Raw genomic sequence first — 97188 nt, 5'->3', positions numbered from 1 at the left:
TAACCTGTAAAACCTGTAAAACCTGTTAAAACCTGTAAAACCTGTAAAACCTGTAAAACCTGTAAAACCTGTAAAACCTGTAAAACCTGTAAAACCTGTAAAACCTGTAAAACCTGTAAAACCTGTAAAACCTGTAAAACCTGTAAAACCTGTAAAACCCTTTTCCTGCCTGTTTTTTATTAAGTTTAATCATCATGGTTTATTGTGTTTTATATTTAAAAAACATTAATCACACTCGCCTTTTATCTTTATAAATCAGCCAGTAAATAGCCTGATGATGTAAAGACACGTTTTCGGATAATCACGCTTTTTTCAGGATTTAAATTCTGCCAAATTAACCTGTTTTACCCATTTTTTATTACATTATTTTAGCGACTTGCTTCGTAAAATGATGGAAATAAAGCATTTGAATATCAGACTGTATGGATAATATTCTTTTACTTGCTGATTTATTTTTTCATTCTTTGTTAATGATTAATGGATTTCGATTAACTGTTACACTAAAAAACTCTACTTATTGAGTTAAACCCGCTTTTTATATAAAAGCTTTAATTCCTCTTTATTTTCATCTTTAAATAATCATGGCAGATTGATTAAATGTAAAATAAGCGAAGAATAATATCATCGATAGATATATTAAATATGACAATAAATAAGCTTTTTAAAATCATGTTGTACCTTTTAAAAGTGGGAATTAATAACGCACTGATTTTCTTAACCCTTAGTTTACTCATTACCGAGAAAAGGAGGGGGTGATCGCCAAAAAGGGAAAATGCAAGTAAAGAGAGAAAGTGAATACTGTTAACAACATGATGTGCTTGCTTTTTTCTCCTGCTCTTAAAACCATACTGAAAGATAAACATGGTTTTCTTAACATCTGTTTTATCACCTTGGAATAAGGTGTAGTTAATATTATTTGCATAGGTGAATATAACATTATTGAGGAAAACTCAGCAGTGATAGTCGAGACGTTAAAAGTCAATAATCTGAAATGTGCATGTTCACTGCGTGCACGTTAATCGTAAATAATCACTAATATTATAGTTAATAAAGATATAATAACTTGAGTTTTTTATCTATCTATATTGGTGAAAGTTGATGGAAAATATAAATTTAAAAAAATACCTTTCTTGAGAATTTTTGTTTTTTTATTGAAGAAAAAAAGACATTTAGAATATTGTTCCCCGTAACAATTTAAATATAAATTGTTTTTATTTTATACTGAAAATATTTATATGATTCTTTTGTTTATAATATAGGGCTAAATTTATTTGACAGTTTTGTATTTGATGACTATTGTTCTTCCCTGATTTGCAGATGTTATTTCAAATATAATAATATCTTCTGTTATTATTATTTTAAATATAAATAACATTTTGTGATTTTTTTAAGATATTGTTTTTATTGTAAATTTTTATTTTCATAAATTAATTAATATGGGTGATTGTATTTGATTGATAATAAATTGAAACTATTTCTAATGTAATGGTTCGTTATTGCATATTTGTTTTTAAATTTAGTGCAAATCTGAGAGTGATTCGTCATTTTAATTGCGGATGAACACAGGGTTATTTTTTACAATTGATGTAAAGCAGTAAAAATATCCTCACTGTAAGAGGACGGTAATTATTTTCCGTCGTTATTGACAAAATATTTAAAATAGATTGGCCGCGGGCCATATAGGAGTAAATAAGTGAAATACGACTTTATTGTCGTTGGTTCAGGGGCAATTGCAGGTTCAATCGCTTATGAGCTGGCAAGCAGAAATTTCTCGGTTTGTAGGGTTGGAGAGACTGATCGAACTAATGCCGCCTCCAAAGCGGCGGGTGCAATGAATGGTTGTTTTGGCGAAATTACCAGTGGTTTATTAGCCAGTGAACACGGTAAGTTGAAATTGAATATGGATTGTATCGCCAAAGAGCTTTGGCCGGCCTGGGCGCAACGGTTAGCTGACGCTTCCGGTGATACCCGATCGCTGTTCACTGCTCAAGGTACCCATGTGATACTCAACACTGCCGGGATGGAAGAGATTGATACCATCAATTATGAGGCTATCGAGCAAACTCTGATCGATTATGCGGCTGCTTACGAAACTGTTGATCCACGTGAAATTGAGTGGTTAAAACCCAACGATTTAGTGCGTCCGCTGCGTGCTCTGTATATCCCTGATGAACATGCGCTGAACTCGCATTTATTGCTGGAAAAGCTGGATGCGGCATTTGTGGCTGAGGGTGGGGTCCTTAAAGCAGAGAATATTAAATGTGTGCTAATCGAAGAGGGTTTAGCCACCGGCGTTGAATTGCTAAGTGGTGAGCGTTTAATGGCAGATAAAGTCGTTGTAGCTGCCGGTGCGCACTCGTTGGATCTGTTATCAAATATACCTTCTATTGTTCGCCAGATTCCGCCAATCTTTGCTGGTTATGGGGTATCTATTCTGGTCAAGATGCCAAAAGGCAGAGAATTACCAACGTCAGTTATTCGTACTCCTAACCGGGCATTTGCCTGTGGGCTGCATTGTGTACCACGCGGTGATGGTGTGCTGTACCTTGGCGCAACCAATATTCTGGCCGAAAAACCACGCAGTCAGGCATCGATTTCTGATGTGCAGTTCTTGTTGGATTGTGCGTTAGATCAGTTGGATATTAACTTACATGATGCCGAAATCCTTTCAATCCAGGTTGGGAACCGGCCAATCCCGGCTGATGGATTCCCGTTGATTGGTGAATGTGGTGTGAATGGTCTTTGGCTGGCTACCGGTACTTACCGCGATGGCTTACATCAGTCACCATTATTGGCGGATTACATCGCCAATGCTTTGACGGGAGTAGAAAATAGACTGACTAATCTTGATGATTTCAAGCCCGTTCGTCCGCCGCTGGTGGGTTTCTCCCGTGAAGTAATGGCTAAAGAGACCGCCCAACAAATGTTTGCCACCGGCTATGAATATCGTTGGGATATCAAACCTTACTGGCTGCCACTGCTGAATGAAGGGATGATGCGCAATTATCAGAATGTAATTGAGTCTCTTCATCCGCAGTTCACGCCACCGCCGGAGCTGGTCGCTTTCTCTCATATTTATGAATCTATGCGTGAACGGTTACGTAGTTATTATGAGGCATGGTCATGAGTTTTTCGCTGAAAGATCAAGTCGTCATTGATAACGCCAGGAAATTACTGTCAGAGGCAGGGGTTTGGGATGTGGAAACTGATCTCACATGTCTGATTGATCGTTATCTGGAAAGACGTTGTAAGGACCGCGCCCGTGATGAATTTATGCTTGCGGTTCATGAACGCTGTAACCGGATACCACTTGGGCATATTGTCGGTGCTGTGGATTTTGATGGATTGCCTCTGACGGTGGGGACAGGGGTATTTATTCCGCGCCCTCATAGCCAGGTTATTCATAAATGGTTGGAGAATGAATATCAAGCGCCTCACGGGGCAGTGGTTCTGGACTTATGTTCCGGCAGTGGCGCTATCGGTTTAGCTATTGCTAAACGTCGCCCGGATTTAAAGGTCACTTGTGTCGAATATGATGATGTGGCTTTTCAATATCTGACGCGCAATATCCATCGGTTAGCGAATTGGGCGATTAAAGCCGATGCATTAAAAGCAGATTTACGGGATTGGCAAGCGTTTTCTCAATTTAACGAATCGGTGGCGTTGATTGTGGCGAATCCACCTTATGTGCCGGAACAGCAGGAAATATTGCCGGAATGGGAGGAGCATCATCCTTATGCGTCGGTGTATTCGGGGGATGATGGGCTTGACTTAACGCGGTTGATTATCAAACAAGCTAAACAGCTCCTGCAATCAGAGGGTTGGTTAGTGATTGAACATGGTGAAAGCCAGGAAGAGAGCGTCAGAGCATTATTTGCAGATGCTGGTTTTTCTCTGGTACGAACCATTATTGATGAAGATGTTTCTGACACAACGGGCAGTTCGGTAATCACTGTTGGTTGTAAGCTCCTTTGAACTTAACCAGTTGGAATCTAAATAATGAATGTAAAACACAAGCAGGATTGGATGACAATTCGCCGGTCACGGACAACCGGCGCTTTAGCACAGGCTATCGATGAAGGTTTGACCAGCTTCACTGTGGTAGAGCGTCAAGGTAAGCAAATTACTACAGAGGAAGGAAAAGTTTTTACTGAATTTGTTTCCTGCTCTTATTTGGGATTAGAACATCATCCTGCTTTAATTGAAGCGGCAAATCAGGCAATGTCTCGCACAGGGATACATTTGTCATCGTCCCGTGGCGCGATGCGCCCACAATATTTGGGGCAATTAGAGAAACTGTTGGAAGAGATTTATCAGGGGGGGTCTGTTGCCGTGTTTACTTCCACCAGCAATGTTCACCTTGGTGTATTACCGTTATTGGGTAGTGGTTCTTTACCCAGTTATCCTCTTTCCCGGCCTGTACATTGGTTGATGGATAAAACCGCTCACGCATCTATGCAGGTATTACGCGGTATTCTCGAACAGTTCGGACCGGTATCTCGGGTTGATAGCGCAGATGTACAGTCAGTACAGCAAGCTTTGCAGAATTGTCAGGAGAATCAGCGGACGCCTATCCTGTTGATTGATGGTATTGGTTCAATGAATGGTTTAATTCCGGTTACGGAATTAACTCGACAATTGGCCGCTGTTGGAGGCTATGTCTATGTAGACGATGCTCATGGTATTTCCATTATGGGGCGTCATGGCGCCGGTTATGCCTTTGCTGCGCTTGACCATATTTTGCCGTCCAACTTCATACTTGCAGGTTCGTTATCCAAAGCATTTGGCGGCGCCGGGGGTTTTGTGGTGGTTGCAAGTGCCGATGATGTCGAAGTGATCAGTACCTTAGCGAATCCTCTGGTTTTTGGTCATTCGATCATGGTGCCGATGTTGGCAGCTAACGTTGCCTCAGCAAAACTTCATCTTAGCCTTGAGATAGAAATCCGGCAGGAACAGTTATGGAAAAACATCAATCTATTTGATTCTCTGATGGGGAACCATTTGATGAATGCCGGTGTTCAATCTCCCGTTCGTGGCGCTTTATTCGAAAATGAAGCAGAAGGGCTTGAAGCGGCTCGTTTGCTGCGTGACAACGGCATCTTGTTGTTCCCGGTATTTTATCCACTGGTCCCGGATGGCAATGCGATGTTGCGTTTTGCCTTCTCTAGTGAACATAAGGCCGGCGAAATCAAGCATTTAGTAAATACCTTATTTGAAATAAGGGAAAAAGGGCTGAATTGGGTGGAGCCACAGGCTGTAGTTCCACAGGTATAAACGACGCCAGCTTATCAATAAAGAAGATAATTGAAATGAATCAGTGCGAAGATTAAACATATGACTCAATCAATAATAAATAAGCAGGATATATTACAACCTTACAGGGAATCTCTGGATGATATTAATATACAGATTCTGGCGCTGCTTTCTGAACGTATGAAAGTCTGCATGAAAATCGCCGAGGTTAAGGCGGAACAGGATATTCCGATGATGCAGCCACAACGTATTACCTCGTTATTGGATATGTTGCGGGATAAATCAACAGATTTTGGGTTACGGCCTGAATATACTGAATCAATATTTCAACTGGTTATTGAAGAAACTTGCCGTCGAGAAGAAGAGCTGATTGATCAGTTGTTACACGAGAAAGTAAAGAATAATGAAAATACTGCTCATTGATAATTATGATTCCTTTACGCAAAACATTGCTCAATATCTGTATGAAGTGACGGGCAGTGTGCCGTCAGTAGTCACCAATTCTTTGACTTATGAAGAGTTAACAATAGACGAATATGATGCGGTAGTCCTTTCTCCAGGGCCAGGACATCCGGCTGAAAGCAGTGATTTTGGTGTCTGTGCTGAGGTTATTGCACGTGCCAAAGTTCCACTGTTGGGTATTTGTCTCGGTCATCAGGGAATTAGCCTGGCATTTGGCGGCTGTGTGGAACATGCCCCTAATCCAGTACATGGCTATCGCAGTCGTATCAGGAACACCGGAGAAGGATTATTCCGCGGTTTGCCTGAGCAATTTGAAGTGGTCAGATATCACTCGCTGGTATGTACCCGGCTTCCTGACAATCTAAAATGTACGGCCTGGACTGATGATGGCTTAATCATGGCCATTGAGCACACCGAAAGGCCGATCTGGGGGGTTCAATTTCACCCTGAATCGATTGATTCTGAATATGGGCGTGAGCTACTCAGTAATTTCGTGCGTATAGCGGAGATGTATAAAGAGAATAACAAACAGGAGGTTGCCGCTCAGAATATATGTACTGATGTCAATGAGGCTTATCTTGCGGTAGGTGGAAGACAATATCTCAACCTGAATTATCGTGAATGTAAGGAGATAGTCGATCCTAAATCCTTGTTTATTCAACGTTACGGCAATGATACACACGCTTTCTGGCTTGATAGTGAAAATTCCGACAGACCTAATGCCCGCTTCTCAATGATGGGAAGCGGTAATGAGCAGGGCGCTGTCAGGCTTGAATACAGTGTACAGACAGAGAGTTTGCGTTTGACCGGTCCCGATGGCGAGAGGAGTGTTCAGGGAGACTTTTTCTCACTGATGTCTGAATTGCTTGGTTTTGTGGAAATTCTGACGCCAAAATCGATGCCATTTGTATTTAAAGGCGGCTTTGTCGGTTATTTAGGATATGAATTAAAAGCGCTGACAATCGGCAGCAACAAATACCGTTCAGAACATCCTGATGCCAGCTTAATATTTACTCCGCATTTTTTTGTATTTGATCACCAACAGAATAAGCTTTATGAGTGTCTTATCTCGCCAATAGGACAGCCACAAAATTGGCCGCCGGAACTTTTAATTACCAATGCAGAAAATACCGGTGAAGTGATACCTGACTTTATTCCTGGCGCGGTTGATCAGAATAAAATTTGTCTGGAATATGGCGCTCAGAAGTATATAGATGGAATCCATAAATCACTTCAATACATCACAGATGGTGAATCTTATGAAATCTGCCTGACGAATAGGGCAAAGATGGCTTATTCCGGGCATCCATTGGACGCTTATCGGCGTATGCGTTATGCCAGCCCTGTACCTTATGGCGCTTATCTGGCATGTGGGGATTTTTCTGTACTCAGTGCGTCGCCAGAAACGTTTTTACGTATTGATGAGACCAGAAATATTGAATCCAGACCGATTAAGGGGACCCGGCCACGAGGAAAAACGGCAGCAGATGATCAGCGTTTGCAGATGGAATTGAGTCAGTCCACTAAGGATAGGGCAGAAAATCTGATGATAGTGGACTTGGTGCGCCATGATCTTAATCAGGTATGTCGTCCAGGCAGTGTGCATGTACCTGAATTATTTAAAGTTGAGAGCTTCTCTTCTGTACATCAATTGGTTTCGACCATACGCGGTGAGTTATGCGAAGAAACGTCATCAATGGAGGCTATCCGGGCATGTTTTCCAGGAGGATCAATGACCGGAGCGCCGAAGAAACGTACAATGGAGATTATTGATGCTTTAGAGTCATCGGCACGCGGTGTTTATTCCGGCGCGCTTGGATGGCTATCTTTCAGTGGTGAAGTGGAATTGAGCATTGTGATACGTACGGCTGTATTACATCAAGAATGTGCTGAATTTGGCATTGGAGGCGCAATTGTCGCTCATTCCGATCCTTATGGCGAATTTGAAGAAACATTGGTCAAAGCGAGTGTTCCCTATTTCAGTTTTAGTCATATGGCGGAGGAAGCGTGTGAGTAACCATTGCGTGAATAACCATTGTGTGAGTAAACATTGTGTAAATAGCCATAAAGTGGTCATTCTTGGTGGGCGAGGGGCTATTGGTTCTTTATTGAGTCGCCTTTTTACTGGTTGTGGTCACATAGTCTACAGTGTCGACAAACGAACGCAGGGAATGCGTTCTCATGACTATTATTCTCATGACTATCAGATTGATATCTTAAACCCGGCGGCTGATGCGGGAGAGGTTTTTAGTGGGGCGAAGGCGGTAGTCTTTGCCTTACCGGAAGCCATCGCCATACAAGCGTTGCCTTGGGTGTTGTCTGCTGTTGGTGATGATGTACAGATCGTGTCAACCTGTTCAGTTCAGGCCCCTTTCTATTCTGCGTTGAGAGCTGCCGCCCCCGGGCAGCCTTTCATTGGTGTTAACCCGATGTTCTCGCCATCTTTGCCGGAGCAAAAAAGGCCAGTTGCAGTCATTCTCGATAACTGTCATGTTAGTGAACATTGGATTGAGCGGGTATTGGCGCAGGCTGATATGCGTATCAGTAGGATGACGCCGGAGGAACATGATCGCGTTATGGCGCTTTGTCAGGCTTTGCCTCATGCCGCGATCCTGATTTTTGGCCTGGTGCTGGCGAAAAGTCCGTTAGATATCCGTACCTTGGCAACAATTGCGCCACCGCCGATGCGTACAATGCTGGCGTTATTATCAAGGATCTTACGTAATCCAATAGAAGTGTACTGGGACGTTCAATATGAAAACCCGATGGCTGCCGAACCGCGTCAGGCGTTGCTGCATGCCATACAACAGTTAAATTCGATAGTACAGGCTGGCGATCAAACTGAATTTGGCAATAACCTCGGAGATATTGCGCAACAACTGGGGGAACAGCTCGATATCAGTGCTGCTGATTGCCAGCATATTTTTTCAACGCTTGAATGATATAGGAAAGGAGTTGAGGGGATGTCGTTAAATAGAGTTGCTGAGGCTAACGGGCGGGCAGGACTCAGAAATTGGCTGGGATTACTGATATTGATGTTGCCAGTATTATTGGTGACGGTGGACAATACGATCTTAAGCTTTGCTTTACCAAAAATTGCGGAAGCTCTGGGACCTAGTGCAAGTCAGCAATTATGGATAATTGATGCTTATTCATTGGTATTGGCTGGTTTATTGGTATCAATGGGGAGTATTGGCGATCGTGTCGGCCATCGTTCATTACTGTTATTTGGATCGTTGGGATTCACGGTTATTTCGGTGTTCACAGCACTGTCAACTTCACCTGAACAATTGATTATCGGGCGAGCCGTACTTGGATTTTTTGGTGCGATGCTGATGCCTTCTACTTTGGCTTTGATAAGCGTTCTTTTTGAGGATCGTGAACAGCGTCGATTGGCTGTCGCTATTTGGGCGACGACATTAACTATCGGTTCAGCCTTAGGTCCCGTAGTGGGTGGTGTTCTATTACAATTTTTCGATTGGAGTGCAATTTTCCTCTTGGCAGTACCGGTATTAGTACCGTTGCTGATTTTCGGACCGATGTTATTGCCAGAGTCCGATAAAAAACAGGATGGTATTATCGATGTGTATAGCGTTCTGTTATCGATCGTTGCTATGGGTGGTATTGTTTACGCAATTAAACACCTTGCCAGTGATGGGTTTGAAATGAGTGTCATATTCGAACTGTCGGTTGGCCTTATTGCCGGCGTGCTATTTGTTCGCCGACAACAGCGTCTGCCTGTGCCGTTGATGGATCTTTCCCTATTCCGTAACGGTATGTTTACCGGTTCGATTATTGTTAACTTACTGAGCTTGGCATTGCTGGTTGGTTTTGTCTTTTTTGCCACCCAGGTCTTGCAAATTGTACTCGGTATGGAGCCGATTATGGCTAGCCTGGCGCTGGTTCCCGGACAAATAATGGCGATTGTTATGGGGATGGCGATAGTGCCCATTGCTCAACGGGTGCCGGCTCATTATCTGGTGCCGATTTTGCTGAGTATTGCAGGTATTTCATTTCTTCTGGTCGCGAGTATCGGTAGTGATTTAGTCACTCTGATTGTTGCTTTCGCATTATTGGATATTAGTGTGGGAGCAATTGCTTCGGTGTCTAACGATTTGGTGCTTTCGTCAGTACCCTCCTCTAAAGCGGGGGCGGCATCATCAATAAGCGAAACGGCTTATGAAGTGGGTGTTGTACTTGGTACGACGATTCTGGGGGGATTGGTCACGGCCTTCTATCGTATAACATTACAATTGCCGAATGAGGTCTCTCAGGAACAAGCTGGATTGGCTTTAGAGACTCTGGCAGGAGCTTACGTTGTAGCAAACTCATTAGCTGAATCAGAGGGGCAGAAACTGATGACAGCGGCGGCGGAATCATTCACCAGCGCTATTCATATGATGAGCTGGTTGACAGCGGCATTGACTGCGGGGGTGGTATTGCTCGCCTGGCGTTTGCTGAAAGCGCCGCAGAAAAAACAAGTGTTTGAGTACTGATAGTTTGACGTGCAGCCATTGGAAATGGTTGCACTATTTTTTTGAGTGGTTATCCGCAGTTATTAAATATCCTGAAAATAACATTTCATCTCACAGTATTATTTATATTTCTAAAATTCTAAAGGAATATGATAAATAGAATGATTAATGAGTGGTAATAAATTGAAATTTATAATGATTATTTCTCCGATCTATTGTTGATTCAATTATTTCTATTTGTTCCTTGTTTTATCAGGGACATTTCATTGGTTTTTTTGCATTTAAATATTTATTTGTAAAATGAGTTTGTTTAAAAGTTGAAGTTTGTTTGTAAAAAATATTCTTATTGTTAAAAAGGAATTACTTTCCATCTTTAATTTAAATCATATTCATAGTTTCAATATTCAATAATATCTATAGGTTTTTATTTTATTGTGATTTTTAAATGCAATCTATTTGTTGTTTTTATTCTTTTTTTATAATAATACCTCGTGAGATAAATATAAAATTGAAATTTTCAATTAACACACATTAGAAGGTAGCGATATATCACATAAATACTCTCTTTAATTAATGAAAAAAGTGGGGAATTACATTAATATTTTAGATTGTGTAATTTAAATATTGTATTCAATCACTTTCTGTAAAGTGAATAAATATTTACCTAATTAATTCTCATCGTAATTATTTTTCTGGCATACCCGCTATCGAAGTGCTTATATCTTTTGCCAGAAAAAACTGATGTTTTCGCTACGGCTAATCTGGTCATTAGCCAAAAGCAAGATTTTACTATTAGCAGTTTATACCCTATGGATTTCAAGATGTATCGCGACGGCAAGGGAGTGAATCCCCGGGAGCATAGGTAACTATGTGACTGGGGTGAGCGAGTGCAGCCAACAAAGAGGCAACTTGAAAGATGACGGGTATAGTGACATTACCGGTAGTGATGGCAGTAGAGACTTTAGAACTTGGCTAAATAGACAACGGATATATGAAGTTATCCTAAATGTATAAACTTAAATTCAGAGGAATTCTCATGGATAAAATAAGAACGTTTTCTGAGGCTTTAGCAGTATTACGTCAACGTCACCATTTGTTTGGTATAGAACGACAGCCAAAGCAACTTAAGACCTCCGACTTTGATGGGCCGGTGGTATTTTCTAACGATCTGGAAACGGCTACTGTGCCGCCTGCATTTTTTACGGTGCAAACGATACAAGAGCTGAAAGCACTCGGTGGGGTGCCTGACAGTCATTATGGCTCTGGAAAAATGGAACCCCATCATCCGTTACCTGAACCGTTTTCTGCTGAACGACTGGCAGACGCCTCTGGTAATCATATTGATTTATGCAAAGCCTTTCGTGCCTATATCTATGGTGATTCTGCTTTGGTCAGAGATTATGAGGAAATGCTTAATGCTAAGCGTTTTCCGATGAAAATTGCGTTCTTCGGTGGCGAAGAACTCACAATATCCGCAGATAAACCATTGATTATTGCAGATAAAGATTGCTATGGCGAACCTGTTGTCTTGGTATACGACCAGATAACCATTGAGCCAGGAGGTGAAATTATTTACTGCACTAATGGTACGGTTAAAGCTAATGCTATTGTAGGTCATGGAAGTGCTCAGAAGCCTGATTTTATCAGTAAAGGCAGTAATGGAATTGATGGTTTTGATGGTGAATCAGGATGTAATGGACTTAATGGCAGAGATGGTGTTGCTGGCATAGATAAGGCATACGGCTGCGCTGTTGAATCCACCGCCGGTACTGATGCAATTGACGGCTCTTCCGGAGGATTAGGGATGGGGGGAGGAAGTGGTGGAAATGCAAATGACATAGTTATTGATGTTCAACTTATTACTGGGCCAGTAAATGTGTTGTCTATAGGCGGCAATGGAGGGAATGGCGGTAATGGTGGAAATGGCGGCAATGGAGGGACAGGAGGCAATGGAGGTAATGAAGTAGGCAAATGTAGCGCAGGGAGTGGTGGGAACGGGGGTAATGGTGGAGATGGAGGGCATGCGGGCAATGGAGGGAAAGGTGGAGATAGTGGTAACGTATATATTTATTTTCCTGAAGGTCAGCCGGTAATTAATGCTCGGTCATATGGAGGTAATGGCGGTAATGGAGGGAAAGGCGGGAAAGGAGGAGAAGGCGGGAAAGGAGGAGCTGGCGATAGTAGTCAGCCAGGAATATCTGGTCAAGATGGTATTGATGGAAAATCAGGAGGGGTAGGTGTAGGTGTAGCTGGCAAGATATATGTTAACGGTAATGTACAGGGTTAATCCTTAGGGGCGCAATAATCAGGCTGGTTTGAACGACGGTAATTGAGCTGACGGTTTGGCGTTGATGAGTAAATATAATAATTTTTTTGCAAATGATTAATCGAAGTAAGAAATATCGATGTGAATCGGCAGCGGGTCTGATGGTTTATGAAATTGGAAGCTTTGTCCGACAGAACCGGGGAACCGTCACCATATTAAATTGCCGATTTGCCCGTATTGAACTACAACAAGATGTGCAGCTATTGCCGATAGCTGCACTATATCATGATAATTAATGTCTATGGATTTATATCTTATGGTGATTTTTGAAAAATAGAATCGTACTTATTGTTTTATTTGTATTTTCTAATAATACCTCATGAGATAAGTATAAAATTGAAATTTTTAATTAATATCTATTAAAAGGGAGTGATGTATCACAGAAATATTTTTTATAATTAATGGAAAAAATGGGGAATTACATTAATATTTTAAATTGCGTAATTGTAATATCGTATCTAATTGCTTTCTGTAAAGTGAATAAATACTTACCTAATTCATTCTCATAGTGATTATTTTTCTGGCATACCTATTGTTGAAGTGACCATATCCTTTGCCAGAAAAAATCGATATTTTTGCTATGGCTAATCTGGTAACTAGTCAAAGGCAAAATTCTGGCTATTTAGCCATTCAGTACCACAACCGGTAGTAATAACAGTAGATACTTTAAAACCTGGTCAAATGAACAACGGATATGTGAAGTTATCTTAAACAGCGTATAAACTCAGGAGAATTCCCGTGGACAAAAGAAAAACTGTTGCTGAAACTTTGGCGAAATTACATCAGTATCATCATTTGGTTGGTATAGAACGGCAGCCAAAGCAACTTAAGACCTCGGATTTTGACGGCAAGGTAATATTCTCTAACGATCCAAAGACAGCTACTGTGACACCTGCATTTCTCACGGTACAGACAATACAAGAGATGAAGGAACTCGGCGGTGTGCCTGACAGTGAATATGGCCCCGGCAAAATGGAGCCCCATCATCCGTTACCTGAGCCGTTTTCTGCTGAACGACTGGCAGATGTCATGGGGTATCATATTGATTTGTGCAAAGCTTTTAGGGCCTATATTTATGGTGATTCTGCTTTAGTCAAAGATTATGAAGAAATGCTTAATGCGAAGCGTTTCCCGATGACGGTTGCATTATACAGTGGGGAAAAAATCACTATCACTGCCGATAATCCATTGATTGTTGAGGATAAAGATGACTATGGCGAACCGGTTGTTTTGGTATATGACGAGATAATCATTGAACCGGGAGGTCAAATTATTTACCGCACTAATGGTCGGATCGAAGCTAACACTCTTGTAGGGAATGGAAGTTCTATACATCAAGGCATTATTAATAAAGGCACTCATGGCGCCAATGGGGTTGATGGTGCAATGGGATCTCGTGGAGCTACCGGCAGCGATGGTGGTGATGGTATATCGGATAAATATGGCTGCTTAATTGACGCTACGCCGGGTATGGATGGTGCGCCGGGTTCTGCCGGTGCGCCTGGGGGTGATGGCGCTCCAGGGGGAGGAGCAAATGACCTAACTATTGATGTTCAATATGTTACTGGAATAATAAGGGCGGTAACGTTAGGTGGCAGAGGTGGAAATGGCGGTACCGGGGGGCTTGGCGGCGCCGGGGGGCAAGGGGGAAATGGAGGGAGTTCGGGACCTTTGAAAAATGGAGAAATCAGGAAGTGTCTTAGTGCGGATTCGGGAAATGGGGCAAATGGAGGAGATGGCGGAAATGGAGGGAATGGGGGTAAAGGTGGCGACAGTGGCAACATATATGTTAATTACTCTGACGGTGATCCAATACTTGAGGTTGAGTCATATTGTGGTTTTGGCGGGGAAGGCGGGAGAGGGGGATTGGGCGGAATAGGTGGTTATCCTGGAGATAACCCTATGCCACACTTTCCTAAAAAAAGTGAAAAATATGGGTTCAGTGGTAAAACTGGTCGTGTGGGAGAATTTGGCGATGACGGTGCCACTGGCAAGATATATATCAACGGTAAAGAAAAAAAACCTGATCATTAGTGGTGCCGCAATCAGGCTGGTCTGAGCTAATACATATACCTAATGGATTTCAAGATGGATCGCGACGGCAAGGGAGCGAATCCCAGGGAGCATAGAGAACTATGTGACCAGCTAACAAAGAAGCAACTTGAAAGATAACGGGTATAAATGAGGGGGGAGATGAGGTCAGGTCTTGGTTTTGCTTATCGAATTAGCCGAGAAATCTCCCTATGATATTAATCTGCCTTGTTGTCTGACTCAGTTATTTTGATTTACTTTGTGAATCCAAGGATAAGCATTATTTTTTATCCTTTATTTAAATTACACTCATAATTTCATTGTTCGATAATATCTATATATTTCTATCTTGTTGTGATTTTTTGAAAAAATACAATCATATTTATTGTTTTTGTTTTCTAATAATAACCAGTGAGATAAATATAAAATTGAAATTTTTGACTAGCATACATAAAAAGATAGTGATGTATCACAGAAATATTATCTTTAATTAATGAAAAAAATGGATAATTACATTAACATTTCAAATTGTGTGATTTAAATGTTATATCCAATCCCTTTATATAAAGTGAATAAATGCTTACCTAATTAATTCTCATGGAAATTATTTTTCTGGCCTACCCGTTGTTGAAAATTTATATCCTTTGCCAGAAAAAATCGATGTTTTCGCTATGGCTATTCAGCCATTCAGTACCACGAACGGTAGTAATAACAGCATATATTCTGGAGATTGACCAAATGGATAATGGATATATGAAGTTATCTTAAACAACATATAAACTCAGGAGAATTCCCGTGGATAAAAGAAGAACTGTTGCTGAAACCTTGGCGGTATTACGTCAGGATTATAATCTGATTGGTGTGGAACGGCAGCCAAAGCAACTTAAGACCTCGGATTTTGACGGCAAGGTAATATTCTCTAACGATCCAGAGACAGCTTCTGTGCCGCCTGCGTTTTTTACGGTACAAACCATACAGGAGCTGAAAGCACTCGGGGGTATTTCTGACAGTGAGTATGGCCCTGGCAGAATGGAGCCCCATCATCCGTTACCTGAACCGTTTTCTGCTGAACGACTAGCAAATGTCACCGGTTATCATATCGATTTGTGCAAAGCTTTTAGGGCCTATATTTATGGTGATTCTGCTTTGGTTAAAGATTATGAAAGAATTCTTAATGCTAAGCGTTTCCCGATGAAGGTTGCGTTATACAGTGGCGAAAGAATTACTGTTACCGCAGGTGCGCCATTGATTGTTGAAGATAAAGATGATTATGGCGAACCCGTTGTCTTGGTGTATGACCAGATAATCATTGAACCGGGAGGTCAAATTATTTACCGCACTAATGGTAAGGTCGAAGCTAACACTGTTGTAGGGAATGGCAATGATAAAAAGCAGAGCATTGTCAGTAAAGGTCTTGATGGAGCCGATGGTTTTGGGGGCGAACAGGGAAGTAATGGAGTGAATGGCAGCAATGGTTATATTGGTTCAGAGGATAAACACGGTTGCTCTGTTAAATCCACGCCAGGTACTGATGCAACTGGCGGTTCTTCTGGAGCGCAAGGGATGGATGGCAAAAGGGGGGGAAGTGCAAATGATGTCATTATTGATGTTGAACTTTTTACTGGAGTAGTCAACGCGGCATCGATAGGCGGTAAGGGTGGGAATGGTGGATATGGCGGTAATGGGGGGAATGGAGGGAATGGGGGAAATGGAGGAGATGCAACAAAAAAATGTATTGCTGGATATGGAGGCAGGGGAGGGGATGGCGGAAATGGAGGGGATGGGGGGAATGGGGGTAAAGGTGGGGACAGTGGTAACATCTATGTCAATTTCACTCAGGGTCAGCCAGTAATTAATGCGCTGTCATATAAAGGTTATGGCGGAAATGGAGGGATAGGTGGTAAGGGAGGAACAGGCGGAATAGGTGGGTCAGGTGGCGGTAGTAGTGGTGAATTAAATAGTGAGGGTCATGACGGAGTATCTGGTGACGCTGGTACTGATGGAAAATCCGGCGATGCAGGTACTGCTGGCAAGGTATATGTTAACGGTAATGCACAGAAGCATGGTGATGATCGGGCTTTGGACTGGCTAAACGACTATAAATAAGGGAGAGAGGGGTTAGAGCTTTGGCTTACTACCTCATCCGCCGAAATGTATTCCTAGTCCGACTGAATGGTGTTAATGAGTAAGCGCGATAATCGGGTAAGTAACAGATCGGAGTAAAGAATCCCACTATGGATATCAATATGATGAGAAGTGACAATATGCCGATTGCCATTATCGGTATGGGTTGCCGTTTTCCGGGGGGCGTTAACTCCCCAGAGGAATTTTGGCAACTGTTGTGTGGTTCAAGTGACGCTATTACCCCAGTACCCCCCGAACGTTGGTCAACTCAGGCTTATTATTCTCGGGATCGCAATCTACCAGGGCGAATGGTGGCGCGAGAAGGAGGGTTTATCACTGATATAGCCGGTTTTGATGCAGCGGCGTTTAGTATCAGTAGCGCAGAAGCGCCTTTTATTGATCCACAACATCGTCTGATGTTGCAGGTAACTTGGGAAGCGCTGGAGCGAGCGAGAATACCACCAAAATCGTTGGCGGGTCAGGCGGTTGGTGTCTATATTGGCGCTTTCACTCATGATTATTTGCACCTGCAATTTACTGATTTGCGTCAGATGACGGGCTATACCTCAACTGGCACAATGGGAACCATGTTGTCAAACCGTATTTCCCATGCGTTTGATTTTCAAGGGCCATCTTTGACCATCGATAGCGCCTGTTCATCGTCCTTATTGGCGGTACATTTGGCTTGTGACAGTTTACGGCGGGGAGAGTCACAATTGGCGCTGGCAGGCGGCAGTCAGTTAATGCTGATCCCTGATTTTTCGATAGTGGAAAGCCGTACTGGTTTTCTGTCACTGACCAATCGTTGTCACAGCTTTTCAGCTAACGCTGATGGTTATGTGCGTAGTGAAGGGGTGGGCGCTGTTTTGCTGAAACCTTTGGGTGCTGCTTTACAGGATGGCGATCCCATCTTGGCCGTGATCCACGGTTCGGCCGCAAATCAGGATGGCCGTACTGCCACGATGACCCAACCAAGCGGCGCGGCACAGCAGCGGGTGATTCGGGCAGCCTGTGCTCAAGCCGGAATTTCGCCGGAAGAGATTGATTATATTGAGGCTCATGGTACTGGAACGGCGATCGGTGATCCGATAGAAGCAGAAGCTTTGGGGTTGGTATGCCGTCCAGAACCGACAGATCGCCCATTACTGATCGGTGCGTGTAAATCCGTGATTGGTCATACAGAAGCCGCAGCGGGCATTGCCGGATTGATTAAAGCAGTATTATGTTTACAGCGAAGGCAAGTGCCGGGCAATTTACATGCCGATCCGCCTAACCCCTATATCCGTTTTGTGGAATTAGGATTGCAAGTTCCGCGACAGTTAACGTCATTGCCTGAAGGTAGAGTTGTCGCGGGGGTGAATTCTTTTGGTTTTGGCGGGACGAATGTCCATGTGGTATTGAGCAATCATGCGGCCCCTTGCGTACAACTTCGCGAGACCGAAGGGCAAGCCTTTATGTTGCCATTATCTGCCCAATCTGAGTTTTCCCTGACACAACAAGCACAGCGTATTGCCGATTTACTACAGCAGCAGCCAGAGATTGCCCTTGATGATCTATGTTACAGTTTAGCGATAACTCGTCACCGTTTCCCGCTGCGTAAAGCCATAATATTTAGTGATCGAAAACAGTTGCAACAACAGTTAACTCATCTGAGTCTGTCGCCGAAGCATAATAATAGAAAGGTAGATCACTTGGCTTGGGTGTTTCCTGGTGTTGGCGGTGAAGGGTGGCAGGAGGTGGCAACTTGGTTTCAGTTATTTCCTGCATTTGCCGAGCAATTCAGGCGTTGCGAAGCTATTTGGGCTGAGTTTTCTGCGCCGTCTCTACGTGCTGCATTACTGGTTACTGACGATTTAATGGCGCCGCCGGTGCAGTTTGCGGTACAAATATCTATGGTCGCTCAGTTGCAGCAGTGGGGATTTAGGCCAGCGGCATTGCTGGGTCATAGTACCGGTGAAATGGCGGCTTGTTATCTGGCGGGAATTTATGATCTGACTCAGGCATTAACACTTTTGTATCATCGTTATTACCGCTATTGTGATCTGCAAAGCGCGTTGGATCAGAAGGGCGGATTGTTGATGGTAGCGGCTACGGTGGAACAGATACAGCCCTATTTGTCTGCCCATGATGTTGATCCCGCAGTTGTGATTGCTGGAAGAAATAGCGCCAATAGTTGTCTGTTATCGGGTCCTGTAAGCGGATTAACTGCCATTTCCCATCGTTTAAAACATCATCGTATCGCCAGTAGCCACATTAACTATGGTATTGCTGCCCATTCTCCATTGCTGGAACCACTCCGGGCAGGGTTAATTGCCGATGCTGCGACTATTTCGGCCTCAAAACCTTTATTACCCGTGTTCTCATCAGTCACAGGGAAGAAAATTAATGATAAGTTGGGCCCTGAGCATTGGGCTGACAATATGATCGAACCCTTTCGTTTTGATGATGCGATGGAAAATATGCTGAGAGCAGGTTTCCACCATTTCCTTGAAATTTCACCCACATCCCTGTTGAGCGGTGGATTGAAGGATTGGAGTAAACCTTATCGCGGCCAAGTGTTTGCTTGTCGAACAGGGCAGAACTGGTCACAGCTATTGGGCCAATTATTTGAAGCCGGTATTGAGCCTGATTGGCGGACTATGACGCCTATGGCTCATTTAATCGATCTGCCAACATATCCCTGGCATCAACAATCTTATTGGCATGAACCGAAAATCAGCCGTCGTCACCGGCTGCGCAAGTCGAGCGGTGTGTTATTGGGCGAAGCACAGCCAGGTAGCGAGAGTTGGCAGGCTGAATTGGTTGTTGAGCAGGTGCCTTGGCTACTCGATCATGTCGTCATGGGAAATGCGATGTTTCCTGCTGCCGGCTATATCGAAGTCATGTTAACCGCGGCGCGTATCTGTTTTCCGGGTGTTGGATTGGCGCTGAATAATATTGTGTTGCAATCGGCTTTACTGCTGGAACCCGGCATGGAGTTCAGGCTAAAAACCCGCTTGGATCGTCAGCGAATGGAAGTGCAGGTATACACTGCCAGTCATCTGGATGAAGATACCCAATACCAATTTGCAGCCAGTGCACAAGTAAACATTGTTGTACCGGGCGCGACTGCCTGTGTTATCCCATCATCAGTTGTAAATGAGCGCTATCTTGGTACGCAGAATCAGGAGGCTCAGGAGACGTTGTGTCAGGGGGAATTGTATCAGAAAGAATTGTATCAGAAGGAATTGTATCAGGCGTTTCAACACCTGCATTTTAGTTACAGCGGGGTATTTCGTACTCTGTGTCAGGCGATTATCGGTGAAAAGGAGACAATCTGTGAGATTGAGTTGCCACCTACGCCAGAGGGAATGAATTTCCACCCGGCGGCTTTGGATGGCATTTTCCAGTCGCTGCTGGCGATTCAGTCTGTTGGCGTTAATGCTCCAATCCCTGCTAGCGATTTCCGTATTCCGGTAACTATTCGACATCTACGCATTAACGGTAAACTATCAGGTCGAGTAACAGCCCATGCTCGAATGACTGAGCAGACACAACAACAGTGGCTTGGTGATATTGATGTATGCACGGACCGCGGCATACTGATTTGCCAAATCAAAGGATTTTGCGTTCAGCTTGTCAGTAACAGGAAAAGCGATTTATTGCCAGTACCTCACAATCTGGTGATAGGTCAACCCCTGTGGCGTGAAGTGCCTTCTTGCCCATTGCTAGCACCTTTAGCACCATGTTTAGCACGATGGGCTATTTTTGGCGATGAAACTGTGTTGGCAGAGGAATTGGCGAGTGAATTGCGACGGCGTGGTGGATATGCCTATCTACGTTCCGGCCTGCCTGACAGTGAGCAGAAAGTTCAGGAGTTGGTTGATACTCTTCCTTCTGAGGTTGAAAGGATACTGATCCTCTGGCCGTTACATAATCCACGCAAGACCTATCATGCTTTGATCTATTTGTGTGCGGCATTGGCAGAACGAGCGGTGAAACCACGCCTGTGGGTCATAACTCGATATGCTCATCAGGTGACTGAACAAGATCTGCCTGATCCGTTTGCTGCGGCATTATGGGGAATGATGCGGGTTATCGGTCAACAGGAAGCAACTTCACTCTGGGGAGGGTTGTTGGATATTGACAGTACTACTACGCCAGCTCAGTGGTGGGATGCATTATTAACAGATGATGGTGAGGATCAATTAGCTCTGCGTCGTGATCAACGCTATGCGCTACGTCTTGTGCCATTGCCAGAAATACCGCCTTTGTTGCCGTTGGTGCATTTTCGTCCAGACGGCAGCTATTTGCTGACGGGCGCTTTCGGGGGAATGGGACGTCAGTTGATTTCCTGGATGGTGAAGCGTGGTGCTCGTCATTTGTTGTTGATCGGTCGTTGTCATACGCTTGATACGGATGATCAGATGTTACTGGAAATGCTACGTCAACAGGGGATTGAAGCAGAATATCTGCCGGTTGATCTGGGTGATGTAAAAATGACTAATAATTGTCTGGCTCAGTATCGGCAACGGGCCAGTCAGCCGTTACGAGGCGTAATTCATTGTGCCGCGCATGTTGAAGCTCAAGGATATCGTGAACTGAGTACTCAGGCTTTCGATAGAGTCTTTGCCGCTAAAGCACTTTCTGCCTGGACACTGCATCAGGCATTAGCTGATGCGCCGTTAGAGCATTTCGTTATGTTTTCCTCAATAAGCTCATTATTGTCTTTGCCGGGTATGGCATCTTATGCAGCCGCAAATGCCATGCTGGACAGCTTGGCCTATTTGCGGCGTCAGCAAGGTTTACCTGCGTTGAGCCTTAACTGGGGGCCGTGGAAAGCAGGTATCGCTTTACGAGATAGTCGCATGCTCCCGGTGTCCGAAGACAATGGGCTGCCGCTATTTAGCTTAGAGGAGGGGTTAGCCACGTTAGAGCGTCTGTTTGCCCGCATTGAGCCGCAACTGGTGCCGTTCTTGGCTGATTGGTCAGTATTACTCTCTGGTCCAATGCGCCATCTGGCATTATTTCGTGATATTCAGCAGGAAAGCGTAGCTCAGGCTTTACCAGCAGACAGGGCGCTTGAGGCCAATAACTTGGATGATGTTATCAGTTTATTACAGGCTTTCTGCGGTGAGATTGTTGGGACGAAAGCTGAGGTTTTTCATCCGGATCAACCACTGACTGATAATGGTATTGATTCGCTGAATGGGGTGATGTTGGTGCAAAAAATTAACAAACAGTTACGCGTGGATATCCCATTGGAATTGTTGTTGAACAATAAGCCACTGTCGGAACTTGCATCGTTGATTACGTATCGATTGCAAGTTAAGTTAATTGCGAAGTAGGAATAACCTGAGTCAAAGTATTTTCTGAAAGCCCGATAGGGCTTTCAGGTTGTTGATTTTTAAAGCTTCGACTATCACTGTCGAGTTTTTACCAATGATAGAATAGATAAGAAGAGACGTTTTTTATCTGTCAGTGTGGCTTTAAAATCTGGAAAAATAGCTTGATATTAGAAGAGAAAACATCAGGAAACACGGGTTTTACATGACAGAGTTATTTACAGATTCTTTGTGATTTTTGAAAAATACAATTATGCTCATTGTTTTTATTTGTATTTTATAATAATACCCCATGAGATAAATATAAAATTGAAATTTTTAATTAGTATCTATTAAGGGGTAGTGATATATCACGGAGATATTCGTCATAATTAATGGAAAAAGTGGTGAATTATATTAATATTTTAAATTGTGTAATTTAAATTTCATATTTAAATTGACTTCCGTAAGTGAATAAATATTTACCTAATTAATTCTCGTCGTAATTATTTTTCTGGCCTGCCGGTTGTTGGAAGTGGCTATATCCTTTGTCAGAAAAAATCGATGTTTTCACTCTGGCTAATCTGGTGATTAGTCAGGGGAAAAATTCTGACTATTCGCTATTTAGTGACATAACCGGTAGTGATAGTAGTAGAGATTTGGGAACTTGGTCAGATGGGTAATTGATATACGAAGTTATTCTAACTGTATAGACTTAAACTTAGGAGAATTTTCATGGAAAAAATAAGAACGGTTGCTGAAACGTTAGCAATATTACATCAATATCACCATCCGGTTGGTCTGGAACGACAGCCAAAGCAACTTAAGACCGCCGACTTTGACGGGCCGGTAATATTTTCTAACGATCCGGAAACGGCTACTGTGCCGCCGGCATTTTTTACAATACAAACGATACAAGAGCTGAAAGCACTTGGCGGTGTACCTGACAGTCGGTATGGTCCTGGAAAAATGGAACCCTATCATCCGTTACCTGAACCGTTTTCTGCTGAACGTCTGGCAAACGTCTCGGCTAATCATATTGATTTATGCAAAGCCTTTCGCGCCTATATCTATGGTGATTCTGCTTTGGTCAAAGATTATGAAGAAATGCTAAATGCTAAGCGTTTTCCGATGAAAGTTGCGTTTTACAATGGTGAAGAGATCACTGTTTCTGCAAGTAATCCATTGATTATTAAAGATAAAGAACAATGTGGCGAACTGGTTGTCTTGGTGTACGACCAGATAACCGTTGAACCGGAAGGCAAAGTAATTTGCTACACCAATGGCAGGATTGAAGCGAATGCCATTCAAGGGCTTGGAGGCGGGCCGCTGCACTTTGTCCATAAAGGGCGAGATGGAGAAATGGGTGCTCCTGGCGCGGCTGGAAATAGCGGAGTGAATGGCATTGATGGTTTACCTGGTCGTAAGAAAAAAGATACCTGTGTAACTCCCCCTACACCGGGTACCGATGGAACTGAAGGTTCTCCGGGAACGAAAGGATCGGATGGAGAACCAGGTGGAGTGGCGGAGAAATTAAGTGTCACAACTGCTCATCTGGATGGAGAGGTGTATTTGGTGTCTGAAGGAGGGGCTGGGGGAAATGGAGGGGGTGGCGGTGATGGTGGCGGTGGGGGGGAACGGTGGAGATGGAGGCTTTTGTTATAATGGTGCCGATGGGGATTGTTCTGGTGGTCATAGTTATGTTACTACGGACCCACGTTATTTTTCTGGGAATGGGGGGGATGGAGCAAATGGGAGGGGCGGGTGGGAATGGAGGTAATGGGGGGAATGGTGGAGATGGGGGTGACATAGAGTGTAACTATTCTACTGGTAATCCAAACATGAGTTATTGGTCAACAGCAGGTTTGCCAGGGGCTGGTGGTAGAGCGGGAAGGGGAGGGAAAGGCGGTGATGGTGGTTCTGCGTGGTGTGATATGAAGGATAGAATTAGAAACTTAAATTGTTCTGGAATTCCTGGTAAAAAGGGGATTAATGGAGAGTCAGGGAGGCCAGGGATGCAAGGAAAGGGGGGGCAGATATATATCAATGGCAAATTACGTTGAAGGAAAATTATGTTGAACGTTCCGTTTTCTAAACATAAACTGTTTGGAAACGATAAATATAAAATCGAAATTTTCAATTAGCATCTATTAAAAGGTAGTGATATATCACGGAAATATTTTCTATAATTAATGGAAGAAATGGTAATTTACATTAATATTTTAAATTGATAAATTCCAATATTGTATCTAATGACTTTCTGTAAAGTAAATAAATATTTACCTAATTAATTCTCGTCGCAATTATTTTTCTGGCCTGCCGGTTGTTGAAATGGTTATACCCTTTGTCAGAAAAAATCGATGTTTTTGCTCCGGCTAATCTGATGATTAGTCAGGGGCAAAATTCTGACTATTAGCTATTTAGTGACATAACCGGTAGTGATAGTAGTAGAGATTTGGAAACGTGGTCAGATGGATAATTGATATATGAAGTTATTCTAAACGTATAAATTTAAACTTAGGAGAATTTTCATGGAAAAAATAAGAACGGTTGCTGAGACGTTGGCAATATTACATCAATATCATCATCCGTTTGGTCTGGAACGACAGCTAAAGCAGCTTAAGACCGCCGACTTTGACGGGCCGGTAATATTTTCTAACGATCTGGAAACGGCCACTGTGCCGCCTGCATTTTTTACAGTGCAAACGATACAAGAGCTGAAAGCACTCAACGGTGTGCCTGATAATCAGTATAGCTCTGGAAAAATGGAATCCCATCATCCGTTACCTGAACCATTTTCTGCTGAACGGCTGGCAAATGCCCCTGATAATCATATTGATTTGTGCAAAGCCTTTAGTGCTTATATCTATGGTGATTCTGCTTTGGTGAAAGATTATGAAGAAATGCTCAATGCTAAGCGTTTTCCGATGAAAGTTGCGTTCTACAGTGGCGACGAGATCACGATAAGCAAAGATAATCCGCTGATTATCAGAGATAAAGATCACAGCGGCAAACTGGTTGTCTTGGTGTATGACAAGATAACTATTGAACCGGAAGGTGAAGTGATTTGCTACACCAATGGCAGGATTGAAGCGAATGTCATTCAAGGGAACTCGTATCACTTTACCAATACAGCGGACTATGGAAAAGATGGTGCTGCTGGTACAGATGGAAACAGTGGAGCTGATGGCGCTAAGGGTAATCCTGGTATTCAGAATAAACATGAGTGTACAACGGACGCAGCACCAGGTTCTGATGGAACTAACGGTTCTTCGGGAGCGCGGGGAGCAGATGGTGAGCCTGGTAAAGCGGGGGAGAAACTAACTATCGCATGCCCTTATGTGAGAGGTACAGTAAATTTGTGGTCGGCGGGAGGTAATGGAGGTAATGGTGGTGATGGCGGTCATGGAGGTAATGGTGGTAAGGGAGGAGACGGGGGTTATGGTAGTGTTGATAAGGCTGTTGGTGATCATCATGATTATAATACTACTACCTCTCTGTGTAAGTCTGGGAACGGAGGGAAAGGAGGAGATGGAGGCGATGGAGGGGATGGGGGGAATGGAGGTCATAGTGGGGATGGGGGGGACATATATTTTAGCTATTCCGAAGGCAATCCGCTCATTAAATGTTTAGCATCACCAGGTATTCCGGGAGCTGGTGGTCATCCGGGAATGAGAGGGAAAGGTGGTGATGGTGGCTCTACATTGACTAACTCTGGGGGTGGAGGTACAACGTCGAGTATTACCGGAGAATTTGGTCAAGCGGGTACTGATGGAAAGCGGGGAGAGCCAGGAGAGCAAAAAGGAAATGTGGGGCGGATCTATGTTAACGGTAAATTGCAAGATAGCCAATAAAGAAAGTTTATTTCCGTTTCCTAAACATCAACTGTTTGGAAATGAGTGAGTTCGGGTTTTCGTCTGTATCGCATTAGTTTATTGGATATGGTGATATTTAAACTTGTTTTACTTAGAGAAAATTTATTGGCCAACAACACGCTATCTGAAATTTTCGATGATGCGAAAATACCCTGTTTTTTAAATAGGTTTATCAGCAACCTGATGTGTAGCCATTTCCAATGGCTACACTGTATCGGGATAATTATTGCTCCAAATCTATTGTTGATTCAGTTATTTTGATTTACTGTTTATTTCACTAGGGCTATTTTATTGACCTTTTTGTTGGTCATTTAGGCGTTTCTTTGTAAAGTGAGTTTTTTAAAAATTGGATTTTATTCGTGAAAGAATCTTTTTCTTGTAAAGAAGAATTATTTTCTATCTTTAATTTAAATTACATTCATAATTTCATTATTTAGTAATATCTGTAGGTTTATATTTTGCTGTGATTTTTTAAAATTAAAATAATATTATTATTTCCTAATAATACAATGAGGAAAATATAGAGTTGAAGTTTTTAATTAGCATCTGTTGAAAAGTAGTGATGTATCACAGAAATATTTTCCATAATTAATGAAAAAAGTGGAGGTTTATATTAATATTTAAAATTGTGTAATTTAAATATTGCATCTAATTGTTTTCTGTAAAGTAAATAAATACTTGCCTGATTAATTTTCATGGGAGTTATTTTTCTGGCCTGCCTGTTGTTGAGGTATCCATATTCTTTGCCAGAAAAAATCGATGTTTTTGCCTTGGCTAATTTGGTGATTAGCCAGAGCGAAATTCTGACTATTAGCAATATTAGTGACATAACCGGTAGTGATAGTAATAGGAATTTTTCAACTTGGTCAGATGGATAATTAATATATGAAGTTATTCTAAACGTATAAATTTAAACTTAGGAGAGTTCTCATGGATAAAATAAGAACGGTTGCTGAGACGTTGGCAATATTACATCAATATCATCATCCGTTTGGCTTGGAGCGACAGCCAAAGCAACTTAAGACCTCTGACTTTGACGGGCCGGTAATATTCTCTAACGATCTGAAAACGGCTACTGTGCCGCCTGCGTTTTTTACAGTACAAACGATACAAGAGCTGAAAGCACTCAACGGCGTGCCTGACAGTCAGTATAGCTCTGGAAAAATGGAATCCCATCATCCGTTACCTGAACCGTTTTCTGTTGAACGGCTGGTAAACGTCCCGGCTAACCATATTGATTTGTGCAAGGCCTTTAGTGCTTATATCTATGGTGATTCTGCTTTGGTCAAAGATTATGAAGAAATGCTCAATGCTAAGCGTTTTCCGATGAAAGTTGCGTTCTACAGTGGCGACGAAATTACTATAAGTAAAGATAATCCGTTGATTATCAGAGATAAAGATAACCGTGGCGAACCGGTTGTCTTAGTGTACAACAAGATAACTATTGAACCGGAAGGCAAAGTGATTTGCTACACCAATGGCAGGATTGAAGCAAATGTTATTCAAGGTAGCTCATATGACCTTACCAGTAGAGGGAAAGATGGAAAAGATGGTGCTGTTGGTACAAATGGAAACAGTGGCGCTGATGGTGCTAAGGGTACTCCTGGGCTTCAGGATAAACATAAGTGTATAACGAACCCTTCACCAGGTTCTGATGGAACTCATGGTTCTTCGGGAGTGCGGGGAGCGGATGGCGAATCTGCTAAGGCGGGGGATAAACTAACTATTGCATGTCCTTATGTGAGAGGAACAGTAAATTTGTGGTCGGCGGGAGGTAATGGAGGTAATGGTGGTGATGGCGGTCATGGAGGTGATGGTGGTAAGGGGGGAAATGGGGGTTATGGCAGTTTCTTTGAGGTTATTGACTCTAATCATCGTCATATTACTACTAACTCACTGTGTCAGTCTGGGCTTGGAGGGAACGGAGGAAATGGAGGCGATGGAGGAGATGGGGGTAATGGAGGTCATAGTGGGGATGGGGGGGGACATATATTTTAGCTACTCCGAAGGCGATCCGCGCATCAATTGTGGGGCATTCCAAGGTTTTGCGGGAGCGGGCGGTAGGCCGGGATGGAGAGGGAAAGGCGGTGATGGCGGTTCTACATTAACTAATACTGGGAATGGAGATACAACGTCGAATATTACCGGAAAGTTCGGTCAGGCGGGTGTTGATGGAAAGTCGGGGGAGCCAGGAGAGCGAACAGGAAATGCGGGACGGATATATGTTAACGGCAAATTGCAAAACTGATTACGATAAAGAAAGTTTGTTTCCGTTTCCTAAATACAAACTGTTTGGAAACGAGTGAGCTAGAGTTTTCGCCTGTATCGCATTAGTTTATTAGGGATAGCGAGGTTGACTACTATTAATAGTGCAACGATTTGGTTTAGCTGGCGATAAATAGCAATCTTGTTCCAGGCAATCCAATTTACTTGAACACAACGACAGAAGACTTGGTATCTAACCAGCAGATACAGTGATTGAGGTGAATAATTTGGATGATGTTGTTAGAGTGTTAAGTTGGTGTTGGAACGTGCATCGTTGATTACCTATCTAGTGTTAAAACAACCGTAGTTTGTAGTTAATTCAGTGCACCATATGGTTAATGTGTGCACTGAATTCTGAACGCTCTCAAATTTTCGAGAAAAGTTATTTCAACCAACCTTTCTTCTGTGCGGTTTCCAATTGCGGCAGCAGATACTGCCATAATTCAGGATAGACATCGGCAATAAATTTATTGCGGTTAATTACTTGCTCAAAACGAATACCATCTTCTACCCAACTCTGCCCTTTATTATACAGATTCATCAGCATCGGCATGAGTCTATCCAGTGTAAGGGCAAAGCGGGCGTCTTGGCTTTCTTTGGCTTCATACTCTTGCCAAAGTGACATAAAATAACTTTTTTGTGGTTCGGGGAGTAAACCAAAAAGACGGTGGGCGGCTTTGACTTCCTGTTCATGAATGGCCTCACGGGCTGCTAAATCGTAAACCATCACATCACCGGCATCAATTTCTACAATATCGTGAATTAATGCCATTTGAATAACCCGCTGGATATCTACCCCTTTTACATAGGGCGCAAAACTCATTGCGGCGATAGCAAAATGCCAACTATGCTCGGCTGAATTTTCCCGACGATAGTTATCCAGCAACTTAGTTCGCCGCTGAACTTTTTTCAGCTTATCCAGCTCCATCAAAAAACCGATGACATTAGTAAAAGGGCCAAAATCAACGGTAGGTACTGCTAACGACATATAAACCTCATCAATTATTTTCTTCATCGAGAGAATAAGGCAGAGGCTGAATAGCGAGTGAATGTCCTTCATCGTCGCGGACACGGAATACACTATGATTTTCCATATCGTTATTCATGACGACTTGTACCCAGACACTATTATCATTCAGTTTAACGGCAGCCAAAACGGTGCCTGTTCTCCGCCACTTATCTCCTAATTGCCATTCCAAATCATCTCCAGCCATAGGAGTTTTGGTAGCACTGCCAGCCAGCCAGTACATGGCGCGTTTATTGGCGCCGCGATATTTAGCGCGGGCCACCATTTCCTGACCGGTATAACACCCTTTTTTAAAACAGATACTTCCTGCCAATGCTTGGAGGTTAGTTGCCTGAGGAATAAATTGCGTACTATTTGCGGCATCAATGATCGGGAAACCAGCTTCAATATCCAGAGCTAACCACTGTTCGCTGTTATTAAGCTGAGCTTGAAGTTTTTCTGTTAATTGTTCAACGGTTGCGGTGTTTGTTATCAAGAGGAAACGTTCAGACGGCAAGGTAAAATGGAGCAAAGTCGTAGTTTCATGTTCAACGACAGCATTATCAGCATCGGGTAGTGTTGGGAAAATATTATTCAGTGCCTCGCGGCAGTTTTTACCTGCAACACCGAGCAATACCGCATTTTCATCTTGAACTAGCGTAATTTTAGAGAATACGGCATATTTTTTCAGTTCTGTAAGCTGGTTTTCCAACACACTGCGACGTTCAATATAAGCAAGGCTTTCACCACGATGGAAGAGGCGCAGATTACTCCACATTTTGCCTTTTGCATCACAATGCGCACTAAGTACATGCTGATTCGTTGCAAGTGCGGAAATATCTGCTGTAACCTGACTTTGTAGATATTTTTCTGTATCCGGTCCAGTTGCGGTTATCAGGCCCCAGTCATCCAGTGATATTAATGTCAGGGGAAGGGTTGATGAAGACGATGGAGATTGTGAAGAGAACGGAGTTTTATAAGCCATGACACATCCTGCCAGTCAGATATTTGAGCCAATGATGCATCAATGGTAAAAGAGCTGAAGCACAATGCAAGTAGTTATTATTGCTATTAGCTGGCATGATGCATGAGTTTGCCGGGCGACTTAATGGCTAATGGCGTTAAAACTAACAATGAGAATTAAAAAGGGGATTCTTTGAACATGGATATTGATAATAAAGCACGTATTCATTGGGCATGTCGACGTGGAATGCGTGAGCTGGATATTTCAATTATGCCGTTTTTTGAGTATGAATATGACTCACTCAGTGATGATGATAAACGACTTTTTATTCGCTTGCTTGAATGTGCTGATCCTGATCTATTTAACTGGTTGATGAATCATGGACGCCCGGCAGATGAAGAGCTATTTCGCATGATTAAACTTATTCAGAATAGAAATAAAGATCGTGGTCCTGTGGAGGTGTGATCTCAGGGTATCTTGGCATACCCAGTTAATTTCCACCTGTGTTCATGGTGTAATCGCGCTTATAGTGCTACTTGCTCCGTGGCCTGCGGATAACGCTGTTTTCTGGATTTTCTGGCTTCCTTTGGTACTGTTGATTATTGCCAGTTGGGGGCGTAGCCAGAAAAATATCCGTAAATCACAAGGGCTTTTAGTTCTGTTCAGTGATAATAAGTTGCAATGGAAGAAGCACGAGTGGCGAATTATCCGGCGTCCGTGGTTATGTCGCTATGGCATATTAATTACGGCTCAATCTTTTTATAACCAGAAAAAAATCCGTTTATGGGTCGCATCCGATGGTATGTCACAGGATGAATGGAGGCATATTAATCAACTGTTGTTGCAATATCCTGATATCTGATTGAGCTGAAATTTTTCTGAATTTAAAGCAGAGGCTCCATTTCTTGCAGGATTTGCATACACCATTGCGATAAACGATCATCAGTTTGTTCATACTGGTTTACGTCATCTAATGCCAGCCCGACAAATTGTGAGCCATTATCCGTTAATGGTTTCGGGCTGGTAAATTCATAGCCTTTGGTTGGCCAGAAGCCAATGAAATGGACACCTGAAGGGCGTAAATGGTGATATAGCATACCGAGAGCGTCAAGAAACCAATCGCTATAATCAATTTGATCGCCCATACCATACATGGCGACAATTTTCCCCTGTAAATCGAGGGAAGGAATTTGCTCCCAAATCTCCAACCAATCTTCCTGTAATTCGCCAAAATCCCATGTCGGAATGCCAAGAATCAGTACAGCGTACTCTTCCATTAATTCAGGTGTTGTCTCTTTGATATTGTGGAGATCAACTAAATCTTCACCGAGGATATCGCGAATTTTCTCTGCTACCATTTCGGTGTAGCAGGTGCTGGAGCCGTAAAAAAGACCAATCTTCATCATTAATCATTATGGTTTTTGAATATCTGGATTGGCATTGTAACAGAATAATTGCTTTTTCAGGCATAATAGCCGACAGAGATGTGCAGATTTAAGGGAAGTATTTCGTGTCAAAACAACCAACTCAGTTGACTAATCCACTGATAGAACAATTTCTTGATGCTATCTGGTTGGAACATGATCTCGCGGAAAATACGCTTGCTTCTTACCGGTTGGATTTACAAGCACTGGATAACTGGTTGATACATCATGGTCATAATTTATTATCTGTCCAGACGATAGATTTGCACTCTTTTCTGGCGGAACGTATGGATGGCGGGTATAAAGCCAGTAGCTCGGCCCGTTTACTCAGTGCTATGCGCCAGTTGTTTCTCTATTTTTATCGGGAAAAAATGCGGGAAGATGATCCGACAGCGCTTTTGTCCGCACCGAAATTACCAAAGCGATTGCCTAAAGATTTGAGTGAAAAGCAGGTCGAGGATCTACTTAATGCGCCCTGTACAGATCAGCCGGTGGAGCTAAGGGATAAAGCGATGCTTGAAGTGCTTTATGCCTGTGGTTTGCGGGTATCTGAGCTAGTAGGGTTGACCCTTTCCGATGTCAGCTTGCGTCAAGGCGTGGTGAGAGTGATTGGTAAAGGGAATAAAGAGCGGTTAGTACCTTTAGGGGAAGAGGCGATTTACTGGCTAGAGCATTATATGGAGTATGGAAGAGCCGGGTTACTGAATGGTGCAACGCTGGATGTGCTTTTTCCTAGCAAACGGGGGCGACAAATGACCCGGCAGACTTTCTGGCATCGTATTAAACATTATGCGCTGTTGGCTGGAATCGATGCTGAACGGTTATCTCCCCATGTTTTGCGTCACGCATTTGCCACACATTTGCTTAATCATGGCGCTGATTTGCGAGTTGTGCAGATGTTATTGGGGCATAGTGATCTATCCACAACACAAATATATACTCATGTAGCAACAGAACGGCTTAAATTGCTACATCAACAACATCATCCGCGTGGGTGAGCACGGATTTAAAGGAACCTAAAATGAAAAAAAGCGTGTTATGTTTCCCTCTGTTACTGGCCTGGTTTAGCGGAAATGCGCTTGCTGATGATGATGCTGTCCATAGAACGATGCAGAAACTAGGGATAAAAGCAGAAAACATCCAGCCATCGCCTATTGTTGGTTTAAATACGGTAGTGACCGAGCAAGGGATCATTTATCTCTCTGATGACGGGAAATATTTATTGCAAGGGCCAATTTATGATGTCAGTGGCAGCGCTCCTGTGAATGTCAGTAATCAATTGTTGATGAAAAAGCTGGAAGCAATGACAGATCAAATGATTATCTACAAAGCGCCAAAAGAGAAGCATGTCGTTACCGTTTTCACGGATATTACCTGTGGTTACTGCCATAAATTGCATGAAAACATGCAAGAGTACAATAAACTGGGTATTACTGTGCGCTATCTGGCGTTCCCCCGTCAGGGTATGCAGCACCAATCTGCTAAAGATATGCAATCTATCTGGTGCAGCGCAACACCGCAGAAATCATTGGATGCTGCGTTTAAAGATGGAGATGTTTCGCCAATTAAGAGCTGTAAAGTGGATATTGCTAACCATTACAAATTGGGTCTCCAGTTTGGCGTCCAGGGAACGCCAGCGATTATCCTTAAGGATGGCAGTCTGCTAGGTGGATATATGCCGCCAGAGGCTTTGGCAGCGGCACTGGCGCAACGTGGTAAATAAGTTTAGTGAATATTGAAACACAACTTCGTCGCCGCCCGGTGGTGGATGACAGTCATCTTCCACAACAGATTCATCCATTACTGCGTCGTTTATATGCCATTCGTGGTATTCAGCAAGCTGATGAATTGGAGCGTGGCGTTCAAGGCTTATTGAATTACCAACACTTGAGTGGCGTGGAACAGGCGGTGGCGCTCTTGTTGACAGCACTTCATGAACACTGGCGTATTGTTATTGTCGGTGATTTTGATGCTGATGGGGCAACTAGCACGGCATTGGCGATCCGATCATTACGCTCGATGGGATATCGCCATCTGGATTATCTGGTGCCAAATCGTTTTGACGATGGTTATGGTTTAAGCCCGCAGGTGGTCGAAGAGGTCGTCAAAAAAGGCGCTGACCTAATTATTACCGTGGATAATGGTATCTCTTCCCATGAAGGAGTTGCGGCTGCCCATCAGCACCGTATGAAAGTGATTGTCACGGATCACCACTTGCCGGGCGATATTTTGCCGGCTGCCGATGCCATTATTAATCCCAATTTATCCGATTGCTCTTTCCCATCTAAATCTTTGGCAGGGGTTGGCGTCACGTTTTATCTGATGTCGGCTTTAAGGACGGCATTGAGAAAAGATCAGTGGTTTGAAAAGCAAGGAATTACTCTACCGAATCTGGCAGAAATGTTGGATTTGGTTGCGTTAGGCACGGTTGCCGATGTTGTACCTTTGGATGCCAATAACCGGATTCTGGTTTATCAGGGATTGAATCGCATTCGCGCAGGGCGTTGCTGTGCGGGAATTCGGGCATTATTGGAAGTTTCCAAACGTGATGCTTATAAGCTAGCAGCCAGCGATTTGGGTTTTTTTCTGGGGCCAAGACTGAATGCCGCCGGTCGCCTCGATGATATGTCCATTGGCGTCACTTTATTGCTAACTGACGACATGGCAAAGGCGCGCCAGATAGCTTGCGAACTGGACAGTCTTAACCATACCCGGCGTGAAATAGAGCAGGGAATGCAACAAGAAGCCCTGCAAATTTGTGACAAACTTGAACGTACCAGCACTGAGCTGCCTTATGGGCTGGCGCTTTATCATCCAGAATGGCATCAGGGAGTAGTCGGCATTCTGGCTTCTCGCATTAAAGAACGTTTTCATCGGCCTGTGATCGCTTTCGCACCGGCAGGGGACGGTATTTTGAAAGGTTCTGGTCGTTCAGTGCAGGGATTGCATATGCGTGATGCGCTTGAGCGGCTTGATACGTTGCATCCGGGGTTGATACTTAAGTTTGGCGGCCATGCAATGGCGGCGGGTTTGTCACTTGAGCAGGATAAATTTGAACAATTTCAGCGTCACTTTTCTGCGTTAATGGCGGATTGGTTAGATATTTCGCAACTTGAAGGTGTTATCTGGAGTGATGGTGAACTAGCGATCAATGAACTGTCATTGGACATTGCAGAGATGTTGCGTGATGGCGGTCCTTGGGGGCAGGCATTCCCGGAGCCGGTTTTTGACGGTAAATTCAAACTACTGCAACAGCGTATTGTTGGAGAGCGTCATTTAAAAGTGATAGTAGAGCCATTAAACGGTGGGCCGATGCTGGATGGTATTGCGTTCAATATTGATCCTACCCGCTGGCCGGATAACAGTGTCCGCGAAGTAGAACTTGCCTATAAACTGGATGTTAATGAATTTCGTGGCAACCGTAATGTACAGCTTTTGATCCAGCATCTCTGGCCTTATTAATCGTTTGATAGGCAGATAGTCAGTCACTGTCACGTACTCTTGTATGAATACGTGACAAATCTGTTGAAGTGCTATAAACCCTGTGTCGAATCCGCTACAATACGCGGTTCGAAAATTATCCATTTATCTACGACTACACAACGTAAGACACGAAAATATGTTTGAAATTAATCCGGTAAAAAACCACATTCAGGACCTGTCTGAACGGACAACGGTTCTGAGGGGGTATCTTTGACTATGATGCCAAGAAAGAACGCTTAGAAGAAGTTAATGCTGAACTGGAACAGCCTGATGTTTGGAATGAACCGGAGCGGGCACAGGCTTTGGGTAAAGAGCGCTCTTCACTGGAAGGGATTGTTGAGACTATCGATCAGCTTGAGCAAGGTCTGGAAGATGTACAGGGCCTGCTGGAATTGGCAGTAGAAGCTGACGATGAAGAGACTTTTAATGAAGCGGTGGTAGAGCTGGGACAGCTTGAAGACAAGTTGGGTGAGTTAGAATTTCGCCGTATGTTTTCTGGTGAGTATGACAGTGCTGACTGCTATCTTGACTTGCAGGCCGGCTCTGGCGGCACCGAGGCTCAGGATTGGGCAAGTATGCTGATGCGTATGTATCTGCGTTGGGCTGAATCCAAAGGTTTTAAAACTGAAATTATAGAAGAATCAGATGGTGAGGTGGCTGGCTTGAAATCAGCGACTATCAAGATCATGGGTGATTATGCTTATGGTTGGTTACGTACTGAAACTGGTGTGCACCGTTTGGTACGTAAAAGCCCATTTGATTCTGGCGGTCGTCGCCATACTTCATTCAGTTCTGCTTTCATCTATCCCGAAGTGGATGATGATATCGATATTGAAATTAACCCGGCGGACTTACGTATCGACGTTTATCGCGCATCCGGCGCGGGTGGGCAGCACGTTAACAAAACAGAATCTGCGGTGCGTATTACCCATATTCCAACCAACATTGTGACTCAGTGTCAGAATGATCGTTCTCAGCATAAAAACAAAGACCAGGCGATGAAACAGCTAAAAGCGAAGCTGTATGAACTGGAAATGCAGAAAAAGAACGCCAATAAACAGGAAATGGAAGAGAATAAATCCGATATTGGTTGGGGTAGTCAGATTCGCTCTTATGTTCTGGATGACTCACGCATCAAAGATTTGCGCACCGGCGTTGAAACACGTAATACACAAGCGGTGCTGGATGGTGATCTCGATAAATTCATTGAAGCAAGCCTTAAAGCTGGCTTATGAGGAACTAAAATGTCACAACAACAACAGGGTGCTGAGCAGGCTCCCGATTTAAATAATGAACTGCAAACCCGCCGCGAAAAACTGGCTACTTTACGGGAAAATGGTATTGCGTTCCCGAATGATTTCCGTCGTGAAAATATTTCAGAAGATTTGCACGCCAAATACGACGACAAAACTCAGGAAGAGCTGGAAGCACTGAATATTGAAGTGACGGTTGGCGGTCGTATGATGACGCGTCGCATCATGGGTAAGGCTTCTTTCGTCACGCTACAAGATATGGGCGGTCGTATTCAGTTATATGTTGCCCGTGACGATCTGCCGGAAGGTATTTATAACGAACAGTTTAAAAAATGGGATCTGGGAGACATTCTGGGCGCGCGTGGCAAACTGTTTAAAACTAAAACCGGCGAACTTTCTGTTCACTGCACCGAACTGCGTCTGCTGACAAAAGCGCTGCGTCCATTGCCGGATAAATTCCACGGTTTGGCTGATCAAGAAACTCGTTACCGCCAGCGTTATCTGGATCTGATCGCCAACGAAGAATCGCGCAAAACTTTCCAAATTCGCTCTCAGGTCTTATCGGCCTTGCGTAGCTTTATGGTCAGTAAAGGCTTTATGGAAGTGGAAACGCCAATGATGCAGGTTATTCCTGGCGGCGCCTCGGCACGTCCATTTATTACTCACCACAATGCGCTGGATATTGATATGTATCTGCGTATTGCGCCGGAACTTTACCTGAAACGTCTGGTTGTTGGTGGTTTTGAGCGTGTGTTTGAAATTAACCGCAACTTCCGTAATGAAGGCGTATCTCCGCGCCATAACCCTGAGTTCACCATGATGGAACTCTACATGGCGTATGCGGATTACAAAGATCTGATCGTCCTGATAGAAGAGCTGTTCCGCACGCTGACGCAGAATATTTTGGGGAATACTCTGGTTAAATATGGCGAGCAGGAATTCGATTTCGGTAAACCATTTGCCCAAATGACCATGAAAGAGGCCATCTGCAAATATCGTCCTGAAACCAAAATGGCTGATTTGGATGATATGGACAAAGCGGTGGCTATCGCTGAATCTCTTGGCATTGAAGTGGAAAAAGGTTGGGGTCTTGGTCGTGTTCAGTGTGAAATCTTTGAAGAAACGGCTGAAAGCCATCTGATTCAACCAACATTTATCACTGAATATCCGGCAGAAGTTTCTCCGCTAGCGCGTCGTAATGATGCAAATCCGTTTATCACTGACCGTTTTGAATTCTTTATTGGTGGACGTGAGATTGGCAACGGCTTCTCAGAATTAAATGATGCCGAAGATCAAGCGGAACGTTTTGCTGAGCAGGTTCGCCAGAAAGACGAAGGCGATGACGAAGCCATGTTCTACGATGAAGATTATGTAACGGCTTTGGAACACGGTATGCCGCCTACAGCCGGCTTGGGTATTGGTATTGACCGTATGATTATGTTGCTGACAAATAGCCATACCATCCGTGACGTCATTCTATTCCCGGCAATGCGCCCGCAAAAATAACAGCTTGAATTAAATTTTAAATTCCAACTCCTCTGTAGCATAACTGCTAGGGGAGTTTTTATTTTCAACTGCCTTAAATATAGACAACTGAAACAGATAATGGCTTGCTGATGCCAACGAAGTCGCTATAATAATTTATGTTATCCCCAAGCGAGCGTAGTTCAATGGCAGAACGAGAGCTTCCCAAGCTCTATACGAGGGTTCGATTCCCTTCGCTCGCTCCAGTTCTGTATTATTTCTAGAAAATGCTGTCGTATTGAAAATATACCTTTTGATATGATGTAAATTAAATCAAAAGAATTTACGAATGATAATCAATATAAGTTAATAATTAACTCATCGTTTAATATGAAAAGAATCCCGTTATTAAATCAACCTCGAATCGGCTAGGCGTGATGTATTTTGAGTGCGAATACATCACCATAGAAAGCATTCTATGGTAAATAAATAATTAATAGAGACTATTTACCATGAAAGAAAAACATTGGTCAAAAATCCAATTTTTACATGAAGCTATAACTAATCAAAGTATTGTCATCAAAGGAACCCATAGCTATTATAGCGATTGCTGGAGTGGCGGTTTTGAAGAATCTGTCGTTCGCTATTTGTATGGTGATAAGATCAGTCTTCAATGGGAGTCTAAGTGGCCAATTGATAAATTGTATATTGGCGATTATGTTTGTATAGGTGCTGAAACTATCATTCTTATGGGTGGAAACAATACACACAGAGCGGATTGGTTCTGTTTATATCCATTCATGGAATATATTGAAGACGCCTATGTAGGCAAAGGTGACACGCATATTCATGATGGCGTGTGGCTTGGTATGCGTTCAATGATTATGCCCGGCGTTACTATTGGAGAAGGCGCTATCGTTGCTGCTAATAGCGTTGTCACTAAAGATGTTGAACCATATAGTATTGTTGCTGGCACACCTGCGAAATTAGTTAAATATCGCTTTGAGCCGCACATTATCAATGAGCTACTGGCGTTAAAGATATATGATTGGTCAGAAGAGAAATTTAATGCTTTAAAACCCTATCTCTGTTCTTCGGATATTAAGGCATTAAGATCTGCTGTAAGATTATATTTAAAAGAATAGTTAATTAGGTTGGATTCGGCTAATAATAAATATCATTTTTCACAATGTTTTATTACTGAATTATTTAACCGAAGTCTATTATTTGTTAGCTTAAATACCGTTTCGACATTTAAGTCGCAAACGGTGTTTATTTAATATTCCTTCAATATAAAAGAAAATATGCTATTATCCTCTTATGAAAAGAAAAAATACACCGACGCCACATGATGCTATTTTTAAAAAGTTTTTAAGTCATACTGATACCGCCAGAGATTTTCTAGAGATACACTTACCTGCGACATTACGGGCAGTTTGTGATCTTGATACACTGCGACTGGAATCGGGGTCATTTATTGAGGACAATCTGCGGGTACATTATTCCGACATCCTGTATTCATTAAAAACTACGCAGGGTGAGAGTTATGTGTATTGCGTGATTGAACACCAGAGTTCCCCGGATAAGATGATGGCATTCCGGCTGATGCGTTACAGTATTTCAGCGATGCAATGGCATTTGGAGCAGGGACATAAAAAATTGCCGCTGGTTATTCCGGTGTTGTTCTATCACGGGAAAACGCGGCCATATCCGTGGAGTACCAACTGGTTTGATTGCTTCGATGCTTCGGCTCTGGCGGAAGAGATCTATTCCAGCGCGTTTCCGTTGGTAGATGTGACGGTAATCCCGGATGATGAAATCCTGACGCACAAACGGGTTGCGCTACTGGAAATGGTGCAAAAGCATATCCGGCAGCGTGATATGATGGAGTTACTGCAAAAACTGGCCATACTGCTGGCGTATGATTACTATACGGAAGAGCAGCTAGAAAGCATGCTAAACTACATATTACTGGTGGGAGATACCGCCGATCCAGAAGGTTTTATCCGGCAACTGGCAGAACAGTTCCCGAAGTATGAGGAGGTACTGATGACAATAGCGCAAAGACTGGAACATAAAGCACGTCAAGAAGCACTTCAAGAAGGATTACAGAAAGGTGAAAAACGGGCGAGTCTGAAAATCGCGCGTGCATTGATGGATAATGGTATCGATCATGAAACGATAATGAAAAGTACAGGGTTGAGCCAGAACGAACTTGAACAAATACATCACTGATTCGTGCTGAGAGCCGTAATCGGTATTTAAAGATTCGTGTTAGAAGAGGGGCTTGTCCAGCGAGTAACGGACCGTCCCCTAGAAATATGAGGAGGTAATTGATGACAATAGCGCAAAAACTGGAGCAGAAAGCGTTCCAAGAAGGATTTCTGGAAGCATATCAAGAGGCATACCAAGAAGGATTACAGATAGGTGGAAAACTGGCGCTTGTGAAAATCGTGTATGCAATGATAGACAATGGTATAGACCATGAAACGATAATTAAAATCATTGTGATGAGTCGGAGTAAGATTGAACAAATAGCCGATTAACTTATGCTGACACCTTATTGGCATGAAAATTCGTGTAATATAATAGGTGCACAGAACTTTACATAGAAGCTGTATATTATTTGGATAGGTTTAAAATCATACTTTTTCTGTCTGGGATTGAGTTTTTTAATTGAAATAATATTTGAATAATTAAAGAATATTCCTTAAATATAATATTCGAAACATAGTAATCCGATAAATTTTCTCTTGGAAGCGGCAACCGGATTGGTTGCCTATACCTTTTAATCTAAAAAAACAAATCTGGATTTATGCACTTATGAATTAGTCGTTCTCAGAATAGAAAATATTTCCGTTATTGGTAAATAATCGACCGCTGAAACAGGTTGAATTAAGCCATCATACGAAAATAGATTCAGTAGATATCTGATATTCTCTTGGCGCTTTTAATTAAGATTTCTTTGTAATCAGGCGTCTGTTTTTCCACATTGTAAAATATAGCTTGAAGCGTGGCATGAGTTATTTCTTTGCCGGCGAATTCTGGCATGCCGCTATTGAACGGTGGTTCTGGGCTATATTGCATTGCCAATTGGACTGCTTGTGCATATTCTTCACCTTTGATTTCGGCAAGCAATGTTAAACCGAAATCAATACCTGCGGTGACTCCACCTCCAGTAACCCGGTTTCTATCAATAACGACTCTTTTATTAACCGGTATTGCACCGAATTCGTTGAGATCGTCTATCATCGACCAATGAGTCGCCGCCTGATACCCTTTTAGCAAGCCTGCGGCCCCTAACAGGATAGATCCTGTACACACGCTTGTGACCCAGGATGCTTTACTTCCCACTTTATGCATCCAATCAAGCATGTCTAATTCGGTAAGCAAAGCATAAGGATTTCCTGTACCGGGAACACACAAAATATCCACTTTATCTAATTGTTCAAATGTAGTGCTCGGCGAGAATGATATATATTCCAGCTCAGTACGCACCGGAAGTAAATCGCGCCAAACATATTCGATATTTAACCATCCTCCTACTTCAAGAACTGTTGCGGGACCAATCATATCAAGCGGCGTCATGCCTGGAAAAATGACAAAGGCGAGAGTGGGTTTTTCTCCAGCCGATGCTTTCGTTAACGAAGATAATGCCGCAGGATGTTCCTTAGATGTGTTTTTCATGGCGAAGTTTTCCTTATCGAGATTGAAACGAGAACTGAAATTCATATGCCGCTATTTTTAGCGATCGCTGAATATCTGTATTCCCGGTAGTAAATTGATGGAACAACTGTAACCGTAAACTAATTGGCGTATATGCCAATATTGCGACGATTTACGCCAACTGCCATAATTGCCTTATGGACATTAAAACGCTCTATTTTCTAATCTTCCCCAACGTAAATCTGCTGGACCTTTCAGGACCATTGCAGGTCTTTACCACAGCCAATGAACTAGCAGAGAAAGCCGGTCACAGGCGGCCTTATGCCATAAAAGTCGTGGCTTGTGAACCCGGGCAGGTGATGACGCAGGCAGGAATAACTGTGCAGGCAGAACCCCTACCTGAGCTGGATTCTCCCGCTGATACTCTGATCGTTGCAGGAGGTATTGGCGTTGAATCAGCGTCGAACCATTTGCCATTACGTGATTGGTTAAAGGATCATGCATCGCTGGCCCGGCGTATTGTGTCTATATGCAGCGGGGCATTCATTCTGGCTGCTTGCGGGTTGCTTGATGGTCGCAGAGTCGTCACACACTGGAGTAGTTGTGCCGAGCTGGCCCGGCGTTACAGTAAATTGCGGGTAGAATGTGATCCCATTTTTATTCAGGATGGCCCGGTGTGGACTTCTGCTGGCGTCACCGCAGGCATTGATTTGGCTCTGGCATTGCTGGAGGAGGATTTCGGTCATAAATTGGCGCTGGATGTTGCGCGGGATCTCGTTATGTTTCTCAAACGTTCTGGTGGACAGGAGCAGTTTAGTACGCCACTGGCGTTACAAAGCAGCACGAGTAAATTTTCAGATTTGCACGCTTGGATGACCAACAATTTGGCGGGCGACCTTTCAGTGGCAGCTTTGGCCGCTCGTGCCAATATGAGTGAGCGCAGCTTTGTGCGCCACTATGGCCAACATGTAGGAATTACGCCAGCCAAGGCGGTGGAGCGATTCCGCTTGGAAGCGGCGCGTCAACTTTTAGTTGAATCTACGCTATCGCTCAAGTGCATAGCCTCCCGTTGTGGTTTCGGCTGTGAAGATACTTTACGTCGTAGTTTCTTCCGGGCATACGGTAGTACTCCACAGGATTATCGTAAGCATTTCAAGACGACGTTTTAAATCACGTTTTCGTTAACGTTCGTTCCTTCATTCCCGGCCAATTCTTGTTTCAGTCGTCGCCACAATGTAGTGCGGCTAATTCCCAGGTACTCCGCAGCGGCTTGGCGATCGCCAGAAAACCGTTTCAAGGTTTCATGGGCTGAAAGTGGTGCAACAAGTGAGGATTGTTCAGTCAACGAAGGTTTTATACTTTTTTCTGCCAGCTTGAATGTAGATTTACGCTCCGGTGAAAGGGCTAATATCAATTCCGGTGTTAAGGTATGCTCAGGATGAGCACTGAGATATAACGTTACCCGTTCCATGAGATTACGTAATTCCCGGACATTGCCGGGCCAATGATAGGTTTGCAATGCTTCCTGACAGGCAGCAAGTTCTTGCACTCTTGATGGTGATACCGGCAAGTTCAATGCAGCAAATGCTCGTCGCAGATATTCCAGCGCCAATATACCAACATCGTTGCCCCTTTCTCTGAGGGCCGGAATGTTGATCCGTAATACACTCAAACGATAGAACAAGTCTGTTCGGAAACGCCCCTCTTGCACCCAAGTATCCAGATCGCAATGTGTGGCGCAGATGATCCGAACATCAACGGCAATAGGGCGGTGTCCTCCTACTCTGACAACGGATTTTTCTTCTAGTACCCGCAATAGCCGCGTTTGCAGAGGCAGTGGCATTTCACCAATTTCATCCAAAAATAACGTGCCTCGATGGGCAACTTCAAAAAGACCTGCACGCCCTCCACGTCGTGAACCGGTGAAGGCCCCTTCCTCATAACCAAACAATTCAGCTTCCAATAGGGATTCAGCAATGGCGCCGCAGTTAACGGCGACAAACGGGCGTTGATGTTTACCTGCGATCTGACCATACCGCAGAGCATATTCGTGGTGAATGGCTTGTGCTACCAGCTCCTTCCCTGTACCACTTTCCCCTTGTATTAGCACTGTGGCAGGCGAGCGGGCGTATAACATGATAGTGTTGCGTACGTGCTCCATGACTGCTGAATCTCCCCGGATATCATTGAGAGTATGGCGGGTACGCAAACTATTCTCGGTTGGATAGGCAGAAATTGAGGCTTGGTTGAGCTTGGTCATTCTGGCGATATCCAGAGCATCACGGAATGCCTGGCGAATAGAATTAGCGGAGTAGACAAAAACACCCACCAATTCAGCTTCATAGGCAAGATCGGTAATCAACCCGGCACCGACAATCACTTTAATGCCGATGGCTTTTAGTGCATTGACTTGGGCCCGTGCGTCTTCTTCCGTTACGTAACTGCGTTGTTCAATACGCAGGTTAAACCGTTGCTGAAATTCTTCTAGCGCAGGTAACGTGTTCTGATAGGTGATAACACCAATACGAGAGCTGATTTGTCGTGCGCGGGCTAATGCCTGCATAAAATCAAATCCGCTGGCTTTGGCGATAATAACGGGCACTGACAAACGGCTTTTAAGATAGGCGCCATTAGAACCGGCACAGAGCACAGCATCACAACATTCAGTTGTTAACCGTTGACGAATATGCTGAACCGCATTTTCAAAACCGAGTTGGATAGGCGTGATATTGGCCTGATGATCGAACTCTGGTGTGATATCACGGAAGAGATCAAAAAGACGGGAAACAGATACTGTCCAAATGACCGGTTTATCACGTTCTGTTGACGGTATTTCTGCCATGCTATTCCTCTATCTGTACGCTGTTTTCGTTTTTTCCACCACAATAGTTCAATGTTTCGCAATTGTTTCATTCGTGTTTCGTGAAACGTAATTGATTCATTATGAAACAGGTGTGTTTTTCTATCAATGGTACTTTCCTACAAACTAATAAATATTTTTATCGCCATTTTTCAATTAAAAAACAAAATATTAACTTTATTTTGTGTTTGTTTTTTAAAATCGCCAGTAATTTTTATTTTATTGGTACATATATTGCTAGGTAACAAATGTGTTTCATTATAATAACAACGAGGTCCTAACATGGCGCTTTCCTCTGCTGGTTTGGCATTGCGTCAGGCTATAGAAGCCGAATCTCCACTACAGATCGTTGGCGCCATTAATGCGAATCATGCGTTGCTGGCTAAACGGGCGGGCTATAAAGCCATCTATCTTTCTGGTGGTGGTGTATCGGCGGGTTCATTGGGGATGCCTGACCTGGGAATTTCAACGCTAGATGATGTGTTAATAGATATTCGTCGTATTACGGATGTATGTGATTTGCCATTGCTGGTGGATGCTGATATCGGTTTTGGCTCTTCTGCCTTTAATGTGGCACGTACAGTGCGCTCAATGATCAAAGCAGGGGCGGCGGGGTTGCACATTGAAGATCAGGTCGGTGCGAAGCGCTGCGGTCACCGCCCGAATAAAGAGATTGTATCCAAAGAGGAAATGGTTGATCGCATCAAGGCAGCAGTCGATGCCCGTACTGATAAAGATTTCGTCATTATGGCTCGCACTGATGCCTTGGCTGTTGAAGGATTAGCTGCGGCTCTTGACAGGGCAAAAGCCTATATCGAAGCCGGGGCAGATATGCTGTTTCCTGAAGCGATCACTGAATTACACATGTATCAAGCATTTGCGTCAACAACCGGGGTTCCAATACTAGCCAACATCACCGAATTTGGTGCGACTCCACTTTTCACGACTGAGGAGTTGAAAAGTGTGGATGTTTCCATCGTGCTATACCCGCTTTCTGCTTTCCGAGCAATGAATAAAGCAGCTGAGCAGGTTTATGCCACACTCCGTCGCGAAGGGACGCAGAAGAGTGTGATCAGCATGATGCAGACTCGCAACGAGTTATATGAAAGCATCAATTACTACGATTTTGAACAAAAACTGGATGTGCTTTTCTCCCAGAAAAAGTCTCAATGATGGACAGTTCCACCTAATTTCATCGTTTTATATGGCATAAAAACAGTAGAGGTGATACCCATGAGCGAACAGAACACGATGACTGAGTTAACCACTTTCAAGCCTAAAAAATCGGTAGCCCTTTCTGGCGTCAGTGCGGGTAACACAGCGCTTTGTACCGTTGGAAAGACCGGTAATGATCTGCATTACCGTGGTTACGATATTCTTGATCTTGCGACCCAGTGTGAATTTGAAGAAGTTGCATACCTACTGATTCACGAAAAATTGCCTTCCTGCGCTGAACTGGCTGCCTATAAAACGAAATTACAAGCATTACGGGGTCTGCCGAGTAGCGTAAAGGCAGCACTGGAAACATTGCCCGCAGCTGCCCATCCGATGGATGTTATGCGTACAGGCGCCTCTGTTCTTGGTTGTACATTGCCTGAGAAAGACGATCACAACCTTGCGGGAGCGCGTGATATTGCTGATAGATTACTGGCCTCTCTCAGCTCCATGTTGCTCTATTGGTATCACTATAGCCATAACGGACGCCGCATTGAGGTGGAAACGGATGATGAGTCGATAGGCGGGCATTTTCTGCACCTCCTGCATGGTAAAAAACCCAGTGAATCGTGGGAAAAAGCCATGCATACCTCCCTAATTCTTTATGCGGAACACGAATTTAATGCTTCGACATTTACCAGCCGGGTTATCGCAGGAACTGGTACGGATATCTACTCTGCCATTATCGGAGCGATTGGTGCACTAAGAGGACCAAAACATGGTGGAGCAAATGAAGTCTCTTTTGAAATTCAACAGCGTTATGAAAATCCTGATGAAGCAGAGAGGGATATCCTGGCGCGATTAGAAAGAAAAGAGGTCATTATCGGCTTTGGTCATCCGGTTTATACCATTTCAGATCCCCGTCACAAAGTGATTAAAAATGTGGCTCTACAACTTTCCAAACAGGCAGGAACAACCAAAATGTTTGATATCGCGGATCGAATAGAAGCGGTGATGTGGGCCAATAAGAAAATGTTCCCGAACCTTGATTGGTTCTCTGCGGTTTCTTATCACATGATGGGTGTGCCAACTGCGATGTTTACACCATTGTTTGTGATTGCTCGTACAGCGGGGTGGGCTGCTCACATCATTGAACAGAGGATTGATAACAAAATTATTCGTCCTGCGGCTAACTATACTGGGCCGGAAAATCAAGTATTTATGCCAATTAGTAAACGTGGGTAACGCTATTTTTGATGCACAGATCCCTGTATACGTGTTTTTTAACAAGGAATTATTATGTCTACCTCTGTTGTAAGCAATCGCCCTGAATATGATCAAGTGATTGTGGATATTGTGGATTATGTTATGGAATACGCCATCACATCATCCGTCGCCTATGAAACGGCTTATTACTGCTTTCTAGATACGTTAGGTTGTGGGTTAGAGGCACTGGAATATCCGGCTTGTAAGAAATTGCTAGGGCCGATTGTGCCGGGGACAGTGGTACCTAATGGTGTGCGTGTGCCGGGAACACAGTTTCAACTCGATCCGGTACAGGCGGCATTTAACATTGGTGCGATGATCCGATGGCTAGACTTCAATGACACATGGCTTGCCGCTGAATGGGGGCATCCATCCGATAACCTCGGTGGCATCTTGGCAATAGCTGACTGGCTATCAAGAAATGCCGTTGCTGGTGGGAAAAAGCCGCTCATGATCAAAGATGTTTTACAAGGTATGATTAAAGCGCATGAAATTCAGGGCTGCTTGGCATTAGAGAATGCATTCAATAAAGTCGGTTTAGATCACGTTGTGTTGGTAAAGGTGGCTTCGACGGCTGTTGTTGCTGAAATGTTGGGATTGAATCGGGAAGAGATCCTTAGCGCGGTATCATTGGCTTGGGTTGATGGTCAATCACTGCGAACTTACCGTCATGCTCCTAATACCGGTTCACGTAAATCTTGGGCTGCCGGCGATGCAACCTCCCGCGCGGTTCGTTTGGCTTTGATGGCGCAAAAGGGTGAAATGGGGTATCCCTCGGTATTAACCGCAAAAACGTGGGGATTCTATGATGTCTTGTTCAATGGTCAGCCTTTCAAATTCCAGCGTACTTATGGCTCTTATGTGATGGAAAATGTGCTGTTCAAAATCGCTTTCCCGGCGGAATTTCATGCACAAACCGCAGTGGAAGCCGCAATGAGCCTGCATCAGCAGTTGAAAGACGCGGGTAAAACTATCAATGACATTAAAAAAATTACTATTCGTACCCATGAGGCTTGTATTCGGATTATTGATAAACAAGGCCCGTTAAACAATCCTGCGGACCGAGATCACTGTATTCAGTACATGGTGGCGATTCCTTTGATTTTTGGCCGTCTTACTGCGGCGGATTACGAAGATAGCGTTGCGGCAGATCCCCGCATTGATGCACTGCGGGAAAAAATAGTGTGTGTTGAAGATCTTGATTTTACCCGTGATTATCACGATCCAGAAAAACGCTCTATTGCTAACGCATTAACTGTTACGTTTACAGATGGCAGCCGGCTTGATGAAGTTAAAGTCGAATTCCCCATCGGCCATGCTCGCCGCCGTAAGGAAGGCATTCCATTATTGCTGAAAAAATTCAGCACTAACCTGGCACGCCAGTTCCCTGAAACACAGCAAAGCAGAATCCTGTCTGTTTCTCTTGACCGTTCATCACTGGAAAACATGCCTGTAAACGAATACCTCGATTTGTACGTTATTTAAATTTGTCATGCTATCGGCGGCCGCTCTCCCAAGTGCCGCTCTATCATCTACGGCAGCACATAGGAGAGATTATGTCATTCAACGCTTTTTACCAGCAATCCATTGATGATCCCAATTCTTTCTGGGCAGAACAAGCTCGACGCATTTTCTGGCAACACCCTTTTGAACAAGTGCTGGATCATAGCAATCCTCCCTTTGCCCGCTGGTTTTGCGGAGGAAAAACCAACCTATGTTACAACGCGGTAGATCGCTGGCTGGAAAGCCAGCCCGATGCCAAAGCGCTTATCACGATTTCAACAGAAACCAATAGTGAGAAAGTATTTACTTTCAGGGAATTACATCAGGAAGTGAATAGAACGGCGGCTATGATGCTCTCTCTGGGCGTTAAAAAAGGCGACAGGGTTTTAGTTTATATGCCAATGGTTGCTGAAGCTTTGTTTGTTTTGCTCGCTTGTGCCCGTATCGGTGCCGTTCACTCTGTTGTCTTTGGTGGTTTTGCTTCTCAGAGCCTTGCTACTCGGCTGGATAATGCTGAACCTGTGTTGGTGGTGTCTGCTGATGGCGGATCGCGTGGTGGAAAAGTGATTCCTTATAAGCCGTTACTGGATAAAGCCATTGAACTGGCGAACCACAAACCCCGTCATGTGTTGATGGTTAACCGCGGACTGTCGGAAATGGTTTGGGTGCCGGGGAGAGATATCGATTTCGCTACATTGCGGCAAGAGCACTTTGATGCTGACGTGCCCGTGACTTGGCTTGAATCAAATGAAACCTCCTGTGTGCTCTATACATCCGGCACGACGGGTACCCCAAAGGGCGTACAGCGTGATGTTGGCGGTTATGCTGTCGCACTGGCAACGTCTATGGATATTATCTTTGGTGGTAAAGCGGGGGAGGTGTTTTTTAGCACCTCAGATATCGGCTGGATCGTCGGGCACTCTTATATTGTCTATGCGCCTTTAATCGCAGGAATGGCGACGATTATGTATGAGGGGCTGCCGATACGGCCAGATGCGGGCATTTGGTGGAAAATAGTAGAAAAATATCAGGTAACACGGATGTTTTCAGCACCTACGGCGATTCGTGTGCTGAAAAAATATTCGGTTGAATATATTGGTAAATACGATATTTCATCACTTAAGACATTGTATTTGGCGGGAGAACCGCTAGATGAGCATACCGCGCGCTGGATTGCTGAGGCTATTAATGTCCCGGTCATAGATAATTACTGGCAGACCGAGACCGGTTGGCCGATTATGGCTATCGCCCGCACTTTGGATGACAGGCCGAGTCGATTTGGCAGTACAGGTTTCCCGATGTATGGCTTTCATGTCAAGCTCATCAATGAACTGACCGGAGAAGAGTGTGGTGATAACGAAAAAGGAATGCTCGTTATTGAAGGGCCTTTACCTCCGGGTTGTATTCAAACTATTTATGGTGATGATTCACGTTTTCTCAATACCTATTGGCGACACTTTGATCACACTGTTTACTCCACATTCGATTGGGGTATCCGTGATAGTGATGGTTATTATTTTATTTTGGGGCGTTCGGATGATGTGATTAATGTGGCCGGGCACCGTCTGGGAACAAGGGAGATAGAAGAGTGTATTGCCGGCCATGAAGATGTTGCCGAAGTCGCTGTTATTGGCATCAAAGATGTGATCAAGGGACAAGCCGCAGTTGCCTTTGTTGTCCTTAAGGATGGGAAGGAAATCCAAAGCGCCGAGCATTTTGCTGCTTTGGAAAAGGTTTTGATGGGCTTGGTGAATGAACAGATTGGTAGTGTGGGTCGCCCAGCACGAGTCTATTTTGTCTCTCAGCTTCCTAAAACACGTTCAGGAAAAATGTTGCGTCGAACCATGCAGGCAATATGTGAAGGGCGTGAACCCGGTGATCTTTCCCTGATTGAAAATCCTGCTTCATTAGACGTCATTCGAGAAGCTGTTTTTTGCTAAATGATAAATATTTATTGTGTTTTTTGGGGTTGGTAAGCAAATCGTAATTATTATTGTCGCAAATGCATAATAAGACTCTGTTGAGGTCATCGTATATAGATGTCTATATTCAGTGGATGTATTTCCGCGTCAGTGGGTATAGAACGTACTAATCGGGAGTTACGAAGTGAGCTTCCTGATTGGTTTTTTCTGTTGAGCATAATTATAACGTCTGTTAATTAACTCCAAGGACAAAGTAAGAGCAATGTTTGTATTAATGCTCTGTTTATTTCAGGAGAATATACCTGTTATCTTTCAAATTGCCTCTTTGTTGGCTGCACTCACTCCTGAGTTCGAAAGCAAGTAAGGTTTCTTTATAATATATTAAATTTTTCTATTATTTTTCTATTTATTTGATTGGTGTTTGGCTTGTATTTGTGTTAATGTTCAGCTTGTGTTAACGTTCCTTTTATTATCTAAACATAAACAATTGTTCCAAGCAGTGTTTTGCTTCTGCCTTCACATGTGTTGGCTGGTTATTATTTTCCAGCGGTATATTGAAGCACAGAATTAAATATTACGACATTGACTGCCTGTAATTTAATCAAATGTATAATTGTAGTAGATTTAGTTATGGAACTATTGGAAAAATAGATATTAGGAATATACAGAGTTCTGTGATTGGAAAAGCATTATATTAATGCAAATCTATTTCTACCTGTTATGAAGTGAAAATTACCGGTAACAATCACTAATTATAGGTAATAATTACCAGTAACAATTGTAGGTAATTATTACGGATAACAATTATAGGTAGTAGAAATATATTCTCTTAGAAAAATAAATGAGTAAATAAAATAGTGATGTTATGAAGTGTGATTTAAACCTGTATGTATCGGGAGAGGCTTTAGGGCTATTATGGTATATACCCTATAGATTTCAAGATGCATCGCGACGGCAAGGGAGTGAATCACTGGGAGCATAGAGAACTATGTGACCGGGGTGAGCGAGTGCAGCCAACAAAGAGGCAACTTGAAAGATGACGGGTATAGTGAAAGGATAGGAGAATACCCGATTACCTTGATGGTTTGATAGGTTATAAACTAAATATTATAATGAAAAAGTTACAACAGAAATAACTTTTTTAGTTATTATATTATGATTGACTCAATATAAATAGGTTGCTCCAACTTAAATCAATATAGCTTTTATCTGGATTACTGTGGAGTTATTATGGAAATAGAAGAAATATTTAATAATTATGAGTCTAAAGCTCGTTCATATTGCCGTAGATTTCCCGTAATATTTAGAAAGGGTATAGGTTCTACCTTAATCGATATAGATGGTAAAAGTTACATTGACTTTTTATGTGGTGCTGGCGCGTTGAACTATGGACATAATAATACAATCATAAAACAACAAATTTTTAAGTATATTCAAGATGATGGTATTATTATGGGGCTTGATTTGTACTCGGAAGCAAAAATGGAGTTTATATCGACATTTGTTGACAAAATTTTGAAACCGAGACAGCTTGAATATCGTTTACAATTTACCAGCCCTACGGGCACGAGCGTTATTGAATCTGCGGTAAAATTAGCAAGAAAGTATACAAAAAGAGAAAATATTGTTTGTTTTACCAACGCCTTTCACGGTATGACAGGGGTATCGCTCAGTTTAACAGGTAGTCAACATCATCGCCAACCCGGACTATATTCTCAAATTACGCGCTTACCATTTGATGGTTATATCGATGGAGGATTTGATTATATAGGATATTTTAGAAAGTTACTTACCGATTCCAGTTCAGGGGTTGATCTTCCCGCTGCGGTAATTCTCGAGACTGTACAAGGAGAAGGCGGATTAAATGTTGCTTCTGTTGAATGGTTGAGGGAGTTGAGAAAACTCACCGAGGAGTTCAATATCTTATTAATTGTTGATGACATTCAATCTGGTTGTGGTCGTACCGGGACATTCTTTAGTTTTGAACGCGCAAATATTAAACCTGACCTGGTTTGTCTTTCCAAATCTATTGGCGGTATTGGGCTGCCTATGTCTTTACTGCTTATTTCTCCCGATATTGATGTGTGGAAACCGGCAGAGGACAACGGCACATTTCGAGGTAATAACTTAGCATTTGTTGCTTCAAAAGCGATGTTAAATGAATATTGGGGTGATAGCGCTTTTCAGAAGATAATTCAGCATAAGGCTGAATTAATTCGAATGTACTTGAACTCTTTAGCTAAAGAATATTATGAATTTGTACTGCGAGTTAAAGGGATTGGATTAATGCAAGGTATAGAAATGGTTGATTCCTCATTAACACAGTATTTGGTGAAGCATTGCTTTGAAAATGGTTTGATTGTGGAGTTATGTGGCCCCAATGATGAAGTGTTGAAATTGATGCCGGCCTTGACCATTGACGAAGACACACTTGTAAAAGGATTGAATATTATAGAACAGGCTCTCGCCAGTTTAAAATCGAGGAATAGTAATAACTGCGAAAGTGAAGACCAAAGGTTATCGATTAGCAGCAATTGGGAATAAAGTTTTAGCTGGGAGTGTAGAATTATGAGCCGTGTAGTAGAACTTACTCAGTTTAATCAGCTTGAATTTCATCACACACTTGCTCGGGGATACGCGATTGTTTACCGAGGATTACTGCAAGACTGGCCTGCGATAAAACAATGGAATTCTGAATATTTTCAAGATAAGTTTCCTCAAATTGACGTTGTGATCAAATTTTTTGATGCAAATGGTGTGCGTTTTGAACAAGCCAAAATGTATCGTTATTTAGAAATTCTGCATGCATATAAAAAAGGAGAGATGGGTAACGATATTCCCTATTGTCATGACATTCCTATTTTTTTACAAGCACAGCATTTACTTGATGACATTGGTGATTTTCCGTTAACTATTTTGCCAAAACTTTACCGAAATGAATGGTGGAAATTTGCCCAATTTTTTATGTCTCCAGTCGGAGCCATAACGCCACTGCATTTTGATACTTTAAGAACGAACAATTTATTTTTTCAGATAAAGGGAAGCAAGAGATTCTCTTTTATTCCTTGGGAAGAAAGAGAAGCCTGTTCTCGTCGAGGGTGGCGCTGGTTTGAGTATAATCCAGAAGTTCAGAATGTTGGTGAGATAGCTAATATAAATAAATCCACGATTGAAGTGCATCAGGGCGATATATTAATCATGCCCGCGGGTATGCTGCATCATGTAAGAACGTTGACTGATAGCATTTCTTTTAATGTCGATTTTCATACTCGAGCTTCAGCCATTGTAAGTTTTAAGAGCATTAAAGAAAAAATGCCGCGTGAAAATCTGTATTACAATTGGCTAAGTTTATGTGGACTTTTGGGATTAATGAAGCGTGAAAGTTTTTTCGAGAAGTACCGCCCGTATCTTAATTATATTTCTTAAAAAGTAAGCAGGTTAATTATGAAAGTATCTTTGGTTGATGTCGATAAAGACAACTATGAGGATGTAATGTCTCTTGAAGTTGAACCTGGACAAGAAGTTTTCGTCGCACCAAACTCAGAGTCAATTGTCGAATCACATTTTAATGAATATTGCAGAGCAAGAGTGATCTGTTACGGCGAGGATGTAGTTGGTTTTGCAATGTATGAGCGTTGCGTTAATGAAGGAAAACCCAACGAATATAATCTGTATCGAATGATGATTGATAAATCTTACCAAAGTCAAGGTATTGGAAGTATGGCTATGCAGTTATTATTGGATGAAATGAAACAGCAATCTGATTGTCACAGGATTACTGTCTGCTATGACGAAACTAGCGAACGCCATAAATCATTTTATCAACGTTTTGGCTTTGTAGAAGTCGGCTATTATGAAGAGTATGAGGAAATGCTAGCTGAAATTATTGTGAGGAGCTAATTTTAATGAGCTTGTAAATAATAAAAACCAAGAATAATATCTTTCAAAGGGATTATAGTATGTTTCTAGATAAAGTTGAACAGCTTGTTATTCCACTAAACCAACAGCAAAAAGAAATTTATCTTGATCATATAAATAGAGAGGATACCGCAGCGTTCAATATAGGTGGTTATGTTGAGATTAAACAATCTATTAATATAAAAAATCTCGAATGTGCCATAAAACACACTATCCAAGAACACGCGGTACTTCGATGTTCAATAGTAGATAAGTACTCAATGCCGCGTCATTTTGATTCGGATTTGCTAAACGGTACAGTTGAATTTGCTCATATTGTTCAAGACCATCACTTTGAACTGTCTCATTTAGATCTTTCGAATGAAGAAGGGGCGGAATCTAAAGCTTTGGCTATTATTGAACGGATATTCTCTGAGCCATTTAGATTAGCGCAGGATGTTCTTTATCGAGTCGGCTTAATTCAGTTGGCTGCGAATCGTTTCTGGCTATACTTTATTTCTCACCACATCATCATTGATGGTGTCGGTTATGCTAACTGGTTTCGAAGTATTTTCGACGCCTATCAGCAATTAGATTTGGGAAATACGCCTAAAGAAAACACGGGGGAACGGTTTCTTGATCTTGCTGCGCAGCCGTTACCGGAGAATTATGGTCAGCAACTCGCAAAGGCTGCTAAGTACTGGAAAGAGTTGCTCCACCAATTGCCGGATGTGCCTTTCCAATGTAGGAAAGAAGGCTTTGACACTGCCGATTCAAGAAAAAATAGCAGGCTTGTATACTTTATCAAACCTGATAGATATCAGTCATTTTTAACCAAGGCGAGTCAATACAATTTAGCAATATCGCCACTTTTTATTACAGCTATTGCTTCCCTAGTAAACCGTATCAACCAAAGTGATGGCGTCCTCATCGGGACGCCTTTACATAATCGTACTACATCAGCTCAACGCAATATGGTTGGCTCGTTTATGTCAATGCTACCGATAATGTGCATGCAAAATGAGCGGATGTCGGTGGCTGAATCAGTCGCAATGACAGCACGTACGATAAAAAGTGGCTATCGTTATCGCTCTTATCCTTCGAGTGCTTTATATAAGGATTTGTCTTTACGTGCTCAAGGTCGTGAACGTCTTTTTGATATTGTTTTTAACTATCAACAGATTGATTTTGATTTCAGCTCTAGTGGCTTGGATACGGAGACTAATTACCTTAGTCATGGGCGAGAAGATATTCCTCTCACCGTTATATTATGTAATTACGGCGATAAGCAAAGCACTCAGCTCCAATTAGACTATCGTCATGATTATTTCTCGTCACATCAGGCTGAACATTTATTGCAAAGCATTATGACTTTGGTTGAACAAATGGTTGCACAGCCTGAAGCGTTATTAACTTCACTTGATCTGGTGAGTAAAGACGTTGAGCAGGAGTTATGGAATCTAAGTCAATCTGCTGTGGCAGGCGAAAAACTTGCTTGCTCGACCATCACATTAGTGCATGAGCAAATTGAGCAATATGCTGAACGACGTCCTGATGCTATTGCTATCGTGGATGGCGAACGACAAATGTCTTACGCCACATTGAACAATAAAGCCAATCAGGTAGCTAACTATTTAATTGAGCAGGGGGTTCGGCCTGATAGCCGTGTTGCGATTTGCTTGCCGCGTTCGAGTGAGATGGTTGTGGCGATGTTGGCGACGCTGAAAGCCGGAGCTGCTTATGTACCGATGGACCCAGATTATCCCGATGGTCGTTTGCAGTTTATGCTGACCGATGCTGAACCTGTTGTTTGCATAACAGTGTCTTCTATTGCACATCGATTCGCAGCATGCAAGATTACAACACTATTGCTTGATGATGCTCAGCTTAATGAACATTTGGCCCTGCGTTCTGTGGCAAATATATCCGCAAGCAATATTGGTTTACAGTTGGAACATCTGGCTTATGTGATTTATACCTCGGGCACAACGGGACAGCCCAAGGGGGTGATGGTTGAGCATAAGCAGTTGAGCCATTTTGTCGCGCATATTACAGAGTCTTATAGACTGACTGAACATGATAAGTTTTTGCAGTTTTCTTCGGTCAGCTTCGATATTTCTGTGGAAGAATGTTTTGGCTCTTTATGTAACGGCGGCACTCTGGTGTTACGAGCTGATGATATTCATTACGATTTTGATGCATTTTGGGCATTTTGCCGACGCCATGAAATTTCGGTGACCAGTTTACCTACCGCTTTTTGGCATCAACTGGTGAATCACAGTCGTCAACCTATTGATTCTTCACTACGTTTAGTGATCTTAGGCGGCGAAATGGTTAAATCCGTTAGTGCTCGCGAATGGTTCGAGCATGGTCCTGCTATCGGACTTATCAACACATACGGCCCGACCGAAACAACCGTGACCGTATCCGCTTATTGCATGGCATCCCTGGCTGATGTCACGGCGATGATTCCCATTGGTAAAGCTAATTATGGCACCCAACTTTATATATTAGATACGAATTTAAAAAGTGTTCCATCAGGGTTTCAGGGGGAATTATATATTGGTGGAACAGGTGTAACACGCGGCTATCTTAATCGTGAACAAGATAGCGCGAAGTACTTTGTGGCTAATCCTTTTGGTCCGGGGCGACTTTACCGCACGGGAGATATTGTACGTCAGTTACCCGACGGTAATTTAGAGTTTATTGGGCGCAATGATAACCAAGTAAAAATAAACGGTTTTCGTATTGAGCCGGAAGAAATTAGCAATCAATTAATGGATTATCCCGGCATTCATGAAGCGGTTGTCTATCCTCGACAGCTTGGCTCTGATGATCGACTGCAATTAATTGCTTATGTTGTTGCTGAAGGAACCATTAATATTAATGCTATTCGTCTAGCGATGAAGAGCAAACTGGCTGATTACATGTTGCCTGTTGCCGTTGTGCAGTTAGAAAAATTACCACTGACACAAAACGGCAAATTAGATTTTAAGCAATTGCCGCTACCACAAAAACAAGATTATAGTCAGCAGGAATTTGTTGCCCCTGAAGGCGAGGCCGAGCGGGTATTAGCACAACTGTGGCAATCGTTATTAGCTTTAAATAAAGTCAGCCGCCATGACAACTTTTTTGCTCTGGGTGGTCACTCTTTATTAATTATGTCAATGCGAGCAGAGTTGGCTCAGCGTGGTTATGAACTGCCTATGCGCGCGATTTACCGAACTAACACGCTGGCAGAACTGGCATTGCATCTATCTTGTGTCCGTAAGGATGAGGAAACGTCAACCCGCCAAGAGGCGGTAGTTAACAAGCTTGCAGAGCACGTTGAACATATCACGCCTGATATGTTGGATATGGTGACTCTGAATGAAAAAGAGATCGCAATTATTTGCCGACAAGTTGAGGGCGGCGCCGGTAACATACAAGATATTTACCCATTATCACCGTTGCAGGAAGGCATTTTCTTTCACCATCGAATGAATGAAGAGCATGATACTTATATCATTCCCATTCTGATAAAGTTTACTAATGAGCAAAAGCTGACAGCATTTCTACATACGCTTGATAAGATAGTGGCGCGTCATGATATTTTCCGCACCTCTATTCATTGGCATGATTTAACTTCTCCGGTTCAGGTTGTTCATCGAACTGCTTCTGTTCCTTTACAATGGCAAGCTGTTGCTCCAGGTTGCTCAGCATTGGAAACTTTGTCAGAATTATCTGCTATTGAACACCACTATATGAAGCTGGATCGTGCGCCTATGATGCAAGCGATTGCGGCTAAAGATACGAAGAGCGATGCGTGTTTTCTACTATTAAAGCAACATCATTTACTCAGTGATCATATTTCTGTCTTATTGCAAATTGCAGAAATGCACGCTTTGCTTGAAGATCCCAATGTATTATTACCTGCCCCGGTTCAGTATCGTGAGTTTGTTGCTTATTCGTTAAGAGCTAATCAATCCAATAGCGGTGTTGATTACTTTAAAGCTAAATTGTCTGATGTTGCTGAAACCACCGCGCCTTTCGGGTTATTAAATGTTTATAACGACGGATTGAAAATAGAGACTGTCAGAGAATTGGTCGGTCCGCGTTTAGCGCAACAGATTATTGGCTTGTCTATTCAACACTGCATCAGTGCTGCGAATATTTTTTATTTGGCTTGGGCGTTGGTGGTTGCCAAATGCAGCGGTAAATCCGATGTTGTTTTTGGCTCCATGATGTCAGGACGACAGCAAGCTATTCGTGGTAGCGATCGTATTCTGGGTATGTTGATCAATTTGTTGCCTATACGCATTAACTTGGCGGATTTGTCGGTCAGCGAAGCATTAAAGCAGATTCATGATGAGCTAATTGAATTAGCCGACTATGAGCATTTTCCGCTTTCCGAGGCGTTGCGTTACAGCGCTTTGCCGGGTGGCACGCCCTTGTTTACCAGTTTGTTGAATTTCAGTCATAAAAGCGAATTAGCTGTTGCCAACCAAAGCCATCATTTTGAAATGATAGGCACTCAAGAGTACACCAACTATCCGTTAGAAATGGGCGTTGAGCAACTCAATGATGATTTCATCATACAAGTTCATGTTGAGTCACAAGTCGGGGCGGATAATGTTCTGACTTATATGAGAACAGCATTGGAAGAGATTATTCATGCGCTTGGTCAAGCTCCGCAAACACCATTGCTGACATTATCCATAACGCCTATTCGCGAACAACAGCGGATTATTAACGAGTTTAACAGCCCTGTCGTTGCTTATGATAAAACAGTGGCGATTCATCAACGCTTTGAACATCAGGTAGTAAAAACACCTGCGGCCATTGCTGCTGTATGTAATACAAATCGCATCACTTATGCTGAACTTAATCAGCGCGCTAATCAGCTTGCTCACTACTTGATCGAACAAGGTGTGGCACGCAATCATATTGTTGCTATCTATGCTGAACGTTCCATTGAGTTTGTCATTGCCATGCTCGGCATTATGAAAGCCAGCGCTGCTTACGTTCCTTTGGACCCCACTAATCCACCTGAGCGTTTATCGTATATGTTGGCTGACTCTGGGGTTAATGTGGTTTTAACGCAAAGCCATTTAAATAGGTTAACCTTCAATGGTCAGAAACGTTTTCGGCTGGATGTGGACTGGCCCTCATTGGATCATTACCCAAATACTAACCCGGAGGTTGAGTGTTATCCTGATGATCTGGCTTATATGATTTATACTTCCGGTTCTACTGGCAAACCTAAAGGCGCGTTGGTACACCATGCCGGGGCTTTGAATCATATTGATGCCGAATTTGATGTTCTCGGTTTTATGGGACGTAATAACCAACTGTTATCACGTAACTTTCTACAAAGTGCAGCGTCTTCTTCCGATGTATCTGTGTGGCAATTTCTGGCGCCTTTGTTAAGTGGGGGAAAAACAGTCATTCTGCCTGATGCGATGGATTTGCCTGAATATGTTCGTGTGTTGCAAGACGAACATATTCATCTGATTCAAACTGCGCCGTCCGTGTTGAAAATATTGTTAGAACACTTGCTTAGTCAGGGTGAGGCAGCAACGCCATTGCCGAATTTGAAATGGTTAATGATTATTGCCGAACCTTGTCCTGTGCCTTTGGTTAATCGCTGGTTGCAATATTACCCTAAGATTCCGGTGATGAATGGTTACGGGCCTAGCGAAGCATCGGACGATATTACCTATTTTATTATTGATAAACCGCTAGCAGAGCAGGTTAAAAATATTCCTATAGGCAAGCCGTTGCCAAACCTGACCATGTATGTTCTGGATCAGCATATGCAAATTTTGCCGACTCATGTTATTGGCGAATTGTGTGTGTCCGGTGTTGGTGTGGGCAAAGGTTATTGGAATAAATCGGAAAAAACGGCAGAAAGTTTTAAAGATAACCCCTTCCACACCATGAACGGGCATGGGGTTCGGCTTTATCGCACCGGCGATTTAGGTTATTGGAACGCCAACGGCAATCTCGAACTCATTGGGCGTATCGATAATCAGGTAAAAGTTCGTGGTTTTCGTGTTGAACTGGGGGAAGTTGAGTCGGCCTTGGTGAAGTTATCCCAAGTGGCGGAAGCAGCGGTACTGGTTCATAAAGACAGAACGGGTGAGAATTGCCTGGTCGCTTATCTGGTATTAACTGCAAATGTTGCTCAGGTTGAGCAGATTATTAATAACATTAAGCAGGGATTAAGCCATCACTTACCGGATTATATGATCCCCGGCTACTATGAGATTCTGGATAAGATGCCATTGAACGCGGCGGATAAAATTAATCGCCATGCATTGCCGAAGCCTTGTTTAGTGAATCATCACGTTGAGTGGATCGAACCTGCCAACAAGATAGAGCAAGCATTAGCCGGTATTTGGCAATCAGTACTCAATGTTAACCAGGTCGGTCGAAACGACAATTTTTTCTACCTCGGCGGCCACTCTTTATTGGTCATTCGGGTCATTTCAAAAATACGTACAGAATTTGGACGGGAAATTGCCGTTAAAGCTATTTTTGATCATCCAACGCTTGCCGAGCTTGCGGCTATGCTTGAACAGCAGACAGTGACGACAGTGGATTCGATTCCCAAACAGCCACGAACCGGTGAATTACTGCCTCTGTCATTTGCGCAAGAACGCTTGTGGATTCTTAGCCAAATTGATCAAAGTAGTGCGGAATACAATATGCCCATTGCATTTGCTGTTGAGGGCGAATTTGATGTTGGCGTAGCTGAACTTGCACTCAATCAAATCATCGAGCGCCATGAAATATTACGTACGGTCTACATTAAGAAAAACGGCAATCCGTTCCAGCAAATTTTATCTGGAAGAAATCTGACGCTTACTTATATTGATTTAACCTGTATGCCGAAGGAGCAACAGAGTCAGCGTGTAGCTGAATTAATGGAAAAAGACGCTAAACAAATTTTTGATCTAAGCTGCGATTTAATGATTCGCGCCACCTTTATTCAGCGCCAAGCCAATAATGGCGTATTGCTATTTAATGCTCATCATATTGCGTCTGACGGCTGGTCTGAAGATATTCTTACCCATGAGTTTGTTGCTCGTTATGATGCTTTACGCAATGGGAACAATGTCGAAATAAAGGAACTTGATATTCAATATGCTGATTTTGCAGTTTGGCAACGTGACAGGTTGCAAAGTGAGTATTTAGCGTCGCAGATCAGCTATTGGAAACAGCAGTTGGATGAGATACCACCAGTACACGATTTGCCGCTGGATAGACCGAGACCGAAGATAAGGCAACATCAAGGTGCGGTGGTGACAGGCTCATTGCCGGAGGAGACGACGCAAGCACTTGTCAATTTAGCCAGACAGCATCAACTGACTCCGTTCATGCTGTTCCATGCTGCGTTGGCATTATTACTCTCTCGTCACAGCAACAACCATGACATTGTAATAGGCACGCCGGTGGCGAACCGTTTGCAGGCAGAGCTGGAAACGTTGATTGGTTTCTTTGTCAACACCTTGATACTACGAGTGGATACCAGGCATGCGATGCTTAGTGATTACCTCTCTCATGTTAAACAGGTGCATCTGGATGCTCAGGCCAATCAAGATGTGCCGTTTGAACAACTGGTTGAACAGTTACAAGTAACAAGAAGTACAGCATATACGCCATTGTTCCAAATCATGTTGACGACCGATACAGATTATGGACTGACTAGTGATGTTGGCGAGGTTACTTTCAGCCTGCCGGGAATGAAGCTGAATTCAATAGCTCCGAACCATATCCAAACCAAGTTTGATCTCAATATTGATCTAAGTATTAGTGAAAATAGACTGCATTTGCACTGGGTCTATGACACCAGCTTGTTCAGTCATGAACATATTGAGCAGCTCAATGATCACCTGTCGCGTTTACTGATAGGGCTGGCCGAAGCGCCGAAGGCCGATGACGATACACGAGTTTCGCTTGCCGACCTGCCGATGCTGTCAAATGTGGAGATCGAGTACCTGTGGCATACTCTCAATGATACCTATGTAGAATATCCAAAGAACAAGTGTATCCACGAGCTGTTTGAACAACAGGCCGAAGAAAACCCCGATCATGTTGCGCTGGAGTGCGGCGATCGCCAATTGACTTACAGGCAGCTCAATGAAAAATCCAACCAGTTGGCGCACTATCTGCGGGAACGCCACGCTATTGAGCCGGATATGCTAGTGGGTTTATGTGTGGAGCGTTCACTAGAGATGGTCATCGGCATTTTGGCGATCCTCAAGGCGGGGGGTGCTTATGTGCCGCTGGACCCAAGATATCCTCAGGAACGTCTGGGTTACATGTTGGAGGATGCACAGCTTGAGGTAGTGCTGATCCAGTCACATCTGGAGCAGGTACTGTCAGGCTTCAACGGTCATCGGGTGATATTAGATAACCTTGGCTGTGCGAGTAGCCAAATCAGCACGGCATACAGCCATTACCCTACCGCTAATCTGGATAAGCATTCATTGGCATTGACTGCCGGTCATCTGGCTTATGTGATTTACACCTCAGGATCAACGGGTAAACCTAAAGGGGTGATGATTGAGCATCGTAATACAATTGCCATGCTCAGTTGGGCTTGCTCGAAATATGCAAAGGAGGACATTGCTTGTGTTCTCATGTCAACCTCTCTGAACTTTGATTTATCAATATTTGAACTATTTTTACCTTTAGTCTCGGGTACACAGGCATGTATTGTTGAGGACATTCTGGTGCTGCATCAAGGCATTGACTGCAAGGTGACCCTGATAAATACAGTACCTTCGGCAATGAACTCTCTGGTTGAACAAAATGCGATACCGGAGGGGGCTAGGGTTATTAATTTGGCCGGCGAGGCGTTATCTGCAAATTTGGTCAATGCAATATATGAGAAAAATCAAGGTGTAACAGTTTATAACTTATATGGACCGTCAGAGGATACGACATATTCTACTTGGGCGAGATTGGATTCTCCCGTGCGCGCCACACCGGCTATTGGCAGGATCATTAGCAATAGTCAGGCTTATATTTTGGATAAAGAGCAACAACTGGTGCCTTACGGCTCTACGGGGGAGCTTTATATCGGCGGCGCGGGCTTAGCCCGTGGTTATCTCAATCGTCCTGAACTCACGAAGGAACGCTTCGTTGCCAACCCATTTCATGATACAGCCAATACCAATAGTAGTGAGCGTTTGTACAGAACCGGCGATTTGGTGCGCTACCTGTCAGACGGTAATCTGGAATTCATTGGTCGTATTGATGATCAGGTGAAAATCCGTGGTTTCAGAATAGAGTTAGGTGAGATTGAGTATCAACTCAATCAGCAAGCTGGGGTGAACTCATCTCTAGTGCGGGTCACGACAACCTTGGCAGGCGACAAACAACTGGTTGCCTATATCAAACAGGTATCGGATAAGCTGATGAATGAGCGTACAGAATGGCAGCAGGCTCAAATTCAGTTTATTCAGGATATCAAATCTGCATTAGCCAAATCCTTGCCGGACTACATGATACCGTCAGTCATGGTGGTGGTTGAAGAATGGCCGCTAACGCCTAATGGCAAGATTGACCGAAAGAGGTTGCCTGAACCTAATCCAGAGCATGATAAAAGCGATAATTTTATTGAACCGGTTGGTGACGCGGAAATCTCTTTGGCGGCAATTTGGCAAAGGGTACTGAATATCAAACAAATATCGCGTAACGATAACTTTTTTGCACTAGGCGGTCACTCATTATTGGCAATCAAATTAGTAACGGAAATCAATGCTGCATTTGTCATTGAGCTTGGCGCTATGCAGGTTTTCCAGACACCTCTCTTGCATGAACTTGCAGAATTAATCTGCAATCAGCAATTACAAGGGCAAATCCAAAGTGAGCTTGAAACGGCAGGTGAAGAGGGGTGGTTATGATGGACATGTTTAAATTAGTTAAAGACGCTTATGAGCAGGGTGTATTGCTATTCAGTAAAGAGGGTAAGTTAGGGTTTAAGCTAAAAGGGGTTCACTTCCCCGATGAACTAAAAGCCAAGATTCAAGCACACAAAGCTGAGCTGATTGATTTTCTTGATAAAAACAGAGTAGATATCCTTGGTAATGAAACAGTGATTGAACCGACTCTTCGAACCCAAGAGTTGCCTCTGAGTTCTTCACAGCAACGGATCTGGTTTATCGAGCAGTTTGGCGGTGGGAGCACCGCCTACAACATGGTGTCAGCTTATACGGTAAGTGGTGAATTTGAATTGGCGGCGGCGAATCTGGCCTTGCAAACCATCATAGATCGGCACGAAGTGCTGCGTACTGTTTACCACAGCGATGAAAATGGAACCCGGCAGGTTATCACACCGGAGTGGTCATTCGAGATAGCCCAATCAGATATCCATGATATAGGCGAAGTCGGGCAAAAGGCGTGGGTTGAGCAGGCCATTCAGGATGAAATGACCTACCGATTTGATTTGGCACAGGATGTGATGGTGCGTTGTCGCTATATCAGCACCTCGATGAAGCAGGGCGTGCTGTTATTTAACATGCATCATATTGCTTCCGATGGTTGGTCGATGGGGATATTGGTTAAAGAGTTTGTGAGCTTGTATCAGGCTTACCGCCAAGGCCGGGCTAACCCGTTACCAGCGCTGGAGATTCAGTATGCCGATTATGCAGTCTGGCAGCGCAGCCCAGACAGAGAAGCTCAGTTAGCGGCAGGGTTAGCATATTGGCAGCAACAGTTGTCGGATTTACCCCCGGTACACGGGTTGCCTCTGGATTACGGGCGACCAGTCAACCAGACCAGTCATGGCCGCAGTTATGAATTTAGACTGGACAACGAGGTTAACAAAGGGTTGCAGCAACTGGCACAGGCACGGGGCTGTACTCTTTTTATGGTGTTGCATGCGGCGTTTACGGTATTGCTCGGTCATCACAGCGGGCAACGGGATATTGTGGTGGGAACCCCGGTAGCTAACCGTTTGCAGACATCATTAACGCCGTTGATAGGCTGTTTTATGAATACGCTAGTGTTGCGCAGCGAGTGTGAGCTGGAACGATCATTCATCGATTACTTAGGCTCGGTCCGGGAGATAAACCTGGCTGCCCAGCGGCATCAAAATGTCCCATTTGAGTTGTTGGTGGAGCGGTTGCAGCCGGAACGCAGCACCAGTTATTCACCGTTATTCCAAATCATGTTTTCTATGAATACGAATGACCGTGTGGAATTGCAACTGGAAGGGGTAAATTTGCGGCCGCGACCAAAACAGACCCGCAATGCGATGTATGAATTAACGTTAGAGGCCCAGCAGACAGAGGAGGGTCTGACTTTTAGTTTCGAATACAACACGGATTTGTTTGCAGAAGAGACAATCAAGCGGCTAGCGGCGCGTTTTACGACTTTGCTGATGGGTATAGTGGCCTCTCCGACCGAAAAGCTTGGCGATTTGACGCTGTTGCCACCGGAAGAGCAGGATTACCTGCTACACAGCTTGAACCAGACCGCGGTAGAGTATGACCGTAGCCAATGTATTCATGAGCGGATAGAAGCGTTTGCTGAACGAACGCCGGATGCCATTGCACTGATCTTTGGCGACCAACGGTTGACTTATGCGCAACTCAATGTCTGCGCTAATCAGTTAGCGCATCAATTAAGAGCTATGGGCGTTTCAACGGGTGGGCGAGTTGCTGTGTTGTTGCACAGAGGCATCGACATGGTTACCGCACTATTGGCCGTGATGAAAGCAGGAGCGGCGTATATTCCGCTTGATCCCAGCTTTCCGGTTGACCGAGTGCAGTACATGCTGAGCGATGCGGAGCCACAATGTATTATAAGTAACCGCGAATGTGTATCACGGTTAGTCGGTTTTGCGGAATTAACCTGCTTACTGGATCACATTGATCTTAGCCAATCGCCTACCACAAATATTCCTAAACAGTCGATCGGTTTAGCTGCATCTGCGCTGGCCTACGTGATTTACACCTCGGGTTCTACGGGCAAACCCAAAGGTGTGATGGTCAGCCACGCTGCGGTTAATAACTTCTTGATCTCAATGCAAGGCAACTTGCGGTGTGTGGCACAGGACAATATTTTAGCCATCACGACGATTTCCTTTGATATTGCAGTGTTAGAGCTTTATCTGCCTTGGCTGTCCGGTGCCGCTTGTGTCGTGGCGGCGCAGCAGGACGTGACTGATCCCGCTAGGCTGATCGCACTACTCGAACAGCATAACATTTCGCTGTTACAAGCCACGCCAACGACTTGGAATATGTTGCTTGAGTCCGGCTGGCAGGGGCGCTCGTCATTAAAAATGATCAGTGGCGGCGAGGCGTTGCCATTAGCGACAGCAACGGCATTGTTGAACAAAGGACACGCGCTCTGGAATATGTACGGACCGACGGAAACCACAGTTTGGTCAACCATTGCGAAACTAGACGCACAACTGCTTGAGCGGCAACTTGTTACTATCGGGTTACCGCTAAACAACACCACAATTTATTTACTTGATGAACAATTAAAACCGGTGCCTTTTGGGGCGGCGGGAGAGCTATGCATCGGTGGTGATGGGCTTGCTGACGGCTATTTTAAACGTGAAGATCTGACTGCTGAGCGATTCATTAACCTGACCTTCTCCGATGGTTTAACCACCAGAGTTTATAAAACGGGTGATCTTGCCCGTTACACTACCGAGGGTTCACTTGTCTATTTGGGCAGAAATGATTACCAAGTGAAACTACGGGGCCACCGAATTGAACTTGGCGAAATTGAACAGGTTATTAACCTGTTTCCACAAATAACCCGTTCTGTTGTGGTTGCGCTCAACGATCAGCAAACACAGCAATATCTGGCGGGTTATGTGGTCGCCGAGCAACAAATTGATATTGATGCGCTACGTCAACATCTTGAACAGACATTGCCGGCCTATATGTTGCCACGGGCAATTATTCAGCTCGAAACATTGCCACTGACGCTCAATAACAAGATTGATCGCAAAGCGCTTCCGGCACCGCAAGACAGTGATATTGCGGTTAAAGCCAGTACGCCGCCTGTCGGGGAAACAGAAGAAGCACTGGCAGCTATTTGGTGTGAAATGCTAGGCATTGAGCAAATAGGCCGGGATGACAACTTTTTTATGGCTGGAGGCCACTCATTAATTGCGACTAAGGTGATCACAAAGATTAATGAGCAGTTTCAATGCCGTTTACAGGTAAGAGATATCTTTGAAGCTGCGACAGTGGCTTTACTTGCAGAGAGAGTGCCTTATGCGGCGTCGGATAGGTGTTATCAAACAATTCCTATTATTGAACGTAAGACAAATTTATTGCCGCAATCTTATGCTCAACAACGGATCTGGTTTATTGAGCAGTTTGGCGGTGATAGCACCGCCTACAACATGGTGTCAACCTATACGGTAAGCGGTCAATTTGAACTGGCGGCAGCGAATCTGGCCCTGCAAACCATCATAGATCGGCACGAAGTGCTGCGTACTGTTTACCACAGCGATGAAAATGGAACTTGGCAGATTATCAAGCCGGAGTGGTCGTTTGAGATAGCCCAATCGGATATCAGTGACATGGGCGAAGCTGAGCAAGAAGCGTGGATTGAACAGGCCATTCAGCATGAAATGACTTACCGATTTGATTTGGCACAAGATGTAATGGTGCGTTGTCACTACATCAGCACCTCAATGGAGCAAGGTGTGCTGTTATTTAACATGCATCATATCGCTTCTGATGGCTGGTCAATGGGAGTATTGGTTAAGGAATTTACGAGTTTGTACCGGGCTTATCGTCAAGGTCGAACTAACCCGTTACCGGCGCTGGAGATTCAGTATGCCGATTATGCGGTCTGGCAGCGCAGCCCAGAGGGGGAAGCTCAGCTAGCGGCAGGGTTGGAATATTGGCAACAACAGTTGTCGAATTTACCCCCGGTACACGGGTTGCCTCTGGATTACGGGCGACCAGCCAACCAGACCAGTCATGGCCGCAGTTATGAATTTAGCCTGGACAACGAGGTTAGCAAAGGGTTGCAGCAACTGGCGCTGACACAGGGTTGCACTCTTTTTATGGTGTTGCATGGGGCGTTTACGGTACTACTCAGTCGTCACAGCGGGCAACGAGATATTGTGGTGGGAACGCCGATAGCTAACCGTTTGCAGACATCATTAACGCCGTTGATAGGCTGTTTTATCAATACGCTGGTATTGCGCAGCGAGTGTGAGCTGGAACAATCGTTTATCGATTACCTGAGATCGGTCCGGGAGGTAAACCTGTCTGCCCAGCGGCATCAAAATGTCCCGTTTGAGTTATTAGTGGAGCGATTGCAGCCGGAACGCAGCACCAGTTATTCACCGTTATTCCAAATCATGTTTTCTATGAATACGAATGACAGTGTGGCGCTGCAATTGGAAGAGGTCAGTTTGTGTCCGAGGCCGGAGCAGACTCGCAATGCGATGTATGAATTGACACTGGATGCCAGCCAGACAGAGGAAGGTCTGACTTTTAATTTCGAGTACAACACAGATTTGTTTGCAGAGGAGACGATAAAGCGGCTGGTGGTACGTTTTACGACCTTGTTGATGAGCATAGTGGCTTCTCCGTCCGACAAGCTTGGCGATTTGATGCTGTTGCCGCCGGAAGAGCGGGATTACCTGTTGCACAGTCTGAACCAGACAACAGTAGAGTATGACCGTAGCCAATGTATCCATGAGCGGATAGAAACGTTTGTCGAACAAACGCCGGATGCCATTGCGTTAGTCTTTGGGGACCAGCAATTGACTTATGCGCAACTTAATGCCAGAGCCAATCAGTTGGCACATTATTTGGTTGCTCAGGGCGCCAAACCGGATTCAATGATTGCGATATGTATTGAACGAAGTATTGACATGATTGTGTCGGTACTTGCCATCTTGAAATCGGGTAGTGCCTATTTGCCTCTCGATCCTGCCTATCCGCAAGAAAGGCTGGCTTATATTATTGATGATGCACAGCCTTTGATGGTGATAACTAACAGTCATAACAAAAAGTTATTGCCTGAAAATAGTCCATTTAGCATTGATGTGACGACAACCTCGTTTGCAGGACTTTCAACCGACAATATTTCCTCCACTGAATTGGGTTTATGTTCTACCCACTTGGCTTACGTTCTTTATACATCGGGTTCTACGGGCATGCCGAAAGGTGTGATGATTGAACACCGGGCGTTGGTTAATCTGGTGGTGGGGCTTGCAGATGCCTATCTTTATTCAAAACAGGATCGGGTACTGCAATTTGCCGCGCTCAGTTTTGATATGTCTATTGAGGAAATATTCGGCGCCCTTGGCAATGGCAGTACTTTGGTCTTGCGTGGCGAAGATTGGTTGATGGATGTCGCCGCTTTCTGGCAAAGGTGCCGGGAATACCAGATCAGCGCGGTGAATTTGCCAACCACGTTCTGGCACGAAGTGGTCAGTGAAGAGACGGTTTTGATCCCTGAGCATATTCGCCAAATCAGTGTCGGAGGCGAGCAGATTAAGCCGGATAAAGTGGTTGCATGGTACCGGCGACCGGGGCATTTACCCCGTTTAGTCAATGCTTATGGGCCAACGGAATACACAGTCAATACTTGCATTGCCTACGATTTTCAGGGGGACACCCTCAGTATCGGGCGTCCAATCCAAAATACGGCCATCTTCTTGTTGGATAAAAACCAGCAGCTTGTGCCTTTTGGTGCTGTTGGTGAAATTTGTGTCGCGGGTGACGGCGTTGCACGGGGCTATATCAACAAAGAACAATTAACCCGTGAACGATTTATTGATAATCCTTTTGTAAGTCGTTATCCAAAACTCTATCGAACCGGCGATTTGGGGCGTTACTCTCTGGCAGGGGATATCCAATATTACGGGCGTGATGACCATCAGGTTAAGATCCGTGGATTCCGTATTGAGCTAGGGGAGATAGAAACAAGGTTGCGCAGCCTGCCTGCAATTCGCGATGCGGTTGTTATTGCTCGGGAGGATGAATCATCTCACAAGTATTTGGCGGCTTATATCACCCTTGATGGTCAGCAGAAAATTGTTGAGATTCGACACCTATTAAGTCAGCAATTACCAAGCTATATGGTCCCCGCCGCTTTTGTGGTGCTAGAGGAGATACCGCTTACTGCCAACCGTAAAGTGGATCGTAAAGCGCTCCCTAAACCAGATTTTGTTGCTCAAGGGGAAATTGACTATATCGCGCCAGCCACTGAACAGGAGACATTGCTGGCTGAAATTTGGCGAATCCTGTTTGGTTTGGCACAAGTCAGTGCTGTTGCTAACTTCTTTGAGTTGGGTGGTCACTCGTTGTTGAGCATGAAGATGCTATCCCATATTAAAAAGCAGGGTTATCGATTGGATATTCGGGCCTTGTTTGAGTACCCGAAATTACGGGATATGGCGAAACAACTTTACGATCCACTACAGGCAACCGAGCAGGAATCACCGCAGCTAACAACCCATGAAGCATTGGAAAGTAGGGTTTCCCTATCGGAGGCTGAGCGGGCCTTGATCGTATCTCAGTCGCCGGGAGGTGAGCAAAATATTGTCGGCATTTATCCTTTGGCGCCATTACAGGAAGGGATCTTATTCCATCACATGATGTGTGGGCGATCTGACCTTTATGTGACGCCGATGCTGTATTCATTTCCGTCAAACAGCGAGATGGAAAGCTTTATTGGAGCATTGGATAAAATAGTACAGCGGCATGATGCGCTGCGAACCGGCATTTTTTGGAGAGGTATTGATGAACCGGTGCAGGTTGTCTATAAAGAGGCGCCATTGCCGGTGGTTGACATTGATTTGAGGGATGATGGTGATATCCAGCAGCAGTTAGCGCAGTTTATGGAACCATCACAACAATGGATGGATGTTACTCAGGCGCCGTTGGTCAGAGTAACCCGGTTTATCGACCGCCAGCAAAAGCAGCGCTATGTTATGGTTCAAGAGCACCACCTGATAAGTGATCATGTGTCATTGGAGATTATTCAAGAAGAGTTGCTGGCTATCTTAGCAGGTGATGAAAAGTCACTGCCGGAGGCGTTGAGTTATCGAGAGTTTGTCTTAAACGCCATCAGCAAAACCGATACCAAAGCGGCGCAGCAGTTTTTTACCGAGCAATTGGCTGGGGTTGATGAAATTACGGCGCCCTTTGGGATCACAAGTGGAATGGTTGACAATAACTTATTCACTGAAATCCAAATTGGCTTGCCTGCGGATTTATCCGCACAGATTCGTCGATCTTCTTCTGTATGGCAGATAAGTCCTGCGCTTATTTTTCACATGGCGTGGGCATTGGTTCTGGCAAAAACCAGCGGCACTAAAGATGTCATATTCGGCACTGTATTATCTGGTCGCTTGCAGGGAGTTGATAATGTTGAGCGAGTAGTTGGTTTATTCGTTAATACCTTGCCACTGCGTGTTGATTTGAGTCAGTTGAGCGTTGCCCAGTTAATGCAGGAAATGCAACAAAAACTGGTTAGCTTGCTGCAATTCGAGCAAGTCCCGACTGCGATTGCTGAACAGTGTAGCAAGTTGGCCGGTTCTAGCCGTTTATTCGACAGTATTTTGAATTATCGTCACTCCGAAGTGAGTGGCGAGACAAGTGAGCTTAACCAGCTTTGGCAAAAAACCGGCATCGAGTTGGTCGATGTAAAAGAACGTACCAATTACCCGATTACCCTATCCATTGACGATTTCGGCGATGATTTTGCTGTTGCAGCCCAAATCGACAGTCGATTTGATGCTGAACGCTTGGTGGCGTATCTCATCAACGCTTGCGGGCAACTTGTTGCTGCTTTACAAAGTCAGGAACAGGTTGCCGCACTGTCACTTGACATCCTTGATGCTGAGGAGCGGGCGTTCCTGCTGCATTCGTTAAATCAAACGGTATTCCCGTATGACAACTCACACACTCTGATTGATAGATTCGAAGCTCAAGTTAAGGCGACTCCTGATGAGATTGCGTTGAATTTTGCTGGCGAGACGATGACGTATTGTGAGTTAAATCAGAGAACCAATCAACTCGCGCAGTATCTCCTGAGCCGTGGGGCGAAAGTGAATACTCCCATCGTGATGTTCATTGAACGCTCCTTTGAGATGGTCATCACTGTTATCGCCATCTTAAAAACGGGTGCTGGTTATGTGCCACTGGATACCTCATTACCGACAGAACGCTTAAACATCATTCTTGGTGATCTGTCTGATGAAATCTTAGTAACGACCTGCGCCTTGAGTGATAGGTTTGCGGCAAAACGCCAGAAAATTGTGCTGTTGGATGACCTACGTACCACAGAGATCTTGGACAAACAGCCAACCAACAATTTAGCAATCGAATATTCTTTGGATTACCTCGGTTACGTGCTCTATACCTCAGGTTCGACGGGTAAACCTAAGGCGATTGAAATGCCACAGCAGGCGCTGAGTAATTTATTACAAGGTATTAGCCAGCTTGAGCCGGCGCTTACGGGGCCGAACCGTTGGTTGCAATTCTCATCAATTGGTTTTGATCTCAGTTTTGAAGACATATTCATGCCGCTGTTGTCTGGGGGTTCAGTACGGCTTATTGATAAATCGACTCAATTAGATATTCGGCTGCTCGCGAAGCAAATCCAGCAGTCGCAACTTCAAGTTCTGAACTTACCTTATGCCGTATTACAGAATCTGGCTGAATATAGCGGTGTCAATGGGCTACAGTTCCCCGAATTAAGGGTGATTGTGTCGAGCGCTGAAAGGCTCAAAATAACGACGGCCATCAGACAATTTTTCACGACACATCGTCACTGTAAGTTAGTGAACCACTATGGTCCGGCAGAGACCCATGTCGTAACGTCTAAAACATTACAGGGAGAACCTGCTTCATGGCCGGATTTGCCGACGATTGGCCGATCATTGCCCAACGTGGCCGGTTATATTTTGGATGAGTATTTACAGCCTGTTCCGATGGGCGCCATCGGCGAGCTGTATTTGGCAGGAGACTGTTTATCAAGAGGCTATTATCAGCAGCCCCAGCTTACCGCAGAGCGTTATCTTGATTGCGATTGGGTTCTTGGGAAACGCGTGTATCGAACCGGGGACTTAGCCAGCTTTCATCAAAACGGTGAAATCAACTACTTTGGCCGCAACGACCATCTGGTCAAGATCCGTGGGTTCAGAATTGAACTCGGTGATATCGAAACCCAATTGAGTAAGTTCGATGGAATAACCGGAACCGTAGTCATTGCTATTGATACAGAAGCCGGTGATAAGCAGCTTATCGCTTATTTTATCGCGGCTAACCCGTTGGATTTATCCGAAATTAAAGCCTATTTATCGGCTAGCTTGCCTGATTACATGTTGCCATCTGCGTATGTGCGGATGGCGGCTTTTCCGTTGAATACCAATGGCAAAGTGGATCGCAGCCGACTTCCACAACCTGAAGCAGATAACTTTGTAAAAGCCGAATACATCGCGCCGGTGACTGAGCTGGAACAAAGCGTTGCGAAAATTTGGCAAGGGTTGTTGCAACAAGACAGGGTAAGCATGGCCGACAGCTTTTTTGATTTAGGTGGTCATTCCTTATTAGCTATGAAGCTAATTTCTCGCATTGAACAGGCATTTTCCGTTGGCGTACCCATTGCGATCGTGTTTGAGAAAGCAAGATTAGAACAGTTATGTGATTGGCTTGAAAAAGAAATTGTTATTCAGCGTAACAAATCAATTGGGGCTGTAGTGGAAGAATATGAGGTAACCGAGTGGTGAATATGAACCTAAAAGACTTTATTGATAGATTGTCTGGGCAGGAAGTTCGTCTTTTTGTTGAAAATGGGACGCTAAAATCTCAGTCTGCTCCGGGTGCCATCACACCTGAACAGGGAAAATTTATTAAACAAAACAAACAAGCAATTATCGATTTTCTCTCTCATGCAGAGGTGACGGGGCAACAGAAGCTTTCGTCATTACAACGTCGGCACCTTACCAAGGCTCCGTTATCCTTTGCCCAGCGCCGTTTTTGGCTGGTCGAACAGGTCTCTACAGTTGAACGTCAGTATAAGATTTCAACCGCGTTCAATTTATATGGTCAATTTTCCTTGGAAGCCGCAAGTCAGGCGATAGAGGCCATTCTTAAACGACATGAAATTTTACGAACTGTTTATCAGGCATCACAGGGCATGCCCGAACAAGTCGTGTTGGACGACTATGTTTTCCAGATTGACAAAGAGATCCTTGCCGATGATGTTGATCCACAGCAACACATAGAGGATTGGCTGGAGAGGCAGAGACAGAGGAAATTTGATTTAAGTAGGGATTTGCCGCTAAGAGTGGCTTATTTAGCATCGGATCTAAAATCAGAGACATCTGATAAGCCGTTGGTCGGCGTATTGTTTTTTGATTTGCACCATATTGCCGCTGATGGCTGGTCGCTGGCGATATTAATTGATGAATTTACCCTTCTTTATCAGCAAATTGTGCATGGTAAACCCGCCTTACTGACTGAGCTTGAACTGCAATATTCGGACTATGCCTATTGGCAGAATCAAGCTGAAACTCAGCAAGTGTTTGACGAGCAGTTGCAATATTGGCAACAACAGTTGGCTAACTTGCCATTGGTTCATGAATTGCCGTTGGATTATGCTCGTCCTCAAAAATTGGATATGCGCAGTGCAACGCATATGCAAAAGATACCAATGGAGACGGTGAGTCAACTTAAGCGATTAGCTGCGGAGGCAAATGCCACTTTATTCATGCTCTTGCATACCGCTTTTGCGGTGATGCTAGGTCGTTACAGTGATAACCCGGATGTGGTTATTGGGACGCCTATCACAAGTCGGCCGGTACAGAAACTGGAGTCGCTCATTGGTTGTTTCCTCAATACGCTCGTATTGCGTTTGGATTGTACACCGACGCTGACATTCCATGAGTTGTTGAAGAGTGCAAGACAGGTGCACCTTGATGCACAGAGCAATCAAGCCATTCCATTCGAATTATTGGTCGAGAAGCTGCTGGCTGAGCAAAGCACCGCGTTTACGCCCTTATTCCAAGTGCTTTTCTCAATGCAAAATTACGAATCTCAACAGTTGGAACTTGCTGATGCTGAGTTTGAAGAGGTTATGGAGCAAAAGGGACAAACGCAGTTTGATTTGACCTTAACCGCAGCAGAAGATAAGGACGGACTGTCGCTGATTTTTGAGTTTAATCAATGGCTCTTTAACCCGGACACCATCGCCCGTTTTGCCGAAAATATGCAGTTATTGTTGGCGCATATTGCGGTCAACGGTGATAGGCCGATTAATCAATTGGCGATCATCAGTGAGCAGGAACAAGCTGTGTTGAACAAATCTCATCAATCAGCTTGGCAACTGCCTGAGGAGCAACCTTTTGTGCATCGGCTTATTCAACAGCGGGCGGTTGAGTATCCTGAGCGAGTGGCAATTCGCTATCAGGAACAAAGCCTCAGTTTTGCTGAACTTGATGCAAGGGCTAATCAGATCGCTCAATTATTATTGACTAAAGGCGCTGACAACAACCCGTTGGTTGCTATTTTGATGGAGCCTGGCATTGACTTTGTTGTCAGCATGCTAGCGATATTGAAAGCAGGGTGTGCTTATTTGCCATTGGACCCCACTTATTCTGTGGCACGGTTAAGTTTTATCTTGGCTGACAGCAATGTTGGTTTGGTTATCGCCGATAATAAAAGTATCGATAAGGTTGATTTACCGACGGGTAGCGTTTGCACTATCTTGCTTGATGACGCCGAAATTGCCGCCCAGGCCCGTACTGAACCGATATTGGCCTCAAGTGTGACAGCAGATTCCCTCGCCTATGTCATTTATACCTCGGGTTCAACGGGGAATCCTAAAGGGGTGATGATCCAGCATGGGGCGTTGAGCGCATCCACTGTTGGGCGGTTTAATTCATACTCGATAGTACCGGAGAAATTTTTACTGGTCTCATCATTTGCTTTTGATTCATCGGTTCCGGCCATATATTGGGGGCTTGGCAGTGGTGCAACGTTGCATTTAATGGCCCCTCAGGATGCGAAAGATGCATCGTATGTGGCGAAGCTTATAGACAGTCGACAAATTAGCCACGTTCTTTTTATTCCCAGTTTCTACGATGCCGTTCTTGATTACCTTGCAGGCCATTCACTACGTAAAGTGATTTGCGCCGGCGAAAATTTGTCGGACAACGTAAAGACAAAACATTTCCAGTGTCAGCCTCAGGCAACGCTTGTCAACGAATATGGGCCAACGGAAGCCACCGTGTGGTCTTCGTTGAAAATCTTTGAAAAGGCGACTGATCCAGTCACGATTGGTCGTCCCGCTCCCCATGTGTCACTTTATGTGCTGGCAAAAGATCGCTCCCACTGCCCGGTCGGCGTAGTGGGAGAACTGTATGTCGGTGGTGTCGGATTAGCAAAAGGGTATTTAAACCGCCCGGAACTGACGGCTGAACGTTTTATTGATCATTTGGACGCTAAAGGTAACAGCGAACGGCTATATCGCACCGGTGATTTAGTGAAGGTGTTGCCAACAGGCGAAATTGCTTACATTGGCCGAAATGATTTCCAAGTGAAATTACGCGGTTTTCGTCTCGAATTGGGGGAAATTGAACACTGTATCCGCACTCATTTTGATGTCGCGGATGTTGTGGTTTGTGTGAGACAGGATGACAAGCAGCGGCAATCTTTGGTGGCTTATTTGGCGGCTCCGTCGATGTTCGACATACGAGAACAGCGCGATAAAGTCGAGCGCATCTTGCCGGAGTTTATGTGGCCTGGCTTCTATGTGTTATTGCCGGAGATGCCGCTGACTGAGAATGGCAAAGTTGATCGTAAAGCCCTGCCTGCGCCAAGCATGGAAAATATCGCTAAGGAGCTTTTTACATCACCAGAAACGGCAACTGAAAAGCAGCTAGCTGGATTGTTCCATAGAGAGCTTGGGTTGACGCCAATCAATATTGAGGCCCGGTTTGTACAGCTCGGCATTCACTCACTGCAATTTGTCAAACTCGGCAGTGCCATCAGTGAAGAATTGAAGATCGAACTGTCCGTGAAGGATTTTTACGTCTATGACACGTTGTTTGCTTTAGCACAGTATGTTGAGCAGCAGCTTGCCGAACGACAGAAGCAGATTGGGGGAGAAAGGGAGGTTGTTGAACTGTGAATATCGCCGCATTTTTAGCTGACTTAAAACAGCAAGACATTATGGTATACCTTGAATCTGACTCGCTTAAGCTGAACGCGCCTAAAGGCGCGGTATCACAAGATATGCTGACTGAGTTGAGAACGCATAAGGTAGAAATTATTGCGTATCTGCAAGGGCAACAATCAAATCCATTACCGATCAAGACCGTCGACAGAGGGCTGACTCGATTACCTCTCTCTTTTGCGCAACAACGCCTGTGGTTCATCGACCAGCTCTTTGGCAGCAGCGAACATTACAACATGGCGACGGTATTGGAAGTGAGTGGCGCGTTCGATTTAACGATTGCTGAAAAAGTCATGCAACGAATTGTTGAACGCCATGAAGTGTTGCGCTCAGTTTATCGAGAAGAACGGGGAGAGGTATGGCAGGAGATTCAGTCAAATGTTAAGGCAAAAATCAACGTTCGGCACTTGACATGTGAACCAGCCGAGCTGAAAGCGATATTTTATCAGTATGTTTCTGCTCCGTTTGACTTACAAAAAGATCTCATGGTCAGGATCGACTTTTTTACAACGGATATTCAGCGGCAATTCCTTATCATCAATTTGCACCATATTGCGGGAGACGGATTGTCTTTCTCTCTATTGATGGAAGAATTTGTCACTCATTATCGAGCGATTAAGCAGAAGCTGCCGGAATCCTTGCCTGTATTACCCGTACAATATGCAGATTATGCTTACACTCAGCAGTCATGGATTGCTGACGGGGTGTTTGATGCGCAACTTGATTATTGGCAGCAAAAATTAGCGGATATACCGCAAGTTCACCAATTTCCATTAGATTTTCCGCGGCCGGTGAAACAGACCAACGATGGTGTTAAGGTGCGATTCCGATTGGATCGGCAATCTTCGGCGATGCTGCGTAAACATGCAGGCAATGCCGGCGCCACTCTGTTTATGTTATTGCACGCCGCATTCTCAGTATTTATCGCTCGTTACAGTCGGCAAACGGATATTGTCATTGGTACACCGGCTGCCAACCGTAAACAAAAAGAGTTACAGCCACTGATTGGGTTGTTTGTCAATACGCTGGTGTTGAGAACCGAATATCAGGGTGAGATTGATTTCATGCAGTTTATGCAGCATGTAAAGCAAGTCAACATTGAAGCACAAATGAATCAGGATTTGCCGTTTGATGTTCTCGTGGAGAAATTGGCGGTGAGTCGGAACATTGCTTATTCACCTATATTCCAGTTCCTGTTCTCAATGGATACGACTGAGGCCGGTGAATCGCGACTGGATGACGTGGTGTTTACGCCGGTATCTTCGGGTGAAGCATTCTCTAAATTTGATTTGGAACTTGATGCGATTGATGACAATGACACGATTCTGTTTGAAGTGGTATACAACAGTAGCCTATTTCATGAAGACACGATTGCAAGGTTACTCAAATCATTTGAAGTCTTATTGATTGATATCGCTGAAAATCCTTATAAAACATTAAATTCTTTAGCATTGTTGAATGAAGACGAAAAGCGCCGATTAGGGCAACAACTGGCGATACCGTCTTCTATCGCAACCACGACAGAATCTGTGCAATGCCGGTTTGAACGTCAGGCAGCACAAAGATCCGATGCGACTGCTTTGGTATGGCAGGTTGCAGGAGAAACGCAAACCCTGACATATCGCGAATTAAACCGGCGGGCTAACCGATTGGCGCATCACCTCATCGAAAAGGGGGTTAGGCCGGGCAATATTGTCGCGTTATGTTTACCCCGTTCCCCTGAAATGATTGTCAGTATATTGGCGGTACTGAAAGCAGGCGCCGCTTACACCCCCATTGACGTTGACAACCCTCAATCCCGAATTAATCACATTATTGCGGATTGCCGGCCGGTGGTCGTATTGACCAACAACACATATGCAGACAAGTTTGCTGAGCTGAATGTCATTGTTGAGCTATTAACCCTGGAAATGGCGCTGTTTTCAGGGGCTGCATCGGATAATCCGAATATCAACCATCGCTTGGATCAACTTGCCTACGTCATGTATACCTCCGGATCGACGGGCAAACCTAAAGGGGTCATGGTAGAGCATACGCAGTTGAGCCATTTTGTGGCGGCAGCATTGGCAATGTATGCCGTTAAACCTGACGACAACGTATTACAGTTCTCCTCATTTGCATTTGATATTTCCATTGAAGAGTGTTTTGTCACCCTAAGTGCAGGAGCCGCTTTGGTATTGAGGAACGATGATTGGCTCGACAGCGCTGACCTATTTTGGCAACAGTGTGGTCAGCACAACATCACCGTAATGAGTTTACCCACTGCGTTTTGGCATCAGGTGAGTAGTGGCGACGCTTTGGTGCCTGACATGCTACGGTTGGTTATCGTTGGCGGTGAAGCCATTAATGCTGAAATTGTCAGACATTGGTTCGCATCAGCAAACCGTCCTCCGGTGATGAATACCTATGGGCCGACCGAAACAACAGTCTTGGCGAGCTACTACTTAATCGAATCCGCGTTGCAGATTGAGCAATCGGTGCCTATTGGCAGAGTATGTGGTCATGTTAAAGCCTATATTGTTGATGAGCGTTTGAATTTGGCGCCACAAGGCGTCATTGGTGAATTGGTTGTTGGTGGTAAAGGCGTTTCTCGCGGCTACTTGAACAGATCTGAGGAGCAGCAGAAAAGTTTTATTCAAGTTGCTTTTTTCGACGGTGAGGTTGAGCGGCTTTACCGAACCGGCGATCTGGTGAGGTTTAATGTTCATGGTGAGCTTGAATATATCGGGCGGAAGGATAGCCAGATAAAAATTCGGGGTTTCCGCATTGAGCCGGGTGAGATTGAGAATCAACTTATTGCGATTGATGGGGTGAGACAGGCGGTTGTCACGGTTAATGAGCTTAACGGCAACAAACAACTGATTGCATACTACGTTGCTGATGTGCCGCTGGAGCCAGCAGCGCTGAGGGAACAAATAAGCCAAACCTTGCCGGAATATATGGTCCCCAATACCTTTATTGCGCTAGCCGGCATTCCAATGACGGTAAACGGAAAAGTCGACTACAAAGCGTTGCTGAGTGTAGAGATGCAAGAACCGTTACCGGAGAACAACAGTTTCCCGCAGGGGGCGCTGGAGGAACAACTGGCTGATATGTGGCAGCAGTTGTTAGGCCATCCTAAAGTGGGCCGTACCGATAACTTTTTCAAGCTAGGGGGACATTCCCTATTGGCGATTAAGTTGGTCTCGGAGATCCAGAAAACCTTGGCCGTATCGATCTCTGTTCGGGTCGTCTTTGAAAGCCAAACCTTGGCGGAACTGGCGCAATTGATCGCTGAACAACAAAGAGCAACTTGCGGCAATGCAGCGATAGCGCCAATTACGCCTGCCGCTGAAATAGCGCGGCTTCCATTGTCGTTTGCCCAGCAACGGCTTTGGTTTATTGACCAGTTAGATGGGCAAACGCCTCAATATAATATGCCGTTGGCATTAACCGTCAAAGGGGACTTTAATCTCGCTATCGCTGAACGTGCGATAAACATCATTGTCCAGCGCCACCAGGTGCTGCGAACGGTCTATCGGCATGATACCGCCGGTGCATGGCAGGAGGTGTTGGACAAGGTAATTGTGAAGATCGACCGTATTGACTATCAAAGCTTTGGGGAAAAAAGCGGTCAGCAGCAGGTACAAGAATTTATTCAGCGGCACGCTGAGCGGGCATTTGATTTAGCGAACGATGTCATGCTGCGAGCGGCTTATCTGAAGATAGCCGAAGATCAGTGTGTTATGGTCTTCAACATGCACCATATCGCATCAGATGGTTGGTCAATCAAAGTGCTTGCTGATGAATTTGTCGACATATACCGCCAACTGCTTGAGGGCAGTCAGCAACCGGCTTTGCCATCGCTACCCATTCAATATAAAGATTATGCGGTCTGGCAACGGCAACAACTACAGGGTGAAACGTTACAAACGGATCTTAACTACTGGCTCACTCAGCTTAATGAGTTGCCTCCTGTACACGACTTACCGTTGGATTATTCACGTCCATTACAGCTTGGCAGCCGTGGCGGGCTATTTGAATTTAGTGCTGACAAATCTCTGTTGACTGGACTCAAATCACTTGCCGGTCAACATAATACGAGCCTGTTTGTGGTATTGCATGCGGCATTTACCCTGTTGCTTGCCCGTCATGGACAAAGCAAGGATATTGTCATCGGGACGCCGGTTGCGAATCGTTTGCAGGCGGAAGTCGAGCCGCTTATCGGCTTTTTCGTCAACATGCTCGTGCTGCGCACCCAATACCAAGCCGAACTCACCTTTGCTGAATATCTGTCACATATTCGCCAGGTTAATATTGATGCTCAAGCGCATCAATTGCTGCCGTTTGAATTGTTGGTTGAAAAAATGCAGCCAGAGCGGAGTGCAAGTTACTCGCCGCTATTCCAAATCGTGTTCTCAATGGATACCAATGAATCCAAGGTATTGCAATTGAGTAACCTTGAATTTGAGTACCTTGATAGCGAACATGTCACAGCCCAGTTCGATTTGACCCTGGATGCCAGTGAAAGTGAGGACGCACTTGATTTTAGTTTTGAATATAACTGTGAACTGTTCGAACGGTCGACAATAACCCGATTCAGCCAACGGTTCCTGACTTTATTGTCTGCATTAGTGAGTGAACAATATCAAACGGCTCCTTTGACGAAACTGCCGGTGTTAACTGAGCAGGAAAGACAATATCTGTTGGTCGATATCAATGACAATTGGCAGCCTTATCCGGCTGATAAGTGCATTCATCAATTGTTCGAAGAACAGGTGGAACGGAGTCCAGCACAAATAGCGGTTATTGACGGCGAGCTGCATCTCACTTACCGGCAAGTGAACGTTCAAGCGAATCAGGTCGCTCACTTTTTGTTGGACAAAGGTTATACCTCGGATTCCTTTATTGCGATTTGTATGGAGTGTACTGCGGCCTCAGTGATTACCGTACTTGGCATCTTGAAAGCGGGTTTAGCCTATGTGCCATTTGATGCTGATCAGCCATTGCAGCGGATTGAATACATTCTTCAAGATAGCGGTGCGCCATTGGTTGTGGTGGATGATATTCAGTGTTTGCCTGTTGAAGTGACTTCGGCGTACAACGTCTGGAGATTGGATGAAATAGTAAGCCGGTCACGGATTGAGACCAATATTGCGGCGACGCAGCGTCATTCAATCGCAACCAATTTGGCTTACATGACTTACACCTCAGGCACGACGGGTCATCCCAAGGGCGTGATGGTTGAGCACACGGCGATGATTGCGCGTTTGTATGGTTGGGATGCGGTATTTGGTTTATTCCAGAAGCCGCCGACCGTATTGCAAATGGCGGGTTTGGCGGTGGATATTTTTCTGGGAGACATCGTTAAGAGCTTGACCACCGGTGGTCGCTTGGTGATTTGTCGCAAGTCGGATTTAATTACCACAGAGGCTTTGTATCAGCTTATCGAACAACAACAGGTGACATTTGGTGACTTTGTGCCGGTCATTCTGAGAAATTTACTTGATTATGCTGAACAAAACAGGATTCGATTGAATTCACTGCGCCATATATTAGTGGGTTCTGAAGCTTGGTATGGTCGTGATTTGAACCGCTTGCAAAAGCTGATGCATCCCGATGCCCGTTGTTTCAATATTTATGGACAAACAGAATCAGTGATTGATGCCAGTTACGGTGATGTGACGCATCTCTCTTTGCCTGATGATGCTTATGTTCCCATTGGTACGCCGTTTGCCAATACCCACATTTATATCCTTGATGCTTATGGCGAGCCTGTGCCTATGGGAGTGGTGGGTGAAATTGCGGTAGGCGGCCCTGGTTTGGCGAGAGGTTACAACCGCAATAGCGAATTAACGCAACAAAAATTTGTTAAAGACAACCTTTCTGGTGGTTGTGGTTACATTTATCACACGGGTGATCAAGCGAGATTGAAATCTGATGGAACGCTGGCGTTTTTAGGACGTAATGATGATCAAATAAAACTGCGTGGATTCCGCATTGAACTGGCTGAAATTGATGCCAAGCTGCGTGCATTGCCTGATGTGCGAAATGCTATTGCCGTGGTGCGGGAAATGGAACCGGGCAATAAACAAATTATTGCTTACCTGCAAACGCCGCAATCATTATTGGTTGAACAAATTAGAGAACAGCTCCGGCATCAATTACCTCATTACATGATCCCCAGTGCATTTGTCTGTATGGATGCTTTCCCGGTAAGTATTACCGGAAAAGTGGATAAAGAAAAATTGCCTGCACCGGAAGCCAGTGCTTTTACCAGTACCGAATATGTTGCGCCACAAAATGACGTTGAAAGAATATTAGCGTCTATTTTTGAAATTGTTTTGAAGCAGGAGAAAGTGAGTCGTTACGATAATTTCTTTGCTTTGGGTGGTGACTCAATATTAATTGTGCGTGTTGTTGCAATGGCTAAACAGGCGGGTTTGGCGCTCAGTGTAAAAGATATTTTGGCCTATCAAAGTATTCATGAAATAACGCAGCAGTTACCTGATTTAAACAACAAAAATATCTCTTCTAAAGATGCTTATCACGCTTTTTCATTACTCACGGATGACGAACGGGCGGCATTAAAGGAGCCATCCACATTGGATGATGCATACTCATTGTCAAGTTTGCAAATGGGGTCTATTTATCATCAGCTAAAAGATGAAAGTTACCACATTGTAGAACATTACTCGATTAATGCCGTGTGGAGTGAACATGCGTTTCGTCAAGCATTTAATGCCATAGTACAACGCCATGAGTTATTGCGTGCGACATACAACTTCGAATTAGGAAGAGCGTTGCAATATATTCATAAAACGATTGCTTTGCCGGTTACGCTTAATGATTGTCGCCACCTTTCCGCGCAGGAATTTGAGCATCAATTAGCGCACTGTTTAGAACAGGAAAATAGCAACTTTTTCGCTGAAAATGAATTAATGTGGCGAGTTACTGTATTTATTGATGCTAATAACACCTTTGCGCTGGTTTTGTCCCATCAACACGCCATTCTTGACGGTTGGAGTGTCGCCAACCTAAAAGTTGAGTTTATGGAAAACTATTTATCGGTGTTGTCTGGCGGTTCTATTCCATCAAGAGCTGACTTACCGCATTACGGTGAATACATTGCTGAAGAACTGGCTGCTATTGATGATCCTGAACACAAAGCCTATTGGCAGCACATTGCCGACGCTGCGGTATTGCCTGACTGGACCGGCAAAGGGTCAACACAACATTATGCCGCTCGTCTTGAGCTATCTTATTTACATGATGATTTGCAACAACTTGCGACGCGCTTAAACGTGTCGTTACGCACATTGCTGTTGGCGGTACATGTTTATATATTGGCGAAAATCAATGGCACTGATTCCATAACCAGTTCGGTGGTCAGCCACGGAAGACTTGAAGTGGAGGGGGCTGAATCTTGTCTTGGATTATTCTTAAATACGCCGCCGGTTAATGCCGATATCCATCAACAAACTTGGTCGTTGCTAATTCAGCAATTAACCGAATATAGCACTGCAAGCTGGCCTTATCGACATTATCCGGTCGCTATGATGCAAGAGGAATTCAAGTGTGACTACTCTGGTGCTTTATTTAACTATGTCGATTTTCATGTGGCTGATGAATTACAGCCAACTCAGGATATTGAGCCTGAACAGGCTGATGATCATGAATATGAACGAGTTGATTATGGTTATGATTTTGTTTGCCATCATAGTTCCGCTAATAGTTTTCTGGTTCTGCAATTAGCGTTAACTCAATCGGTATTTGGGGAACATCAGGCGGGGCAAATATTAGCTTATTATGAAACCGCAATAAAATCGATGTTAGTTTCACAACATCATCACTTAGGGCACGCGGATTATTTGGCGCCAAGTCAAATCCAACACTTGCATCAATTAGCTCATAATGCGTCATCTATTGCCAATGATTGCCCATCTCTGACGCAATTATTTGCCCGAGTTGCGCGTCAAATACCTGATGAAGTGGCCTTGTCAGGGTCTTGGGGAAGCATGAATTATGCTCAGTTGGCGTTAGCGGCGGACAAGCTGGCGGCACTTCTTGTTGCTCGGGGTATTGGGATAAATGATACGGTGGGTATTTATTTATCAAGCCTTCCCGAGGTGGTGATTAGTGTCTTAGCCATTTTGAAAGCGAACGCGACATTTGTGCCATTAGCAACCGATTATCCAATAGAACGCATTGCCCATATTATTAACGATGCTGATATTCAGCTTATTGTTTCACAGCGTTCTGAAAGCCACACTTTGCCTGTTGATGAACAAAGAATTGTTATGGTTGATGAGCTTGAGTCGGTTGATACTGCTGTTGTGGCACAAGAAACGGCATTATCAGCGCAAGAGCGTATTGCTTACATCATGTATACCTCGGGTTCAACGGGTACGCCAAAGGGCATTAAGATCAGCCATCACAATTTATTGAGCTATTATCAGGCTACTCAACGCTGTTATCCGACAAATTCTGCCCGTGTATTGCAAATTGCCAACATTGGTTTTGATATTTTTATTGAGGAATTAATGTTGTCGGTATTTTCCGGTGGTCGTCTGGTTCTGGATAGTCATAAAACAGCGTACAGCGTTAAACAGTTATGTCAGATCATTAATGCACAAAAAGTCACATTGATTTCAGTACCCACAGCCTTATGGCATGAGTGGACGTATCAGTTAACTACTGACGATGTTGAACAACTTGTTGAGCATTTGAAGGTATGCATCGTCGGTGGTGAAGCCATGCGAACAGAGTCATTGGCGCTATGGCAACAAAAAACGCAAGGAAAGATCCGCTTATTCAACACTTATGGACCGACAGAAACAACCATCGTGGCGACGGCTATCGATGTCACACAACTCGATACCTCAACAAACTCAGTGGTGCCTATAGGACGTCCTTTGGCGCATTGTCAAACTTATGTTTTGGATTCTCAGGGTGGATTGGTGCCGCCAGGTGTTATTGGCGAACTCTACATTGCCGGTGATGCTTTAAGCTTAGGTTATGTGAACAACCCAGAGCAAAATGCGGCACAGTTTGTTGAAATGGCTATCTTGCCGGAACAAACAGTACGCTTATATAAAACCGGTGATCGTGTTTATTGGAATGACAATGGTGAACTGGTTTATGTCGGTCGCCTTGATAATCAGGTCAAGATCAGAGGTTTTCGTATCGAAACCCGCGAAATAGAGTCAGCACTGTCAGCTCTTGATGGCGTGGCGACAAGTATTGTGCGAGTGACTGTCGATGCAACCGGCGAAAAACAGCTATGTGCTTGGCTGGTGATGCCAGAGGGCGCCGAAACGGATGCTGTCATCCCCTTGATAAGGGAGCAACTGAAAACCCGATTACCGGAATATATGGCGCCAACTCTATATGCTGTGATAGCCGCCATACCAACCACGGCTAATGGTAAAGTGAATTTTGCCGCCCTACCTGAAGCAAAACCTTGCATTACGAGTGGGTTAGAGCGTGTTGCAGAAACTGAAATTGAAAAACAATTGGTACAACTGTGTGCCGACGCACTGAAATTGCCGTTAAGCATGGTGAGCTTAACCGCGTCTTTTATCGAGTTGGGTGGGAACTCATTAACCTTGCTGAGGTTTTTACATCAGATACAACAGACTTTTGCTGTAGCGGTAAGCGTTGCCGATGTCATGACGGCCAGTGATCTAGCCATACTGGCGCTGATAATTGAGCGTAAGCAGTTGCAACAGGCAGAACAAGCCAATCAGGAACATAACTCGGTGGCAGAAGAAGGCTGGTTATGATGATAAAAATAGACGCTGATAAACAAGGTAGAATAATGCGAATCGTTGATATTATTCGGCAAACTTCGGCTGCGGGGGTGCAGTTATTTGTTGAGCGCGGCAAATTGGGTTTTAAGGTCATGTCAGGTTGTGTTTTTACCCCTGAACTAAAAAACCTGGTGATTGCTAATAAAGCTGACATTATCGCTTTTTTAACGCCAGATGAAGCCATTAAATTGGTGTCATTGGGTGCTGACCAAACGCCATTATTTTTGGCTCCTGGCGCAGGCGCTCCAGTATCATCTTTTATTGATTTAGCCCGAGAAATAAAAAACGATTTTTGCCTCAAGGTATTTGACGCAACTTCCCTATTCTTGGGAGGGAAAACAGTTACTGTTAAAACATTGGCTGAACGTTATGCGGAATTACTTTTGCAAGCTTATCCTCAACAGCATTATCGACTGGTGGGTGATTGTGTGGGGGCATGTGTTGCTTTCGAGGTCGCTTTGGCGTTGGAAAACGAAGGAAAAACGGTTGACTTGATAGCACTTGATAGTTTTCTTACCGCCTATGAGCAACAGCCTTATACCCGCGAGGAGATTGATGAAGTCAGTGCCGAGTTAGCTCAAGGCATTGAAGGTGAAGCTTTGGAAAGCTTTATTGAAGTTTATAAAAGCTACTCAATGATGACTTGCAATTATGTTCCATCAGCCAGATTAAAGGGCAAGATGACATTCATTTATTGCGAAACTTCCATACAACTACGGGCAGAGAAAGAGAAAATTATTGCATCCTTACAAGATTATGTCACACAAACGATTACTTGTGGCATGGTAAGCGGCGATCATTATTCAGTATTAAAGCCGGGTGCTGTTGAAGGTCTGGCTGAGGCTATATTGCGACAACGCTACTTACCAGAGCCTTCATTCAAAAAATCGAATTTAACCTATCAGGAGTTGCGCGACATTGTGCAATATCGGGCCGATATTTATCGGCCTATAAATAATATCAATCATTGTCACCGAGTGAGGATATCACCGGTCGGATGTTGGTTTATTGAGATAGCGGATGGCCGTGCGCATATTGATTTCAATGCTGATGATGCAATGTATGAACAATATGATTTTGATAGTGAAATTGAAATCAGTGTGGATGCGTTAATCGCGTGCGCAACCAGTGAAGAACCATCCGCCGCTGTCGCTAAGGCGATATTAGATAATAAAATTCGGGTACAACGAGGAGAAGAGCTGTATCACTTATCATGGATTGTTTTTGGCATCACGAAACTTGATGAAATTTTTCACTGGATTGATCAACAAGATAGCCAAGATCAATATTTAGATGTTCAAACTAATGGCATTGCTTTTGACAATAAATGGCATGCCAATTCTCCCGTTTGTACTCGTTATATGCCTGCTCATTACAGTGTGATTCATAAAGCATTAATGTCTCTGCCGATCGAGTACAGTGACTTTGAATTTGTCGATTTGGGATGTGGTAAAGGTCGGGCGATTATCTGTGCGTCTGATTACAATTTTAGCAAGATTACCGGAGTGGAAATGATTGAATCGTTGGCATTAATTGCACAGCAAAATGTTAACGTTATAAATAAAAAAAAATCACATTGAGATAATACAAACTGATGTAAATAATTATCAATTTAATGAAAACCATGTGGTTATTTATAACTTTGATAGTTTTTTAAATGATCAGCTTAAGCAACTTCTACGGCGGTTGAAAACAGATGTTTATGACAAAGGCTATAGAGTGTTGATTTTGCAAATTAATGGTGATGATGCTATTTATCAACACTGTCTTTGGTTAACGTCAGAAACAATTAGCCGAGGTTTTATGGGGGGATGGAATATCACTTTGTGGCAAAGTAAAGGTTGTTAAAGTCTGGCAATAATAGAATTTTATTTAGGAGTTAATCTCGATGATCTCTGATTTGGTTAAAGCCAATCGGTTAAAAATTATTTTTAATAGTATCGTTGGTGCTTTTAGTGCTTTCTTTAGTATTTGGTTAATTTCCTTGATTACCGATGATGCATTGGAGCAGATTAGTGCTGATTTAGTATCATGGACAGTTAAGTTCTTCATCGGACTCGCTTGTTTATTTATTGTGAGTTCTTTTGCTAATTACTTAATGACAAAGTTAAGTGTCAAAATTATTTTTGAAGTTCGTAGTACCTTAGTGAAACGTATCTTGAATACCCCTTATGCCATTTTGGATCGGATTGGCGGGCATAAAGTTCAAGCTAGCTTAACCTCTGATGTGAGTGATATTTCCAGAGCTATCTCTACCATGCCACAGTTTATTTATCATGTGATTACAGTGATTGCATGTTTCGGTTTTCTGGCATTCAAATCGATTGAGCTGTTTATGGTCACGTTGGTCACTCTCCCGTTAGGGCTTTTGGTATCGCGTTATTTTATTAGTAAAGCCGAAGCTTATGATGAGGTATATCGTGATGATTATGATAGCCTTCATGAACAATTTAAAAGTTTGGTGGATGGTGTTAAAGAGCTTAATAATAATGAAAAGCGCAAACATTCATTTTTTAATCGAGGGGTTTTACCATCATTAGAAAAGATTAATGATTCTGATCTTAAATCAGAAATTTTCTGGAAATTGAATGAAAACTGGGGGCAAATATTATTATTTATGGTGCTTGGGTCTATTTTATTTTCTCACGTTATGTGGGGGATAGGGGCAGGCAATGATATTCTTACCTTTATCTTTATTATGACCTTTTTACTGGGTCCTGTTGATTTTATTCTATCCTCACAGGAAACCATAGTAAAAGCTCTTATATCTCTACGTAAGATCGATCGCTTAAAGTTCTCTGAAAACTTATCAATGGAACCAACCTTAACCAACACAGAAGAATTTAAAGATTGGTCTCGAATTTCCCTGCGTTCCATCAGCTTTAAATATGCCGGTGAAGGAAATTGTTTTTCTGTTGGGCCGATTAATCTGGATATTCAGCGTGGCGAAATTATCATTATAAAAGGCGGTAATGGCAGTGGTAAATCAACTTTTGCCAAGTTGTTAATTGGTTTATTGAATAAATCTGAAGGTGATATTTTCATAGATGATAAGGTAATTGATAAAGATAACCGAGAGAATTATCTGAATATGTACAGTGTTATTCATTCGGATTTCTATCTGTTTGATACGGTAATTAATCGAAAAGGTGAACTTGCCGATGATGAATTAACTCGTCAATATCTGAAAAAATTGGATTTAGCGGCAAAAGTTACGGTGAAAGAGGGCAGATTGTCCACAACTAAGCTTTCTCATGGTCAACGTAAACGCTTGGCTCTGGTTATCTCTTATATGGAAGATGCGCCTATTTACTTGTTTGATGAATGGGCTGCCGATCAGGACCCTAATTATAGAAGATTTTTCTATCATGAATTACTTCCCGAAATGAAGCGCAATGGAAAAACGGTCATCGTTATTAGCCATGACGATAAATATTTTCATATCGCGGATAGAGTTATCACTATGGATAATGGTTTGGTGGATAATATTGAAATCAACGTACACCCCGATAAAGTAGAAAATGCTGCTTTAGAGCCTGCTATTTCTACTATGTCGTTATAGTTGTAGATGTCGTTATAGTAGTAAATGTCATTATAATAGGAAGATGTAATCATAATAGAGAATAGATATCAGGAGGTTATCATGTTGGAACTATTTGAAGATCAATTGGCTGGCATTAGAGAAAAATATGGGAGTGGTTGCTTAAAAAGAGTAGAGGATATGTTTTATCCTTTATTACAACAAAGAGCGCCATTACAAGCAGATGCCAAGTATGTTATGCCTGGGCTTTCTACCACGCCGTGGTTAGATACGAATTCTTTTCCGCAATTGCAGCCGTTAGTCACCTCATTGATGAATAGTGCGGGTAAAATAAAACAGGAAATTAACGCGGTCATCAGTGGTGAGTCCCAACATATAATCGATTATGAGCACTATTTGGGAACTCAAAAAGATTGGAAAGCGTTATATTTATTTAAAAATGGTCAGCCTAATAATGCAGTTGCCAATATTTTGCCTGCGACGTGGCATATTTTTAATAATGAATTACGGGATTGGCATTGTCCGCTATTAGAAGTTCACTTTTCGGTGTTGCAACCGGGTACGGTGATTAAACCGCATTGTGATTTATGGAATTTCACCCTTAATTTACATTTTGCGGTCGATATTCCTGCCAGCAATTGTGAGATCATCGTTGCCAATGAAGCCAGATGTTGGAAAGAAGGAGAATGTTTACTTTTTGATTATTCTTATCAGCATGAAGCTTATAACCGTTCAGATAAACATAGAATTTGTCTATTAATGGATATCTGGCATCCCAATTTATCATTTGCAGAACGAGAAGCACTGGTGTTGATCATTACCGGTATCCGTAAACTTTTTGGTTAGTTTATTTTCCTAGATATGTGTTGTTGGGTATTGGCAACACAGTTTAAAAGGATAGCCTTTATGAATATAAAGAGGCAGTGCATGGTGTCTGATATTCAGGAGTTTGATGACTTCATTTTTGAGCTTGACTCAACAGAACAGACATATTTAAAGCAGGAATTTTTAGAGTCTACTCTAAAATATGACATTGATAATTTCGAAGAATTTTACTGGAAATGTTTTTATCAATCGTTTAATTTGCCTGTGCGTTTACAGAAAAAGCTATTTAACTTTCGTGCGTTAGAAAATGAAAATTATTTGCTGATAAAGGGATTGCCTATCCCTGATGATCTTGGCTTAACGCCTTTATCTTATGAACAAACAAATAGTTCTGAGGTGGCGGGTGTTCGTACTTTGATATCAACGATTTTATCTCGAATTGGATATATTTATTCGTTTGTTAATAAAAAGAACTTTAATTTTATCGATGATGTCTTTCCAATGGAACAATATAAGAATGCGCAGTTAGGGACAAACAAGGAGTTTTTGGAATGGCATGTTGAAGATGGTTTCCATGATGCAAAAGCGGATTGGGTTGCTTTATATTGTCTGCGCGGCGATAAGAATGCTGAAACCTACTTATTTCAAACAAAAAATATTCATTTGGATGCTGAAACTATTGCTGAATTGCAAAAACCAAACTTTGAGATCGATGTCGATCCAACCTTTGTGTCGAATATTGCTGGCCGTCGTTGTGTTGCCATATTAAGTCAACATGAAGAGCCAGAAATGATATTTGATCCCGCTTATATGCGTTGTTTAACACCAAAGGCAGAAGCCGCATTGGAAAAGTTGAATCAGTGTATTAATGAAAATAGAGAGGCTTTTATATTATCGCCTGGAGAAATGTTGCTATTTGATAACCGTAAAGTCGCTCATGCGCGCAGCGAGTATGAACCTCGATACGATGGTTATGATCGTTGGTTACTTAGAGCATTAATATTGGAATCAAAATTCAAAGCCAGAGATTGCTTTTATACCGGAACTTTAAGGGCAAAATAAAAATGAAATTATTTAAAGTACTATTATTCAAAACAATATCATTTAAATCAATCACATTACTGTCGACTATTCTGTTGATAATAAGTTGTGGTGGATTTAAAAGTTACTCAGCAAAGACTACGACAGCATTTGAAGCGAAAATTGTTCGTACTCATTATGGTGTACCTCATATTTATGCGCAAGACTTGGGAAGCCTAAGTTTTGGCAATGCCTATGCTCAGGCACAAGATAATATATGCATTATGGCGGATCATTATGTGCGCATTAGGGGGGAGCGCGCTCGTTTCTTTGGTGCTGATAGAGATAAGCAAGGGGACTCACTAAATTTAATTCAGGACTTCGGTTATAAAACTTTAGCTTTGGTGGAACAGGCGCGTGAAAAATGGCCGCAATTAAGTGCTGATTCACAGGTAATTATTGATGGATTTGTTGCAGGTTATAATACCTACCTGTCTCAGGTTAAGGAAGGGCGTTATACCTTGCCAAAAGCTTGTCGAGATCAAGAATGGGTAACACCGATTCAACGTGAGGATGTGCTGGCATATGTGTTTTCTATAGCGATATTTCCTGGTTCGGCCCAATTTCTTGCCGATTATTATGCTGCTGATCCTAATAAAGATGTTCAAAAAAAATTGTCTTCACAGACATCAAGGAATAATGGTTATTCCATTGGTTCGAATGGTTGGGCATTAGGCCGTGACAAAGTTGAAGAGGTCAATAGTATGTTATTGGCTAACCCCCATTTTCCTTATGAAGGCGACATGCGTTTTTGGCAAGTGCATCATATAATGAATGGAAAGATTGATGTCATGGGAGCGTCTTTAATTGGTTTCCCGGGTATTGTTAATATTGGATTTAATCACAATATTGCCTGGACTCACACTTATTCATCGGCTGAACATGTCGTTGTTTATAAAATGCAAACTGCTGCTAACAATCCGCTGAGTTATGTCATTGATGGTGTTATTAAGCCAGTAATGTCGAAGCCAATTCATATTGAAGTCAAAACCGACAGCGGTATTGAAACCGTCACCAAAGATTATTTTTATACTGATATTGGGCCTATTATTGAAAATGAAGACTTTGCTTGGTCCGAGTCTGAATTTTATGTCGTGAAAGATGTCAATCTTTACAACCTTGATATGATTGATCATTGGTTGGCGTTGAATCGAGCGAATAGTCTTGCTGATGCAAAACAATCTTATAAAGATTTTAATGGCTTGGCTTTTAATAACACTTTGTTAACCGGTAAAGAAGGCGTTGGTATTTTTATTGGTGATAGAGCTGTACCGGCATTATCTCTTGAAGCTATCCAACTGCTGAATAACGACGAAACTCTGGCGACAGCACGCGAGAAATATGGTGTGACTATTTTACCGGGTAACTCATCATCAATGATTTTTACCGAAGCCTTGGGTTATGATCAGATCCCGCAACTTATGGAAACATCCTATGTACAAAATTCCAATGATTCTCACTGGGCAACGAACCTGGAGCATTTGCTCGAAGGTTTTTCTCCACTTCTTGGTAACGAACGAAAGCCACTATCGTTCAGAACTCGTATGGGATTACAACTAATAGAGGATGCAGCAGGTGATAATAAGCGATTTTCTCTAATGGAGTTAGAACGAGCGTTATTATCCGATCGTTCATATTTAGCCGAGCTGATATTAAAAGATGTGATTGCCCTATGTGATAAAACACCGAGCCGACTAATTAAACTGGAGAATGGAATCAAGGTGGATATTACTCAGGCATGTCAATTGCTATCACAGTGGAATGGTGAGTTTAATGCGGATAGCAGGGGGGCTATTATATTCCGTGAATTGGCTTTTTTAATCGATCAGCAAAAACACTTTGCCGTACCGTTTGATATAGCTCATCCTGCGACAACGCCACGCCAATTAAAACAAAGTGAAGAGTTTGTCACCTTGTTAGCACGAGCGGTTGCTAATGTGAATAATACGGGGCTGGCTTTAGATACTCCGGTGAGTAAGTTTCAGTTTATTGAAAGTACCGCACCCGACGGTAAACCGGCAGATAATCGCATGAGTTGGCCGGGGTTGTTTGGAAAAGAAGGCGGCTTTAATATGATCGCCCCGTGGGATGGGGATGAAACCCTGTTTCCTAAACATCATTATACTGTGGGTAATGATGTGGTGACTGGTGAAGCATTGGAATCGGAACTAACTGATCAAGGATATCATATTCGTTATGGTTCTAGTTGGATAATGTTGGTCGCATTTGATCAACAAGGACCTAATGCGCGCGGGTTACTCACTTATTCGCAATCTTCTGATATTGATTCGCCTCATTTTGCGGATCAGAGCAGATTTTATTCTCATTATAAACAGCTATTGCCGTTGCCTTATGGGTCAGAAGAAGTTCAGCAAGCAACTATTTCGGAATTGGTTATCCAACATTAAATTAAGATTGCTTGGCATCGGTTCACAAGAAATTTCTTGATATTTTTAACATAAGCATTATAACTGGCTGAAGTAACCAGCCAGTTATAGAAAATACTATTTATTCTTTGGAACTATATAAATATGATGGATTTTTCTAATTCTGGTTACCAGAAATGCGTAGAGTTCACCATGCCATCCACAGAGGATGTGTTTGCTTGTATGGTGAATCGAGTCCCTTTTATTATTCGAGGAGGTGCTGAACAGTGGGTAGCAAGAACGAAGTGGACATGGGACTATTTTCAGCGAAAATTTGATCATCACCTGATAAAAGTGTTCCGATCATCAAATAATAAAGATAATAAATATATGTCTCTTGGTGACTATATTGATTATATAAAAGAGGGGGACGAACTTGATCCTTATTATGCTTCTGCGTGGCAATTTTCGCTCTATTTTAAAGAGTTGGTGAGTGATTATGAGGTTCCTGACTATTTTTCCTGCTTAATTCGTCAGCGTATTGCGGACGATATTTTGCATAATGAAGCGGCATTACTCTTACTTCGCTGGATTTATATGGGGCCTAAAAATAGTGGTTCTCGTTTGCATTTGGACATTGCTTCTACTCATGCCTGGAATGCGGTTATTAGTGGTCGGAAAGAGTGGGTATTTTATGGGCCGGAAGAAATAGCGAAAATAGGTTATGGCAAAGTTGATGCTTTTAACCCTGATCTGGCTTTATATCCCGATTTTATTCAGGCTCGGGGTGTTCATTGTATACAGAATCCTGGTGATATTATTTTCACGCCTTGTACACATTATCATCAAGTTAAAAATTTGGCGGCAGGAATTTCAATCACTGAAAATTTTATTAATGACACGAACCTGGAGCTTGTTAAGCATTCTATAAAGAACGACGATGATATATCACCGGAACAAGCAAATTTTATTAGGATGTTGATTCCTGAATTAGGTTAATTGTTCGCAGTAAAATGGCAGTTAACGGTAATAATAAGGTGGAGAAAATGCCTTCGGGTCGATGTAAGTGGCGTTTTTAGCAAAATCCGCCGTAAACCCTAGCCCAGTGTGTGCGGGAATATCAGGCGAAAAGCCCAGAGGGTTTTAGGGCTGGCGACTCCGACGTCTCCTGACTGGATTGATATCTGCCGGTAAAACAGGCTAAAATCAATGCACTTTCTCAATGAGCGCTGAACATGCTAAGAGCGACCAAAGTCCGCATCTACCCCACACCCGAACAGGCCGGGTATCTTAACGGCCAGTTTGGGGCGGTCCGTTTTGCGTACAACAAGGCGCTGCACATCAAAAAGCATGTCTACAAACATCACGGCGTAAGTTTACATCCGCGCAAAGACCTCAAACCGCTCCTGGCGGTCGCGAAGCAATCCCGCAAGTATGCCTGGCTCAAGGAATATGACTCCATTGCATTACAGCAGGCGGTGATTAATCTGCATACCGCATTTGATAATTTCTTCAATCCAAAGTTGCGCGCCCAACTTCCCACATTCAAACGCAAACAGGGCAAGCAGTCCAGCTATCACTGTGTTGGGGTGAAAGTGCTGGAGGGCGCAGTGAAGATCCCGAAATTGTCACCGATAGAGGCCCGTATACACAGAAAAATTGAAGGGAAAGTGAAGAGCATTACGCTTTCTCGCACCGCCACGGGAAAATACTTCGCCGCTATCCTGTGTGACGACGGCAAAGAGGTGCCGGAAAAGCCGGGCGTTATCACCCGCGTGACCGGGTGTGATATGGGGTTATCCCACTATCTTATCCAGTCGACCGGAGAGAAGGTCAATAACCCGCGTCACCTTATCAACGCCGCCCGTAACCTGCGTCGTAAGCAGAAATCGCTGTCCCGCAAACAACAGGGCAGTGCTAACCGGGGCAAGGCCCGCTTACGTCTGGCGGCCGTCCATGAGCGGGTAGCCCATGCCCGCGCCGATTTTCAACACAAACTCTCTCGGACAATAGTTGACGAAAACCAAGCGATAATTGTTGAGACGCTGAAATCGGCTAACATGATGAAGAATCACCACCTTGCCCGCGCTATCGGGGATGCGGGCTGGCATGGCTTCGTCAAGAAACTGGAATACAAAGCCGCCGCGGCGGGCGTTCATCTGGTCAAACTGGATCAGTGGTTTGCCAGTTCGAAAACCTGCCATTGCTGCGGTCACAAAGTGCCGGAAATGCCGCTGCGTAAGCGGATCTGGCCATGCCCTTTCTGTCGAGTCGAACATGACCGCGATATCAATGCGGCGATCAACATCCAGCGCAAGGGCATAACAGAATTACAGGCGGCGGGACTCGTCGTTTCTGCCCACGGAGGCCAGCGTAAATCCGTCATAAAGACGGTGGCGGCCTGAGAAGTGGGAAGCCTCGCCGTTTTTTTACGGTGGG

The 97188-nt window shown here is 43.7% G+C and carries 53 protein-coding genes and 1 tRNA gene; 49 read left to right on the top strand and 5 right to left on the bottom strand.

The features are described 5' to 3' along the window. Positions 1–1693: 1693 nt before the first annotated feature. The 18 genes from C6H66_RS10520 to C6H66_RS26750 all read left to right on the top strand — a co-directional run bounded on the left by C6H66_RS10520 (position 1694) and on the right by C6H66_RS26750 (position 28097). Positions 1694–3127 carry an NAD(P)/FAD-dependent oxidoreductase gene (locus C6H66_RS10520; RefSeq protein ID WP_105395563.1) on the top strand — a complete coding sequence of 478 codons (1434 nt, stop codon included), beginning with the start codon at positions 1694–1696 and terminating at the stop codon, positions 3125–3127. Further along, positions 3124–3975, top strand: coding sequence for a HemK/PrmC family methyltransferase (locus tag C6H66_RS10515; RefSeq protein ID WP_105395562.1), 852 nt, complete (start codon positions 3124–3126; stop codon positions 3973–3975). The genes C6H66_RS10520 and C6H66_RS10515 overlap by 4 nt, the downstream gene beginning before the upstream one ends. Positions 3976–3999: 24 nt before the next feature. Then, a complete protein-coding gene (locus C6H66_RS10510; RefSeq protein WP_105395561.1) occupies positions 4000–5274 on the top strand; it encodes an 8-amino-7-oxononanoate synthase family protein in 1275 nt (424 codons plus the stop codon). Positions 5275–5334: 60 nt separating this feature from the next. Then, positions 5335–5676 (top strand): chorismate mutase, encoded by a 342-nt coding sequence (locus tag C6H66_RS10505; protein ID WP_105395560.1) that lies wholly within the window; start codon positions 5335–5337, stop codon positions 5674–5676. Next, complete coding sequence (pabB, locus tag C6H66_RS10500; RefSeq protein WP_105395559.1) at positions 5657–7732, top strand: aminodeoxychorismate synthase component I; 2076 nt, start codon at positions 5657–5659, stop codon at positions 7730–7732. Before C6H66_RS10505 ends, pabB begins: the two co-directional genes overlap by 20 nt. Further along, positions 7725–8657 (top strand): prephenate dehydrogenase dimerization domain-containing protein, encoded by a 933-nt coding sequence (locus C6H66_RS10495; protein WP_248000656.1) that lies wholly within the window; start codon positions 7725–7727, stop codon positions 8655–8657. Before pabB ends, C6H66_RS10495 begins: the two co-directional genes overlap by 8 nt. A gap of 21 nt (positions 8658–8678) precedes the next feature. Further along, positions 8679–10211 carry an MFS transporter gene (locus C6H66_RS10490; RefSeq protein ID WP_105395558.1) on the top strand — a complete coding sequence of 511 codons (1533 nt, stop codon included), beginning with the start codon at positions 8679–8681 and terminating at the stop codon, positions 10209–10211. 1015 nt (positions 10212–11226) lie between these two features. Beyond that, a complete protein-coding gene (locus C6H66_RS10480; protein ID WP_105395557.1) occupies positions 11227–12477 on the top strand; it encodes a hypothetical protein in 1251 nt (416 codons plus the stop codon). Positions 12478–12617: 140 nt separating this feature from the next. Beyond that, entirely contained in the window at positions 12618–12752 is a 135-nt protein-coding gene (locus C6H66_RS27280) for a hypothetical protein (RefSeq protein ID WP_256448140.1), read from the top strand. Between the two features lie 502 nt (positions 12753–13254). Next, positions 13255–14550, top strand: coding sequence for a hypothetical protein (locus C6H66_RS26755; RefSeq protein ID WP_105395556.1), 1296 nt, complete (start codon positions 13255–13257; stop codon positions 14548–14550). Between the two features lie 792 nt (positions 14551–15342). Next, positions 15343–16653, top strand: a complete 1311-nt coding sequence (locus C6H66_RS10465; protein ID WP_105395555.1) for a hypothetical protein — start codon at positions 15343–15345, stop codon at positions 16651–16653. 140 nt (positions 16654–16793) lie between these two features. Then, the gene (locus tag C6H66_RS10460) at positions 16794–21998 is read left to right on the top strand and encodes a type I polyketide synthase (RefSeq protein ID WP_181150180.1); all 5205 of its coding nucleotides are present in this window, start codon (positions 16794–16796) and stop codon (positions 21996–21998) included. 524 nt (positions 21999–22522) lie between these two features. Continuing rightward, positions 22523–22657 carry a hypothetical protein gene (locus tag C6H66_RS27275; protein ID WP_256448139.1) on the top strand — a complete coding sequence of 45 codons (135 nt, stop codon included), beginning with the start codon at positions 22523–22525 and terminating at the stop codon, positions 22655–22657. Positions 22658–22709: 52 nt separating this feature from the next. Then, positions 22710–23639, top strand: a complete 930-nt coding sequence (locus C6H66_RS25910; RefSeq protein ID WP_339416389.1) for a hypothetical protein — start codon at positions 22710–22712, stop codon at positions 23637–23639. Continuing rightward, positions 23621–24037: a hypothetical protein gene (locus C6H66_RS27425; protein ID WP_339416386.1), complete on the top strand. Its 417-nt coding sequence runs from the start codon at positions 23621–23623 to the stop codon at positions 24035–24037. Before C6H66_RS25910 ends, C6H66_RS27425 begins: the two co-directional genes overlap by 19 nt. Before the next feature lie 468 nt (positions 24038–24505). Continuing rightward, the gene (locus tag C6H66_RS10450; protein ID WP_105395552.1) at positions 24506–25828 is read left to right on the top strand and encodes a collagen-like triple helix repeat-containing protein; all 1323 of its coding nucleotides are present in this window, start codon (positions 24506–24508) and stop codon (positions 25826–25828) included. Positions 25829–26779: 951 nt separating this feature from the next. After that, positions 26780–27847 carry a collagen-like protein gene (locus C6H66_RS10445; protein ID WP_248000657.1) on the top strand — a complete coding sequence of 356 codons (1068 nt, stop codon included), beginning with the start codon at positions 26780–26782 and terminating at the stop codon, positions 27845–27847. Beyond that, a complete protein-coding gene (locus C6H66_RS26750; protein ID WP_248000655.1) occupies positions 27807–28097 on the top strand; it encodes a hypothetical protein in 291 nt (96 codons plus the stop codon). Before C6H66_RS10445 ends, C6H66_RS26750 begins: the two co-directional genes overlap by 41 nt. Before the next feature lie 399 nt (positions 28098–28496). On the opposite strand, the gene C6H66_RS10440 is transcribed toward C6H66_RS26750, so the two are convergent. Next, a complete protein-coding gene (locus tag C6H66_RS10440) occupies positions 28497–29102 on the bottom strand; it encodes an HD domain-containing protein (RefSeq protein ID WP_105395551.1) in 606 nt (201 codons plus the stop codon). A gap of 10 nt (positions 29103–29112) precedes the next feature. Next, on the bottom strand, positions 29113–30105 hold the full coding sequence (gene ygfZ, locus C6H66_RS10435) for a tRNA-modifying protein YgfZ (RefSeq protein ID WP_105395550.1): 993 nt from the start codon (positions 30103–30105) through the stop codon (positions 29113–29115). Positions 30106–30282: 177 nt separating this feature from the next. On the opposite strand from ygfZ, the gene sdhE reads away from it, so the two are divergent. Then, a complete protein-coding gene (sdhE, locus tag C6H66_RS10430) occupies positions 30283–30549 on the top strand; it encodes an FAD assembly factor SdhE (RefSeq protein ID WP_036777610.1) in 267 nt (88 codons plus the stop codon). Then, positions 30530–30946 (top strand): protein YgfX, encoded by a 417-nt coding sequence (locus C6H66_RS10425; RefSeq protein ID WP_046394521.1) that lies wholly within the window; start codon positions 30530–30532, stop codon positions 30944–30946. Before sdhE ends, C6H66_RS10425 begins: the two co-directional genes overlap by 20 nt. A gap of 22 nt (positions 30947–30968) precedes the next feature. On the opposite strand, the gene fldB is transcribed toward C6H66_RS10425, so the two are convergent. Beyond that, entirely contained in the window at positions 30969–31487 is a 519-nt protein-coding gene (gene fldB / locus C6H66_RS10420; RefSeq protein ID WP_046394522.1) for a flavodoxin FldB, read from the bottom strand. A gap of 107 nt (positions 31488–31594) precedes the next feature. Here fldB and xerD point away from each other — a divergent pair, with 107 nt between their 5' ends. The 9 genes from xerD to C6H66_RS10375 all read left to right on the top strand — a co-directional run bounded on the left by xerD (position 31595) and on the right by C6H66_RS10375 (position 40254). Beyond that, positions 31595–32506 carry a site-specific tyrosine recombinase XerD gene (xerD, locus tag C6H66_RS10415; protein WP_046394523.1) on the top strand — a complete coding sequence of 304 codons (912 nt, stop codon included), beginning with the start codon at positions 31595–31597 and terminating at the stop codon, positions 32504–32506. Between the two features lie 23 nt (positions 32507–32529). After that, a complete protein-coding gene (dsbC, locus tag C6H66_RS10410) occupies positions 32530–33231 on the top strand; it encodes a bifunctional protein-disulfide isomerase/oxidoreductase DsbC (RefSeq protein ID WP_046394524.1) in 702 nt (233 codons plus the stop codon). Between the two features lie 5 nt (positions 33232–33236). After that, on the top strand, positions 33237–34970 hold the full coding sequence (recJ, locus tag C6H66_RS10405) for a single-stranded-DNA-specific exonuclease RecJ (RefSeq protein ID WP_046394525.1): 1734 nt from the start codon (positions 33237–33239) through the stop codon (positions 34968–34970). A gap of 157 nt (positions 34971–35127) precedes the next feature. Continuing rightward, positions 35128–36226 (top strand): peptide chain release factor 2 gene (gene prfB / locus C6H66_RS10400; RefSeq protein ID WP_105395549.1). Its coding sequence is split into 2 segments (ribosomal slippage): positions 35128–35202 and positions 35204–36226, totalling 1098 coding nucleotides; the frame shifts between segments, so codons are not numbered across the junction. Positions 36227–36235: 9 nt separating this feature from the next. After that, on the top strand, positions 36236–37750 hold the full coding sequence (lysS, locus tag C6H66_RS10395) for a lysine--tRNA ligase (RefSeq protein WP_046394526.1): 1515 nt from the start codon (positions 36236–36238) through the stop codon (positions 37748–37750). A gap of 150 nt (positions 37751–37900) precedes the next feature. Beyond that, positions 37901–37974: transfer RNA gene (locus tag C6H66_RS10390), tRNA-Gly, on the top strand. A 246-nt stretch (positions 37975–38220) separates the two neighbouring features. Continuing rightward, on the top strand, positions 38221–38853 hold the full coding sequence (locus tag C6H66_RS10385; RefSeq protein WP_105395548.1) for a CatB-related O-acetyltransferase: 633 nt from the start codon (positions 38221–38223) through the stop codon (positions 38851–38853). A 175-nt stretch (positions 38854–39028) separates the two neighbouring features. Further along, positions 39029–39943, top strand: a complete 915-nt coding sequence (locus tag C6H66_RS10380) for an Rpn family recombination-promoting nuclease/putative transposase (RefSeq protein ID WP_105395547.1) — start codon at positions 39029–39031, stop codon at positions 39941–39943. Positions 39944–40044: 101 nt separating this feature from the next. Further along, positions 40045–40254, top strand: a complete 210-nt coding sequence (locus tag C6H66_RS10375; RefSeq protein WP_105395546.1) for an RpnC/YadD family protein — start codon at positions 40045–40047, stop codon at positions 40252–40254. Between the two features lie 373 nt (positions 40255–40627). Here C6H66_RS10375 and C6H66_RS10370 read toward each other — a convergent pair whose 3' ends face one another. After that, the gene (locus C6H66_RS10370; RefSeq protein WP_105395545.1) at positions 40628–41395 is read right to left on the bottom strand and encodes a DJ-1/PfpI family protein; all 768 of its coding nucleotides are present in this window, start codon (positions 41393–41395) and stop codon (positions 40628–40630) included. Positions 41396–41571: 176 nt separating this feature from the next. Between C6H66_RS10370 and C6H66_RS10365 the strand changes: the two genes are divergently transcribed. Beyond that, complete coding sequence (locus C6H66_RS10365) at positions 41572–42543, top strand: GlxA family transcriptional regulator (protein ID WP_105395544.1); 972 nt, start codon at positions 41572–41574, stop codon at positions 42541–42543. Here C6H66_RS10365 and prpR read toward each other — a convergent pair. Continuing rightward, on the bottom strand, positions 42540–44216 hold the full coding sequence (gene prpR / locus C6H66_RS10360) for a propionate catabolism operon regulatory protein PrpR (RefSeq protein ID WP_105395543.1): 1677 nt from the start codon (positions 44214–44216) through the stop codon (positions 42540–42542). The two genes, C6H66_RS10365 and prpR, sit on opposite strands and share 4 nt — an antisense overlap. A 300-nt stretch (positions 44217–44516) precedes the next feature. Between prpR and prpB the strand changes: the two genes are divergently transcribed. The 19 genes from prpB to C6H66_RS10265 all read left to right on the top strand — a co-directional run bounded on the left by prpB (position 44517) and on the right by C6H66_RS10265 (position 97154). Then, complete coding sequence (gene prpB / locus C6H66_RS10355; RefSeq protein WP_105395542.1) at positions 44517–45407, top strand: methylisocitrate lyase; 891 nt, start codon at positions 44517–44519, stop codon at positions 45405–45407. Between the two features lie 60 nt (positions 45408–45467). Continuing rightward, on the top strand, positions 45468–46634 hold the full coding sequence (prpC, locus tag C6H66_RS10350; RefSeq protein WP_105395541.1) for a bifunctional 2-methylcitrate synthase/citrate synthase: 1167 nt from the start codon (positions 45468–45470) through the stop codon (positions 46632–46634). Positions 46635–46688: 54 nt separating this feature from the next. Further along, the gene (locus tag C6H66_RS10345; RefSeq protein ID WP_105395540.1) at positions 46689–48140 is read left to right on the top strand and encodes a bifunctional 2-methylcitrate dehydratase/aconitate hydratase; all 1452 of its coding nucleotides are present in this window, start codon (positions 46689–46691) and stop codon (positions 48138–48140) included. A gap of 71 nt (positions 48141–48211) precedes the next feature. Continuing rightward, positions 48212–50098, top strand: coding sequence for a propionate--CoA ligase (locus C6H66_RS10340; protein WP_105395539.1), 1887 nt, complete (start codon positions 48212–48214; stop codon positions 50096–50098). A 1212-nt stretch (positions 50099–51310) separates the two neighbouring features. After that, positions 51311–52624 carry a diaminobutyrate--2-oxoglutarate transaminase gene (ectB, locus tag C6H66_RS10335; RefSeq protein ID WP_046395870.1) on the top strand — a complete coding sequence of 438 codons (1314 nt, stop codon included), beginning with the start codon at positions 51311–51313 and terminating at the stop codon, positions 52622–52624. A gap of 24 nt (positions 52625–52648) precedes the next feature. Next, the gene (locus C6H66_RS10330; RefSeq protein ID WP_046395871.1) at positions 52649–53506 is read left to right on the top strand and encodes a cupin-like domain-containing protein; all 858 of its coding nucleotides are present in this window, start codon (positions 52649–52651) and stop codon (positions 53504–53506) included. An 18-nt stretch (positions 53507–53524) separates the two neighbouring features. After that, positions 53525–53980 (top strand): GNAT family N-acetyltransferase, encoded by a 456-nt coding sequence (locus tag C6H66_RS10325; RefSeq protein WP_046395872.1) that lies wholly within the window; start codon positions 53525–53527, stop codon positions 53978–53980. A 59-nt stretch (positions 53981–54039) separates the two neighbouring features. Continuing rightward, positions 54040–63873 carry a non-ribosomal peptide synthetase gene (locus C6H66_RS10320; RefSeq protein ID WP_105395538.1) on the top strand — a complete coding sequence of 3278 codons (9834 nt, stop codon included), beginning with the start codon at positions 54040–54042 and terminating at the stop codon, positions 63871–63873. Continuing rightward, positions 63870–73697 carry a non-ribosomal peptide synthetase gene (locus C6H66_RS10315; protein ID WP_248000654.1) on the top strand — a complete coding sequence of 3276 codons (9828 nt, stop codon included), beginning with the start codon at positions 63870–63872 and terminating at the stop codon, positions 73695–73697. Before C6H66_RS10320 ends, C6H66_RS10315 begins: the two co-directional genes overlap by 4 nt. Positions 73698–73699: 2 nt before the next feature. Further along, positions 73700–77101 (top strand): non-ribosomal peptide synthetase, encoded by a 3402-nt coding sequence (locus C6H66_RS10310; RefSeq protein WP_046394995.1) that lies wholly within the window; start codon positions 73700–73702, stop codon positions 77099–77101. After that, the gene (locus C6H66_RS10305; RefSeq protein WP_105395536.1) at positions 77098–86910 is read left to right on the top strand and encodes a non-ribosomal peptide synthetase; all 9813 of its coding nucleotides are present in this window, start codon (positions 77098–77100) and stop codon (positions 86908–86910) included. Before C6H66_RS10310 ends, C6H66_RS10305 begins: the two co-directional genes overlap by 4 nt. Further along, the gene (locus C6H66_RS10300) at positions 86907–88517 is read left to right on the top strand and encodes a thioesterase domain-containing protein (protein WP_105395535.1); all 1611 of its coding nucleotides are present in this window, start codon (positions 86907–86909) and stop codon (positions 88515–88517) included. Before C6H66_RS10305 ends, C6H66_RS10300 begins: the two co-directional genes overlap by 4 nt. Positions 88518–88563: 46 nt before the next feature. After that, positions 88564–88785 (top strand): hypothetical protein, encoded by a 222-nt coding sequence (locus C6H66_RS10295; RefSeq protein ID WP_105395534.1) that lies wholly within the window; start codon positions 88564–88566, stop codon positions 88783–88785. Between the two features lie 40 nt (positions 88786–88825). Then, positions 88826–90499, top strand: coding sequence for a cyclic peptide export ABC transporter (locus tag C6H66_RS10290; protein ID WP_046394998.1), 1674 nt, complete (start codon positions 88826–88828; stop codon positions 90497–90499). A gap of 81 nt (positions 90500–90580) precedes the next feature. After that, a complete protein-coding gene (locus C6H66_RS10285) occupies positions 90581–91324 on the top strand; it encodes an aspartyl/asparaginyl beta-hydroxylase domain-containing protein (RefSeq protein WP_105395533.1) in 744 nt (247 codons plus the stop codon). 60 nt (positions 91325–91384) lie between these two features. Further along, complete coding sequence (locus C6H66_RS10280; protein WP_236548191.1) at positions 91385–92365, top strand: TauD/TfdA family dioxygenase; 981 nt, start codon at positions 91385–91387, stop codon at positions 92363–92365. A 2-nt stretch (positions 92366–92367) separates the two neighbouring features. Next, positions 92368–94791 (top strand): acylase, encoded by a 2424-nt coding sequence (locus tag C6H66_RS10275; protein WP_105395532.1) that lies wholly within the window; start codon positions 92368–92370, stop codon positions 94789–94791. Between the two features lie 171 nt (positions 94792–94962). Then, positions 94963–95748 carry a cupin-like domain-containing protein gene (locus tag C6H66_RS10270; RefSeq protein WP_105395565.1) on the top strand — a complete coding sequence of 262 codons (786 nt, stop codon included), beginning with the start codon at positions 94963–94965 and terminating at the stop codon, positions 95746–95748. Between the two features lie 236 nt (positions 95749–95984). Beyond that, positions 95985–97154 carry an RNA-guided endonuclease InsQ/TnpB family protein gene (locus C6H66_RS10265; RefSeq protein WP_105395531.1) on the top strand — a complete coding sequence of 390 codons (1170 nt, stop codon included), beginning with the start codon at positions 95985–95987 and terminating at the stop codon, positions 97152–97154. The last annotated feature ends 34 nt before the right edge of the window (positions 97155–97188 follow it).

This window comes from Photorhabdus hindustanensis (assembly GCF_002968995.1).
GTDB classification, from domain to species: Bacteria; Pseudomonadota; Gammaproteobacteria; order Enterobacterales; family Enterobacteriaceae; genus Photorhabdus; species Photorhabdus akhurstii.
This window is presented reverse-complemented; position numbering and strand designations above follow the sequence as displayed.

Coding starts and splice junctions, on each gene's coding strand:
- C6H66_RS10515 (WP_105395562.1), top strand. CDS start 3,124: ATGAGTTTTTCGCTGAAAGATCAAGTCGTCATTGATAACGCCAGGAAA.
- C6H66_RS10510 (WP_105395561.1), top strand. CDS start 4,000: ATGAATGTAAAACACAAGCAGGATTGGATGACAATTCGCCGGTCACGG.
- C6H66_RS10505 (WP_105395560.1), top strand. CDS start 5,335: ATGACTCAATCAATAATAAATAAGCAGGATATATTACAACCTTACAGG.
- pabB (WP_105395559.1), top strand. CDS start 5,657: ATGAAAATACTGCTCATTGATAATTATGATTCCTTTACGCAAAACATT.
- C6H66_RS10490 (WP_105395558.1), top strand. CDS start 8,679: ATGTCGTTAAATAGAGTTGCTGAGGCTAACGGGCGGGCAGGACTCAGA.
- C6H66_RS10480 (WP_105395557.1), top strand. CDS start 11,227: ATGGATAAAATAAGAACGTTTTCTGAGGCTTTAGCAGTATTACGTCAA.
- C6H66_RS27280 (WP_256448140.1), top strand. CDS start 12,618: ATGGTTTATGAAATTGGAAGCTTTGTCCGACAGAACCGGGGAACCGTC.
- C6H66_RS10460 (WP_181150180.1), top strand. CDS start 16,794: ATGATGAGAAGTGACAATATGCCGATTGCCATTATCGGTATGGGTTGC.
- C6H66_RS25910 (WP_339416389.1), top strand. CDS start 22,710: ATGGAAAAAATAAGAACGGTTGCTGAAACGTTAGCAATATTACATCAA.
- C6H66_RS27425 (WP_339416386.1), top strand. CDS start 23,621: ATGGAGGCTTTTGTTATAATGGTGCCGATGGGGATTGTTCTGGTGGTC.
- C6H66_RS10450 (WP_105395552.1), top strand. CDS start 24,506: ATGGAAAAAATAAGAACGGTTGCTGAGACGTTGGCAATATTACATCAA.
- C6H66_RS10445 (WP_248000657.1), top strand. CDS start 26,780: ATGGATAAAATAAGAACGGTTGCTGAGACGTTGGCAATATTACATCAA.
- C6H66_RS26750 (WP_248000655.1), top strand. CDS start 27,807: ATGGAGGTCATAGTGGGGATGGGGGGGGACATATATTTTAGCTACTCC.
- C6H66_RS10440 (WP_105395551.1), bottom strand. CDS start 29,102: ATGTCGTTAGCAGTACCTACCGTTGATTTTGGCCCTTTTACTAATGTC.
- ygfZ (WP_105395550.1), bottom strand. CDS start 30,105: ATGGCTTATAAAACTCCGTTCTCTTCACAATCTCCATCGTCTTCATCA.
- sdhE (WP_036777610.1), top strand. CDS start 30,283: ATGGATATTGATAATAAAGCACGTATTCATTGGGCATGTCGACGTGGA.
- fldB (WP_046394522.1), bottom strand. CDS start 31,487: ATGAAGATTGGTCTTTTTTACGGCTCCAGCACCTGCTACACCGAAATG.
- dsbC (WP_046394524.1), top strand. CDS start 32,530: ATGAAAAAAAGCGTGTTATGTTTCCCTCTGTTACTGGCCTGGTTTAGC.
- lysS (WP_046394526.1), top strand. CDS start 36,236: ATGTCACAACAACAACAGGGTGCTGAGCAGGCTCCCGATTTAAATAAT.
- C6H66_RS10385 (WP_105395548.1), top strand. CDS start 38,221: ATGAAAGAAAAACATTGGTCAAAAATCCAATTTTTACATGAAGCTATA.
- C6H66_RS10380 (WP_105395547.1), top strand. CDS start 39,029: ATGAAAAGAAAAAATACACCGACGCCACATGATGCTATTTTTAAAAAG.
- C6H66_RS10375 (WP_105395546.1), top strand. CDS start 40,045: ATGACAATAGCGCAAAAACTGGAGCAGAAAGCGTTCCAAGAAGGATTT.
- C6H66_RS10370 (WP_105395545.1), bottom strand. CDS start 41,395: ATGAAAAACACATCTAAGGAACATCCTGCGGCATTATCTTCGTTAACG.
- C6H66_RS10365 (WP_105395544.1), top strand. CDS start 41,572: ATGGACATTAAAACGCTCTATTTTCTAATCTTCCCCAACGTAAATCTG.
- prpR (WP_105395543.1), bottom strand. CDS start 44,216: ATGGCAGAAATACCGTCAACAGAACGTGATAAACCGGTCATTTGGACA.
- prpB (WP_105395542.1), top strand. CDS start 44,517: ATGGCGCTTTCCTCTGCTGGTTTGGCATTGCGTCAGGCTATAGAAGCC.
- prpC (WP_105395541.1), top strand. CDS start 45,468: ATGAGCGAACAGAACACGATGACTGAGTTAACCACTTTCAAGCCTAAA.
- C6H66_RS10345 (WP_105395540.1), top strand. CDS start 46,689: ATGTCTACCTCTGTTGTAAGCAATCGCCCTGAATATGATCAAGTGATT.
- C6H66_RS10340 (WP_105395539.1), top strand. CDS start 48,212: ATGTCATTCAACGCTTTTTACCAGCAATCCATTGATGATCCCAATTCT.
- ectB (WP_046395870.1), top strand. CDS start 51,311: ATGGAAATAGAAGAAATATTTAATAATTATGAGTCTAAAGCTCGTTCA.
- C6H66_RS10330 (WP_046395871.1), top strand. CDS start 52,649: ATGAGCCGTGTAGTAGAACTTACTCAGTTTAATCAGCTTGAATTTCAT.
- C6H66_RS10325 (WP_046395872.1), top strand. CDS start 53,525: ATGAAAGTATCTTTGGTTGATGTCGATAAAGACAACTATGAGGATGTA.
- C6H66_RS10320 (WP_105395538.1), top strand. CDS start 54,040: ATGTTTCTAGATAAAGTTGAACAGCTTGTTATTCCACTAAACCAACAG.
- C6H66_RS10315 (WP_248000654.1), top strand. CDS start 63,870: ATGATGGACATGTTTAAATTAGTTAAAGACGCTTATGAGCAGGGTGTA.
- C6H66_RS10310 (WP_046394995.1), top strand. CDS start 73,700: ATGAACCTAAAAGACTTTATTGATAGATTGTCTGGGCAGGAAGTTCGT.
- C6H66_RS10300 (WP_105395535.1), top strand. CDS start 86,907: ATGATGATAAAAATAGACGCTGATAAACAAGGTAGAATAATGCGAATC.
- C6H66_RS10290 (WP_046394998.1), top strand. CDS start 88,826: ATGATCTCTGATTTGGTTAAAGCCAATCGGTTAAAAATTATTTTTAAT.
- C6H66_RS10285 (WP_105395533.1), top strand. CDS start 90,581: ATGTTGGAACTATTTGAAGATCAATTGGCTGGCATTAGAGAAAAATAT.
- C6H66_RS10280 (WP_236548191.1), top strand. CDS start 91,385: ATGAATATAAAGAGGCAGTGCATGGTGTCTGATATTCAGGAGTTTGAT.
- C6H66_RS10275 (WP_105395532.1), top strand. CDS start 92,368: ATGAAATTATTTAAAGTACTATTATTCAAAACAATATCATTTAAATCA.
- C6H66_RS10270 (WP_105395565.1), top strand. CDS start 94,963: ATGCCATCCACAGAGGATGTGTTTGCTTGTATGGTGAATCGAGTCCCT.
- C6H66_RS10265 (WP_105395531.1), top strand. CDS start 95,985: ATGCTAAGAGCGACCAAAGTCCGCATCTACCCCACACCCGAACAGGCC.